Source organism: Natronococcus sp. A-GB7 (genome assembly GCF_029688865.1).
Taxonomy (GTDB): domain Archaea; phylum Halobacteriota; class Halobacteria; order Halobacteriales; family Natrialbaceae; genus Natronococcus.
Genome location: NZ_JARUKV010000017.1, coordinates 1 through 107,614, shown reverse-complemented (window position 1 = coordinate 107,614; position 107,614 = coordinate 1). Strand labels below are relative to the sequence as shown.

General features: G+C 60.5%; 99 protein-coding genes and 5 pseudogenes. 65 read left to right on the top strand and 39 right to left on the bottom strand.

What is annotated here, in order from left to right; genetic code table 11:
* Positions 1-140: 140 nt before the first annotated feature.
* A complete protein-coding gene (locus QA609_RS15895) occupies positions 141-1,115 on the bottom strand; it encodes a hypothetical protein (RefSeq protein ID WP_278303582.1) in 975 nt (324 codons plus the stop codon).
* Between the two features lie 565 nt (positions 1,116-1,680).
* Here QA609_RS15895 and QA609_RS15890 point away from each other — a divergent pair.
* The 3 genes from QA609_RS15890 (at position 1,681) to QA609_RS15880 (ending at position 5,990) form a co-directional block, all read left to right on the top strand.
* Entirely contained in the window at positions 1,681-2,916 is a 1,236-nt protein-coding gene (locus QA609_RS15890) for a PQQ-binding-like beta-propeller repeat protein (protein WP_278303581.1), read from the top strand.
* Positions 2,917-3,110: 194 nt separating this feature from the next.
* Entirely contained in the window at positions 3,111-4,523 is a 1,413-nt protein-coding gene (locus QA609_RS15885; protein ID WP_278303580.1) for an O-antigen ligase family protein, read from the top strand.
* A 117-nt stretch (positions 4,524-4,640) separates the two neighbouring features.
* Positions 4,641-5,990: an acyl-CoA thioester hydrolase/BAAT C-terminal domain-containing protein gene (locus QA609_RS15880; RefSeq protein WP_278303579.1), complete on the top strand. Its 1,350-nt coding sequence runs from the start codon at positions 4,641-4,643 to the stop codon at positions 5,988-5,990.
* A 119-nt stretch (positions 5,991-6,109) separates the two neighbouring features.
* Here QA609_RS15880 and QA609_RS15875 read toward each other — a convergent pair whose 3' ends face one another.
* Positions 6,110-6,310, bottom strand: a complete 201-nt coding sequence (locus QA609_RS15875; RefSeq protein ID WP_278303578.1) for a hypothetical protein — start codon at positions 6,308-6,310, stop codon at positions 6,110-6,112.
* A 461-nt stretch (positions 6,311-6,771) separates the two neighbouring features.
* Positions 6,772-7,275 (bottom strand): annotated as a pseudogene (gene tnpA / locus QA609_RS15870) (IS200/IS605 family transposase).
* 53 nt (positions 7,276-7,328) lie between these two features.
* Here tnpA and QA609_RS15865 point away from each other — a divergent pair.
* The 3 genes from QA609_RS15865 to QA609_RS15855 all read left to right on the top strand — a co-directional run bounded on the left by QA609_RS15865 (position 7,329) and on the right by QA609_RS15855 (position 10,294).
* Positions 7,329-7,484 carry a DUF2080 family transposase-associated protein gene (locus tag QA609_RS15865; protein WP_278293814.1) on the top strand — a complete coding sequence of 52 codons (156 nt, stop codon included), beginning with the start codon at positions 7,329-7,331 and terminating at the stop codon, positions 7,482-7,484.
* A complete protein-coding gene (locus QA609_RS15860; protein WP_278303577.1) occupies positions 7,481-8,755 on the top strand; it encodes a transposase in 1,275 nt (424 codons plus the stop codon). The genes QA609_RS15865 and QA609_RS15860 overlap by 4 nt, the downstream gene beginning before the upstream one ends.
* A gap of 201 nt (positions 8,756-8,956) precedes the next feature.
* Complete coding sequence (locus QA609_RS15855; RefSeq protein ID WP_278303576.1) at positions 8,957-10,294, top strand: polysaccharide deacetylase family protein; 1,338 nt, start codon at positions 8,957-8,959, stop codon at positions 10,292-10,294.
* A 176-nt stretch (positions 10,295-10,470) separates the two neighbouring features.
* Here the strand turns inward: QA609_RS15855 and QA609_RS15850 are convergent, their stop codons facing one another.
* The 3 genes and pseudogenes from QA609_RS15850 to QA609_RS15840 all read right to left on the bottom strand — a co-directional run bounded on the left by QA609_RS15850 (position 10,471) and on the right by QA609_RS15840 (position 13,595).
* A complete protein-coding gene (locus QA609_RS15850; protein ID WP_278303575.1) occupies positions 10,471-10,926 on the bottom strand; it encodes a hypothetical protein in 456 nt (151 codons plus the stop codon).
* Between the two features lie 129 nt (positions 10,927-11,055).
* Positions 11,056-12,225: a mechanosensitive ion channel family protein gene (locus QA609_RS15845; protein ID WP_278303574.1), complete on the bottom strand. Its 1,170-nt coding sequence runs from the start codon at positions 12,223-12,225 to the stop codon at positions 11,056-11,058.
* A 114-nt stretch (positions 12,226-12,339) separates the two neighbouring features.
* Positions 12,340-13,595: pseudogene (locus QA609_RS15840) on the bottom strand (transposase).
* A 513-nt stretch (positions 13,596-14,108) separates the two neighbouring features.
* Between QA609_RS15840 and QA609_RS15835 the strand changes: the two are divergent.
* Positions 14,109-14,333 (top strand): hypothetical protein, encoded by a 225-nt coding sequence (locus QA609_RS15835; RefSeq protein WP_278303573.1) that lies wholly within the window; start codon positions 14,109-14,111, stop codon positions 14,331-14,333.
* 609 nt (positions 14,334-14,942) lie between these two features.
* On the opposite strand, the gene QA609_RS15830 is transcribed toward QA609_RS15835, so the two are convergent.
* Positions 14,943-15,176 (bottom strand): hypothetical protein, encoded by a 234-nt coding sequence (locus tag QA609_RS15830; protein WP_278303572.1) that lies wholly within the window; start codon positions 15,174-15,176, stop codon positions 14,943-14,945.
* 698 nt (positions 15,177-15,874) lie between these two features.
* On the opposite strand from QA609_RS15830, the gene glmS reads away from it, so the two are divergent.
* The 6 genes from glmS to QA609_RS15800 all read left to right on the top strand — a co-directional run bounded on the left by glmS (position 15,875) and on the right by QA609_RS15800 (position 24,692).
* Positions 15,875-17,662 carry a glutamine--fructose-6-phosphate transaminase (isomerizing) gene (glmS, locus tag QA609_RS15825; RefSeq protein WP_278303570.1) on the top strand — a complete coding sequence of 596 codons (1,788 nt, stop codon included), beginning with the start codon at positions 15,875-15,877 and terminating at the stop codon, positions 17,660-17,662.
* 300 nt (positions 17,663-17,962) lie between these two features.
* Positions 17,963-19,219, top strand: a complete 1,257-nt coding sequence (locus QA609_RS15820; RefSeq protein WP_278303569.1) for a transposase — start codon at positions 17,963-17,965, stop codon at positions 19,217-19,219.
* Positions 19,216-20,301, top strand: coding sequence for a mechanosensitive ion channel family protein (locus tag QA609_RS15815; RefSeq protein WP_278303568.1), 1,086 nt, complete (start codon positions 19,216-19,218; stop codon positions 20,299-20,301). Before QA609_RS15820 ends, QA609_RS15815 begins: the two co-directional genes overlap by 4 nt.
* 559 nt (positions 20,302-20,860) lie before the next feature.
* Positions 20,861-21,109, top strand: a complete 249-nt coding sequence (locus QA609_RS15810; RefSeq protein ID WP_278303567.1) for a hypothetical protein — start codon at positions 20,861-20,863, stop codon at positions 21,107-21,109.
* Positions 21,110-22,169: 1,060 nt separating this feature from the next.
* Positions 22,170-23,204, top strand: coding sequence for an O-antigen ligase family protein (locus QA609_RS15805; RefSeq protein WP_278303566.1), 1,035 nt, complete (start codon positions 22,170-22,172; stop codon positions 23,202-23,204).
* Between the two features lie 24 nt (positions 23,205-23,228).
* Positions 23,229-24,692: a flippase gene (locus QA609_RS15800; protein ID WP_278303565.1), complete on the top strand. Its 1,464-nt coding sequence runs from the start codon at positions 23,229-23,231 to the stop codon at positions 24,690-24,692.
* 64 nt (positions 24,693-24,756) lie between these two features.
* Here the strand turns inward: QA609_RS15800 and QA609_RS15795 are convergent, their stop codons facing one another.
* On the bottom strand, positions 24,757-25,332 hold the full coding sequence (locus tag QA609_RS15795; RefSeq protein WP_278303564.1) for a hypothetical protein: 576 nt from the start codon (positions 25,330-25,332) through the stop codon (positions 24,757-24,759).
* Between the two features lie 245 nt (positions 25,333-25,577).
* On the opposite strand from QA609_RS15795, the gene QA609_RS15790 reads away from it, so the two are divergent.
* From QA609_RS15790 to QA609_RS15780, 3 genes are read left to right on the top strand one after another with little or no spacing between them, the layout of a single operon-like run.
* Positions 25,578-26,564: a glycosyltransferase family A protein gene (locus tag QA609_RS15790; RefSeq protein ID WP_278303563.1), complete on the top strand. Its 987-nt coding sequence runs from the start codon at positions 25,578-25,580 to the stop codon at positions 26,562-26,564.
* Between the two features lie 51 nt (positions 26,565-26,615).
* Positions 26,616-27,719 (top strand): glycosyltransferase family 4 protein, encoded by a 1,104-nt coding sequence (locus QA609_RS15785; RefSeq protein ID WP_278303562.1) that lies wholly within the window; start codon positions 26,616-26,618, stop codon positions 27,717-27,719.
* A complete protein-coding gene (locus QA609_RS15780) occupies positions 27,716-28,483 on the top strand; it encodes an AAA family ATPase (RefSeq protein WP_278303561.1) in 768 nt (255 codons plus the stop codon). Before QA609_RS15785 ends, QA609_RS15780 begins: the two co-directional genes overlap by 4 nt.
* 118 nt (positions 28,484-28,601) lie before the next feature.
* On the opposite strand, the gene QA609_RS15775 is transcribed toward QA609_RS15780, so the two are convergent.
* Both QA609_RS15775 and QA609_RS15770 read right to left on the bottom strand, forming a co-directional pair.
* A complete protein-coding gene (locus tag QA609_RS15775; protein WP_278303585.1) occupies positions 28,602-29,696 on the bottom strand; it encodes a glycosyltransferase family 4 protein in 1,095 nt (364 codons plus the stop codon).
* 199 nt (positions 29,697-29,895) lie between these two features.
* Positions 29,896-30,627, bottom strand: a complete 732-nt coding sequence (locus QA609_RS15770; protein ID WP_278303560.1) for a sugar transferase — start codon at positions 30,625-30,627, stop codon at positions 29,896-29,898.
* 3 nt (positions 30,628-30,630) lie between these two features.
* Here QA609_RS15770 and QA609_RS15765 point away from each other — a divergent pair, with 3 nt between their 5' ends.
* From QA609_RS15765 to QA609_RS15745, 5 genes are all read left to right on the top strand, one after another.
* Positions 30,631-30,861: a hypothetical protein gene (locus QA609_RS15765; RefSeq protein ID WP_278303559.1), complete on the top strand. Its 231-nt coding sequence runs from the start codon at positions 30,631-30,633 to the stop codon at positions 30,859-30,861.
* Between the two features lie 857 nt (positions 30,862-31,718).
* On the top strand, positions 31,719-32,066 hold the full coding sequence (locus tag QA609_RS15760) for a hypothetical protein (protein WP_278303558.1): 348 nt from the start codon (positions 31,719-31,721) through the stop codon (positions 32,064-32,066).
* Between the two features lie 297 nt (positions 32,067-32,363).
* The gene (locus tag QA609_RS15755; protein WP_278303557.1) at positions 32,364-33,002 is read left to right on the top strand and encodes a hypothetical protein; all 639 of its coding nucleotides are present in this window, start codon (positions 32,364-32,366) and stop codon (positions 33,000-33,002) included.
* Positions 32,999-34,207: a DUF393 domain-containing protein gene (locus QA609_RS15750; RefSeq protein WP_278303556.1), complete on the top strand. Its 1,209-nt coding sequence runs from the start codon at positions 32,999-33,001 to the stop codon at positions 34,205-34,207. Before QA609_RS15755 ends, QA609_RS15750 begins: the two co-directional genes overlap by 4 nt.
* A 402-nt stretch (positions 34,208-34,609) precedes the next feature.
* Positions 34,610-34,789 carry a hypothetical protein gene (locus QA609_RS15745; protein WP_278303555.1) on the top strand — a complete coding sequence of 60 codons (180 nt, stop codon included), beginning with the start codon at positions 34,610-34,612 and terminating at the stop codon, positions 34,787-34,789.
* A 1,283-nt stretch (positions 34,790-36,072) separates the two neighbouring features.
* Here QA609_RS15745 and QA609_RS15740 read toward each other — a convergent pair.
* The 4 genes and pseudogenes from QA609_RS15740 to QA609_RS15725 all read right to left on the bottom strand — a co-directional run.
* A complete protein-coding gene (locus tag QA609_RS15740; protein WP_278303554.1) occupies positions 36,073-37,272 on the bottom strand; it encodes an O-antigen ligase family protein in 1,200 nt (399 codons plus the stop codon).
* A gap of 651 nt (positions 37,273-37,923) precedes the next feature.
* Positions 37,924-41,472 (bottom strand): YCF48-related protein, encoded by a 3,549-nt coding sequence (locus QA609_RS15735; RefSeq protein ID WP_278303553.1) that lies wholly within the window; start codon positions 41,470-41,472, stop codon positions 37,924-37,926.
* Between the two features lie 378 nt (positions 41,473-41,850).
* Positions 41,851-42,783 carry an NAD-dependent epimerase/dehydratase family protein gene (locus tag QA609_RS15730; protein ID WP_278303552.1) on the bottom strand — a complete coding sequence of 311 codons (933 nt, stop codon included), beginning with the start codon at positions 42,781-42,783 and terminating at the stop codon, positions 41,851-41,853.
* Between the two features lie 1,572 nt (positions 42,784-44,355).
* A pseudogene (locus QA609_RS15725) lies at positions 44,356-44,952 on the bottom strand (hypothetical protein); the annotation flags it as partial.
* Positions 44,953-45,063: 111 nt separating this feature from the next.
* On the opposite strand from QA609_RS15725, the gene QA609_RS15720 reads away from it, so the two are divergent.
* The gene (locus QA609_RS15720; RefSeq protein ID WP_278303551.1) at positions 45,064-45,438 is read left to right on the top strand and encodes a helix-turn-helix domain-containing protein; all 375 of its coding nucleotides are present in this window, start codon (positions 45,064-45,066) and stop codon (positions 45,436-45,438) included.
* 839 nt (positions 45,439-46,277) lie between these two features.
* Here QA609_RS15720 and QA609_RS15710 read toward each other — a convergent pair.
* On the bottom strand, positions 46,278-47,252 hold the full coding sequence (locus QA609_RS15710; RefSeq protein WP_278303550.1) for a hypothetical protein: 975 nt from the start codon (positions 47,250-47,252) through the stop codon (positions 46,278-46,280).
* Between the two features lie 225 nt (positions 47,253-47,477).
* Here QA609_RS15710 and QA609_RS15705 point away from each other — a divergent pair, with 225 nt between their 5' ends.
* The 3 genes from QA609_RS15705 to QA609_RS15695 all read left to right on the top strand — a co-directional run bounded on the left by QA609_RS15705 (position 47,478) and on the right by QA609_RS15695 (position 50,236).
* Positions 47,478-47,777, top strand: coding sequence for a helix-turn-helix domain-containing protein (locus QA609_RS15705; protein ID WP_278303549.1), 300 nt, complete (start codon positions 47,478-47,480; stop codon positions 47,775-47,777).
* 497 nt (positions 47,778-48,274) lie between these two features.
* Positions 48,275-48,676 (top strand): HTH domain-containing protein, encoded by a 402-nt coding sequence (locus QA609_RS15700; RefSeq protein WP_278303548.1) that lies wholly within the window; start codon positions 48,275-48,277, stop codon positions 48,674-48,676.
* A gap of 309 nt (positions 48,677-48,985) precedes the next feature.
* Complete coding sequence (locus tag QA609_RS15695) at positions 48,986-50,236, top strand: AAA family ATPase (protein ID WP_278303547.1); 1,251 nt, start codon at positions 48,986-48,988, stop codon at positions 50,234-50,236.
* Positions 50,237-50,378: 142 nt separating this feature from the next.
* Here QA609_RS15695 and QA609_RS15690 read toward each other — a convergent pair whose 3' ends face one another.
* Positions 50,379-50,576 carry a hypothetical protein gene (locus tag QA609_RS15690; RefSeq protein WP_278303546.1) on the bottom strand — a complete coding sequence of 66 codons (198 nt, stop codon included), beginning with the start codon at positions 50,574-50,576 and terminating at the stop codon, positions 50,379-50,381.
* A 153-nt stretch (positions 50,577-50,729) separates the two neighbouring features.
* Between QA609_RS15690 and QA609_RS15685 the strand changes: the two are divergent.
* Positions 50,730-50,900 (top strand): annotated as a pseudogene (locus QA609_RS15685) (cell division protein); the annotation flags it as partial.
* A gap of 60 nt (positions 50,901-50,960) precedes the next feature.
* Here QA609_RS15685 and QA609_RS15680 read toward each other — a convergent pair.
* From QA609_RS15680 to QA609_RS15650, 7 genes are all read right to left on the bottom strand, one after another.
* Entirely contained in the window at positions 50,961-51,479 is a 519-nt protein-coding gene (locus tag QA609_RS15680; RefSeq protein WP_278303545.1) for a DUF3368 domain-containing protein, read from the bottom strand.
* Positions 51,476-51,778, bottom strand: a complete 303-nt coding sequence (locus QA609_RS15675) for a UPF0175 family protein (protein ID WP_278303544.1) — start codon at positions 51,776-51,778, stop codon at positions 51,476-51,478. Before QA609_RS15675 ends, QA609_RS15680 begins: the two co-directional genes overlap by 4 nt.
* Positions 51,779-53,000: 1,222 nt before the next feature.
* Positions 53,001-53,156: a hypothetical protein gene (locus QA609_RS15670; protein ID WP_278303543.1), complete on the bottom strand. Its 156-nt coding sequence runs from the start codon at positions 53,154-53,156 to the stop codon at positions 53,001-53,003.
* Positions 53,157-53,469: 313 nt separating this feature from the next.
* On the bottom strand, positions 53,470-53,661 hold the full coding sequence (locus tag QA609_RS15665) for a hypothetical protein (protein WP_278303542.1): 192 nt from the start codon (positions 53,659-53,661) through the stop codon (positions 53,470-53,472).
* Positions 53,662-54,291: 630 nt separating this feature from the next.
* On the bottom strand, positions 54,292-54,549 hold the full coding sequence (locus QA609_RS15660; protein WP_278303541.1) for a PRC-barrel domain-containing protein: 258 nt from the start codon (positions 54,547-54,549) through the stop codon (positions 54,292-54,294).
* Between the two features lie 211 nt (positions 54,550-54,760).
* On the bottom strand, positions 54,761-54,949 hold the full coding sequence (locus QA609_RS15655) for a hypothetical protein (RefSeq protein WP_278303540.1): 189 nt from the start codon (positions 54,947-54,949) through the stop codon (positions 54,761-54,763).
* A gap of 219 nt (positions 54,950-55,168) precedes the next feature.
* Positions 55,169-55,549, bottom strand: coding sequence for a hypothetical protein (locus QA609_RS15650; RefSeq protein WP_278303539.1), 381 nt, complete (start codon positions 55,547-55,549; stop codon positions 55,169-55,171).
* A 207-nt stretch (positions 55,550-55,756) separates the two neighbouring features.
* Here QA609_RS15650 and QA609_RS15645 point away from each other — a divergent pair, with 207 nt between their 5' ends.
* The gene (locus QA609_RS15645; protein WP_278303538.1) at positions 55,757-55,927 is read left to right on the top strand and encodes a hypothetical protein; all 171 of its coding nucleotides are present in this window, start codon (positions 55,757-55,759) and stop codon (positions 55,925-55,927) included.
* 272 nt (positions 55,928-56,199) lie between these two features.
* Here QA609_RS15645 and QA609_RS15640 read toward each other — a convergent pair whose 3' ends face one another.
* Complete coding sequence (locus tag QA609_RS15640) at positions 56,200-56,703, bottom strand: Lrp/AsnC family transcriptional regulator (protein WP_278303537.1); 504 nt, start codon at positions 56,701-56,703, stop codon at positions 56,200-56,202.
* Positions 56,704-56,929: 226 nt separating this feature from the next.
* Here QA609_RS15640 and QA609_RS15635 point away from each other — a divergent pair, with 226 nt between their 5' ends.
* The 12 genes from QA609_RS15635 (at position 56,930) to QA609_RS15580 (ending at position 69,890) form a co-directional block, all read left to right on the top strand.
* Positions 56,930-58,591, top strand: a complete 1,662-nt coding sequence (locus QA609_RS15635; RefSeq protein ID WP_278303536.1) for an ABC transporter substrate-binding protein — start codon at positions 56,930-56,932, stop codon at positions 58,589-58,591.
* Between the two features lie 73 nt (positions 58,592-58,664).
* Complete coding sequence (locus QA609_RS15630) at positions 58,665-59,642, top strand: ABC transporter permease (RefSeq protein WP_278303535.1); 978 nt, start codon at positions 58,665-58,667, stop codon at positions 59,640-59,642.
* An 87-nt stretch (positions 59,643-59,729) separates the two neighbouring features.
* The gene (locus tag QA609_RS15625) at positions 59,730-60,674 is read left to right on the top strand and encodes an ABC transporter permease (RefSeq protein WP_278303534.1); all 945 of its coding nucleotides are present in this window, start codon (positions 59,730-59,732) and stop codon (positions 60,672-60,674) included.
* Positions 60,675-60,860: 186 nt separating this feature from the next.
* Positions 60,861-61,925 carry an ABC transporter ATP-binding protein gene (locus QA609_RS15620; protein WP_278303533.1) on the top strand — a complete coding sequence of 355 codons (1,065 nt, stop codon included), beginning with the start codon at positions 60,861-60,863 and terminating at the stop codon, positions 61,923-61,925.
* On the top strand, positions 61,918-62,979 hold the full coding sequence (locus QA609_RS15615; protein WP_278303532.1) for an ABC transporter ATP-binding protein: 1,062 nt from the start codon (positions 61,918-61,920) through the stop codon (positions 62,977-62,979). The genes QA609_RS15620 and QA609_RS15615 overlap by 8 nt, the downstream gene beginning before the upstream one ends.
* Position 62,980: 1 nt before the next feature.
* Positions 62,981-63,742 (top strand): creatininase family protein, encoded by a 762-nt coding sequence (locus tag QA609_RS15610; RefSeq protein WP_278303531.1) that lies wholly within the window; start codon positions 62,981-62,983, stop codon positions 63,740-63,742.
* Positions 63,735-65,093 carry a M20/M25/M40 family metallo-hydrolase gene (locus QA609_RS15605; RefSeq protein WP_278303530.1) on the top strand — a complete coding sequence of 453 codons (1,359 nt, stop codon included), beginning with the start codon at positions 63,735-63,737 and terminating at the stop codon, positions 65,091-65,093. Before QA609_RS15610 ends, QA609_RS15605 begins: the two co-directional genes overlap by 8 nt.
* Positions 65,090-65,896, top strand: coding sequence for an MBL fold metallo-hydrolase (locus QA609_RS15600; RefSeq protein WP_278303529.1), 807 nt, complete (start codon positions 65,090-65,092; stop codon positions 65,894-65,896). The genes QA609_RS15605 and QA609_RS15600 overlap by 4 nt, the downstream gene beginning before the upstream one ends.
* 2 nt (positions 65,897-65,898) lie before the next feature.
* Positions 65,899-66,663 (top strand): MBL fold metallo-hydrolase, encoded by a 765-nt coding sequence (locus tag QA609_RS15595; RefSeq protein WP_278303528.1) that lies wholly within the window; start codon positions 65,899-65,901, stop codon positions 66,661-66,663.
* A 943-nt stretch (positions 66,664-67,606) separates the two neighbouring features.
* Positions 67,607-68,281: a bacterio-opsin activator domain-containing protein gene (locus QA609_RS15590; protein ID WP_278303583.1), complete on the top strand. Its 675-nt coding sequence runs from the start codon at positions 67,607-67,609 to the stop codon at positions 68,279-68,281.
* Between the two features lie 83 nt (positions 68,282-68,364).
* Positions 68,365-68,724, top strand: a complete 360-nt coding sequence (locus tag QA609_RS15585; protein ID WP_278303527.1) for a hypothetical protein — start codon at positions 68,365-68,367, stop codon at positions 68,722-68,724.
* A 389-nt stretch (positions 68,725-69,113) separates the two neighbouring features.
* Positions 69,114-69,890, top strand: a complete 777-nt coding sequence (locus QA609_RS15580; protein ID WP_278303526.1) for a methyltransferase domain-containing protein — start codon at positions 69,114-69,116, stop codon at positions 69,888-69,890.
* Between the two features lie 810 nt (positions 69,891-70,700).
* Here QA609_RS15580 and QA609_RS15575 read toward each other — a convergent pair.
* Both QA609_RS15575 and QA609_RS15570 read right to left on the bottom strand, forming a co-directional pair.
* Positions 70,701-71,897 (bottom strand): O-antigen ligase domain-containing protein, encoded by a 1,197-nt coding sequence (locus tag QA609_RS15575; RefSeq protein ID WP_278303525.1) that lies wholly within the window; start codon positions 71,895-71,897, stop codon positions 70,701-70,703.
* A 314-nt stretch (positions 71,898-72,211) separates the two neighbouring features.
* Entirely contained in the window at positions 72,212-72,994 is a 783-nt protein-coding gene (locus tag QA609_RS15570) for a class I SAM-dependent methyltransferase (protein ID WP_278303524.1), read from the bottom strand.
* A gap of 36 nt (positions 72,995-73,030) precedes the next feature.
* Here QA609_RS15570 and QA609_RS15565 point away from each other — a divergent pair, with 36 nt between their 5' ends.
* Together QA609_RS15565 and QA609_RS15560 are read left to right on the top strand one after the other, a co-directional pair.
* Positions 73,031-74,368 (top strand): CoA transferase, encoded by a 1,338-nt coding sequence (locus QA609_RS15565; protein ID WP_278303523.1) that lies wholly within the window; start codon positions 73,031-73,033, stop codon positions 74,366-74,368.
* Positions 74,368-75,459 carry a LeuA family protein gene (locus QA609_RS15560; protein ID WP_278303522.1) on the top strand — a complete coding sequence of 364 codons (1,092 nt, stop codon included), beginning with the start codon at positions 74,368-74,370 and terminating at the stop codon, positions 75,457-75,459. Before QA609_RS15565 ends, QA609_RS15560 begins: the two co-directional genes overlap by 1 nt.
* Positions 75,460-75,512: 53 nt before the next feature.
* On the opposite strand, the gene QA609_RS15555 is transcribed toward QA609_RS15560, so the two are convergent.
* Both QA609_RS15555 and QA609_RS15550 read right to left on the bottom strand, forming a co-directional pair.
* Positions 75,513-76,004 carry a 3-isopropylmalate dehydratase small subunit gene (locus tag QA609_RS15555; protein WP_278303521.1) on the bottom strand — a complete coding sequence of 164 codons (492 nt, stop codon included), beginning with the start codon at positions 76,002-76,004 and terminating at the stop codon, positions 75,513-75,515.
* A 1-nt stretch (position 76,005) separates the two neighbouring features.
* On the bottom strand, positions 76,006-77,286 hold the full coding sequence (locus QA609_RS15550) for a 3-isopropylmalate dehydratase large subunit (RefSeq protein WP_278303520.1): 1,281 nt from the start codon (positions 77,284-77,286) through the stop codon (positions 76,006-76,008).
* A gap of 229 nt (positions 77,287-77,515) precedes the next feature.
* Between QA609_RS15550 and QA609_RS15545 the strand changes: the two genes are divergently transcribed.
* The 4 genes from QA609_RS15545 (at position 77,516) to QA609_RS15530 (ending at position 81,051) form a co-directional block, all read left to right on the top strand.
* Positions 77,516-78,598, top strand: a complete 1,083-nt coding sequence (locus QA609_RS15545; protein WP_278303519.1) for an ABC transporter substrate-binding protein — start codon at positions 77,516-77,518, stop codon at positions 78,596-78,598.
* Positions 78,599-78,660: 62 nt separating this feature from the next.
* Positions 78,661-79,452: an ABC transporter ATP-binding protein gene (locus tag QA609_RS15540; protein WP_278303518.1), complete on the top strand. Its 792-nt coding sequence runs from the start codon at positions 78,661-78,663 to the stop codon at positions 79,450-79,452.
* A gap of 1 nt (position 79,453) precedes the next feature.
* Positions 79,454-80,254 carry an ABC transporter permease gene (locus tag QA609_RS15535; protein WP_278303517.1) on the top strand — a complete coding sequence of 267 codons (801 nt, stop codon included), beginning with the start codon at positions 79,454-79,456 and terminating at the stop codon, positions 80,252-80,254.
* Complete coding sequence (locus QA609_RS15530) at positions 80,251-81,051, top strand: ABC transporter permease (protein ID WP_278303516.1); 801 nt, start codon at positions 80,251-80,253, stop codon at positions 81,049-81,051. Before QA609_RS15535 ends, QA609_RS15530 begins: the two co-directional genes overlap by 4 nt.
* A 103-nt stretch (positions 81,052-81,154) precedes the next feature.
* On the opposite strand, the gene QA609_RS15525 is transcribed toward QA609_RS15530, so the two are convergent.
* Positions 81,155-81,826 carry a helix-turn-helix domain-containing protein gene (locus QA609_RS15525; protein WP_278303515.1) on the bottom strand — a complete coding sequence of 224 codons (672 nt, stop codon included), beginning with the start codon at positions 81,824-81,826 and terminating at the stop codon, positions 81,155-81,157.
* A 232-nt stretch (positions 81,827-82,058) separates the two neighbouring features.
* Here QA609_RS15525 and QA609_RS15520 point away from each other — a divergent pair, with 232 nt between their 5' ends.
* The 8 genes from QA609_RS15520 (at position 82,059) to QA609_RS24670 (ending at position 86,801) form a co-directional block, all read left to right on the top strand.
* Complete coding sequence (locus QA609_RS15520) at positions 82,059-83,117, top strand: ABC transporter substrate-binding protein (protein ID WP_278303514.1); 1,059 nt, start codon at positions 82,059-82,061, stop codon at positions 83,115-83,117.
* A 134-nt stretch (positions 83,118-83,251) separates the two neighbouring features.
* Positions 83,252-83,887, top strand: a complete 636-nt coding sequence (locus tag QA609_RS15515) for an isochorismatase family protein (RefSeq protein WP_278303513.1) — start codon at positions 83,252-83,254, stop codon at positions 83,885-83,887.
* A 129-nt stretch (positions 83,888-84,016) separates the two neighbouring features.
* Entirely contained in the window at positions 84,017-84,217 is a 201-nt protein-coding gene (locus tag QA609_RS15510; RefSeq protein WP_278303512.1) for a hypothetical protein, read from the top strand.
* A gap of 189 nt (positions 84,218-84,406) precedes the next feature.
* Entirely contained in the window at positions 84,407-84,679 is a 273-nt protein-coding gene (locus QA609_RS15505) for a hypothetical protein (protein WP_278303511.1), read from the top strand.
* Positions 84,672-85,328, top strand: coding sequence for a hypothetical protein (locus QA609_RS15500; RefSeq protein WP_278303510.1), 657 nt, complete (start codon positions 84,672-84,674; stop codon positions 85,326-85,328). The genes QA609_RS15505 and QA609_RS15500 overlap by 8 nt, the downstream gene beginning before the upstream one ends.
* A gap of 197 nt (positions 85,329-85,525) precedes the next feature.
* Complete coding sequence (locus QA609_RS24680; RefSeq protein WP_343233805.1) at positions 85,526-85,873, top strand: AAA family ATPase; 348 nt, start codon at positions 85,526-85,528, stop codon at positions 85,871-85,873.
* A gap of 71 nt (positions 85,874-85,944) precedes the next feature.
* Positions 85,945-86,280 carry a hypothetical protein gene (locus tag QA609_RS24675; RefSeq protein WP_343233804.1) on the top strand — a complete coding sequence of 112 codons (336 nt, stop codon included), beginning with the start codon at positions 85,945-85,947 and terminating at the stop codon, positions 86,278-86,280.
* Positions 86,277-86,801: a hypothetical protein gene (locus QA609_RS24670; protein WP_343233801.1), complete on the top strand. Its 525-nt coding sequence runs from the start codon at positions 86,277-86,279 to the stop codon at positions 86,799-86,801. Before QA609_RS24675 ends, QA609_RS24670 begins: the two co-directional genes overlap by 4 nt.
* A gap of 393 nt (positions 86,802-87,194) precedes the next feature.
* Here the strand turns inward: QA609_RS24670 and QA609_RS15490 are convergent, their stop codons facing one another.
* The 3 genes from QA609_RS15490 to QA609_RS15480 form a co-directional block, all read right to left on the bottom strand.
* Entirely contained in the window at positions 87,195-88,958 is a 1,764-nt protein-coding gene (locus QA609_RS15490) for an amidase (protein ID WP_278303509.1), read from the bottom strand.
* Between the two features lie 304 nt (positions 88,959-89,262).
* A complete protein-coding gene (locus QA609_RS15485) occupies positions 89,263-89,679 on the bottom strand; it encodes a transcriptional regulator (protein ID WP_278303508.1) in 417 nt (138 codons plus the stop codon).
* A gap of 28 nt (positions 89,680-89,707) precedes the next feature.
* Positions 89,708-90,022, bottom strand: a complete 315-nt coding sequence (locus tag QA609_RS15480) for a DUF6516 family protein (protein ID WP_278293607.1) — start codon at positions 90,020-90,022, stop codon at positions 89,708-89,710.
* A 678-nt stretch (positions 90,023-90,700) separates the two neighbouring features.
* On the opposite strand from QA609_RS15480, the gene QA609_RS15475 reads away from it, so the two are divergent.
* Positions 90,701-91,930 (top strand): AAA family ATPase, encoded by a 1,230-nt coding sequence (locus QA609_RS15475; RefSeq protein WP_278303507.1) that lies wholly within the window; start codon positions 90,701-90,703, stop codon positions 91,928-91,930.
* A gap of 274 nt (positions 91,931-92,204) precedes the next feature.
* Here QA609_RS15475 and QA609_RS15470 read toward each other — a convergent pair whose 3' ends face one another.
* Positions 92,205-93,395, bottom strand: a complete 1,191-nt coding sequence (locus QA609_RS15470; RefSeq protein ID WP_278303506.1) for an O-antigen ligase domain-containing protein — start codon at positions 93,393-93,395, stop codon at positions 92,205-92,207.
* Positions 93,396-93,787: 392 nt separating this feature from the next.
* Between QA609_RS15470 and QA609_RS15465 the strand changes: the two genes are divergently transcribed.
* The 6 genes from QA609_RS15465 to QA609_RS15440 all read left to right on the top strand — a co-directional run bounded on the left by QA609_RS15465 (position 93,788) and on the right by QA609_RS15440 (position 97,240).
* Positions 93,788-94,795: a M14 family zinc carboxypeptidase gene (locus QA609_RS15465; RefSeq protein WP_278303505.1), complete on the top strand. Its 1,008-nt coding sequence runs from the start codon at positions 93,788-93,790 to the stop codon at positions 94,793-94,795.
* 48 nt (positions 94,796-94,843) lie between these two features.
* Positions 94,844-95,137, top strand: a complete 294-nt coding sequence (locus QA609_RS15460; RefSeq protein ID WP_278303504.1) for a hypothetical protein — start codon at positions 94,844-94,846, stop codon at positions 95,135-95,137.
* A complete protein-coding gene (locus QA609_RS15455; RefSeq protein WP_278303503.1) occupies positions 95,134-95,385 on the top strand; it encodes a hypothetical protein in 252 nt (83 codons plus the stop codon). The genes QA609_RS15460 and QA609_RS15455 overlap by 4 nt, the downstream gene beginning before the upstream one ends.
* 232 nt (positions 95,386-95,617) lie before the next feature.
* The gene (locus QA609_RS15450) at positions 95,618-95,884 is read left to right on the top strand and encodes a hypothetical protein (RefSeq protein WP_278303502.1); all 267 of its coding nucleotides are present in this window, start codon (positions 95,618-95,620) and stop codon (positions 95,882-95,884) included.
* The gene (locus QA609_RS15445) at positions 95,881-96,534 is read left to right on the top strand and encodes a hypothetical protein (RefSeq protein ID WP_278303501.1); all 654 of its coding nucleotides are present in this window, start codon (positions 95,881-95,883) and stop codon (positions 96,532-96,534) included. Before QA609_RS15450 ends, QA609_RS15445 begins: the two co-directional genes overlap by 4 nt.
* A 565-nt stretch (positions 96,535-97,099) precedes the next feature.
* Complete coding sequence (locus QA609_RS15440; protein ID WP_278303500.1) at positions 97,100-97,240, top strand: hypothetical protein; 141 nt, start codon at positions 97,100-97,102, stop codon at positions 97,238-97,240.
* A gap of 75 nt (positions 97,241-97,315) precedes the next feature.
* Here the strand turns inward: QA609_RS15440 and QA609_RS15435 are convergent, their stop codons facing one another.
* The gene (locus tag QA609_RS15435; protein WP_278303499.1) at positions 97,316-97,558 is read right to left on the bottom strand and encodes a hypothetical protein; all 243 of its coding nucleotides are present in this window, start codon (positions 97,556-97,558) and stop codon (positions 97,316-97,318) included.
* A gap of 351 nt (positions 97,559-97,909) precedes the next feature.
* Between QA609_RS15435 and QA609_RS15430 the strand changes: the two genes are divergently transcribed.
* The 5 genes from QA609_RS15430 (at position 97,910) to QA609_RS15410 (ending at position 102,273) form a co-directional block, all read left to right on the top strand.
* Positions 97,910-98,314: a hypothetical protein gene (locus QA609_RS15430; RefSeq protein ID WP_278303498.1), complete on the top strand. Its 405-nt coding sequence runs from the start codon at positions 97,910-97,912 to the stop codon at positions 98,312-98,314.
* 144 nt (positions 98,315-98,458) lie between these two features.
* Complete coding sequence (locus QA609_RS15425; RefSeq protein ID WP_278303497.1) at positions 98,459-98,938, top strand: hypothetical protein; 480 nt, start codon at positions 98,459-98,461, stop codon at positions 98,936-98,938.
* Between the two features lie 59 nt (positions 98,939-98,997).
* Positions 98,998-99,609, top strand: a complete 612-nt coding sequence (locus tag QA609_RS15420) for an HNH endonuclease (RefSeq protein ID WP_278303496.1) — start codon at positions 98,998-99,000, stop codon at positions 99,607-99,609.
* 968 nt (positions 99,610-100,577) lie between these two features.
* Positions 100,578-100,970, top strand: a complete 393-nt coding sequence (locus QA609_RS15415) for a hypothetical protein (protein ID WP_278303495.1) — start codon at positions 100,578-100,580, stop codon at positions 100,968-100,970.
* A 67-nt stretch (positions 100,971-101,037) separates the two neighbouring features.
* Positions 101,038-102,273 (top strand): transposase, encoded by a 1,236-nt coding sequence (locus tag QA609_RS15410; RefSeq protein ID WP_278303494.1) that lies wholly within the window; start codon positions 101,038-101,040, stop codon positions 102,271-102,273.
* A 115-nt stretch (positions 102,274-102,388) separates the two neighbouring features.
* Here the strand turns inward: QA609_RS15410 and aglM are convergent, their stop codons facing one another.
* The 5 genes and pseudogenes from aglM to QA609_RS15385 form a co-directional block, all read right to left on the bottom strand.
* Positions 102,389-103,675, bottom strand: coding sequence for a UDP-glucose 6-dehydrogenase AglM (gene aglM / locus QA609_RS15405; protein WP_278303493.1), 1,287 nt, complete (start codon positions 103,673-103,675; stop codon positions 102,389-102,391).
* Positions 103,676-104,103: 428 nt separating this feature from the next.
* A complete protein-coding gene (locus tag QA609_RS15400) occupies positions 104,104-104,865 on the bottom strand; it encodes a DUF393 domain-containing protein (RefSeq protein ID WP_278303492.1) in 762 nt (253 codons plus the stop codon).
* A gap of 478 nt (positions 104,866-105,343) precedes the next feature.
* Positions 105,344-105,970 carry a hypothetical protein gene (locus QA609_RS15395; protein WP_278303491.1) on the bottom strand — a complete coding sequence of 209 codons (627 nt, stop codon included), beginning with the start codon at positions 105,968-105,970 and terminating at the stop codon, positions 105,344-105,346.
* Positions 105,971-106,082: 112 nt separating this feature from the next.
* Entirely contained in the window at positions 106,083-107,183 is a 1,101-nt protein-coding gene (locus QA609_RS15390; protein WP_278303490.1) for a sugar-transfer associated ATP-grasp domain-containing protein, read from the bottom strand.
* Positions 107,184-107,407: 224 nt separating this feature from the next.
* Positions 107,408-107,614: pseudogene (locus tag QA609_RS15385) on the bottom strand (ISH3 family transposase); the annotation flags it as partial.

Genomic DNA, 107,614 nt, shown 5'->3' with positions numbered 1-107,614 from the left:
GACACTCCCCAGAGTGTTTGATAGTGAACATTACTGTAAGGTGATGGCATAAAACATGACTGAGTTCCATGTCTTGCTGCGCGATACTGTTCAACAAAAAAGTAGGTAGAAAGTCTCGAGGCTCGACTCCAGGGTAGTTGCTACCGGCTAGGAATCTCGAGCACTGCGCTCAGGCGTTGGAAGAGACCGCTTTCGTGGGCACGCGCGTTCTCGACAGTCTCGTACTCCGCCTCAAGCGTCCCATCCCCGTTGAACGCGAGCACCGTCAGCTCCGTCTCTTCGGCCCGCGTCGCGACGTCGGTTTCGACGGCTCCTGACGTCGTAATCACGACCGGGAGGGCATCGAGTGACTCATTTGCGAACGCACAGAACCTGTCGACATCGTCGATCGCCGGCGTCTCATGGATCGAGACGACTCGTTGTTCGCCCATCAACTCGTCTCGAGCCAGAAGGTGGACCGGTTGGGACGTTCCCCCATCGGTCACCGTCGTGTCGACCTCCGTCGTAAACCGTCGTTCCTCGAGTGTCTCCCTGGCGATCTGTCGGGCCCGTTTCTGGCGGTCGAGCCACTCCCTGCCGCTATCGGTGAGGCTGTAGCGGTACAGCACGCGCTCGGTCGCCTCCAGCGGCGGGAGGTGGTTCGTACATTCCCGGCACCGCAGTCGGTCATCGGGCGTTTGGAACCGCTCGGAACACGCCTTACAGACGTATTGGTGTCTCTTCTCGATATCAACTGATTTGAGGTCCTGTTCACACTCGGGACACCGGTAGCCGTCGTCGGTCTCAAACTCCGACTCCTGTCCCGTATGGCCACAGCTGTGTTCGACCAGCGTGGTCTGGACCGCGTGGGGATCCTTGCAGGCCGGACAGGCAGTCGTATACTGGAGCCCCTCGGTTGTACAGTCCGGACAGACGTACACCTTCGTGATGAACTCGTCTGCCAGCACGCCACGGGCGGTAAACCGCTCAAGGACGGTTACTGGTTCGCTGTCGGTCGCATCGAGACACTGGTCTGCGTCGTTGTAGCTCACGGCCCCGTCGTCGGCGATCTCCGGTTCGAACGCCTCGGTACTAGTCAGTCGTTCGATCAGACGAAGTTCTCCTGGTGAAGCCATTGGTTGAGATAACTCTCTACTGAACCAGCATATATTTTTCTTCTTAGACATCAGCCACAAATTACAGTCCGGCAATAGTCCTGGAGGGCCCCGTTCCGGCGCTGTATCGCAAGAACCCATCGGCATACGCTTCGGGAACCGGCCGGCGGTCGCCCGAACGACTCGCGTGGGTGAAGCTCCCCTTCCAGAGTAAATCTGCTCTAATCCATATTATCAATAGAAGATATTAATATGTCTGCGAGAAAGCCTCATACGGCTGGAGGACACAGCGTGCCCCCTTCCCGGCACACCCGTTCATCCCCCACGGGTTGACCACCTCGGGCCTTTCTGTCCGCTGCGGTGTCCCGCGTGCAGAACGGTTCGTCCAGCCGCCCCGAAACCCTACGCTGGAGACTCCCCCATCTACCTGAGGCCGCTCTCGGCACAGCCATGCTACGGGTGCTTCCGTTCAGCATGGACCGTTCTAAATACCGAATACTTCTCAGAATCAGTTTTACCCACCTACTAGACACAACTATTATATAATTGTTAGAGAAACAGATAATCAGTAGGTGTCAAAAAGGAGATGGCAGACTGGCAACGTCGATCGGTACTGGCGACAGGTGCAACGCTTACGGCTGGTGGACTTCTTGCGTCGCTCGGGAGTGGGACAGGCTCGGCAGAGAAGACGCCGCTTGAAGAGCCCAAAGGATGGTCATCCTACGCCGGCAACACGGGAAACACCCGGTTTGTCTCCACGAAAGGCGGGTTCGGGGGACCGGATCTCATCGACTGGCAGTACAGCGAGACCGGGGACGCAGTCGCGACCAACGAGATGGTTTATTTGCGAACGGGGGCGGGCGTCCACGGGCTCGATGCAGCGACCGGAGAGTGTCTGTGGACCTGTGAACGAATTGAGGCGGCAGGAACGCCAGCGGTCGACAACGGGACCGTGTTCGTTGCCGGCTCCCGGCTCACCGCGATCGACACCGACAGCGGCGACGTTCAGTGGAGCAAACAACTCGGCGACGAGGTTGCGATATCAGCGCCGGTCGCTGCGTTTGATTCCGTCTATCTCACCGTCGACGGCACGCTTTATGCCTTTGCGGCGGACGATGGTTCGCTCCGGTGGACGTGCGAGACCGTCCGTGTCACGCCCGAACACACCGACGACGACACGGATGCCGTCAGTTACGTGTTCAGCACGAAACCCTCTACGATCACCGCGATCGACGGCTCGGTGATCGGACTACTCGACGGTCGCCGGAGCAAGGGCTCGATCGACGCCGACGCCGTCGTGGCGTTCGACCCACTGTCAGGGACGACCCAGCGTTCGGCTCAGCTTCAAGCCGGCGACTTCGGAAACGGGCTTGCGGCGACCGACGACGCGCTGTTTATCGAAAACATCGGTGAGGAGGGCGTTACGAGTCTCAACGGCGACACAAAAAAGAGCGAGCGATTTATTTCCGATGCGCTGACGACCGCAGCTGTCGGCGACCGGACCGTCACCCGCGGTCGGTACGAACTCAAGATGACAGGCCCCGAGTCAGAGTGGTGCAAGAACGGATCGCATGCGTATGGTCCGCCGGCGATCATCGACGACACGGTCGTCGTCGCTCACAGCAACCCTGGACCGTCGAGCCCCGACGAGATTGTCGGCTACTGTCTCGAGGACGGCTGTGAAGAGTGGTGTTACACCTTCGACGAAACCCAGTGGAACGACGGGTTCAACGAGGAGTGTCTCGTCACCGAGGGCGCGGTCTACGTCGACCGCGACGAGGGGCTGACGGCGCTTTGCCCGCGTAGCGAGCGCTCCCAGTAGAGCAGTCCGCCGACTCCCCCAGCGAGTCCGGGCCACGCCGCGATCGCCCCGGTAGCGTGTGCGGCCAACAGCGCTGTGGCGTCCGGTCTCCGTCGACGCTGCCCGGCTCGTGTCTGGGGTGGGGGCGGTGACTCCCGGTCGCTCGATCGGTGACCAAAGGAAACCTTTACCCAAGACTTCTGACTAGTACACTCATGGGAACGGTCACACGGAGACCAGGGACGTCGCAGGGACGCCACCGGAGCGTGAGCCGGCTCGTAGCCGGCGCGATTTATGGGCTGTTCGGGCTGTATCTGGGGCTCGTGATCGTCGCGTACGCGACCGACCTGGTGTTCGCGTGGCAGCTCGCGGCGGTTGCCGTCCTGCTGGGGGCGGTGCTTGGTGTTCGTCTTGCCGTCGACCGCTATCGGGACTCGGAGCACCGCCAGGCTGCACTCCTGTCCGTGCTCGGCTTTGCCTTGGCCGTGTTCGCCATGATCTACCAGAGCAGTTCGCCCGGTCTCGGCCTCGGGCCAAGCCGGCCGCTTGCGATCACCGTCGTCTTCGTGCTGTTTCTGTCGTTCCTGTTGGTTATGACTGCGCCCCGACGGTATACGCCGGTCCAGTGGGGCGCTATCGGCTGTTTTATGACGCTTTCGATGCTTTATCTCGTCCACACGCTCGCGTTCGACCCCTCGAGTTCGCAGTCTCGATGGCCGATCTGGGCCATGTTCATCATGGGGACGAATCTGCTGGTCGTCCCACGGCTCGTTCCCGATCGGGTGTTCTTCTGGCTGCTGTCCTCTCTGGGTTCACTCGTTGTCCTCCTCGGGCTGGCCACCTACGGTGTCGGGGAGTACGCTATCTGGATCTTCGAGGTCCGCCAGTGGTCGAGCACGCCGCCGGTTCCCGGCGTCGGCACGACGCTCCAGTCGGTGTTCCCGAATCCGAACGGCTTCGGGCTGCTGTCGTTCGCCGGGTTCGTCGCGGCGGTCGTCGAGTTTCACCGGTCCATCGTTGCCCGGCGACCTCTGGGAGCGGGGCTGGCGATCGTAGCCGGCAGCCTCTGCGGGCTCGGGGTCTTGCTCTCGAACGCCCGGGCTTCGATGCTTGCAGCGGCGGTCGCCGTCGTGGTCTATGCGGGGTACGTTCTCGGCGGGCGCCATCTCGGTGCGCTCACGCTCGCCTCGACCGTCTTCGGCGTGGTCACCGTGCTTGCCGGCATGGCCGTCGGCCTCATCGATATCTCCTCGGCGAACCGATTTACGCTCTGGTCGGCGAGCCTGCGGGCGATTCGTGACGGACCGTTGCTGGTCGGTCACGGCGGTGGCCCGGCTAGCGTCGTGATCGAGCCCTATCTTGCGGCTGAGGCGGCGCCGTCGCCACACAACTCCTATCTGTCGGTCGTGATCCAGACCGGCCTCATCGGTGGGCTCGCCTATGTGGGTCTCCTCGGCGGCAGCATCGTCACCGGAATGCTCGAGACCGACAAACTCGACGCCGCGATGCTCGCGTTCGTGACCGGCTGGGTGATCCACCAGCTGTTCGAGTCGTACACGATGTTTCACTGGTCGCTGGGCTCGGTGTTGGTTACCCTCTCTGTCGGGTACCTGCTGTTCAGGGAGTGACCGACCCGACGACTCGGCGGAAGTACTGTCTCTTTTCGAGTATGATAAAGGTTCAAAAAGCCCTTATACCGCTACCGTCTGAGTTGAGGAACGAAGCGACGAGGGTTCCGTGACTCGATGCACAACGACGGACCACCGGCGACCGACAGGGGATCGCGGCGTGTGCGCTCGCGGCGCCAGGTGCTGGCGCTGCTGGGTGGGACAGCCAGCGTTGCGCTCACCGGGGGGACGCTGCCCGCCGACGAGTCGCCGACGGTCGACCATCCGGCGGCGGTCCGTGTCGACGAACCGATCGAGCTGACGGTCCGTGGCGTCCCCGCGGGGTCGGAACTCGAGGTCGTCCTCGACGGCGAGTACATGACCGGCGAGACGTTCGGTGCCGCCGTCACCGTCGAAGCCGAGACACCGACGCTGTCGCTGAACGAGGCTCCCATCGTCGGCGGCGACGTCCCCGCGGGACTCGACGTTCCAACCACGGGAGCCCTGATCCAGTTCGCCGACATCCCGTGGGCGGCGTACGCCGGAGCGGCTGGCGACCCGGCGCGGTGGCCCCCCGAGACAAGCCTGACCTACCACGTCGTGGCCGACGACCGGCCGATCGGTGCGCTGACCCTCTCGCGGTGGCACCCCGTTACTAACGTCGTTGAGCCGGCTGGCGACCTCGTCGGCCGGGTCTTCGAACCCTCGAGCGGTGGATCCGGACCGGGTGTGCTCGTCCTCCACGGCGCGGACGGGACACCCCAGGAGCATGTCGCCGCACTGCTGGCCCGACACGGGTTTACGGCGTTCGCCCTCGAGTACGTCAGTGGACCGGCGTTGTCGGAGGCGGTCGTTGAGGTCCCGATGGCGTACGTCAAGGCCGCGATCGACTGGCTGCGCGACCGCGAGCGGGTCGCCGGTGACCGGATCGGGGTCTGGGGTGTCGGTCGGGGTGGCGAGCTCGGACTGTTTGCGGGCAGTCTGTACGATGGGGTTGGGGCGGTCGTCTCTGTCGGCGGCAGCGGGGTCCTCTGGGAGGGTGGGGCGGTGCGTGGTCCCCCGGCGGGGACCGCCGCCTGGGCGGTCGACGATAGCTCGCGGTCGTATCTTTCGGTGGCGACGGGAGAGAGTGCAGACCGCCCTACGCGTTACGCCGAAGCCCTCGCGGCTGCCGGGGAACTCGAGGCCGAGACTGCAACGATCCCCGTCGAACGGATCGATGGACCGGTGCTGCTCGTTTCGGGCGACGACGACGAGGTCTGGCCCAGCGCGCGCCTCCACGCCCTCGCAGCCGACCGCCTCGAGGCACGCGACCACCCCTCATTCGAACACCTCCGGTACGCCGATGCTGGCCGGCAGATCCTGCAGCCGTATCTTCCCCTTCGTGGGACGGCAGGGCCAGAGTATGGTGGCACGCTCGCCGGCAACGCCGAGGCCGCACACGCCCACTGGCCCCGTGTTCTCGGGACTCTCTCGACACTTACGTAGCCACCTCGCTGGTGGAACGGACTTCCTGGAAATGCTGTGTTCACGACGAACGTCGTGGATTTTGTGTTTGCCCAGTATAGAGGCGGTCAGGCTACGACCGATTGTCGTCAGTGGATCGGTCAGGCGTTGTTCATCCGTTGGCTCTCCCGGGCGTTACACTCCTGGCACTCGCTGACGCGGTACGGTTCTCGAGAAAACGCCGTATTCCGCTGTTTTGTGCTCTCAGTCCGGATCTGTATGGACACACTGTGGAGCGTCTCACGTTCACACTGCGCACAGTACTCTGTCAGCCCATCGAAGGAGTGGTCCGTTGTTGCCATTGTCAATAGCTTTCGGCCGAACAAATATGAGTTTTTCTTTAGGTTCCAGATATCTAAAATTGAACTATCGTATACGAACCAGGATGAGATTCAGCCGAGGCGAATCACGTTTGGGGAAATGCCGTCCGCTCCCACCTGGTCGGTAGATTCCTTCTATAAATAGTGTTCAGGATATGTCTAAGCGGTACAAGATTAATACCTGTTCTTTGCAGAAGTTATTAGTGTAGGAACGAGTAGATTGTATACTGTCGGGGTGTCGGTGCCTGTTCAGGCGATCCGCCCCCGACTACCCTGTCAGGTAGGTCCGAAAGCGAGGGATTGACCGCAATCCCTCGCCCTCGGGCACCAACACTGCGATAGGCGTGTCGACTCGACGACACCGGGCTCTGTTCGGTCTTCTACAGGCGGAGCAGGCCGAGTGCCTCGGGGCTTGACCCCGAGGGTGAAGGCCGTACGCTCCGTTAAACGTGTTCCGTCCGCTCGATGTACTGCTCAATCGTGCCGGTCGAAACGTCACTTGCCGTCCCCACGTAGTACGATTCCTTCCAAAACCCACCGCCCCACAGGTACTTCTCCAAGAACAATTCGTATTGTTCCCACATTTCCCGTGCCGTGATACTCTTAACCGTTCGTACAATCTCACTCGGTGCGTGCTTCGGGTGGGCCGAAAGGAACAGATGTACGTGGTCGGGAGAAATGTGGAGTCGTTCAAGAGACGGAGTCTCTCGTGATCCCGAAAATCTTCGATTCTCGGACGATGACAGTATCTCGTATCCGTATTCGTCGCACACGTCGCGGAAACTCGCTTCCAGCGAACTCTCGATTGGTTCGAGAATCGCGTGCCGGTACTAAGCGGGATCTCCGATCCCGCGAGGTACGCAAAGCTTCGCTTTGCTTGACTTCGGACACCACACGAAGTGATAGTTGACGTTGTACACCGTGTGGTTCGACCGCTTCTCACCCATATTGAGAACACTTTACCGACACAGTCAAGTATATCTAATGGATATACACAGGTATGGCGAACCGCTTTGAAATCGAGGGTGAGGAAATTCTCGACGGTGAGGTCAAGCCGTTCGGGAACAGTGCCCACGTCACCGTCCCCAAACGCTGGCGAGGGGCCGACGTAAAAATCGTCCGTACCTCAGAACCCACCGAACAAGACGAAGAATGACCGACTCACAGGCTCTCGTCAAGACGTTGGTCTTCCAACTCGACATCCAGAGTGACAACGAGAGCCTACTGTACGACGCTACGCTCGAAGCCCGCCGGGTGTACAACGAAACCATCCGTCTCGCCAAGCAAGGCGTGGATTGGGACGCAATTCCCGACAGTGTGGCCGACGACGCCGACCTTGTGAAGAACACGACTCAGCGCGTCGTCGCCAAAGCACTCGGCGCGGTGGAGAACTACTACGAGTACGACGACTTCGGCAAACCCAGTCACACCAAGGACGGCACATACCCGCTTCGTGCGAACTACGAGGAAGGGTACAACCTGTCTCTCACCGACGACGGTGATGTGGCGTTCCGAATCAGCGCGAAGCCGTACAAGCACGTCAAGGGCGTTCTTGAAGGCGACGACGCCCACCTTGACGTTCTCAAAACTGCGCTCACAGGTGACGAGTGGAAGATTGGGACTGCTGAAACCCTATTTCACAACGAGAACGCCGAGTTACACGTCAACGTCACCAATACCAAGCAGACCGTCCGAGACAAGCAGGACTCACGGACGGTTATCGGCGTGGACGTGAACGAGGACAACGTGTCCCTTACCGCTCTCTCCGAAGGTGGCGTCGAGGACACGTTGGTCATCGACTTCCCAGAAATCAAGTTCGAGCGACACTGCTACTTCACGATGCGGAAGCGCGTGCAGAACGCTGGAAAGGACAGCATCCACGACACGTTGGAAGGGCGTGAGGAACGGTTTGTCCGTGACCGACTCCACAAAGTGAGCCGTCACATCGTGGAGTGGGGCCGTCAGTTCGAGAAGCCATGTATCGTCTTTGAAGACCTCAAAGAGATGCGCGACAGTATCGACTACGGTACGCGGATGAATCGGCGCTTGCACCACCTCCCGTTCCGCGCCCTTCAGTTCTATACATCGTACAAGGCATTGTTCGTGGGGATTCCGACCGCGTGGATTGACCCTGCGTACACGAGTCAGCGGTGTCCGATGTGTGGTCACACGGAGCGTGCGAACCGCAACAAGAAGCGGTTCAAGTGTCGGTCGTGTGGGCATCAAGACCACAGTGACCGTAGTGCAAGCGTCAATATCGCTGTGCAGGGCGTGAAGAAACTCGATTGGAATGTGCCTGCTCTCAACAGCCTTCCCGTTGTTCGGAAGGTGCGACGGCGGGCATCGGGGGCTGTGGACGCCCCGTCCGTGACCCACGACACCGTTCGAGGGTATCAGACCGATGGTGTCGCGGGAGTGTCCGACTAATCCACGGGAAGCCTCGGGGCTTGACCCCGAGGCGGTTCACTCGTGAGGAGTGGACACGCCTGCAGCAGGTGACCCCGACCGGTCGTGTGGCGACGGTCGGGTTCTCGATGGTCGTTCTCTCCCGGCTGCCGAGAACACACCTTTTCAATCTTCATTCTGATTCCAAAATAGTAAAATAATACTTCTCCTAACACCTATCCAATGGTGGAACGTTCGCGGTTCCGACGACAGTTTCTGGCAGCGTCCGGTGCGACGGTGGGGATGGCTCTGGCCGGTTGTATGGATCAGATCAGTTCCGGCTCTTCGGACGACGAGGGCAACGAGTCGTCGAACGAGACCGACGGGGGGGACACCGAGACCGCGGACTCGGACGGTGTCGACTCGCCCGAACTTACCGTCGAGACGGAGTACAACAGCCGCGAGGAGTACCGACAGCCCGGCGAGGCGTTCGTCGACTTCGAGAACCTCGAGGAGTGGGAGCTGCTGGATGGATCGGGTGACGCCGAGACGGACGTCGTCTTCGACGGGAGCCAGAGCCTGCGGCTGACCGCCGAGGACGAGGGGAACGCCGTCGTGGCGACGGAGTTCGAGGCGACGGATCTGAGCGACCGTGACGTCTCGATGGCGGTCCGGACGACGACGCCGGCGAACATTGCCCTCGAGATCCAGCTCCGGGATATCTACGGCGGCTACGCGAGCTACATGCTGCAGTCGGTCTCCTACGGCAGCGACGAGCCCGGCTGGTTCCGAATCTGTCCCGGTTTCGCCGACGAGAGCACGACCCCCGTCGAGCAGGACGCGATCGACGAACTGCGTGTCGTGGTTCACAACACCGGTGACGAAGCCGAGGTCTGGGTCGATGATATTCGCACACACGAGAAGCCCGACCAGGGTTACGTCATCCTCTGTTGGGACGATGGGTTCGAGGACTTCTATGAGCCGGCGGGGCCGGTACACGACGAGTACGACGTCACCGCGGTCCAGGCGGCCGTTCGTCAGTGGACCCGCGATCAACGCGACGGCATTATGACGACCGACCAGCTCCTCGAGCGCCAGGAGGCCGGCGATCAGATCGTCGCCCACGGCACTCACACCGCGTTTGCCGACCTCGAGCCGGACGACCTGCGGGACTCGATCGAGATCGATAAGAACTGGGCGGTCCAGAACGAGTTCCAGGGCGGCCACTATCTCGTGTTCCCCCACAACAACTTCAACCGGGAGGTCCTCGAGTTGGTGTCGGACTACTACTACGCCGGCGGGTTCAACCAGGCCGGGAACGTCAACCTCACCGGCGTCACCGGCTACGATCCGCTCGTCCTCCCGCGGACGATCGGCCACGACCTCGGGATCGCGATGCAGTGTGTCGACGCCGCTGCCCAGCACCGCCAGTGTACGATCCTGAACTTCCATGCCTTCGATCAGGACAACACGATGGATGCCGGCGACTACGAGGAGCTGATCCAGTATATCGCAGAGACCGACGGCGTCGAGACCATCGACTTCGACGACCTGTGGGCGATGCGCCGGGCGGGACACTGATAGAGGGCGTGTCAGAACCGGACGCTCCGTCGCTCGGCGCCCACGGCGGTGACGACAGCCGTCGCTAGTCGACAGCGACCGCGGGAGACTCGGCCAGCCGGCCGCGTGCATGCGATGGCTCTCGAGGGGCCGGCCGCACACCTCGACGGCCGGCTGATCGACGAGAGAGCCAGCCGCTACTGAAGGTCAGCGTTGTCAGGAAGCTCCTCGTCGAGGGCCTGCAGGGCGTGGAGGAGTCGGTCCAACTCGGTATCCAGTTCCTCGATCCGCTGTTCGACCGCAATAAACCGTTGGGGAATATTCCGCTCGACCTCGGCGACCGGAAACTGTCCGCCCTCGCAGTCAGTGTAGTACAGCGTCCCGTCGAGCGAGTGGACCTTGAGACGCTCGTGCCAGGCGAGTTTCTCCAGTCGACACGCCACGAGCACGATCCGCGATGCGCTGACGGCGTCGTCCTCGGCGAGCAACGCGTCAGGAAACACCTCGGGTGTCGTCTCTACGAGGGATTCGGTGATCTCTGCGGGCGTGTACGCCATCTCCGAGCGTGCCCGGAGGAACCGCTCGATCTCTACCTCCAGCGTATCGACCCGGCTACTCCGTGCCCACCGATCCGACTCGACGTCAACTGGCATTGACCGTCCGTTCAATGTCGATATATATTAATCCTCTTCCAGTAATCGAATTAATCATCATATCCTAGCAGATAGTATGGCGAACCAACTGTGGTCACGCAGGGTGTGACCGCCCTCACAGCCGTAGCCTCAATCCTGCTCGTAGCTGGAGACCATCTGCTTGTCCCTCGTCGGTTTCGCGTCCGTGACCGAGCGGAGGTGTGGGTACGGAATGTTGATTCTGGCGTCCTCGAGCGCCGTTTTCACCGCCTCGAGCACCTCGTCTTCGGCCTTCCACATCTTTTCCGTGTTGGGTCTATCGACCCAGAACCGGATTCGGAGGACGACCGACGAGTCGTCTAACTCCTCGATGCGGACCGACGGAAACGGGGTTTCCTCGACGATCTCGAGCGAGTCGACCGCCTCCCGTGCGACCTCGCGGGCGGTTTCGAGATCGGCGTCGTAGTCGACACCGACATCGACTGCGAATCGGAGCCGGTTTTCGTTGCTGCGGTTGCGGATCGTTTGGCTGCCGACCACCTCGTTCGGGATAATGACGTGTTCGCCGTTTGGCCCGCGGATCCGGGTGTGGACGATCGTGATGTCGGTGACGATCCCCCGGTCGTCGCCGACGAGGATCCAGTCACCGATCTCGAACGGCCGCGAGAACATGAGGATAAACCCCGCGATGACCGAGCCGAGCGTTTCCTGTGCGGCGAAGCCGAGAATCACTCCGATGACGCCCGCGCCGACGAGCAGTCCCGAGATATCGAAGTTCCACAGGGTGAGAACGAACAGCACCGCCGTGAGCAACAGCGTGAGCTGGAGGACCCGGGTAACGATCTCCCGGTCGTGGCGATCGATTCCGGAGGTGTTCGCCGAGAGCGAGTCCATCCACGAGGAGACCGCCAACCCCCCGAAATACGCCGTGATCAGCACGACCCCGCTCGCCACCATCCGCGAGAGGGTCGGCCACATGACGGTGAGGATCTCGATTGTGTACCAGATGGGTGATTCGCATCCCCAGAGGTGAAGCACGCCGACGGTGCCACCGACCACGACGGTCAGCTGGCTGAGCCGCACGATCGCGTGGGTGAGTCGGCCGATCGGGAGATAGCCGTCGAGCGTCTCGCCCCACTCACGTTCAGTTGCGTTCTCGAGTGTCGCCTTCAGCCGCTGGATGCCACGCGGGAGTACCGCCAGTAGGAGCCCCGTCGCGAGGAGGACCACGACCGTCAGACCGAGGAGCTGTTCCTGGGTCGTGACGAACGGCAGGGAGGAGACCGTCTCGTCGGCGATCGTCTGACCGCTGTCGCTCATTGGCCGCGGTAGCAGTCACAGCCCAAAACATCTAGTAAACTACCCCCACCCTACTTCGCTCACCACATACGCGGTTCGCTCGTTGAGGGGGGCTTTGATGTGGACTCCCAGCGGTCAACTCTCGGCGGTTGGCCGATAGCCGTTGCCGTTCAACGTCCCACCAGTTATACGCACGTCTACTGGTGCGTCTGCGCTCCCCGACGTGGGCGAGGAACGCAGTCTGTGCTGTCGTTTCCGCGTATACCGCAGTCCGACGTTTTTCGCGCCGTTGTAGTCCGCATTGATTTCGTACCCACATTTCAAACACCGGAACTGCTCGCCGTCGCGGTTGTCTTCGTGGGTAAAGCCACAGTCGGTGTGCGAACACCGCTGGCTCGTGTGGTCTGGCTCAACCTGTTCAACCACTACACCTCGTTCTGGCGCTTTGTACTCAACGTACTCGACAAGACGGCGGAACGCCCACACATGATGCCAGTTAGCGTGTGTCAGTCGCTCACGAATATCGGTCAAATCCTCAAACACGATCACGTCACAGTCGTGGTCAATCGCTTCCTCAACGATCTCGTTGGCGATCGTGTGGATGTACTGTTTCCGCCATGCTCTCTCACGCTTTCCAAGCCGAAGTAAGGCGTTGTGAGCAGTTTGGGTACCACGCTGTTGCATCTCTGCTCGGCGTTTTTCAAACTCCTGTATCCAGTGGTCGTACTCGTCACCGCTCCAGAACGTGCCCGTGCTGGCGACGGCGAGACTGTTCACACCGAGGTCGATACTGAGGACTGTCTGGTGCCCGGTATCGTCCGAAACCTCGATTTCAACAGTGTCACCCTTTTTGTCTACCTTCCGCGTTTTGACGTGGAAATAGAACTCGTTGGTTGCTTGGTCGTACTGGAGTGTACTCGTCCGAAACTCGTAGTCTTGGGACAGCACGTACTCTTCGTATGGCGTTGGACTGTCTGCTGGCAACTCAAAGTCACATTCGATGCGTCCGTTCACTGTGGAGAGTGAGATTTGTTCCGGTAGAATGTCGCACTCCGCTTGTCGTAGACCATACTCCACGAGGTGAATTCTGGTTTGTTCGTCCGTTTGCCCTTTTTCCAGCGGTCAACACCACTATCGACGGCGTGGACGGCACGCCGGATGGCTTCTTGCACAAGGTTTGCCGTAAGGTCTGTTTCCTCGCGGAGACGGTCATACAAGGCGTTTCTGGCTTCCACGTTGGAGGTTACGCAGTCTTCGTAGTCGGTGCTGTCCCAACAGTAGTCGCTCGCCTCGTTCGCACAGTACAGGAATTGCTCAGCGGTTTCGTGGAGGGCGTCACGGGACTCCTTGGGAACAACGAGTTTGACCGGTGCGGTACGCCTGACCTCCATAGTTCAGATGTTGCTTCGACGGTGCTTATTGATTTGGGAGTCGGACAGCTACAGTCCCATCATTTGTGTCGCGGAGTGTCGGCTTCTGCGCGCGGGCTTTGCCCGCTCGCACGGCCCGCGGAACTCTGTTCCGCGCTGTCCTCCCCGGCCTACTCGCTTCGCGCTTCCGACTGGTCGGAAGCCCTCGCTCTCTCCTCACGGGCCGCACGACTTGAGGCCGGGGGCTCCGCCTCGAAACTGCTGAAACGAAGTGACTGGGATGGCGCGCTCCCGGCGACGATCCGTGTCGCTGGGCGTGGGGAGCCGACCGCCGACTGGCCCGTGTTCCACCCACAGCCGACGGTGAAACGGCTGGGAGCTACGGCGTGGTCCGGCGGCGAGGAGCCGGCCGCGCGTCGCGGATAGTAACGGCTATATGTCGCTTCGATGATAGTGCAGTCACAGCTTGCACCCACTTTCGAAGCGAACCCTGTGCGACGACGACCACCCCCACTGCGATTCCTGCCAGCCGCCATGATCGAGCAACCGCGACTGGCAGCGCTCGGTATCGCGATTATGATCGTCGGGCTGCTCTGGATGGGAGCTGCGTACCTCTGGGGGGGCGATTCAGAGTCGGCGGACGAGAGACCAAACGCCGAGTTCCCAGCCACACCCGTCGGTGCCGAGGGGGAACCGGATACCGAGGACGATGGTGGGCCCACCGGCGAACGAACGGACCGGACTGAGGATGAGGGTTAGATAGGCACTCCTCCTTTCCAATACTTATTTTATCCCTCAGACGTAATAGTTGCATATGGCTGGTGGCAGAATTAACCTCATGGCTATCAATTCTATAGACAGTGGTAACCAAAATAATAACTGTGCTCGGAGATATAGATTCAATAGAAGGAGAAGGTAGAATGAACGAGACAATTATTATCGAATGGTCTCCCGAAGATACCTGTAGTCAGCGATATGTTTTCGAACCACAGAAGGGTGAGAGATGGCTTCGCACCCAAAAGAAGCGCCAGGACGGGAGTTGGCAGATCGTTACACAGGAGTTCGTCACCGACGTACGACTCGAGTGTCCACCAAGGGACCCTCACGGCGACCACGGCGTCGATACCTACCGTGGTCCCTGAACTGGGCTCGCAGCCACCTGTCGATCACCCGAACGCCACCGAACCGAAGCCCACCATCACAGCGGATCGTTCCGATCGGCGTCCGTTTCGAAGGGGCCCGTCTACGGGCCTCCCAGGCAGCTGTCGGGCGTCGTCCGGATCGAGCGGCGCGACCGGGTGTTCGGCGTACAGTCACAGGATGGGTTCCGGCGGTACCATCACAGGCCCACCCAACAGCTCCTGCGGCCTACCGCCCGTTTTCGGTTTGCGGTTTAGTCGACGGCCAGTTCGTGGCCCGGTCGAGGCGCTCAAGCATCACTGTCGACGGCTCGTCGCCGAGGGTCTCACAGACTCGCAGATACCGCTCGAGAAGCTCGATTTCGTCGTCGTATCGGAGATCCTTCCGGTAGGTGATCGCCAGATGCCGATAGTAGCTGTGTGGCGGCTTGTCGTACCCCTTGCCCTCCGCTTCCGCCTCCACAAAATCGATACACCACAGAAGTAGTTCCTCCGCTTCATCGTGACGTCTCTCACGCTTGAGTCGTTTGACGTCGGCGACCGCATGGGTCGGACGAGTGTAAGGCTGTTCCTCGATCCGAGCAAACCCGAACTGCTCTCGGATGATCTCCTCGATCAAGCTCGTCTGCTGCGATGACTTCGTCTCGGTCGTTCCTTCGGTTCGTGATCTACGCAGCCCAGAGAACAGCCGAGAGGCGAGCCGTCGCATCTCTCGTGTTATTTTAGTCGGGTGCTATTGAAACTCGTCTAGAAAAGAGATGACTGCCGTCGACCAGTTGTCAGTCGACGGGCGAGCTATCGTCGACCGATTCTCGCCAGCTAGTACGCTGTCGAGTCTCGAGACAGTCTTGCCCACGCATTAAAACGACAGCTCTAGGGGAGGATGCCCGCGACCGACCGAGGAGCCGCTGGCGCCCGAAACGCCCACGATTCAGTGCAACGAGACCGAATCCGATCGGGGTCCTGTTTCGTCACCGGGACACACCGCTCCACCCGACTCCCGTTCGTTCGCCTTTGCCGACGGAGATACTTCACCCAGCACTGACCGAAATAAATAAACAGGAACACCTCCGTTGGTAATAGTATGTCGAGTGTGCAGACTATTTGTGACCTACATCTTATCATAAGTGGGAAGCTAATTAATCCGGAGAGGGAGAGCTAATGTGTGGGATTATCGGCTACACCGGGGAGGGAAACACGCGTGAGGTCCTCCTGACGGGACTCTACGGGTTGGAGTACCGGGGGTACGACTCGGCGGGCGTCGCCCTCGCGGCGGACCCGATAGCCGTCACCAAACGCGAGGGCGACGTCGCGACGCTCGAGTCGGCCCTCACCGCGGAGGGACTCGACGGGGTGGCCGGTCTCGGCCATACCCGCTGGAGCACCCACGGACCGCCCTCCGACGAGAACGCCCATCCCCACACCGACTGCGAGGGCCGCGTTGCGGTCGTCCACAACGGGATCATCGAAAACTACCAGACGCTGCGCGACGAGCTCGCCGCGCGTGGCCACGCCCTCACCAGCGAGACCGACACAGAGGTCATCCCCCACCTGATCGAGGAACGTCTCGCAGCGGGCGCGGACCGCCAGACGGCGTTTCGTCAGGTTGTCGACCGCCTCGAGGGGAGTTACGCCGTCGCGGCGGTGTTTGAGGATACCGACACCATCTACGCGGCACGCCACGAGTCGCCGCTGGTCGTCGGCCTCAGCGACGAGGGGAACTACCTCGCGAGTGACGTCCCCGCGTTCATCGAGTACACCGACCGCGTGATCTACCTCGAGGACGGCGAGTTCGCGACGCTGACGCCCGACAGCGTCACCGTCACCGACGCGTCGGGGAGCGTCGTGGTGCCGACGGTCAATGAAGTCGCCTGGGAGCCCGAGGACGCCGGCAAGGGTGGCTACGACCACTACATGAAAAAGGAGATCCACGAACAGCCCCGTGCGATCCGGAACTGCCTGCGGGGCCGGGTCGACGCCGCCGCGGGTCGCCTCACCCTCGAGGAGTTGGCCGACCTCAAGGCACCTAGCCGGATCCAGCTCGTCGCCTGCGGGACCTCGTATCACGCCGCCCGCTACGGAGCACGGCTGCTGCGCGAACACGACGTGCCGGCCCAAGCGTTTCTCGCCAGCGAGTACCGTGCAGAGACCGTCCCGGTCGGCGGCGAGACACTCGTCATCGGTGTCACCCAGAGCGGCGAGACCGCCGACACGATGCGGGCGCTTCGGGAGGCGAACAGCGCCGGCGCGGTGACGCTTGCACTGACCAATACCGTTGGGAGTTCGGCTGCCCGTGAGTGCGATCACGTCTGTTACATCCGGGCCGGCCCCGAGATCGGTGTTGCGGCGACGAAGACGTTCGCGAGTCAGCAGGTCGCGTTGGCCCTAGTTACCAGCACGCTGGTCGATACCCCCGACCCGGCGTTGCTTGATGCCCTGGCCGAGCTGCCCGCCCAGATCCAGACTGTCCTCGACGATTCCCAGGCGCGGGCAATCGCCGACGCATACGTCGACGCCGACGCCTACTTCTTTATCGGCCGGGAGTACACCGCTCCGGTCGCGCTCGAGGGCGCACTGAAGATGAAGGAGATCACGTACAAACACGCCGAGGGGTTCGCTGCCGGCGAGCTCAAACACGGGCCGTTAGCGCTGGTGACCGAACGAACACCGGTGTTCGCACTGTTGACCGCGGGCTCGCGCCTGGAGAAGACCCTGGGCAACGTCAGGGAGGTCCAGGCCCGGGGTGCCCCCGTCATCGCGGTCACCGACGTCCCCGATCGGGTTCGTCACTCGGTCGATCACGTCCTCGAGGTGCCCTCCACCCATCCCCATCTGACGCCGATTCTGGCCAACATCCAGCTCCAGTTGGCGTCGTACTGGATCGCAAACCGCCTGGAGCGCTCGATCGACAAACCACGCAACCTCGCAAAGAGCGTCACAGTCGAATAAGGACACCAGCGGCAGCCAGCGCCGTGTGATCCCGTAGCTGTTTGCTCTCTACCCAACTGACTACCGCTATGATTTTTCCAGTTAATTCATATACAGATAGAGTGAACAGCAGTCTACTGGTCGACACACTCAGTGAGACGGTTCGAATGCTCGGTCCACAGGAATGCAAGGAGGAAGCCCACGGCTTGAGCCGTGGGAGGAATCCGACAAGCCACGAATCAGCCTACGAGCGATAGCAACCCGACTCCCCCACGCCAGCTGCGGGACTTATAAAGCACTACTTCGTATGTGAAGTTACAGATGGAGGTTAAACGAACTATTCCGGTCAAACTCTCGGTTCCAGAAGGCCGACAGGATGACCTCCATCAGACTATCGAGCAGTTCAACCACGCCTGCAACTACACCGTCCGACATGGCAGGAACGACGACGGCTATCTCATACTCAACAAGTCCACCATACACGACAAAGTGTACCACGACCTACGGGACGAGACAGACCTGCCCGCGAACCTCTGCGTTCGCGCCTACTCAAAATCCGTCGAAGCGATGAAAAGTACTGTCGCAGACTGGAAGAAGGGCAACAGCCGACCACTCCCACGATTCAACGAACCATCCGCTGTCTACGACAAACGGACGTTGACCATCAAGGACAGGTCTGCCACGCTTTCGACCATCAACGGGCGAGTCGCCGTGGACTACGTTCTCGGTGACTACCAGAAGTCCTACCTCGATGATGACGACTACGAGAAACGGATGGGAACGCTCCACTACCGCGAAGACGAAGAAGCGTTCTACCTCCACATCGTTATCAAGAAAGAAGTCGAAGAACGGGACAGTGATAAGGTACTGGGCGTGGACTTGAACCTCAAGAACGTTGCCGTGACCAGCACGGGTTCGTTCTACGATGGTGGCGAACTGTTGTGGGGACAGAACCACTACTTCCGCGTGCGTCGAAGCCTTCAGCACAAAGGCACCCGCTCCGCCAAGCAGGTACTCCGGCGACTGTCGGGGCGAGAAAACCGCTTCGTGCTGAATCACCTGCACACGATTTCTCGACGCATCGTGGAGGAAGCCGACGCCCACGACTGCTCATACATCGCCGTCGAACGTTTGACCCATATCCGCGAGCGAATGGATAATCGGAACGACCAAGTGAAGCGTCAGATGCACAACTGGGCGTTCCGAGAACTCCAAGAAATGCTCGCGTACAAGGCCAGCGAGTACGGTATTCGCGTTGAACAGATACCGCCCGCGTTTACGAGTCAGACCTGCTCGAAGTGCGGACATCAGTCAAGCACGAACCGCGACAGCAAGACTGGCTGGTTCGAGTGTAACGACTGTGAGTACTCGGTCGATGGCGACTACAACGCCTCGAAGAACATCGGTCTGAAACTGCTAACTTTACCAGAGGGCAAACGTCCCTCTGGGTTGGGCGACGGTCATCTCGCCCTCAAGTCCGGGACGCTGAACGGGAACGGCGATTACACCGCCTACGACGTTTCGTCGGCAGACCGGGAGTCCACGGACAAGCCCACGACTTCAGTCGTGGGTCGATGACAGTGGTATTACCCGAGTGGGAGTGGCTGGTGCTCTCGTTGGTTCTGCTGACGACGTATCTGTTGTCGCGGCTCATCCACTGGGGTGGTCGCTGGTATCTTCGCCGGTCGGCGACCAACGAGTCCACATCGCTGCGGCGGGTGATCGCAAAGGAGAGTTATACGCCGCTCTCGCTCTCGGTTCTGTTTGTCGGCGTCTCCCTTGCACTCCAGGCGTTCGGCCTTATCACGTCGCGATCACTCCTCAGCAACATGGTGTTGACGGCGCTGGCTGTGGTGTGGGCGCGCGCTGCGATCCGGGTCGGAGAACAGTGGCTCGAGGTCGCAAACGAGCGCGAACAGCGCTACGAGTTCGCACCGATCGTCCAGAACTTCTGGACGATCACGGTTGTTGTCATTGGAGTGTTGTTCGTCATTGGGGTGTGGAACGTACAAGTAACGCCGTTTCTGGCCTCTGCTGGAGTTCTCGGTGTGGTTATCGGCTTTGCCGCTCAGGACGCCATCAGAAACCTGATCGGCGGGATCTCGCTCTCGTTCGACCACACGTATCATCCCGGCGACGTCGTCTTACTCGAAGACGACATGCGGGGTACCGTTACGAATATCGGAATTCGATCGACGAGCGTGCTGACTCCCGATAACACGATGGTAACCGTCCCAAACGCGGTGTTGAACTCGACCCAAGTGGTCAACCAGTCGGCACCACAGCGACATATCCGCCTCGACGTTCCTGTGTCCGTTGCGTACGGAACCGACTACGAGACCGTCGAACGGATCGCCAGCGAGGTCTGTGAGGACGCGCCGATGGTTCGGGACTCGCCACGGCCACGCGTCCTGTTTACCGAGTTCGGCGATTCTGCACTCCTGTTCGAGGTGCAGGTATACGTCGCTCATCCGCTCACTGAAAAACGAGCAATCGATCAGCTCAACCGGCGCATCTATGACCGGTTCGCAGCGGAGGGGGTTACGATTCCGTTCCCACAGCGCGAACTCTCCTTTCTTGAGCAAGAAAGAGAGTCGAACGAACGATCGATGTCCTCAACTGGAGACAGGGTCCCATCACAAAACCCACCACCCGAGTGAGGGCGGCCACCGATCGACCACGGCTATCAGTCAAACCACTCTGTGTACTGGTCACAGTGTTCGCATGCTGCGTGTGTAACCCACTCGTCGCCTCGACTGTGTTCACTCGGTGACACACGTGAGAGTTCGAGATCCGTAGAGCCACATTCTGGACACTGCGGGGGGATCACCTCGTTCATACCCTTTTTCTCTAATTTCTATCGTATTAATACTTGACCAGTATATCTAAATTGTCTCACTTCGGATCGGTAGTATACACCTCTCGTACGTTGAAGCAATTGCAAGAGCCTACAGTAGGAGTGATAATCTGTTGTGAAACGAAGATACGCTGATAGATCGTGAGTCCGGACGATCGAAGGCGGTGGAAACCGGCGCGTGCCATAGATTGATATTTCTGACAGCGCATGGAGCCGTCCACTCTGTCGACACTGACTGGACCGCGATCACTGCTGGCTGCTGCGGCGGGTCACTCGGGCGTGTGGTGTGTTGCAAGACATTCTCTCTCAGTGAGTTATCGAAATGGACATCCTTTTACACTTGAGTGGCCAGCTATCTGGAAATGGACCCACTCATCTACCTCGTTCTTGCTGTTGTTTTCCTACTGCAAATTCCGGCATCAGCAGTGGTCTACTTCGATGCGAAAAAACGCAAACTCAGGCATCCCGGGCGGTACGAACTCGGGGTCCTTGTCCCACTCGGTGGGCTCGGAATCGTCGTTGCTTACGTGTATAAACGGCGCGAACTGCCAACGGTCTCTCCCGACACTTCCCAAACTGCGGAAAGAGAGAGGACAAATGACGTTCCCTAGTTACGGGTTAGCAATTCGGTGCAGGTGTTCTGTGACCGAACGAACCGTCTGCTGCCAATCATAGGATTCACACTCGCCGGTCGTAGCCAGCGTGACAGAGAGCTGAGTCCGGGTCCCGTCAGCGATAGCAGCGATATCGCCGATGAGACACAGTATATCGAGTTCGCCAACGATGACGGCTTGTTCGAGACCCGTGCAGACGACTTAGGTCTCCGATGCTGTTGCCTCGAGCCCGTAGTACGCCCTCAGGACGACTCGGCAACACGAACACGCCCGCTGTACGGTAACTGTTCGACATCTTCCCGTAAGGTGCGATGGCCGAGGAAAACAACGATGTCGTCTGCGGCTGCCCAATCGGGCGGATGCGGGGGCAGAGCTGTTCTTTCGACTGCTATTGTCAGTAATGCCACTCCGATGGACATCGTAGCGGCTGTCAGCGGGGTCTCCGTTGTGTGGCGTGGCCGGCGTCACATGGATGCGATATGAAAATCCTTTTGCAACTGAATAGCCAGCTATCGGTAAATGAAGCCAGTCGTCTTCCCTCTGCTTGCCGCTGATATCTTTCTGCCGTTCCCGACGACAACAGTGAGTTGTAGTATTGCGAAGGGATGTTCCCCGCCTTATCCAGACCGGGCCGGGCCACAAGTTTTCGTCTTAGGCGGTAGTCTTAGGGCGCCCTACAGAGGATGGCGTGTTCGTTCGCTATCGACCGCCGCTGAGGAGCGACCGACCGAACGAGGACCAGCTAACGCGTCGTGACCGCCATGGCTCCTTGCAACGGGCAGCACTCGGTCATCACCGTGAACGGGAACAGCGGACCGGAAGCCTCCACTCTCCACGGCTCATGGACTCACAGCAGAACGACACCGGTTCGTATTCACCACTCATGAGTACGGCAGAGCGATCTGCAGTCTACATCGGCGTTGCAATCGTGTTTGCGGGACTTGCACCGACGACCTGGTTGCTCGAGCCAACGATTGGTTATCTCATATCGGCGGGGATGGTGCTCCCTATTTGCTATCTAGGAGTTATTTCGATAGCGAGTCGTGGACGGGTGGGTGTGTCCCGCTGGGCCACGCCCGTGCTCGGGCTGTTCGGGGCCTATTGGATCGGTCTGGTACTCCAGTTCGTTCTTACCGGAAGCGTCTCGATCGTCCCGTACATCGTCCTCACTCCGATTGTAGTCGTCACCCTCTTTTTCCTCGTCGCTCCTGTTGTCAGGACGGCCCCGCGGTCGTTTCTACGTGGGCTTGTTAGTGCTGTAGGAGCACTCACCGTACTCGGGATTGTCCTTCTCGTCTTGGAACACACCACCAGCGCGAGTTTCCCCTGGACCGGGAACAACGTTTTCGGGCTACCCGGGTACCGGATCGCCTCGATCTATGCCAATCCGAACGCCCTCGGGTTCGTTACCGCCGTGGCGAGTCTCAGTGCCCTTTGGGGCGTTCTCGAAACGCGGCGTCCGATCTGGGGTGTGGCGTTCGTGGTGGTATTCATCGGACTCGTGCTCACGGATGCCACAATGGCGCTGGCAGCGTTTCTGGCAGCCACGGTCACTCTCTTCGTGCTCAGATCGCCCGCTCTCGGTGTCGGGTTTGCGGTACTCAGTACGATCGCGGCCGTCGGCTTCTTCCTGACAGAGACCGGACTGTCATATCTGACACTCCTTATCGAGCGAGGCGGCAGCGAGCGCCTCGAGTTCTGGCAGGCCGCGCTTTCGCATGCCGCCGAAACTCCCCTCGTCGGCGCTGGCTTTGATCACGAACTCCAAACCCACAACTCGTTCGTCGCAATCGTGTTGAACCTGGGATATCTCGTCGGCGGCGTCTACATCCTAGCGATTCTCGGCTCGGTGGGTACTGCCTTACGCAAGGCACGGACCGGATCGCCGTGGGACGAGTTCGTCTTTTCGATGCTGGTACTACTGGTGTTTCAGATGCTGACAGAATCGTTCACATTGGGTGGTCTGTCGACGGAATCGTGGCTTCTAGCGACGTTTGTCGGAGTATCGCTGCTGTGCAGTGCCGACAGCGATGTCCCGCTCCCCGATTCGGTTCGTTCACGGAGACCGAACAGTACAGGCCCGAAACAATAGCCGACCGCCCAGAACACAACTCCAATGGCACTCAGTGAAAAAATCGCCGCTGGACTGAAAGCCGACTTCCTCTCACAGGTCCTCAAAAACCTCTCCAACGGACTCCTCGTTGTGGTCCTGGCCCGGCTGCTCTCCCCAGACGCATATGGTCTGTTGTATCTCTCGATCTCGCTGTTCGCCATCGTCACGGTCGCCGGCAAGCTCGGGCTCGGAAAGTCCGCGGCCCGCTATATCACCGAACACGAGGAGACGACGTCCGGCCAGATTCCCCACATCATCGAGACCGTTGGCCTTGTCCTCGTAGGGACGCTTTCTCTCGTCACCGTCGGACTCGTCCTCGCCCGTGAACAGGTTGCAGTCCTGCTTGGAGAGCCGGGGATCGAACCCCTGTTGCTGGTTGGGGGACTCTACGTCATCACCCACGGGGTGTTCAACTCGGGGCGGAGCATCTGCCAGGGGTTCAAAAAGATCGAATGGGCAGCCTCCATCGCCCTCGTCGAAGCGGTCGTCCGCCCACTCGTCGCGATCGGGCTCGTTCTGGCCGGGCTGGGTGCGATCGGGGCCCTGGTCGGCTATGTGGTCAGTTCGTTCGTCGCGGCCGCTCTGACGGTTGGTGCCGTCTACTATCTCTACACCACCGCCGAGCGGGGTCGTATCGAGCCCGGGCTTCGCCGTCGAATCGTCGAATATGCGCTTCCGATCACGCTCACGGAGAACAGCAGTACGCTCATGAAGCGCGTCGATGTTCTGCTGATCGGGGCGTTCCTGACACCACTCGCAGTGAGCTACTACGTCGTCGCAAAGCAGATCATGACGTTTCTGAAGGTTCCAGCGAACTCGCTTGGGTTTGCAATCTCGCCCAGATATAGCGAGCAACTCCACCGCGATAATCTTGAGACCGCCTCCCGGCTGTACGGTGAGGCGCTCACGAGCACGCTTCTGTTCTACGTGCCGGCCGCCGTCGGACTGGTGATCGTTGCGGAGCCCACGTTGCGACTCCTGTTCGGGCCGGAGTACACCGGCGGGACGATCGTCCTGCAGCTACTGACGATCTACCTCGTCGTCCAGGCGATTTCATATATCACGAGCGGTGGGCTGGACTACCTTGGTCGCGCAAAACACCGCGCGTACGCGAAAGGAGTGACGGCAGTTGCCAATTTGGGTCTGAACCTACTGTTAATCCCGACGATCGGAATCGCCGGAGCCGCGATTTCGACGGCCGGAACCTACGCGGTGTACGTTGCACTGAACGTGTATCTCATGCATCTCGAACTCCGTCTCGACTGGTGGGCGATCGGCACGCGCTGTGTGAAGATTACCGCCGTGACCGGCGTCATGGTGCTTGCCGTGTTGCCCTTTGCGCCTGCGATCGACGGTTTCCTCTCGCTGTTCGCAGTCGTCGCCCTCGGCAGCTTGGTCTGGCTTGTTGCAACCGTGTCGGTCGGCCTGATCGAGAAACAACAGCTACAGTCGTTGGCTCCGATCTGAGCCCCGTCTTCAGCACTGCCAGTCGACTCTCTGGTGGGTGTCTATTGCTACCGGCCGGTTACGGTTAGCGGACGACATCGATCCAGGCGGGCCGTAACCGATCCACGTACGACAATGACGGATGTTCTAAGAGCTGTGTCTTGATCCCTTGGCCCCGCTCCCACCAGTCCTCGTGAATCACGTTTAGTCGCACGGGGACCGTCTCTACCGCCAGGAGCTTGGCCGTTGCGAGCCGATGGAACCCACACGAGTTGAAGATCACCGCTCCGTTACGGCCGATATTGACCGCGATCTGATCATATCTGTCGACCGGTTGGGTCTGCGATCCGGCCCCCGTGTGATCGTTCTCGATCCCGTTTCGCTTCACTGAGTCGAACAGTGTGTCGAGATAGGTGCCGTAGCCGTACTCAGTGTAAAACGCCGCCTCGCTTTCGGGGTAGCCGGCCGTCCGCAGTCGCTGGTACGTCAGGTCACTGCTATCGATCACTCCCGTCTGATAGTCGCGTATGAGCCGGTACTTGGGACTCGACGAGAGCGGGGCGGCACGGAGGTCCCACTCGCCCGGTTCGATACGGCCTGCGTAGCCGTACTTGGTGAACACGTCGTACTCGACGTACGTCGCGATTTCGGTTGGCGACACGTCACAGATCGTCACAGGCGGGAAAACCGAATCCGGTGTGAACAGCTCACAGATCGTGTCTCGTGCGTTCAACCGGAGGAGATCCCGGTCGATCATAACTGATCAGCGGACGGTCGCCGACCCCAGACATTCCTTCGCGGCTCCATATGTGCTGACAATTGCTGATCGATAGAAACATCTGCCGGTTCGTGCCGGTCTCGTCTTGTGCGTTTGAGTCCGCTACCTGAAACGGTAGGCTAAAGACGGTGAGCGTGACTCTCCTGGATATGACAGCAGTCAGTGTGGTCATTCCGACGTACAACCGGCCGTCTTTTCTCGCGGGTGCGGTTCGGACAGTGCTCGACCAGACACACGATGAGTTAGAAGTGATCGTCGTCGATGACGGGTCGTCGAGTTCGTACGCCAGCGAGACCGTCGACGAGTTTCCATCGGTCGTCACCTGTATCGAACACGAGACGAACAAGGGGTTATCGGCAGCGAGAAACACCGGCATAGCGGCCGCCGATGGCGAGTACATCGCATTTCTGGACGACGATGACCGATGGGCAGAAACGAAACTCGCCGACCAAGTCGCAGCGCTTGAGGCCGCGCCTGAGAGCGGGCTCGCGACCTGTCTCTGTGTCTCAGTGTCACCAGACGGCGATCCGGTTCATGTCGAATCGAGTGCGCCAAGCGGGGACCTCTCGGATGCCATCCTCCGGAAGAATCTCATCGGATCGCCGTCCCGTGTCCTGGTTCGACGGGAGGCGCTCGATCAGGTCGGTGGCTTCGACGAGACACTCCCCACGAAACAGGACTGGGATCTCTATCTCAGGCTATGTCAGGAGTGGCACGTCGCGGCCGTCCCCGACCATCTCTGTTTTCGAACCGCACACGAGAGTATGTCCAGCTCGCCGGCGGCAATCGAGCGCGATTACGCCGCCGTGCTCAAAAAACACGAAAAACTGATCCACGAGCGCGGGTATCTCGGCGCCGCGAAGGCGTCGATAGACGAACGCGCGGGGCGGGCATACTTGGGGACCGGCGAGTTACGGTCCGCCAGGCAGTCCCTGAAACGAGCTCTCGACGCGGAACCGACGAAACGCAGAGCGATCCTGCTGGCACTCGCCTACACGCATCCAGCCGTCGCTGATGCGGCAATCTCGTTAACGCGGTCGCTGCGACTGCTGTTCGGTACCGAGCAGGTCACTAGGGAGGAGATTGTCACACAACTCGAGTACGACGCGATGTGAATTCACGAGAACGATAGTTTTACACTACGAAACGAAAGTGAAATAAACAGGATGACCCGCGTCTTTGCCGTACTAAGCCATATTCGAGATACGACCTTCTCATATGAGCTCTCGGAGCGAATTGCACTCGCCAACGATATCGACGTTACCGTCGTCTCGTACTACGACTCCTCCCCTGCGGAGGCCGCGCTCGCCGCCGACACGAACGTCGGGCTGATTCCGTTAGGGGCGGATTCGCGCGCCGATCCGGCCGCGATTCGACACCTGCGCCGGGTGTTGACGACCGGAGAGTACGACGTCCTTCACACGCACCACAACTTCGTTGGCTCGCTGGCGCGATTGTTGACGCCGCGCGGAAAAGCGATCGTTGACACCGAGCACGCCGACCACAAGGACCATTACTCGCTTCCGCAGGTGTTAGTAAACCTGCCAACGCTTCCGAGAGCGGATCGGATCGTCGCAAACTCGGAGCAGACGCTCCGTTCGCTGTACTCGGTCGAACGCCTTCTTACCCGGGACCGACTCGATGTGATCTACAACGGGATCGACATCGGTCGAATCGACCAGGCCATCACCACGTCGGACAACCCCTACGAGATCGCTGGGACGCGTCTCACGTGCGTTGGTCGCTTCAGCGAGACCAAAAATCAGTCGCTGCTCCTCCGGGCGTTTGCGTCGGTCGCCACCAGCGACGACGATATCCGGCTGACGTTGGTCGGGGACGGCCCCTTGCGTAGCGACCTCGAGTCGCTCGCCCAATCACTCGGGATTCGTGATTCTGTCGAGTTCACGGGATTCATCGATCGAGATGCGGTCTATCAACTGCTCGCGGCGAGCGATCTTTACGTGCAACCGTCGCTCTCGGAGGGGTTCTGCATGGCGGTAGTCGAGGCGATGGCCTGTCGCGTTCCCGTCGTGGTCAGTGAGATTGACGTCTTCTATGAGGTCGTCGGCGACGCCGGCGCCTTCGCGAACCCGTGCCGTCCTGAGGCGTTTGCAGGACAACTACACGACCTGCTCGAGGATACCGAGCGTGCAACAGCCCTCGCTGATCGGGCGTTCGAGCGGGCACGGACTCGGTTTCCCCTCGAGAAAACCGCCGTGGAGTACCGCAGACTGTACAGAGACCTCGTCGACGGACACTCACACCTATGAGTTCGGAACCCGCCCGGGACAGGGAGGGACACATCAGCCCATCGACCGATGCGAAGGGGGCGATCGTGGAGTTCTTCGGCGTCCCAGGCGCTGGCAAGTCCACGGTCGCCCACCACGTCGGACAACGACTCGCGGCCGACGGGTACTCGGTCGCCGAGCCGACCTACACGCTGGTCCACGACAGGTCGCGCATTCGACGGTATCTCGCGAAGATGGGCTACGCTGCGTCGACGACCGTCCGTCGGCCGGACCGGGCGTTTTCGAGCGGACGGCTGCTTGCAACGACGGCTCAACCGACACACTCCACGACGGGAAAGCTGCTGTTCAACTGGTTGTTCGTACATGGCGTGGTCGATGCCCACCGGGGCGGCGGCGTCCGACTTCTCGATCAGGGGCTCTGCCAGGCCGTATGGTCAGTTGCACTGCGTGCTGACTACGACCATCTCACGGAGCTGTCTGCACGGGCCGTAAACGCCCTGGCACGGGCAGGGTCCGCCCACATCGTCGTCGTCGAGATCACACCGGAGACGGCGCGCAACCGGCTCGCGGCACGGGCGACCGATGAGAGCCGCATTTCGCCGACCGACGCGGATGGAACGATCGCCGACGCTTTCGAGTGTAAAGCCAAAGTCGAGAAGGCGATCGTCGCTGCGGCCGCTGACGAGCCGACGATCGACATCGTTCGCGTTCGAAACGAAACGAACGCGGATCTCGAACGGAGCACGGCCGAGCTCTATGAGGCGCTGACGACTACCCTGGCCTGAATCATCGTATCTTGGCAGCCATAGTTGCGTTCGACGGTGTCGATGGGAGCTGTCAGCCCTGACCCGACGAGAGAGGACCACGAACGACGAACGGCGCCTCCGTTATCGCGGGGGGATGTCAGGACTGGGTAAGTTGCTGGAGTGTCTCCGTAACAGCAGCAACAGTCGTCCGCCAGTCGTAGTTCGGTGTGACGCCGCCATCCCCTCGCATTGGGTGTGAGAGTTGTGCCCGGATTTCGGCAGCGAACCCTGGGACATCGCCGACAGGCACCACAGCGCCACCGTCTCCGACAACCGAGGCGACCTGCTCGAGGTCCGAACAGACGACGCGCGTTCCGGACGCCATCGCTTCGAGGACCGTTCGCGGGACGCCTTCGGCGCGACTCGGCAGGACGAGCACGTCCGCCGAGCGATAGATCCGGGGCATCTCGTCGTACGGGACATGGCCGAGAAAGGCAACGCTGTCGCCGACCGCCTCACCCGCCCGCTGCTCGAGTTCGTCGCGCAACGGCCCCTCGCCACAGAAGTACACCGTCAGCTCGGGGTAGTCCTCACGAACGGCCGTAACGGCATCGAGGACGTCCTGTGGCCGTTTGCCATCGACCAGTCGGCCGACGAACAACACTACCGGCCCGTCCGCGTCGATCAGCTCGCTCGTCGGCCCCTCCGGGGTAAAGCGCTCGGTGTCGATGCCGTTCGCGGCGACCGTGATCTCCGTCTGGACGCCGAACTCGCGGAGCCGCCGTTTATCGACGTCCGTATAGCAGAAGACGGTGTCCGCCTGGTTGAACGTCCACCGCCCGATCGTCTTCAGATACCACTCGAACACTCGTTCCGGGGCAGTCTGGGAGTAGAGACCGTGATTAGTGATGGCGAGTGGAACGTCTCCGAGCCACCGTTTCAGTGCCGCCAGGTTCGTCGAAAAGTACAGATGTGAGTGGGCATGGACGACGTCGAACCCGGCAGCGTTTTTCAGATATCGAGCGACACCGGCTGAGATCTCGTTCCCGAGCAGCGTCACTGACGGGTCGTACCGGACGACGGTGTACCCATCGCGCTCTTCGACGTGTGGCATATCGGGGTCGCGACGGATCGTCAGCACCGTGACGTCGTGTCCCATCGCTGCTTGGTCCCGACTCAGCGCGTGGACGTGGTAGGCACCGCCGCCTTTCACATCCGGGTATGTGGTCTGTGCGACCCGAAGGATTCGCATCTGCTGGTCTGTCGTGGCTGGCTCGTCTGTCATTGATTCCGTCTCACTTGCTCTATCGGTCAACGGTAGGCGTCGGAACTGGACCAGATCTAAATTCATCCGAGCCTGTGAAAAGATCATCGGCTCTCTATTAGTGATTGTACCGGCAGCGGGTGTTGATCGAGTGTTGGCCGTCGGGGTGGATCGACTCGCTGTGCCATCATCGGTGCCGCTCGGGGTCCTCGTTGGTACGCCGGTACTGTAGCGTAAGCGGTATTAGATCCGTGACGACCAGCCAGAGCTGCAGGCAGACGAGTTTGATATCGAACCAGAGTGACCGCCGTCGTATGTACTCGAGGTCGTACTCGAGCTTCGTCTCGGGTTCGAACCCGGTGACGTCGTTGATCTGGGCGAGTCCGGTCAGCCCCGGCTTGACGAACCAGCGTTTCGGCCACTCGAGGCCATCGGCCATGAGTTCGTGATCGATCGCGGGCCGCTCAGGCCGCGGGCCGACGACGCTCATTGCACCGGAGAGAATCGAGAACAGCTGTGGGATTTCGTCGAGGTGTGTCTTCCGAAGCCAGTGGCCGACCTTTGTTACCCGAGGGTCGGTCTCGCCGGCGTCCTCTCGGCTCAGCTGAACACCGTCGGCTTCTGCGTTCGTTCCCATGCTCCGAAACTTCACGAGCGAGAACGTCTCGCCAAACAGAGACGTTCGGGTTTGTTTGTACAAGATTGGCCCCGGAGAATCGAGTTTGATCGCCACCGCGATGCCCAGGATCAGCGGTGACAATACAACGAGGCCAACCGCTGCGAACGTGACGTCGAACACCCGCTTGATCGCCCGGCTGTACCACGGCCACGGGGCGAGATCGACGCGCACCAGCGAGTCGCCGACTCGCTCGTCACTGGGGACCCGCGTCGACAGCGACTCGTGAGCAAGGACCTCCACACCATGGTCACGGCACGTACGGAGCGCGCTGAAACACGTTTCGCGGTCGGCCGCCGAAAACGCGAGCGCGACAGTATCAACGTCATGGGTCCGGAGGACGCGCTTCAGCTGGGCGGGATCACCGAGGCGCTCGATACGGCGATCCGGGACTTGCCGATCGACATCGAGCCTTCCCCCGTCGGTTACGACGGCCGACTCGTCGTCGGCCGACGACGGAGACTCCGACTGAGCTGAAAACGTTATTTCGATTGGTCGGTCGGACAATACCGGCGAGAGAAACCCGATCGGTGTCGTCGGTACCGATCGGGTCGCCGACTCGAGCAACCGCGGCTCGTCGCCGACGACAAGAATACGATGGGACCGAGTCCGACGCCGACAGACATGATACCAGACCGGCAGGGCAACAACGAGGAGGCCACCAGTTGCAAGGGCGGTCGCCACTGGCGGTACACCGGGGACGCCCACGGCTGCAAAGCCGATGAGCACGAGACAGGCGAGTCCGACCTGTTGGCCGGTCTGTCTGAGCACTGCTGGCGTTGACCGGGGTTGGGAGGTATACAGCGGGATGAGCGCAACGCCAACAAAACCACCGATGAGCGCAACCGGGGGAATGATCTGTTCCGTGACCGGCCCCGGTATTGTAAGAACGGACGCTACAAACCCTGTAATAACCGCAATCACCACCGTCCCGAGGGCTGCGATACGCCGGTAATCACAATCACGCAGCATTTAGTATAATGATATCATAGAGTATTCAATTAAAGCTTGTTGAAGTAGATGTTGAAATCGAATCGAACGGCGTTGGTCGGTACTTTCCTTAGGATTTTCCGTTCTCCCGTCTCGATCCGAAACAACGGTACCTACCGGTTCTGTACTCTCGCTCAAGAGCGTAGCATTTCCGAGGTGGAGAGAAACAGTTCGGGGGAACAGTCCCAGCAGTATCGAGGAGACAGTAAAGATACCGGATAGAATATAAGAACATCGTGCGGGCGGTGTATTCCCTCTCTGCTCGCTCCGCCCGCTGAAGAAGGGGCTTATCGCCCTCAATTCAGCTAACGAAGATTTTTCAAGGTGTACGCGAAACCCTGGGTATGGCCAACGAGAGCGAGTCTCGAGGCGACGATACTGGCGTCGAAATCCTGGAGGACGACGGCGACTCCACCGACCGGTTCGGAGAGACGATGGAGTATCTCGAGCAACAACAGGAGGCGTCCGAGGCGGTAGAGCAGATCAATCGCCTGACCGCAGTTCTCCGAATGAAGGGACTCGTCTCGAAAGCCGAGGCCGAATACATCAAAACCGGGCAGCTGGACAAAGAGGAGTTCTTTGCGGACATCTCGTTCGAGGAGATGGAGCCCTTCCTGCTCGAAATGAACGAACAGGGGACGTTCTCGGATGACGAACTCGACCAGTGGAAAGCGTTTCTGGGAACCGAGTGAGTTCGACTGCGCGGCTACTGACCCAGAACCCACACAGACCAACTCGTCTCTCCACTGCTTCTTGCCGGCACCTCTGTTGATTGGACCGTCATCGAGAGCAGAATACCGACGCGTCTCCGACGTATCTGTCCGTTCACAGAGCACCCATCCTCCATTCGTCCGCCGACGGACAGCGCTCAAAACGGGAACTTCTTTTCTAATTCAAGACGAATTGTTCATACAGTGAATATAGCAGCCCAAAAGCATATATGGCGTGTTATAAAAAGATAAGGGAGTGACGACGCCTTGGTAGCTGTCTTGTCCGAGGGAACGCGACTCCTCTTTCCGGTGGTGTACGTACTGTTCTTTCTGGGCACGCTCGGGATTCTGGCGGTCGCTCGCCGGCAGTACGCCCGAGAGGTCTGGCTCGCGGGGTTCTTTGCGACGCTGCTGGCGGTCACGCTGGTCGGCATGCCGCTGCTGCCGGTCGTCGATATGCACAAGTTCGCCCAGCCGTCCGAGGAGGAAGAGACCTACTACGAGATCCGAATGGTCGACGCGGCGGGGAACGAACTCCGGGTCGACGACCGCGCGACGCCGCCGGTGACGGGGACGCGAACGTCGACGGTCGCTGGACAGCTAGCCGAAGGGTACACCGACGACCAGCGCCTCGAGATGGGCGAGTTCTACCTCGCAAACGCCAGGGAGCACCGTCAGGCGGTCGAGTCCGGCGAGCGATCGGTGACCGACCGGCTCCAGCCGCCGCGGTACGTCGACGACGAGGCCTGGACCGCCGCCGAACTCCGCGAGTACGAGGCGTTCGAGGCGATCCGGATCTACGAGCACACGGTAGTCTACAGCGACGACAACACGGCGGTCGAATCGAACGAGGAGCGGCTTCGAGTAACGATCGATCCGACCGACGGAACCGTCACCGAACACGAGGCGGGACGATGAGCGCGTTCGTCAACTACGTTGCCGACGATGTCCGTGGCTCGCCGCTCAATCTCGCCGTCGTCCGTGTGCTGTTGGGAATCTGGGTGGTCTGGCGTGTGCTCTCGCTCGAGTGGGCGGCCTACGGGGAGTGGCCGGAGTTCCACGTCGACGAGACGATCGGCTTTCTCCACCAGGAGCTCTTCTTTACGCTGTTGCCCTACCAGCAGTGGGTCGTCGCAGCCCTATTGGTGCTGTTTATCGTCGGCTACCGGACCCGCTGGACCGGTGGCCTCGCGAGTCTCCTGTTGATGCATATGCTCTCAGTCAAGGCGACGATCTACCTCGCGGGGACTGTCGAATCGCTGTTCGTCTGTGCGTATCTGATCCTCCTGTTCGCGCTGTTCGCCGAGGACGATCCGCTGTCGGTCGACGGCGTTCGCCGGACGGGCGGGCGCTCGCTCGCAGAGCTGAACGCCGTCCTGACCGACGGGACCGACCGGACCTACCGGATGCGCGCGCTTAAGTGGGGGCTGCTCGCAGTCGCGATCATCTACGTCGGTTCGGCTTGGGGGAAGGCACTGAACGGCCCGCTCGAGATCTGGCTCTCGGGTGCCGAACTCCAGCGGGACATCCTCTTTTATGGCGAGCTGACCGGTATCGACCGAGCGCTTGGCGCTCCGATCGTCGAACACGAGTGGCTCGCGTGGGCCGGCTTCGTCGGGACCGCGGCGGTTCAGGTGTCGCTGTTCGTCGCCGCAGTCCTCGGGCTTTCGGTGACGCTTCCGATCATCGGAATAATCGGATTCCACGTCTCGGTGATCCTCACGCTTGGCCTGTACTTCATCGACATGATCCTCGTCCTCTCGCTGTTTATTGCCTGGGACGGCATCTACCGGCGGGTTGCGGTGGCCGCCGACGAGTCGGTTCGGGTCGGCTACGACGACCACTGGTCGGGTTGTGTACGGACGCTCGTCATCTTGGCCCACCTCGACGTCACCGACTCGGTGGAGTTCGTCTCGCAGTCGGACGCGCCGCCGGCCCTGGCAGACCGTAAAGAGGGACTGGTGCTCGTTCGAGACGGGTCGGTCTACCATGGCTATGAGGCGAGCCGTCAGCTGCTGAGTCAGTTTCGACTGTGTGCCCCGCTGGCGTTCGCGATGGCGACACCGCCAGTCAGAGCACTGGGGACCCGACTCTACGCGTCAGCGGCTCCTGCCCGAAGTTGATCCCTCATCGATGAGACCGACTAACGTACACCGGACACGCCAGTCGGAGTTCGGATTGAGTCGCCAACTGCATCCCTAGACGTCACGACGCCGAGTCGCTCACTGGAACCGACGTCGAGCGGGACGAGACTGCCCGTCGAAATCGGATCCCCATAGGTACGATCCAGTTCCTTTTTTACGGTTCGAGCGCCGGTCCGTGTTACGCGGTCGAACACAGACCGTGTCACGGACAGATCCAATAGCCACAAGCAGCGCCTATCCTCTCAGTAGTCTGAGCTTGTAGTTGATAGACGGCTCACTACAATACAGACAACCGGAATTTGTGACGAACTGCAATGGCAGAAAAATCAGACGGTAAACGGGCTGAGGGGTCCCGGCTTGGAAGGCGATCCTACGTGAAGGTTGGCGGCAACGGGGACACTGGCGCTTAGCGGCGCTGCGGCTGTCAGCGCTACGGACCGAACTGACAAGGAGACCGACGAAAAGAACGAATACGACCGAGACGACGATCGGAAGGACGACAAAGGCGACGACCGGGAGGGCAAGCAGGACGACGACCTCGAAGACGACGAGGACGACTAACCGCCCGAACTAGCGGCCCCTCCTTCGCGGCAGACGTGTTAGGGGTCCACGCGAGTGCAGATTCCTGGCGTGGTAACTGGAGATCCTACAGCGTAGGCCTTGGAGTGTTTCTTAGAAGTTTTGCTCACGGCTGCTGATGGGTCGATGAGAACCGGTGAACCGCCTCGAGGGCAAGTGGTTCGAGACGCTTCGCGTCTCATCATCAACCGAAACCGTTGGTCATGGAAAGCACGGACCGATACGCGACACAGCGACTGATCGGCCGAAACATCGTCTGTTCGAACACATTGGTGCCGGATAGTCGACACTCTTGATCAGTGGTTTTAGCGATGGGATGGTGGAAGGAAGCGCGCGTTGGATCGATCCGTCACACGCCATCCGTATCTTTCGACTTCGATCCCTTAAATTTCACGATGAGTTGTAGCGGGGGTGACGACCGCGACCGGAGCCGTCCTCAGCGCAGGCTGCGGATCGACCAAGAGGCACACCCTGCGCCAGGGGCGGCTTCAGCCACTGACAGTGACCGTTGGGCGGCGAAACGGGTGTTTTTACCGACTAAAACAGACGTGTCCTCTCAACCCAACGGTGTCGGTAGACGAGATCGGCCTCGAAGACCGATCAATCAACGATTTAGTGGCCGGACTGGGCCACCGAGGGAGAGTACGTTTCGTGTGCTTTTTCGCTCACCGTATGACGCGCCGGCCGCTATCGGTGGCAGCGGCGCTACTGCGTATGCGATCCCGCATGCCTTAGTGATCGCAGCCGAGTCGACACGGCGGTACACGTCAGTTCAGTTATCGACAGGGATACGCTCAGTCAACCACTCGACGCACTCCTCGCAGGCCTCACAGGCCGCACGCGTCGCTCACGCCTTACCCCGGCGTGGTCGCTCGGCGAGACTGTCGCCACGTGGATGTTCATGGCACCACACTCGAGACACTATGAGGGAACCGATTGAGACATGCTGACACGTCTCTGGTCGCGAGTATCACAACTGTCTCTCCTACATGTTTTGATTGGAGCTGTCGTCTCGACTGGCGAGTGGACGATTAGGGAGCCGATCGGCACAGTTCGGCTGTCGGTCGCGACCTCGAGCGAATCGGGCTCGACGACCCTGTCGTTACGACGGGTTTCGGGCGGGCCACGGCTCCTGGTTTGGATGTCCTCGATCGGACAAGGTGCCCGCGTCGTTCGGAGAGGGATGGGGAACTACGGCTGACGATGCGCAGCATCGAAGACCCGAGCGGTCACGGCATCCGTCGAAACTGACTCAAAAAAGGAGCCTATCGGATGACGAACTTCGATCGCAGATCGGTGACCGGACCATTGTCCTCGGACGAGTACAACAGGAGACCGAGACAGAGCCCCAACATGATCGAGGAGGGGCTGAGCCCGCCGAGAAACAGCGACTCGAACCCCATATACAGGAAGATTGCGACGGTAAGCCCGACGACGAACCCCCGCCAGGGTGTCCAGCGTGTGCGGATCCCCTGGCCCAGCGCGTAGACGAGCGCCCCGAGGTAGAGGCTGCCGGCGATAATGCCTGTGTTCAGCAGGGGGTAGAGATAGGAGTTGTGTGGCCCCCTCGATTCGCCGATCTCCTCGGCGGTGTCGGCAAAGCCGATCCCGAGCATTGGATCCTCGGCGAGGCGCCCAAGCGAGGCGACCCACCGGTCGACGCGGTTTCCACTACCCAACAGTGTTGTTTCCATCACGTTACCGACATGGCCGAGCCGGATCGCTACGTAGACGCCGAGGGCGGCGACCGCGATGCCGAGAAAGCCGAACCGCCTGTCGAAGCCCGAGAGGACGAGCACTGAACCAGCGGTAAAGCCGACAAGGGCGGCATCTCCCTCGCTCAGGACGAAGCCAAGCAAACAGATCATGAGCGCACTAAGCCAAACTATGCCGCGCCGAGCCAGAAACGTGTACAACGCCGTGAGACTGCCGACCATCATGACGAAGCCGAACCCATTTGGATTGTGGAAGATCGAGGACGTGCGAACGCCGTCGATTCCGAAGGCCGAGCTCCCGACGGAGTCGTAGAGGGTCTCGCTCGTCTGGAGCTCCTGCCAGACCATCCCGATCCCGACCAGCGCGACCAGGGTGGCGACGAGCGTCAATCCCATCGTGAACGTCTGGCGCCGGCCGTCGATCAACGCCGGCAGCACGACCACGGCCGCGACCACCGCCAGTGGCGTGGCGACAAGATACTGTAGCAACTCGGTGTGTGGTGCGTAGTAGTAGTGGACGAGCAACCCGAGCCAGTACCCACCGATCAGGACGAGAAACGCCGCGTCGAACTGCAGCCGGATGTCGGGCATCAACACCCCATACGCCGCAACCGTGACCAACAGCGCGCCCGTCATGATGTAGCCGACCCGCTGTGACACTACCCAGCTCGTCACCGCGAGACTGCTGATGAGTGGCAACAGCGCAAGAATCGGATCGTAGACCGGCACCGTCGGCTCCTCTGACGACATACCCCAGAGATAGTGACGTATATTCATCTTGAACTCCCGTGGTAACTGGATATCCCTCGTATCGAGAGATAAATACCGGGGAACTATTGGCGCGTCGGCCCCCGGAAGGGGAACAGGCGACGTCGTCCTCGAGCGGTGACCAGTCCGGCGGGCCAACGGGACCTTGAGGTCGGGGCGTCGTTCTCGAACTGGTACGTTCCGTTAGACACAACCCAACCGTTCAATACTCCGTTCGCTGTTATGGTGACTGCCCGACAGGGAAAGCGGCCCACACGTTTCGCAGATGGCCGGACCGAGAGAACAACTCCTCGGTCTTTCAGCCCCACTATCTACCAGTCATTCAATCCTCCCCGTCCACAGAGAAGCCACGTATAACAGGAACGAACTCAGCTACGAAGGCAACGGAACTGAGTAGTACTCCCGAGAAACTCAGCGAACGACTATATTAGCGCTATCGCCGTCTATTGGCACTCGAGCAGATCGGCGGCGATGGTCCCGACGTAGTCGTAGGACCGTTCCCCAGGTGTGACAGTGACGATACGCTACTGAATAGGACGTGCGTTGCCGGGAGTGGTCGGTCACGCTCCGTAAACGCGAATTCGCGGAATTTGGGGGCGTCAATGACGACAGGCGTCAAACAGAGGATTGCGCTCAGCAGTTCTTAGGGTAGATGCGATCGACTTCCTGGCCATCGATACACAGCAGGACGGCCGAGCCGTCGGTTCCCTCGAGCGTAACCGAGGCACGTTTCCCGGCTCCGAGGGTCACTTTCTGGCGGACCTCGTTGTCGACGACGACCGTCGCCGTGGCCGTCGCGTCGCCGTCGTTCGCGACGGTGTACTGGCCACTGCCATCGGCAGCGACATCAGTTGCGCTCAGGCTGGTCGTCGCCGCCGGATCGTCGACATCAGACTCCTCGTCGTCAGGTTCGTCGTCGACCTCAGGATCCTCGTCAGCATCGTCCTCGCTGACGTCCTCCTCGTCCTGATCGTCGACATCGTCCTCATCGGGATCATCTACATCACTGTCCTCGTCTGGATCCGCCTCCTCAGGATCGTCCTCTTCGGGACCGTCCTCTTCTGGGTCGTCTTCTTCCGGACCGCCCTCATCTGGATCCGCCTCTTCATCGTCCTCTGTTTCGTCCCTTTCTTCGGGTTCTTCGTCTTCCTCGTCGGGGTCTTCGTCTTCGGGCTCGTCCTCCTCAGGATCGTCGTCTTCGGGCTCGTCCTCCTCAGGTTCGTCTTCTTCTGGGTCTTCCTCTTCTGGTTCCTCCTCTTCGGGGTCGTCTTCTTCTGGGTCTTCCTCTTCTGGTTCCTCCTCTTCGGGGTCGTCTTCTTCTGGGTCTTCCTCTTCTGGTTCCTCCTCTTCGGGATCATCGTCGTCTTCGACACGCTCGAAGATCGTCCCAGGGTTGCCGACGACCAGTCCCGGGTTCGGCGTGGTTCCGTTGAGCGCGATCCCGTGAATCGTCGCCTCGGTTGGCGTTTCCGCGGTCGCCCATCGCCGGGTCGTCCGCTCGACGATCGTGCCCTCGGCCCCAGCCACGGCGATGTCGTCGTCATTGGCGTCAACGGCGTTCAGTTCGTTGCCGCCGGCCCAGTGTGTGGTCCAGACGGCGCCGTTGTACCGAAGGACGACGCCACTGTCAGCCGAGACGTAGATCTCCTCGGCGCTTCGGGCGGTGACCGCGGTGTAGGCGGCCGTCCCGTTGTCGACGCCGATCGTCTCCCAACTCTCGCCGCCGTCGGTGGTCTCATAGATCTGGCTGGTCGTGTCGACGACGTAGCCGGTCTCCGCGTCGACGAAGTCGATTCCCAGTGCACTCGAGCCCCCGCCGGGCTCGACGACCTCGCTCCACTCGACGCTGCCGTCGGCCTGTGTCGAGCCGTGTACGTACTCGCCGGAGCCGTTGACGAGATGGACCGTCTCGCTGCCGGCCTCGCCGGTGACGGCAATCGCTTCCCAGGTGCTCGTCATCTCCTCCGGCTGGGAGTGGTCGGTCAGCTCACCCTCGATAGCGTCGTACTCACCGACCGCACCGCTGTCGCCGGCGAACCAGACCGAACTCCCAAGGTCGGTCGCATCGACGGCGTTCAGCCCGTTTTCTTCCTCACCGGGGCCGTCCTCAACGACGACGGCCCACTCGCCGTCCTCGCGTTCCAGCACGTATCCTCCCTCGCCGACCGCGTACCCGTTTTCGGCGACGACGACGTCGTAGAGGATCGCCTCGACCGGCGAGTCGGCGGCCTCCCAGTCGGCTGGCTCCTCATCGTCGTCGACCGGATCGGCGTCGTACGCGCCCGCTTCGAGGGCGAGCCCCCCAGCCCCGACGGCGGTATGGGGGTAGTCACCGCTCTCGTCGAGCCCGACGTCCTGAAGGCTCCCGTCGGCGTCAGTGTCGGCGGCCTGCCAGCTCCGATCGGTGCGTTCGTAGATCGTCCCTTCGGCACCCGATAGCGCGGCCTCATCATCGGTGGCATCGGCACCGAGCAGTTCGTTACCGCCGGCCCAGCGCGTGGTCCAGACGGCGCCGTTGTACCGGAGGACGGTTCCGTCACCCGTCGCGACGTAGATCTCCTCGGAGGAGCGGGCAACGACATCGTTGTATGCCGCAGAGCCGCCGTCGACGCCGATCGTCTCCCAGCTCTCGCCACCGTCGGTGGTTTCGTAGACTTGGCTCGTCGTATCGGCGATGTAGCCGGTTTCGTCGTCGACGAAATCGATGCCCAGCGCGCTCGATCCCCCACCGGGTTCGATCACCTGGTCCCAGTCGACGCCGCCCTCGTCGGTCAGCTGGCCGTGTAGGTACTCGCCGGAGCCGTTGATCAGGTGGACGGTCTCGGTGCCGGCGTCGCCGGTGACCGCAACCCCTTCCCAGGTGCTTGTCTTCTGGCTCGTACTCCCGTCCTCCTCCTCGACTTCGGGTGCCGAGTGGTCGGTGAGCTGGTAGTCGGAGACATCGTAGCGGCCGACGACGCCGCTCCCGCCGACGAACCAGATGTGGTCGCCGTCGTCGCTTGCGGCCACGTCAGTGAGCGATTCGGGCTCGGTGGCTGGGAACCGCTCGATGACCGTCTCCCAGCCGTCGGCCCGCCGGGTGAGGACGACCCCGTCCTCGCTGACGGTGTAGGGGCCACGGCTCGTCTGTGTGGTGCCCGTAAGCGCCGTCTCGACGGGCGTCTCGATCGTCTCCCACTCGCCGGCCGTCGGCTCGGGGTCGTCCTCGAGGCTATACTCGCCGCGTTCGACGATGACGCCACCCTCGCCGGCGGCCGTATCGGGAACGTCCTCGGTCCCGAGTGCCACTCCCAGGAGCGTGCTCTCGGTCGGTGTCTCGAGGTCGGTCCAGTCGCCGTCGTCGTACTCGTAGACGGCACCGCCGGCGCCCGCCGCCAGCCCGTCATCGCTCTCGCGAGCGACGGTTTGGACGGTCGCTTCGCCGACGTCGGCCGCCGTCCAGCCGGCTCCGTCGTACTGGTAGATGAGCCCGTCTTCGGCTGCGACCGCGATCTCATCGGGCGCGACAGCCGAGAGGTCCTGCAGACTCTCGCTCGCACCGTCGATCCCGATGGTTTCCCAGCTCTCGCCGCCGTCGGTGGTCTCGTAGACCTGGCTCGTCGTATCGGCGACGTAGCCGGTCTCGTCGTCGACGAAATCGATCCCCAGTGCGCTCGATCCTCCGCCGGGTTCGACAACCTCACCCCACTCGACGCCGCCCTCGTCGGTCAGCTGGCCGTGCAGGTACTCGCCGGAGCCGTTGATCAGGTGGACCGTCTCGCTACCGGCGTCGCCCGAAACGGCGACGGCTTCCCAGGTGCTCGTCATCTCGTCGGGCGCAGAGTGGTCGGTCAGCTCTTCATCGACAGCGTCGTAGCGGGCGACGACGCCGCTGCCGCCGGCAAACCAGACGTGGTCGCCGTCGTCGGTGACCCCCGCACCCAGCAGCGGGTTCGATTCGGTTGTCGGCCCGCGCTCGAGGACCGCCTCCCAGTCGTCGGCTCGACGGGTGAGGACGACCCCACCGTCGCCGACCGCGTACGGCCCCTGGCTTGATTGCACGACGTCGTTGATCGTCTCCTCGGTCGTGGAGTCGGCGCTCGACCACTCGCCCTCTTGGGCCAGCGTCGTCGATGTCCCACCGACCAGTCCGGCGAGTACGGTCCCTGAGCCTGTCGTAAGAAACCGACGTCGTGTTGTCATCGTTAAAGAGTATGATATTCATGCACACATATATTATATAATAGTGACGGTTTTTGGGGTCGATCGCTGACAAGTCGAGTCTACCACTGCTTTCGACCATGCATCCGAGGCCGATAGGGAAGCAGGCCGCGGATCCCGATCGACCGTGTTTCTGGATCCTGAACTGGTACGTTCCACAGGATGGTCGTCGACCGAGGCCCAGCTCGAGACAGGAGAACTGGGATTCCTCGGGTATCCTCACGAGAGCGGCGCTCTTGTGGGACTCGTCGGAAGAGCTGTGGTCGTCCGGTAGCTGGTAGTTTCCCGTGACAGTTCTCGAGCACGCTACCCCATTCAGTTCCATGGTAAAACGACCGGGAAACTGGTACTGCCGGCGGATTAGTGCTGTCGGTACCACTCGACCGTCTGCTTGAGTCCCTCGCGAAGCGAGACGGTCGGTTCGTACCCAAGCTCGGATCGGATTACGGAGATATCGGCCTGGCTGTGACGAATGTCTCCGTCTCGGCCCTCCGTATGCGTGATCTCGGAGTTCGACTCAGTCACGTCGACGATCGTCTCGGCCAGCTCCTGAACGGTGACGCTCGTCCCAGTGCCGACGTTGTAGGCGGTGCCGACCTGTTCGGTGGTGGCCGCTTTCAGGTTGGCTTGGACGATGTCGTCGATGAAGACGAAGTCCCGCGTCTGGTCGCCGTCTCCGTGAACTGTGATTGGCTCGTCGTCGATCGCCTGATCGCAGAAGATACTGATCACGCCGCTGTAGTCGCCAGCAGTCTGGCCTGGTCCGTAGGCGTTGAAGTAGCGCAGTGCGACGGTCTCGAGCCCGTAGAGTTCGTTGTATCGACGGGCGTAGTGATCGATTGCGAGCTTGTCGATGCCGTAGGGTGAGGCCGGCGTCTTCGGGTCGGCCTCGGCAATTGGGACCTCCTCGGGGTGGCCGTAGATCGCCGCACTCGAGGCGAGCACAACCCGGGCGTCCTCTCGACGAGCAGCCTCGAGCACCTCGAGGGTCGCCGTCGCGTTGATCGAGTGGCTCGTCAGCGGCGCTTCGACCGAGCCCTGGACGCTGACGAGGGCTGCCTCGTGGAAGATGAGATCGACGTCCGCCGTGGCTCGCTCGAGCGTGGCTGCATCCCGAAGGTCGCCCTCGATGAGGGTTGCGGCCTCGGGGACGTTCGCTCGTTTGCCCGAGCTCAGGTTGTCGAGGATCCGCACCTCGTTGTCGTCGACGAGTGCGCTTGCGAGATGGCTGCCGATGAAGCCGGCGCCACCCGTGATCAGAATCGTCTGGGCGGTCGGCCGATCAATGGACATACTCGAACGTGTCGATGGCGTTCTTATGAGTGTGCTGGTCTCTCCACGCATATGATAATTTCTTTCTGGAGGGCCAGGCCGGCTGTCCGAGCGTATGGGCTCTAGATCCCGAAATCTCTCGCCATAGATTAAATGAAGACACGTAGTTCCGCTGGAAGCAACGCGGAAGCAACAACTGGAAAGCCGAGTGTCCTTGTCCCATGAGGAGCCGCTGAGCCGGGCCCAGGGTGTTTGCTCGAATCTACCCAGGAGACTACTCGAGAGGGGAGTTCGCCGCGAGCGCAGTTCTCGTATCGCCGACGATCAGTGGATCAGGTTCATTCTCTGAGGAATGGCGCATACTGAGCCCTTACGCGCTCGAAATTCGAGCGGATATGACGACCGGACACCTGTTCGGGATGCACTTCAGTGTCGTCACCGGAGACGCGCTAGGCCAGTTGTGATCTGTATCCTCTAGGCATCTGCGTACACAATCGATAGGAGAGCAGACGAACTGTCCTCTCTGTGGCTCCCGTCAGTGGGGCTTACGCGAGGAGAGCTCTCTCCTCTCGAGGCCCACACTGCTCGCGAGCGGTATTGCGGAATTTGTGAATAATCATATTTAATATAACCCTCTACACTGGGGCTGGGTTTCGACTGGTCTGAAATCGTGCAGTCAACGCACGCAGTACGAGTGGCCCATCGGGGCCAACCGCCGACGGTAGTGAACGCGTGGGCCTGCCCGCATCTTCCACGCACTGTGTTCCGGAACGCTACCGCAGTGGTCTTTCACTGGTTCTCGAGGCCTCTTGGGTGATACGGTCATTCTGTCTACATCAGTACGCGAGTTTACTAGAAATTGTCAGAAGGAGAAGGGCCGACAGATCGATAGACCGGAGTGGTGTGTCACGGAAGACTCTGGTACTCCGTCCTGCTCCTTCCGACGTTCTGAGAAGACGAACCGTATTATATAAACGTGTATTTTCGGTCCGGCTGGTATTCGCTGCAGGTTCGAGACTGACCCGGACAGCAGAGTCTGATCGGTGCTCGTGCCCTTACCCAACGACGGGTGTCAAGCCGGCCGATCATTGGTTACCCCTTGGCGACCGTGAACCCGAACCGATCGCGGTCGCTCTCTGGTTGGCGCCCTTGGTTTCGATACGTTCGACGTCGCTGTCTGCACGGTTCGCGTCTCCAGCGCTACTCGGGCGAACAGAGACCGCATCGGTGACGTGTGTCTCGAGGACAATTGCCGTTTGGACGGTCGGATCGAGCGCACACCGTCTGCGCGGGTGGACTGCCGAGTTCCGCCTCAAACGGGCATTGGGGCATCGAACGCCTCGGTCTGTGTATAGCCGTTCAGTGAGTCGACAGCAGCGACTGTGTCTCAACCGAACCACTCGACGTACTCCTCACAGGCCTCGCATGTGACACGCGTTGCCCAGTCCTCACCCCGGTCGTGGTCGTCCGGCGGGAGTTTCGTGATCTGGATCTCGAGTGCTACTCATCCGTGCGTGCTCGCTGGGTTCGGTGGGTGTAGGGTGGGCGTTGAGCGTGTGCGTGCTTGCTCGAGCGTGCTCGTCGGAGAGGGGACTAGTGCTCGCCGTGGACGTCGGCTGTCTCCGGTGTGCTGTTGTTCGTCGCGCTTTCACCCGGGATGTCGGCGTCGGCCGGGACGACTCGTCGTTCCATATAGGAGAGGCCGTTCTTGCGCTGGATCTTCCGGTGGACCGCCAGGCGGTTCTTCGAGAGCTCGAGGAGGGCGTCGATCGTCCGCGAGACGAGCTTTTTCGCATAGGCGTCGCTGATGCCGTCTTCCTGGCGACGGGTCCAGTGTTTCAGGTCGCCGGCGGTAACGTACTCGCGGACGTTCTTACAGCCCGGCTCCCGGGGATTGTCGCCGACCGTCGAGTCGGTGTGGGCCTTCCAGAGCTTCGCGGCGAGTCGCGTGGGAAGGGCGTTCGTGGTTGAGCGACGCATGTCCTCGCCGAGGCGAGCGAGTTGCTGGATCGGGAGCAAGTCGCCATGCGCGAGTTTTGTATTGGTGCGGTCGAGTGGATCGTCCGCATCCGGAAGTCGGTAGTAGGTGTGGCCGCCGGATTTGGTGAGGCGCTCGAGGTAGTCGGCGTCGAGTTCGTGTTCGTCGACGTTGGCCTCGCGGCAGTGGGCACCCTTCTCGAGTTCGCGGGAGACGTTGCTGCCGTCGAGAACGAAACTCGTGTCGGCGATTACCTGCTCCGTTCCGCAGTAACAGTACTTTCAGCAGTAACATGTATAACGGCTCGTACACTATCTGCAGGTATGTCGATCGATAGGGAGACGTTCGAGCGATCGAGCGAGGACGAACTCCAGGAACTCTCGAGCACCGACCACGTCCTCGGCTTTCTCGCCGCGAACGATGAGCGGGCGTTCAAGGCGTCCGAAATCGCGCGCCGAACCGAACTGGACGACGGTGTCGTGAGCACTGCCCTCTCCCGTCTGAAGCGTCGTAATCTCGTCGAGCACAAGGGACAGTACTGGGCGATTACGACCGACGAGCAGCGACTCGCGGATCACGACGGATACGCTCGCGCGACAGCGCTGTTCAACGAGCAGTTCGGCGAGGAGAACCGCGAGGCGTGGCGGGAGCATGCACCCGACGAGCCACATCCGAGTCTCACGGATGATGAGACGTAACCGAGCAGGAGACCCCGATTTACGTCCCGGGCGACGTCGTGTACGGCGTCGATCCGTACAAAAGCGATGACACAGCGCGTCCGTGGCTCATCATCTCGAACCACGACGGCCGTCCGTTCCACGGTGACCAGTATATTGCACTCTCACTGACGACTCGAACGTGGATGGATGGTCTTCTCGACATTGAACAAGACGACTGGATTCGTGGCGGGACGCCCGAGGACAGTCACATCATTCCCTGGGGAGTGCAGTCGCTGAGCAGCGAGGACGTCAGTCACTGGCAAGGACGACTCGAACGCTCTCTCGTCACCAGGTCAGTCGACTCACTCGTCGTGTATCTCCGGTCCTGAACCGCTCACTCTCGTTTCGCGTAGCGAACGCGATCGGCGCCGGGAGCGTCGGTTCCGTTCCTACGTGCGAGTGCGGAATCGCCATGCTCGCGGCTGGTCGTCCCGGCCCCGGAACGTGGCACCTCGATCACAGATCGATGACCGGGCCGACGTTCTCGGACGACGGTCGGGTGTCTCGAGACGGGTCGCCAAGACTGGACGCCGACATCATGAGTTAGCCCGGAACGGCGCCTCGAGTTGAGCCGCACGCGGAGCCGCGAGTCGACTGCAACGCGTGTGGGGGAGCTCGTCCGGTGACAGCTGGTGTCCTCGGACGACCGTGTGGGGAACGTCTCGAGTGTGGACCGACGACGACCGATCGAGGACGGTCCCTCGGCTACTCGTCCCGTCGTACGAACGGCGTTCGGTGTGGGAGTGTGATGTCCTGAGCGTGTGCGTGCTCGCTCAAGCGTGGTCGTCGGGCGTCGAGTGTGTGTGCTCGAGGCGCGGCTAGCTCCCTCCGTGGACGTCGGCTGTCTCCGGTGTGGCGGTGCTTTCGCCTGGGATGTCGGCGTCGGTTGGCAGGACCACCCGCCGTTCGGTGTATGAGAGCCCGTTCTTGCGCTGGCTCTTCCGGTGGACCGCGAGGCGGTGCTTCGAGAGCTCGAGCACGGCGTCGATCGTCCGCGAGACCAATTTCTTGGCGTAGCTGTCGCTGACGCCGTCCTCCTGGCGCCGGATCCAGTGTTTCAGGTCGCCGGCGGTGACGTACTCGCGGACGGTCTTGCAGCCCGTCTCCCAGGGATCGTCGCCGACGGTCGAGTCGGTCCGAGCCGTCCAGAGCTTCGCGGCGAGTCGCGTGGGGAGTGAGTTGGTGGTCGATCGACGCATGTCCTCGTCCAATCGGGCAAGTTGTTGAATCGGGAGGAGATCGCCGTGGGCAAGTGTGGTGTCGGTCCGATCGAGGGGGTCGTCCGAATCAGGAAGTCGAAAGTAGGCGTGACCGTCGGATTTGGTGAGTCGCTCGAGGTAGTCGTCCTCGAGGTCGAGGTCGTGTTCGTCGACGTTCGAGTCACGAAGATGGGCACCCTTCTCGAGTTCGCGTGCCTGGAGCTCCTCGATTCGAGTTTTGTTCGCACCCGTGCGGTTTCTGGTGGCTTCGGTGAGGGCTTTGACGTTGTCGGTGGTCGTCTCGAGTTCGTCGGTGGTCGTCTCCAGTCGCTCGAGGGTTAAGTCGTGTGTCTCGAGGGTCGACTGCTGTTCGTTGAGCGTGGACTCGTGGCGCTCGAGGCGCTCGGTCAGTCGATCGCGTTCGGTCTCGAGGTCGTCGACGTGCTCCTCGAGTTCGGTCACACGATCGGCGAGGCGGTCGTTGTCCGCTCGAAGCTCGCGGAGTTCCGCGAGGACCGTCTCGAGGGTTGGCTGGTCGGTCGCTGCGTGCTGTCGGTCGGGAGTTTGATTACCCCGTGAATCGTCCGTACTCATGCTTCCGTAGGTGGATACGGGAGCTTCTCGCGGACTCGGTGTCTCCAGCACCGATCCGCTATCTTCCAAAACGCGCGAGCGTTGGATCCGCGTATAGCGTCCCTTACAGGAGAGTTCTCGTCTACCCACTTAGTACTCTGGATTGTATGGCTCATTGCTGGGCCAGATAGCTCAGGTTCGGATCGAGTCGGTGCAGTTAATCGCCGGACGAGAGAGATCCGGAGTATGCGAGCCCGTGTCTCGTGGATGAACGAGGCTGACGATGCAATTCTGGAGTACCTACAGGAACTCGAGACGAGCACGGGCCACCGGATCTCGCTCCCGCCGACCGCAGTCTGGTATAATTTGGTTGAAGAGTTGGCTGTGTTGGATCGGAGCCAGAACACGATTTCGCGGCGAATGAACGTCCTCGCTGAGGCTGGGCTGCTCGAAAAAACCGATGCGAAACGCGGCTACTATCGTGTGACCGATCTGGGAATCGCCTACCTCGAGGGTGAACTCGACGTGAGCGAACTCGAAAACTGACTCGAGTCTGTTCAGTGCTCCCCCATGGTGGGACAAGAGAGAGCACCGTCGGCTGAGCAGTGCTGTCGGTACCAGTCGACCGCCCGTTTGAGCGGCCCGAGAAGCGACGCCACTGCCGTCCCATCGGGAGACCACCGTTCCGGCCACAGCGATCGCTGCTGCGAATCGACCAGCCATGTCGGCTTCTACGCTCGAGTACTGGAGGTACTGGGCCGGCCATCCCCCGGTATGAACGATGGTGTCGTCTCGGATGGGAGCCGGTGCCCGGCTCCGGTTCGGCTCGAAGCGATTCCCCAGCCGCCGTTCTCCACAGCGGTTCGAGCGGGCGGTCACTCACGGCAGGTGACTGTACGACGGAGCTACCGATTCGATGGAAGCTTTTTCTGTGTGATTGGTGTAGCGCGTCGTGGTGGCTCGCCAACAGGATCGTGGCCCGCTCCCGTCGGCCGTGGGGCCACAACAGAGGGAGCCAACGGCGAGTCCCACGGTGAGATCACATGCACTCGGAACTCCGCGTTCGACGGCATACGCTCTGGAAACGCTACATCCTCGAGGGAGACACCTACTCAGAAGTCAGCACCGAACTGGCCGACGAGTACGAGGTGACCGAAGACACGATTCGTAACGACCTCACGACGATAGAGGAGTGGCTGCCGAAGCTCTATCGGGCGCGGGAGGTCCACGAGGCGTCGGCCTTGCTCGCACTCCAGGAGAACCGCCACCGGTTACAGCAGATGGCGGGGGAGGCCCGGGAGGCCGAGGCGCTGGACCTCGAGCTTCGGATCCGAAAGGAACTCACGCGGACGCTCAACCGCGAGGAGGAACTCACCCCCGAAGTCGATTTCACGCCCGAACAGGATCGAATGGGCGCCCTTCTCGAAGAGATGGACCAGAGATGAGGACGAGCGGCGGAAATTCGGCTGCGTCAGCACGATCCCCTTGACGCGTACTGATCATACAGTTCAGCACTAGTTGCTCTCCAGTCGCTCAAATGCCCTTCGACGGCACAAGAGCGTAACTAGATCGTTCCCTGTCTTGAGTGTATCAGTTCCAACACGCAGTACGAACGGCCACTTAGCTCGAGTTGCCAGTGAGAACGAACATCTGCCACTGCCCGCAGCTCCCAGCACTGCGGTAGGCTCATATCAACCGTCGTGCGGGCGATACGTTCATTGTGGTTACACAGTTAGTACGAGCACGGACACCCGATGGGCAAGTATGATGAGCTCTTCGACGAGGTGACAGCCGACGAGAGCCTCTTTCGTGAGAAGGGCGCGCTCGATCCCCTCGCCGAACCCGACGAGATCCACGCCCGCGACGCCCAGGAACGCGAGCTGGCGTCGCTGCTCGCCGGCGTCCATGAGGGGTATTTACCGCCGACGGTGACGATCCACGGCCCGCCCGGCACCGGCAAGACGCTGTCGACGCGGCGGGTCTGTCAAGAGTTCGCCAGTCGAACCGACGCGGTTGCCGTCGAGTACGTGAATCTGAAGGAGTGTCGAACGCTGTTTAGCGCCGCCAACGAGATCCTGTTCGAACTCACCGGCGAAAAGAAAGGCGCCTACGAAGGGTTGGACGGCGTGTTCGAGGGAATCTGGGATGCCCTCGAGGGGTATCCGGAGTGGACGGTCCTGATTCTGGACGAGATCGATCACGTCCAGCACGACTCGAACTACGAGCCCAGCGACTTTTTCTACCGACTGCTGCGCGGCGAGGGGAAGCTCAAACGGGGGATTAATCTCTCCGTTTGGTTGGTGAGCAACGAGCTAGTCGAGGTCGATCTGCGCTTGGACAGCCGTGTCGAGAGCGCGATGAGTGACGAGGCGGTCTTTTTCCCACCGTATGGGTCGGATGAACTGGCTACGATTCTCGAGCCGAGGCTCGAGCGGGCCTTTCGGCCGGGAGCGATCTCCAACGACGTCTGTGCGTACGGCATAGCGAAGGCAGCCCAGCGCTGGGGAGACGCCAGGAAAGCACTGACGCTGTTTCGTCAAGCCGGCGAGACCGCGAGCGAACGGGACCTCGACCAGGTTACGCGGGAGTGTGTCGACGCGAACCTTGAGGAGACCGACCGCGAGGCGACCGTCTCGAAACTGCTCGATCTGCCAATTAATCATTTTCTGGTGCTGATGGCCGTTACCGGGTTTGATGAAGAGAAGACGGATGCTCTCACGTGGGCTGAAGAAACATCGATCAAACAGCCCGTAACGACGGCCGACGTCAACGTGTTTCTCCAAAGCCAGACGTTTTCCGATAACCTCGATCTCGGGGAGCGTGCCGTTCGAGGCGTGGTGACCGACCTCGAGACGATGGGGTTAGTCGAGACCTGGATCGACTCTCGAGGCCGGGAGGGCCGGGTCAAGCAGATCAAGACGACGTTCGAGCCACAGTGGGTGCGTGATAATATCGACCCCTATATCGACAAGTCGACATCTACGGATGAAAACAACGAGGAGTGAACGGGGTTTGAGAGTCTGCCCGTACGACGCGTCGCAGTCTGGCGCCAGTTTCGGGGCCCGGTTGGAGGCGCGGGTTCTCTCTACCGTCTCCGATCAGTGGAGTCGACCGATTCGAGGGTTTTCCCGCCGGAAACGAATCCGTTCATACCGATATGCGGATCCGCATGTGGGCTTCGCTCTGGAGGCCGTGATCGCGGGTCTCTCCGACCTCTGCCGATTTCTCGAGCGACAGCAAACCGGGAGCCAAAACGGTTGGCGGTTGTTCGTCGGGCTTTCCGATCCCGTCCGTCGTGCTCGAGAAGGGGTCGGTCACGCTCGAGCCACAGTGGGCGCGCGACATCGTAAAACGCTCCGCGAACGAGTCGACGTGGCTGGGGGCAAACAGTGAGGAGTAAAGAGACCTGGGGGTCCTACCCGCACGGGGGCGTGATCCGACGCTAGTCTCGAATCTGAACGGATCGGACCCGGCCCCCGACGACGTTTCTCTTTCGCCCACGATTCGAACGACGACCCCAGCGACTTTTTCTACCGACTGCTGCGCGGCGAGGGAAAGCTCCGACGCGGGATCTCGCTGTCGGTCTGGCTCGTCAGCAACGAATTATTGGAGGTCGACCTCCGGCTCGATAGCCGGGTCCAGAGCGCGAGAGGCGACGAGGTCGTGTTCTGCCGTCCGATAGCGACGAGGAAGTCAGCCAGCGCGCTGGTGTCTAACGCCGCTGCATCGTCACTCGGCGGCAGATTCGATGAGGTCGATCGCCGTCGCTCGCAGTTCGGCGGTCATGTGCAGGCCGTGGTCGTCGAGCCGACGAACGATCGTCTTCGCGTCATCTTCGGACAGACCCTCCTCAACCGCCCTGACGAGCACGCCAATCGTGCCGGTCACCGTTGCCCCGAGGCCACGGGCGACGGTTCGCACGCGACGATCATCGGAGACGACCGCGACCGGCTCGTCCGCGTCGGTGTGAGCAAGCACCGCCGCGATCAGGCGGACGTCGCCGTTCACTGCGGGCTCATCCAGGATCGCTTGGGCCTGCTCGTCATCGCTTGCGTCCGTCGGAAACGTCGTCTCGACCGTGTCCCGATCGCACAGTCGCTCGAGGGTCGTCCTGGCCGGTTCGGTCGTGACTTCGTCTCGAATCGCGGGCAGAACGACAAGCGGTCCAGTGAGAGACGTGAGCAGGTCGAGTTCACCGACCGTTCCGAGCGCAATGAGCGTCGTTGCATCGACGTAGATGTGCGTCATAGCTCGCGCGCGCTGTCGACGTCGGCGGCGAGATCGTCGGGCGAGAGCTGGCTCGTCAGATTCCGGTCACGGGCGATTTCGAGCCAGTCGGCAACGCTCACACCCGCGATCCGGGCCGCCTGGTTCGTCGAGATCTCGCCGGTCTGATACTGCTCGACGGCGCGTCGAATCCGGAGCTCCGCAAGCCCTTCGCGGAGCGCTTTGCGGATGACCGTGCTCTTGTCCTCGTCCAGCAGCTCGGCGACTTCCTCCAGGGTCTCCTCGTCGTCGTCGGGTACGCGGGCGCTGATCGAGGGCATCGTATACAACGTACTACAGCGTATTACAAGAAGGTTCCGCCCGGGTGACGGGGGTCGTCGTGGAGCCGGGCGAGGAGGCCCGCCATCGAGTCCGCGCCAGTGCCTCGCGGTATGGGGTTCCGTGCGGCCACACCGGCCGGCGGGTAGGAAGCGGTCAACCGGGCCCTCGAAAGTCGCGCGATCAACTACGATGCGCCGGCCACGCGTCCGATTCAGGAACGCCGTCTCCGCGCCTGGTTCGCGGCCCGCATCGTCGACGTGAGCGAAAACGAGCGCGAGGGACGAACCCACCCAGCGGCGGCTCGGTTGCTGCCTGTGCGCTCGAAACGGGCTGTCCGCATCCCAGCGGCGCTCGCGGTGTGAGAGATCGAGGCGGTCGTCGCGACCGTCGAGTGTGGCTCATCCCCGAGTTGGACGAGTCGTCGGCCCCCGTCTCGGCTGGCGGAGGCGTCCCCGCGGACCCCATCGGACCCTGCGCCACGGCGGCTTCCCGTGTGCTCGCCTCGAGCGACGATCGTGTTGGTGTTGCCTCGAGTTCCGTGGGACTCGAGTCGTGACGTGCGCTGACGGGCGAGGCGTGACCGTATGCGATGTCAGCTCTCGACTCCGTTCTCGGGTCGTGGGCCTTGAGTTCGCAGTCTCGAGGGGGAGAGAGATGCCGGTGTGAAAGTGGTGTGGAAGTGGTATATAACGCCGTGTTGGTACTCGAGCCCGCGGTGGACCGACTCGGGGGCTCGGTCCCGTGACATGCGACGGGAGGGCGCCCGCTCGAGGGGAACTCACGAGAACTCCACTCGGCGTGGTGCCCGCCGCAAGCGAGGGGCCGTCGGACACTGGAAAGAAGGGGGCGCCACGTCGACCGGTTGCGAGACACCCACTCGTGGCTGCCGACTCGAGGCGGACAGGCTCCTCGAAGTCGCGCACTGCGAGCGCGGTGATCGACGAACGCCGTCCTCGAGGCCTATCGGCATCGGATGCGGACAATAGCAGGCCCGGTGTGATCGAGGCGAGGCAGGATCCGCCGAAACACGGCGATGCGAAACTCGGCCGGAGGACCCGAACAATGAGGTGAGTGTGCGCTCGGTGTCGGTCCCGCTACTGATCTCTCTCGGCTCGTGGGTGCGGCGGGCAGGGGCCTGAGGCTCCACCTTCGTCCGGCTCTTGGGCGCCTACCTGACGGTGAGACAGGCGATCAGCTTCCGGCCCTGATGGACTCGGAGGGTCAGGACTCAGTCGACTCGACGTACTCCTCGCAGGCCTCACAGGCCGCACGCGTCGCCCACGCCTCGCCCCGGTCGTGGTCGTTTGGCGAGACTTTCGCCACGTGGATCTCCACGGCGCCACATTCGGGACACTGTGAGGGAACCGGCTGGGACATACTGACATGTCTTTGGGTGCGACTGTCATAACTGTATCTCCGATCATGTGTTGGCTCGAACCTGTCGCAGCGACCGTCGAGCGGACGGCCAGCGTCCCGATCGGCACAGTTCGGCCGTCGTTTGCGGACTCGAGCGAATCGGATGTGCTGACCCCCGCCGTCGCGACGGGCGTCGCTCGGAGTCAGCGATCCTGGTTCGGGTGGCATCGGTGGGACGATCCGCCCATGTCGGTGAGAGAGGGTTGTGGCCGGCGATGTTCAGTGTCGACCGCTCGAGCGGTCATGACACTCGTGACAACTGGTTCAAAAAGAACTACCGGATGACGAACTTCGATCGCAGATCGGTGACCGGCCCGTCCTCCGCGGGCGAGTACAGCAGGAGGCCGAGACAGATCCCCAGCCTGATCGACGAGGGGCTGAGCCCGCCGAGAAACAGCGACTCGAACCCCATATACAGGAAGATCGCCACCGTGAGCCCGACGACGAAGCGGTCCAGGGCGTCCACCGCCTGCGAATCCCCTGGCCCAGCGCGTCGACGGGCGCGCCCAGATAGAGACTGCCGGCGATGATGCCCGTGCTCAGCAGGGGGAGCTGGAGGCGTTGTGCGGCCCTCTGGACCATCGATCTCCGCGGCGGTGTCCGCAAAGCCGATCCCGAGCAGCGGATCCTGGGCGAGGCGCTCGAGCGTCTCGCTGGGGAGCGAGCGAGCTCTCCCCGTGGACGTCGGCGATCTCCGGTGTCGTAGAGCTTTCGCCAGGGACGATAGCGTCGGTCGGAAAGACGAGCCGCCGTTCGGTGGAGGAGAGCCCGTTCTCCGGGGGTGTTTCGGTGGACCGCGAGGCAGGGTTTCGAGAGCTCGAGTAGTTAGTCCCAGACATCGGTCCCCGTCGATCGCCGTCTAGCGAAATCGGACGGTGGCCAACAGGTGCGGGCTGGCTCGGGCCGGTACCGCACTTCGCCCCAGTGTCGATCAGTTCGTCGTCGTCGCGACGCTGCTGGAAGCCCAGCGCGTTGCAGCGCAGCGCCTGCCGCATAAACGACAGGGCGGAGTCGGCCATCCCGAACGGGTGGGGTTCGCGCTGATTCGCTGGCGGCAGGAGCGAGCCGACGCCCTAGTACGTGACACCGACCGCGATCAGTGTGGATCGGTCCCTGAGTCGGTCTCGATGATGATCTGATCGCTCACCGTCTGCACCGTACTGGTCGGAATCCGAAGCCGGCCGTCTGTGTCCACAGCGGCGCTTGACGAGGGCTGGTCGTCCGGATGGACCAGCAGGTTATCAAGCGTGCCGGCGGTGGGATCGGTCGTGACGGTATCCAGCGTTCCGAAGGTCGTGCCGTCGGTGCCGACGATGACCTTCCCCTGAAGATTACGAAACAGAATTTCACCCATACAATTAGAGTGTTCCGTTTCGATATTAAATGGTACGGGGCGACGCACGCGATGAGAAACAGCCCGGCGTTGGAGCGGCGGCTCATCTCCAGATTCACGGGTGGCGGATGAAGTGGGGTGTGATCGGCACGGATCTGACAGCCCTCGACTCCCCACACAGCCCCAGCGACCCACCGACGTGAACCCGGGATCGGTGCGTGGCGCCGATCTGTCACCACACATGAGTTCCGGTCGCGAACAATCCGGGTTTCAACAGCTCGCCGTGGAGTCCCTGCTGACCGACTCCGAGGACGGCAACCTGTGAGGCCGCTCCGAGTGGCGGGGTGGTGATCGCGCGGTCGAACGACTCGAGGACGGCCCGGTCAACACGACACAGCCGCAAGCGAGTCGGTCGTTGCACGTGAACTCGGCACGACCTCACTTGAGTAGTTCGTCGTGGTGGACGCGGTCGCCGAGCCTGGCGTCCCCATCGTGGCCATCCTCGCGTGGCTCGCGGAGCGGCCCTCCGGGGTGAGCGACTGCGACCGCGACCCGCTCACAGCGATACACTCGAGCGGGTGGGCTTTACCGCTAGGACCGCAGTCACAACGATCGTGGCAACTGGCTCGAAGCAGGGCGCCTACCGAACGTGGAACTTCGAGCGCAGATCCGTAACCGGACCGTCGTCCGCGGGCGAGTAGAGCAGGAGGCCGAGACAGATCCCCAGCATGATCGACGAGGGGCTGAGCCCACCGAGGAACAGCGATTCGAACCCCATATACAGGAAGATCGCGACGGTGAGCCCGACGACGAACGCGGTCCAGGGTGTCCAGCGCGTGCGAATCCCCTGGCCGAGTGCGTAAACGAGCGCGCCCAAATAGAGACCACCCGCGATGAGCCCCGTGTTCAGCAGTGGATAAATATAGGAGTTGTGCGGGCCCCTCGAGGCGCCGATCTCCGCGGCGGTGTCCGCAAAGCCGATGCCGAGCATCGGGTCCTCGGCAAGGCGCTCGAGCGACAAGTAATTCAGTATGCCAGCGGGGTCTTAGCGTTTGAGCGACCACGACGTGAGCCTCCAAGTGGTACGATCCGTCGGTAATGCCCACACAGACACACGTCGTTCGGCCGAGCATGAGCAGGGACGACGGCAAAGGGAAGCCGAGATGAGGACCCGACCCGTCGGTCTGGTACGTCAACACGACCTGCTCGAGGCGGTCAGGCAACAGAAGTGGCACGTCAAGTCCGCCGAGATGCCGATCGAGATCCCGGAGAGCAAACTCGCCACCTGCTGGAGATGCTTGACGGCCGGCTGCGCGGCGTTGCGGGCCCGAAGACCCAGTGCTGGACGCTGATCGGCACCGGGGTCACTGACGCTTGGGAGATCCTCGTCCAGCGCTAGGACGTGACCAGCAAGCCCCTCGACCACCGAAATCGGTCCAGTCGACACACCCACTCAGGCGTTCGGTTTTCGGCATAGAGCACCACACAACCGTTTCGCCTCACCTCTCACGCTTAACGAAGCAACATCCTTAGCAACTTCCAAACGATCATGAACGAGATACCCGACGTCTTCTCTGCTAGTCGCGATTCCTCTTACCGGGACGACCTATTCAAAATCAGATCCAAATCACTCAGCGTAACGGCCTTCTGTGCATACCTTGGATAAATGCGTTACTTGTCATCTACGTCCAAGTAGTCGAGGTTGAGATAGCTGTGCATGTCTCTGTTACGGTCGGTTACGATCAGATACTCAACTCGATCGACACAATCGTGTTCGCGGATCGCCGTCACGGCAGCATCCACGTCCTTGTTCGACGGCATACTACCAACGGCGAACACATCCGCAGTTCCGATTCCCTTGGAGACGTGCCAGAACGGCATCTCATTCAGCAGATCGAACGCCTCTTGCTTGGCGTTCGGTCTATTAGCGGCGATAACGGTAATTCGGACGATCTCCCACGTCATTTCGCGAGGATCGAGCAGAAAAAACACGGTCGTCGTATCGAGGATTTTACTAACACGGTACCGAACTCCTTCGGTACTCATCTCATACCCTGCGTCTGCGAGTTGGTCCGTGATCTCGGAGTAGGGAGTGCGTGGATCCTCCGTGAGTATCTGGAGGATCTCACCATCGATTGCGTCGAACGATTCGAACTGTGGGCCCGACTCTGTCATACCTGCTTTCCGTGAGACGAACCTGTAAACCTTACCAGCATCAATCGATATTTACACTGACCGGATCCCGAGCAAGGGAGATCAGAGTTAAAATCCAAATCGAGATTCCTATTTCCACATATAGAACTTCGATTTTCCCCTTATTCGACCGGTGCTGGAGTTGTAATAGTGAAATGGTCCCTTGGGTTACAATAGATTTATATCTGATTGGTAGAGAGACATATCCATGGGTGCAGATAACAAGTCCCGTCGTGACGTATTACAGATAGCTGGTGGGACGGCAAGCGTAGGTGTCATCGCCGGACTGGCAGGCTGTATGGGTGATTCCGGAACAGAGGGTGCTGGAGAGCCGATCGATACGATCGAGCTGATCGTTACAACGGCTGACTACGATCCAGTTCGATACGAGTTCGGACAACTGATTGCCGAACACTGGGAAGAGCTCGGACTTGACGTGGAAGTCAACCCGATGGCGTGGAACCAGATCGTCGACACTGCCATGGACGGGCAGGATTTCGACACGTTCACGCTCAACTGGGCCGGACGGGCCGAGCGCCTCGACCCCGACGTCTTTTGTTACGACCTTCACCACTCCTCGCAGACCGATGAGGGCCAACGGAACAACGTAAACTACGTGAGCGAGGAGTACGACGAGTACGCGGAAGCACAACGAAGAGCCCTTGACGAGGACGAACGGCAGGAGGCCGTCCATCGCTGCCAGGAGATCTTTGCTGAGGATCAGCCACGAACACCGATCGCGAATCAGACCCAGGCGATGCCGTATCACGCCGAGCGGTTCGACGAGGTCGTAACGATGATGGGTGAGGGGCTGATGTCGTTCTGGACGGCTGTCGAGACCGTTCCGGCCGACGGTGTCGATACTCTGCGCCTCGGGTACCCATCGGACGTCAACAACCTCAATCCAAACGATGGCTCTGCAACCCACGACCAGCAGACGATGCGGCTGATTTACGATCGATTGGCCCGGATCGATCAGGACGGTTTCCCGGAACCCTGGCTCGCAACGGAGATCGAGGCGGTAGACGAGACGACCTACGAAGTGACGATCCGTGACGACCAGCAGTGGCACGACGGAGAAGACCTCACGATCGATGACGTCGTGTTTTCGTTCGAGTACCTCGACGAACACTCACCGGTTCTGGGGGCAGTCACCGACCCGATCGAATCGGTCGAAGCGATCGACGACTGGACCGTCGAGTTCGTGCTCGAGGAACCGTACGCACCGTTCGAAGCCGTTACGCTGGGACAGGTGTTTATCATTCCTCAGCATATCTGGGAGGACGTCCCGGACGAGCTGGACGATGTCGAACGACCCGCGGACTGGGAGAACCCCGAACCGGTCGGGAGCGGACCGTTCGAGTTCGTCGAGTGGCGTCGTGACGAGGAGATGCGACTCGAGGCGTTCGACGACCACTTCTCACCGCCGGAAGTCGACGAGCTAATCAAGGTCCCGGGTGCCGACGTCTCCGGACTCGTTCGGCTCCTCGAGGACGAGGAGATCGATATGATCGGCTGGGTTCCGGGCCCGGATACGGTGAACCGTCTCGACGACGACGTCGACCACGTCGATATCAGTGCGGTCGATGATCCTGGGTGGTATCACATCAACTACCATAATGAACGCGAGCCGTTCACCGACCCAGAATTCCGGCGGGCGCTGGCGGATGCGATTCCCAAACAGGACATCGTAGACGTCGTACTCGACGGGATGGGGACCGTGACCCACTCCCCGATTGCGGAAGTCAACGAGTTCTGGCACAATCCGGACGTCACCGAGTACGGAGATGACCTCGGGGGCGCCCAGCAGCGGCTTGAGGAAGCCGGATACGTCTTAGCAGACGGCCGTCTCCACTATCCAGAAGAATGAACGGGAGTGTGCGGTTGGCCAGTCGGTCGCCAGCCAGTAGCAGCGATCAACCCCTACTATAGAGTAATCAACAATGGGACTACGAGAATACATCGTTCGGCGAATATTCCAGCTTCTCGTCACCTACTGGGCGTTTCTTACGATAATCTTCGTCCTGTTTCGGGTCGCACCCGGTGATCCGACGTCCATGTTCGTGATGGACGGGCTCACCGGCGAGCAACGCGAACGGGAGATCGCACGACTTGGACTCGACCAACCCCTCCACGTTCAGTACGTCGAGTATATAACGCAGTTATTGAGCGGTAATTTCGGAACCTCGTTTCGATACAGTGAGCCGGTCTGGGACGTTCTGGTCGTGAAGTTCTGGAATACGATCCTACTGATGGGGACTGCCCTGATCGTTGCGTACATCCTCGGAATCACCTTCGGTGCGCTCCTCGGGTGGTACCGCGGAAAGAAGGTCGAGAAGGTCGGAATCGTCGCTGGCCTCGTTGCACGCTCGTCGCCGGAGTTCTGGACCGGGATCGTGTTACTGTCGATCTTCGCGTTCTGGCTCGGCTGGTTCCCGTCGGGTGGCATGCGCTCTGTCGGTGCGGAGATCGGCTCGTTCGGTGAGCGGTACTTCTCGGCGGACTTCGTCTATCACATGGTGTTACCGGTGCTCGCGGGAGCGATCTACTACATGGCAACCCCGTTGCTCCTGATGCGGAACACGATGATGGACATCCTGAAGGCCGACTTCATCGAGGTCAAGAAGGCCGAAGGCCTACCCGAGCGTCGTATCCTTTACAGACACGCCGCACGGAACTCGATTCTACCGATCGTTACCGTCGCGGCTATCGTCTCGGGCACGGCGATCGGCGGCTCGCTAATCATCGAGACCGTCTTCAACTGGCCCGGTATGGGACGAGAGATGATCGAATCGGTCACGTACAACGATTATCCGATGGCGATGGGGACGTTCTTCCTCATGGGGTCGGTTGTGATCTTCATGAATTTCATCGCAGACTTGGCGTATGTATACCTCGATCCGAGGGTGCAGTATGATTGATCAAATAAGACGACAACAAGATATGATTCGGAACCTGCGTGCGGACGGACAGTGGAGCCGTCGCTCGGAGACGGAGGTGATCTGACCGTGGCAGAACTCGATCGAAACGCAGAGACGCTGGATGCGACCGATCAAGCGAGCGCCCGGTCCCGCCTGATCGAGTCCGGGAAACGAACCGGTTCGATGCTGGTCGACGTCTTTCGGGACGACCGCATGGGGCAAGCCGGGCTCGCGATCTTGCTCGTCTTCGCCCTCACGGGACTGTTCGCCCCGCTTGTCGTTCCCCACGAGCCCACGGAAATCAACCGCGGTGACGACGGGACGACGCTCCGCCTCGATGCGCCGTCGGCCGAACACCCGCTCGGGACGACGAACATGGGCCGTGACGTCCTCTCGCAGCTTATGGTCGGTGCGCGCGTCTCCTTGATCGTCGGCTTCCTGGCCGCGTTCATGGCGGTGACTATCGGCGTGAACGTCGGACTGATAAGCGGCTACTACGGCGGATGGGTCGACGATCTCCTGATGCGAATCACCGATATCGCGTATGGGTTACCGTTCCTCCCGTTCGTGATCGTGCTCGTCTTCTTGATGGGGCCGAGCCTCCTCTCGATCATCATCGTGATCGCCCTGCTATTGTGGCGATCCACCGCGCGGGTCATCCGGTCCCAGGTCCTCTCACACAAGCAACGGCCGTACGTCGAATCCGCACAGGCGGTCGGGGCGAGCAATCTTCGAATCATGTACCGACACATCCTGCCGAACGTGTTGCCGTTAGCGTTCCTCTACGGAGCATTCTCGGTCGCCTGGGCAGTCATCGCGGAGGCGAGTATTGCGTTCCTCGGCTTCGGCGACCCGGCGATGATGTCGTGGGGCCAGATGCTGTTCGAGGCGTACACCGCCGACGCGATCCGGTTCGCGTGGTGGTGGGTCGTTCCGCCAGGTGTCTCGATCATGATCATGGTGATGTCGGTGTTCTTCATCGGCCGAACGCTCGAACGGGTTACCAACCCTGAACTACGCCATGCCGAGTGATCACAGCCGATCGGGCGGCTCCCAACCCGTGTGGGTTCCGCGGCCGGTCACTCTCTTCGGTCTCTCACGGTGCGTTTCCGTGCGAGTCCAGAGCCGGGCTTGCCCGCCGCTCGAGCGGGCCGCCAGTGGTATCGTCCCGAAACAACTGATTCGGACCCCACACACCCCCGGAGAACTGCATAACCTATGACACTACTCGAACTCGACGACCTCAAAACGTATTATCGAACGGAAGACGGCTGGGTTCAGGCTGCCGACGGCATCAACCTCGAGTTGGACGAGAACGAGACGTTGGGCTTGGTCGGTGAGAGCGGAAGCGGAAAGACGACCGTCGCAAAGTCGCTGATCAAGCTACTGCCGGACAACGCGGAAATCGTTGACGGCGAGATCCGGTACAAAGGCGCGGATCTCACCGACCTCTCGATGCGAGAGATCCGCAACCGGATCCGCTGGAAGGAGATCTCGATGGTCCCGCAGAACGCGATGAACGGCTTCGATCCGGTGTATACGGTCGGCAACCAGATCGTCGAAGCCATTCAGGTCCACGAACCCGAGACGAGCGATGCCGAGGCCTGGGGGCGAGCACGCGACCTGTTCGACGAACTCGGCCTTGACGAGGATCGCGTCGACGACTATCCCCACCAGTTTTCAGGTGGGATGGCACAGCGAGCGATGATCGCACTGGCGCTCGCCGTGAAGCCGTCGCTCATCCTCGCGGACGAGCCGACGACGGCGCTCGACGTCGTAATCCAGGATCGTATCCTCCGGACGATCGAGGAACTGCAGGACGAGTTCGATACCGCGATGATCATGATCACACACGACATGTCGGTCGTCTCGGAGTCGTGCGATACGATCGCCGTGATGTACGGCGGGCGGCTCGTCGAGTACGCTGACGCGGACACGATCATCAAGAATCCGCGGCATCCCTACACGCTGGGCCTTCGGAACGCGTTCCCGGATATCACAGCAGACGATCAGGAGCTGATTTCGATCCCGGGCACGCCACCGGACGTCGTCGACCCAGACGAAGGCTGCCGGTTTGCGCCGCGGTGTCCGTTCGCCGAAGAGGAGTGCTGGGAGGAGACGCCCGAGCCGCGAGAGTTCGACGACGGGCACATCGTCGAATGCCATCGTGCCGACGAGGCACCGTTGCTTCGGGAGGAGGCCGCGAGAAAAGAGACGTGGCAGCAGGTCGCAGAGACGGAGGAGCCGGCCCAGTCGCCTGCCGGAGGTGCCAGCGATGACTGAGCCGTCACGACGGCTCGACCCCTCACACCCCGACGCGAAGTTGGCGATCGAGGGGCTCGAACAACACTTCCCGGTCAACACCGGCCTCGTCTCGCGAGTGCTTAATCCGGGTGACCAAGAGCACGTCCACGCGGTCGACGGCGTCTCGTTGACGATCCGCGACGGCGAGGCCTTCGGACTTGCGGGGGAGTCAGGATGCGGGAAGACGACGCTCGGCAAAACCGCGATCCGTCTCCACGAGCCGACGAACGGCCGCATCTGGTTCGACGGCGACGAGATCACCGATCTCGACAAGGCGGAGCTCATGGCGTTTCGCCGCGAGGCACAGATCATTCACCAGGACCCCTATCAGTCACTCAACCCGCGCTGGAAGGTATTCAACTGGGTGAAAGAACCCCTCGACATCCACGGTATCGGATCGGCTGAAGAGCGGGAGAGCAAGGTGTACGAGACGCTGGAGCGGGCCGGCTTGCAGCCAGCTCAAGCCTACGCCGACGAGTATCCCTCGGAACTCAGCGGCGGCGAGCGACAGCGCGTCGGCATTGCACGAGCGCTCGTGCTCGATCCGTCGTTCCTGCTGGCCGACGAGCCTGCGAGCATGTTAGACGTCAGCATCCGAGCAAGCCTTCTCGATCTCTTCAAGGAGCTGCAGGCGGAGTTCGGCCTCACGGCCGTCTACATCAGTCACGACCTTTCCTTGTTGAAACACATCTGCGATCGGATCGGGATCATGTACGCCGGAAAGATCGTCGAGGTCGGCACGGCCGACGACATCATCAACAACCCGAAACACCCGTACACAAAGGCGCTGGTGGGCTCGATGCCGATCATCGATCCGGACGTCGAGCGCGAGCCCGTCGAACTCTCGGGCGAGGTGCCGGACCTCGTCGAGGTTCCGTCGCAGTGTCGCTTTTATGATCGCTGTCCGGCAGCGATGCCGCGTTGTCAAGACGGGGAACCTCCGATGTACGAGACTGCGGACGGCCACGGCCACCAGGCCCGCTGCGTGCTGTATGACGAGACCGACACAACCGACCACGAACTCTACAACTAGTATGACGACACCCAGATCAGTGCTGCTCGAGCAGCTCACATGGACGGAAATCGAATCGGCGCTGGAAAACGACGTGACGACGGCCCTCGTCCCCGCAGGATCCGTCGAGCAACACGGACCCCACCTCGGGATCCTGAAAGACGCCGGCTGGGCGGAGGCGATCGGGATGGAGGTCGCCAGAGAACTCGGCAACGCGCTCGTCGCCCCCGTGATCAGACCGGGCTGCTCGGACCACCATATGGGGTTTGCCGGGACGATCAGCTACCGCCCCGAGACACTGATGCGCGTCTTCGAGGATTACTGTTACAGCCTCGACGAACACGGGTTCGAGTATATCGCCGTCTTCTCGATGCACGGCGGAAACTTCCCGGCGTTGAACGCTATTCTCCCCCGGCTCGCCGACGAACTCGACGCCGAGCTCATCACCCTTCTCGACAAGGAGTTGCTGATCGAGCCGCTCTTAGAGAGCCTCGAGGCGTTCGATATCCCCGAAACCGCCAGAGGGCACGGTGGTGCCGCTGTCACCGCGTCGGTACTCGACTTACGCCCCGATCTCGTCGACGAAACGGAGTTCGTGGAGGGATATACGGGCGACGTCTCGACATCGGCGCTGACAACCCACGGGCTCGACGAGTTCACGGAGCTGGGCCACATGGGTGATCCGACCTACGCCACCCGCGAGCTCGGCGAGGACGTCACCGGACGTCTCGTGGCCGGCTTCGCCGATCGGATCCGCAGCGAGCAAGGTGATCGCCATGACTGATGCGCTCGAAGCGACGATCGACGAGCGGCTGGCGGACTATCGCGGGGAGCTGTTCGACCTGCTCGCCCAGCCGAGTATCAGCGTCACCGGCAACGGGATGGACACCTGTGCGACACTGCTCGCATCGATCCTCGAAGCGCGTGGGTTCGACGAGCCGAGACGCATCGAAACCGACGGCCACCCGATCGTGTACGCCGAGCGTGTCCACGACGAGTCTCTTCCCACGGTCGCGTTCTACGGACATTACGACGTCCAGCCGCCGGGCGCGCGGGAGCGGTGGACGTCCCCGCCGTTCGAGCCGACCGTACGCGACGGCTCCATCTACGCTCGCGGGAGTGGCGATAATAAGGGGCAACTCCTCACACACGTCTTCGCGGTCGACGCGCTCGACGCGGTCACCGACGGCCCGCCGGTGAACGTCAAACTGCTGTTCGAAGGGGACGAGGAGAACGGCAGCGTCGGGCTCATCGACTATCTCACCGACGAGCCGGCTGAACTCGCGGACGTGGACCTCGTCTACGTCGCGGACGGACCGATGCATCCCTCCCGTCGGCCGACGATCATCTACGGGAACCGAGGTATCCTCTCGGCACAGCTCGATCTCGAGACGGCCGCTGACGACCTCCATTCCGGGAACTTCGGCGGTCCCGTTCCGAACGCCGCCAACGAACTCGTCGAACTGCTCGCGTCGATGTACGACGGGGATACAGTCACCATCGACGGCTTTCACGAGCACGTCGCGATCTCGCCGGAGGACCGCGAGCTCGCAGCCGCTGTCCCGTTCGACGAGGCGGCCCTGACCGCGGAGATCGGGATCGACCGGTTCGCCACCGACAACCCCTACTACGAGCGGCTCCTGCTCGAACCCACGCTGACGATCAACGGGCTCTCGAGCGGCTACGACGGCGAGGGGAAGAAAACGATTATCCCACACCAGGCGACCGCGAAGCTCGACTGCCGGCTCGTCCCCGACCAGGATCCCGACCGGGTGTTCGAGCGCATCGTCTCTCATGTCACCGCCCGAAACCCGGACGTCGAGGTGACGAAGATGGGGACGTTCCCGCCGATGAAAACGCCACTCGGGACGCCGGCCGCGGCGCCGCTTGCGAACGCGTTGCAGACGGTCTGGGAGCGCGAGCCGGTCGAGATGCCGCTGCTCGGTGGCAGCCTGCCGGCGTCGTACTTCCGATCCGAGCTCGACGTCCCGGTCCTCGTCGTCCCGTACGCAAACCCCGACGAGAGCAACCACGCGCCCGATGAACACCTCGACCTCGACTGTTTCCGCAACGGGATCGAGACAACGGCGCGCTTCCTCCAACTGCTTCCGGAGTACGACCTGACTAGCTCATGACGAACTCACGAGAGATACTGCCGGACGTGTACTGGCTGTACGAGGAGGGGCCGGATCGCAGCGGGATGATCGAGGCGATGGAGCCGATCCCTGACTGGTACGATCCGGACGACCCGGTGTACATCCCGCAGTGTGCGTACCTGATCGACGGCGCCGAGCACAGCCTCCTGTTCGACACGCTCTCGCCAGCGAGCACGGAGCACGTCCTCGCCGAACTCGACGCCCTCCTGGACGAGCCCCTCGAGTACCTCGTCGTCTCACATCCCGACGTCCCACACGCCGGCAACGCGCCCGCGATCATGGCCGAGCACGGGGCCGAGCTCGTCGCGCCGCGGTACGGCGACGACCACGAGCTCTACCGCCTGGACGACGCTCTTCTCGTCGGCGAGGGTGATTCGATCGATCTCGGCTCCTTCGTCGTCGACTTTCACGAGGCGACGTTTCTCGACGCGCCCGTCTCCCTGTGGATGAGCGAACGGACCGAGGAGATGCTCTTCCCGGTCGACTGGCTCGGCTTTCCCCACCACGCGAGCGAGCAGCTTCGGTTCGTCGACGAACTCGAGCACGACCTCGATGGGACGCGGCTCCTGCAGTTTCACGGCCGCGTGCTGTTCTGGCACCAGTACGTCGATGTCGACAAGGTCCAGCGCGAGATCGACCGGCTGAAACGCTATTACGACCCCGCATGGATCCTCCCGTCCCACGGGCTCGTGATCCGCGACGATGCACTTGCGTACATGGACCAACTGAAAGGCGTCGTCGAAGAGATCCAGCGACGGGAACGCATCGGTACCCTCGGCTGACTATGACAGACACCACCACGATCGAACTCACTGACGACGTCCGCTGGATCAATGTGTGTTACCCACACGAGGAGCGCCACGAACACGTCTCGGTGTATCTCATCGAGCACGGCGACCGATCGATCCTGATCGATTCGGGATCGTTCTACCACCGGACGGATATCAGAACCCGCCTCGAGAGGGCGACTGGCGGCGATGGAATCGATGCGATCGTTCTCTCGCATTCCGACTATCCCCACTCCGGGAACATTTCGGCGTTCCGTGACGAGTGGGGAGAGGTCGAACTCGTCGCGTCGTCGGGCTCACCCGAGCTCCAGGGACTCGCCGATGCGCGTCGGTGTACGATCGGCGGGTCGCTCGAGGTCTGTGGACGGCGGTTCAGCTTCATCGATCCGCCGCTGGCCGATCGGTCACACACGACGTGGATCTACGATCACGGATCCGAGGTCCTGTTTACCGCCGACGGGTTCGGCAGCTATCACGAGCCGGGCGACTGCGACACGGTCTCCAGTGGCTTCGACGACGGGATCACCGAGACCGCGATCTACGAGTATCACCGTCACAACCTCGTCTGGCTCCGATACGTCGATCCACCGAAGCTACGCGATGCGCTCGACGAGATCTTTGCCAGGTACGACGTCTCGTTCATCGCACCGATTCACGGGCATCCGATCCACGGCGACGATCGACGGCAGTATTGTACCCGGCTGCTCAACGCCGCCGACCGGATCGCGTCCGAGCACACTGTACCCGAGACGCCGGACTGAGAACGAGACGTCTCGTCCGGGCCAGCAAGCCATCACCGCACGTGACGGTTCAGAGATCATGGATCCGTTGGCGATCGTTTCATATGAGCCACCGTTTTACAGTCGAAGCACTCGAACTGATCGACCGCAGGGCCGACGTCAAGTACCCAGGGGGGTCTGTTGCTCGGCGAGTCTCCGTTCCGATTCAGTCGTAGTCGGCAAGAGCAGTTGCGGCGCTTGTGGCGATCGAGCCATCGGCTGTAGGCGAGTACAGCAACAGCCCGAGGCGGATCAAGGCGGGCTAAGTCCACCCAAAAAAGCGACCCGAACCCCTGTAACAAAAGGCCGTCACCGTGAGCGCAACGACAACGACGTTTCATGGTAGCCACCGTTTTTTGATGCTCTCTCCCAGCACGCAGACGAGCGCACCCAGAGACCGACCGCCGGCGATCGTGAACGCGTGGGCGCCTATCCGCATCTCACCCGCTGACACCGGCGCACAACCGTGCTGGTCCGTCACCGGTCGTCGAGCACCTCCGGGCACGATGTGCGTTCTACCCGACCCACTACGTGGTTCTCCCAGGAAGTCGGGAAAAGCGAGAGGACGGATCGATGGACCGATATGGTGTGTCACGGAAGACTCTGGCGCTCCGTCCTGCTTCTCCCGACGCTTTACGCAGGCGTCGCACGGCATATAAGCGTGTATTTTCGCTCTGGATGGGGTTCGCCGTGGGTGCGAGGCCGGCCCCGGGCCGCGGGGCGGTCACTCCGGCGAGCAGCGGCCGGTGAGGGCGTCTCGAGGCCGATCCCCGCTTGGATAGTCGGATTGAGGACACACCGGCTGTACGGGCGGGACGAACTGGCTGCCGAGTCCTGCCTCGACGCCGGACTGACGACCACCACTCGGCCGGATCGCACAGGTGCGTTGACGGCGACTTATTATGGCTGGCCACCAGTTGACGGCATGAGTATTATTGCCGAGTTCTCCGTCAAATCGGATGATTTCGCATTGCACCACGCACTCACAGCGGCGCCAGAGATGGTCGTCGAGATCGAGCAGGTTGTGGCGACGATGGAAGATCGGGTTATGCCGTACTTCTGGGTGAGTGGCGACGACCTCGCGGCGTTCGAAGCGGCGTTTCAGGACGATGACTCCGTGACGAACACGACCAGTATTGACGAAGTAGACGGGGCGAAACTGTACCGCGGCGAGTGGACCGAAAACGTCGAGACCATCGTCTATGCATACGTCGAACTCGGGACGACGATCATACAAGCAACCGGGAAAGCCGAGGACTGGGAACTGCGGATGCGATTCGACAATCAGGACTCTCTCTCGGAGTTTCAGGAGTACTGCACTGAAAACGACATCTCGTACGAACTCAAATCGATCCAGGAACAGGAACAGCCGATAGCGAGCGCCCAGTACGATCTCACACCGACACAACGCGAGACGCTGGTCACTGCGCTCGAGGCAGGCTACTACGAGTCCCCACGAGCGGTGACGATGCGTGACCTGGCAGACCAGATGGGGGTGGCCCAGCAGACACTCTCGAACCGATTTCGCGCTGCACACAACAACCTCATCACGAGTACGTTGACGATCAGCCACCCGGATGAGGACGATACTGAGGAGTAACCCTTAGTACTGTCTGGGCGCCCCCACCCGAGGTAGTACTATACAGTACTCATCCTCTTATATGGGGGGCCAGTTGTTCGTTCGTGGTTGGGCCTACTACCGAGTTCGACACGGTTCTCGACCTGTGTCAAAAGCAACACCGTCGCATCGTCCTCGCAACACTCGCTCACGAGACGCGGTCGGTAACGGTAACCGATCTCACGAAGCTGATCTCCAAACACAACCATCACACGCCTCTTAGGGAGGTTCCCGAAGCGGAATCAAGACAGATTCGGCTGGCGCTACACCACGTGCATCTCCCGAAGTTAGCGGCCCAATCGGTCGTCCACTACGATCAGGAACAGCAACTGGTGGAGCCAACGCCCCAGTTCGATCAGTTACAGCCCCAGCTTGCAGCCATCATTGATGCTGATCCCGATCTCGAACCACCGATTACACTGTGAGCTCGTTCAGCCCCCTCATTTGAACGACCTGCGGTTCGATCAGTTGCAACGGCGTGTAGGCCAGAGACGACGGGCAGCTCGCAGCTCTCCCGAACGGCTGGGTCACTGGCTTCTGCGTGACACAGACGGAGCTGGCGTGTCGAACTCAGGCGCTGGCTTTCGCACACAGTTCTTGCCAGCTATCGGTGAGACCGATTGCGACGCCGTTTCCGACTCCACCTGTCTGTACCGCTCGCCGAGGTCACCACGATCGGGAGGCTGATCCCAGGACAGCCTCGGTGTGTGCGCCGTGTGCCCTCACTCCGGTCCTCGAGACGAAGCGGGCCAGTCCACGCTGACCCGTCGGTCTCGGGGTCGAGCGTTTAGTGCCTGCCGCCCGTACAGCAGCTATGGTCGATCCGACCCAGACCGGGGTGACACCCACCTGCCCCGCCTGTGAGGCGCCACTGGCGTCCCGGGCCGACGCGCTCCACTGTCCGGCCTGTAGCGAAACGGTACCGGTCGTCGACGGGATCCCCCGCTTTCCGGCCCCCGTCGAGCAGCCAGCCTCCCCCTCGGTGTTCGACGCGCTGGCGTCGATCTACGAAACGCCGCTGTGGTTTCCCGCGCTGTATCGTCTGACCGGCGGCCCACGCGCCCCCATCGATGACCGGGCGACGATCGTTGAGGCGCTGGACGTCGCCGGGGCCGACGTCCTCGACGTGGCCTGTGGCACCGGGCGATTGACGCGCGTGCTCGCCGCCGACGCGGCCGCCGTCTGGGGGATCGACCTCTCGCTGGAGATGTTACGACGCGCCCGGCGGGACGCCACACGAGACGGGCGTGACAACGTGGTCGTTGCGCGAATGAACGCCGAGGAGCTCTGCTTCGAGGACGAGGCGTTCGAGGGCGTCGCCTGTGGCTGGGCGCTCCACCTGTTCGCGGATATTCCAACGACCGTCGCGGAGATCCACCGCGTGCTGGTCCCCGACGGGCGGGTTGCCGGCACCACGCTCAGCGCGGACGGGCCCCTGGCCCTGCCCGCCACGCAGTACGGACTGAAGCAGACGCTCGGCGCGCACGTGTTCGAGCGCGAGGCGCTTCGCGACCTTCTTTTAGAGAGTGGCTTTCGGAGGGTCCAGTTCGAGCGCTACGGCGCGGCACTGTTTTTCAGCGCGGCGAAGTGAGCGCAGGATTTGGTAGACGGCTTCGGATCACCTGGCGGTGCTCGCTGCGATCACCGACTGGCGAACGGTGAGTGGCGATCAGTGATTGGGCGTCAGGCGAGTACAACAACGAGACACACCCCAGCAGGATCGAGGCGGGGCTGAGCCCCAAACTACAGCGGCTCGACTCGCCCCGGGTCCGGACGAAGAGGTAGGCGTGCGCTCGGTGTCGGTCTCTCCGAGACTCTCCCTCAATTCGGAGGCGAGGCGCACGGGGGCCCAGCGTCTCTCCGGTTTGGTTCTCGAGGGCTCTCTTGACAGGTGATCACTTCTCTGTGTGGTGCGCACGCAGCGTGTCGGTGCTCAGTCGAACCACTCGACGTACTCCTCGCAGCCCTCACAGGCCGCACGCGTCACCCATGCCTCGCCCCGGTCGTGGTCGTTTGGCGAGACTGTCGCCACGTGGATATCCAGGGCGCCACATTCGGGACACTGTGAGGGAATCGGTTGAGCCGTTCTGACACATTCTTGATCGCGACACTCATAACAATCTCTCCCGTCGTGTTTTGGATCGGACGTGTCGTCCCGACTGGTGAGTCGACGACCGTGACACTACACAGGTTGCCCTCGTTGCTCGTCCTCGAGCGAATCGAACGTGATGACTTTGCGGTCGCGAAGGGCGTCGCTCGGGCTACCGATCCTGGGTTGGCGCCCTCGGTCGGACGACGTATCCGCGTCGGTCAAAGAGGGGGCGGAGAACGTGGCCAGCGGTGTTCAGTGTCGAAGACTCGAGCGGTCACGGCGCTTGCCGCAACTGACTCGAAAAGGAGTCTAGCGGATAACAAACTTCGATCGCAGATCCGTGACCGGCCCGTCGTCCTCGGGCGAGTACAACAGGAGGCCCAGACACAGCCCCAGGGTGATCGACGAGGGGCTGAGCCCACCGAGGAACAGCGATTCGAACCCCATATACAGGAAAATCGCGACGGTGAGTCCGACCACGAACCCGGTCCAGGGCGTCCACCGGGTACGGATCCCCTGGCCCAGCGCGTAGACGAGCGCGCCCAGATACAGGCTGCCGGCGATGATGCCCGTGTTCAACAGGGGGTAGATGTAGGAGTTGTGCGGGCCTCTGGACTCGCCGATCTGCTCAGCTGTGTCCGCGAAACCGATCCCGAGCATCGGATCCTCGGCGAGGCGCTCGAGCGAAGCGACCCACCGGTCGACACGGGTCAGGAGTGTGCTCTCCATCACCTCGCCGACGTGGCCGAGCCGGATCGCCACGTAGACGCCGAGGGCGGCGACCGCGACCCCGAGAAAACCGACGCGGCGGTCGAATCCCGAGAGAACGAGCACCGAGCCAGCGGTGAACCCGACGAACGCAGCGTCACCCTCGCTTAGGACGAACCCGAGCAAACAGATCATGAGCGCACCGAGCCACACCGCCCCGCGCCGGGCCAGAAACGTGTACAGCGCCGCGAGGCTGCCGACCATCATCACGAAGCCGTAGCCGTTCGGATTGTAGAAGATCGAGGTCGTGCGGATGCCGTCGATTCCGAACACAGAGCTGCCAACAATCCGGTATAACTCTTCACTTGTCTGATGTTCCTGCCAGAGCATCGCGAGGCCAATCAGCGCAATCAAGGTGGCCACGAGCGTCAGCCCCATCGTGAACGTCTGACGTCGGCCATCGATCAACGCCGGCAGCACGACCACGGTCGCAAGCACCGCCAGTGGCGTGACGGCGATATACTGCAGGAGTTCGGTGTGGGGCGCGTAGTAGTAGTGGACGAGCAGTCCCAGCCAGTAGCCGCCGATAAGCACGAGAAACGCCGCGTCGAACTGCAGCCGGATATCGGGCATCAACACTCCGTACGCCGCCACCGAGACCAACAGCGCGCCCGTCATGATGTAGCCGACTCGCTGGGAGACCAGCCAGCTCGTCACCGCGAGACTGCTGATGAGCGGCAACAGCGCGAGGATCGGGTCGTAGACGGGCACCGTCGGCTCCTCCGTCGACGTACCCAAAATATAGTGACGTATATTCATCCTGAACTCCCGTGGTAGCTGGACATCCATCGTATCGAGAGATAAATACCGGGGAACTGCCGGCGCGTCGATCGATCGAGAGGAACGCGTGATTCACTTTCGAGCGACCGTGACGTGTGGTCCCGAACCGTTACATTCCGTGGACGGCTCCCACACAGACACACGTAGTTCCGCCGAGTATCTAAGCGGCCACCACGGAGGTGGCTGAGATGCCCATCGTCCCAGACCACTACAGGGATAACCGTCGAAGGGGTGCTTGTTGCTGTCCTTTTATTGGGAGGAAACGGATCTAGCTATCGGTCGCTCCGTGTTGGGTCTGCAACCGCCACGAATCGAAGTCGCCGATAGTCAACGGCCCACGACCCCTCCTGAAACAACTCCGGTCGGAGCTGGTTTTCGACCGCCTCGATGATGGCCTCACGCTCGGCGTCCGGAATCCCGTCGAAGAACTCGCCGCCGAACATCTCGATCCAATTTGCTAGACCCTCCGCGCCGTTCTCGAGTTCCGTCGGTCGATCGAACAGTCGTGCGGACCGTACCTCGAACCCGTGTGACTCGAGGCATGGCGTATATTCGCCGACCGAGGGGAAATACCACGGGTGGTCGACGTCGTACCCACGGTCGGCGAGTTCGGCTTGCAGAGTATCGACAACCGTCCGAACGTTACCCGTACCCCCGAGTTCGGCGACGAACCGCCCGCCCGGGCGGAGCGCGTCCCGGACCGTCTCGAGGACGGCGTCCTGGTCATCGATCCAGTGTAAGGCCGCATTCGAGAGGACTGCGTCAAACGACTCCTCGGGAGCAAAATCCGTTGCATCGGCGTGGACGAACGAACAGTCTGGGTGGGCCTCGCGGGCGGTTTCGATCATCTCCATAGACTGATCGAGCCCGATGGCGGTCGCGCCGCGGTCGGCGACCGCGTTCGTCAGCTGTCCCGTGCCACAGCCGACATCGAGCACGCGCTCGTCCGCAGTCGGTTCGAGAACGTCGAGGAGCTCTGCCCCGTACTCGTAGACGAACGAGTGATCGTCGTCGTAGGCGGCCGCGTCCCAAGAGTCGTCTCGCGGTGGAGTCATCGTCCGGGTGGCTATGCGTTCCTAGCATCTCCGTGTTTGGGATCGTGGATCGCTGCACCGGTTTTCGAACGCACACGCATCGCCGGACGTGGGGTGCTTATGAATCACCAACCGAAGATGGTACAACATACTTCCCTAGTTGTCCGGTCGGTCTATGCAGAGAGACCGATGACTAACACAACGGATGGGCCCCTTTCGGGCCTACGTGTGATCGACTGTTCGGGAATGATCAGCGGTGGATTCGCAACGACACAGCTCGCTGATTTCGGTGCGGATGTTATTATGGTCGAACATCCGAAGCACGGCGACCCAATTCGCGCCTGGCCGCCGTTTCAAGACGACGTGTCGCTCTGGTGGAAATCGATCGGGAGGAACAAGCGCTGTGTTACGCTCGATTTGAGCAGTGATCGGGGTGCTGCACTGTTATTAGAGCTGATCGAGGGTGCCGACATCTTCTTCGAGAACTTTCGCCCAGGAACGCTCGAGGGGTGGGGGATCGGGCCTAAGCAGCTCCGTTCCGTCAACGAGGAGCTGATCGTCGTTCGACTCTCGGGGTACGGACAGACGGGCCCTCGGTCGGAGAAGCCGGGGTTCGGAACCGTCGCCGAAGGTCTGTCCGGATGGGCCCACGCTAACGGCTTTCCGGACCGGGAACCACTCCTGCCGCCGATCAGTCTTGCTGATCTCTCCGCCGCACAGTTTGCGATTCAAGCCGCAATGTTTGCGATCTTCGAACGCGACGTTACCGGTTCGGGCGTCGGACAGACGATCGACGTGAGCCTTTACGAACCGCTGTTCCGGCTCTTTCTCGGGGACGTCGAGTCGTACGATCGCACCGGCGAAATCAGAGAGCGTACCGGGAACCAACACCCAAACACGGCTCCGCGAAACGTCTACGAGACGGCTGACGGCTATATGACGCTGTCGGCGTCCTCACAGCGTATCTTCGAAAACGTCATGGACGCGATCGGCCGAGCGGACCTGATATCCGATCCGCGGTTCGAAACGAACGAAAAGCGCGTCGACAACGCTACCGAACTCGATGCGGTCATCGAGGAGTGGACGCGTCAGCGGTCTACCGACGAGGCGATCACAGAGATGGAGGCGGCGGATGCGATCGTCGGCCCGGTCTATACGATGGCGGATATCTTCGAGGACGAACAGTACGAGGCTCGAAATGATATCGTATCCGTTGAGGACGACGATGTCGGCGACGTACGTACCGCCGGCCCCGTCCCGAAGTTCTCTAGAACTCCCGGCGAGGTCACACACATGGGGCCGAGACACGGCGAGCACAACGAGGAGGTCTACCTTGAGGAGCTCGATCTCCCACCCGAAGAGTACGACACCCTCATCGAGGAGGGTGTCATCTAATGGAACTTCTCGACGTAACGCTTCGCGAAGGTGACCAGATGCCCGGCCGATCGTACGATGCCGACCAGAAGATCGACGCCGGGCTCACGCTCGACGAGTTGGGAATTTCGTACCTACAGGTCGGGTTTCCAGCCACCGGCGAGAAGGATCAAGAGGTGATTCGGACGCTCGCCTCGGAGACGACCGCCGATGTCGTCGGCATCGCGCGAGCCGTCGAACGGGACGTCGAACTGGCACTCGAGGCCGACGCCGACGTCGTCGAGGTCTTCGGCCCTCTTTCGGAGCTACAACTCGAGCACGCGATCGGTGCCAGTCGCGACGAGATGCTCGAGCGCTTCGAGCGAGTCCTCGGCCTGATCAATGACCACGGAGCAACGGCTCACGTCACGCTCGTCGACGCGTTCCGAACCGAACCACAACGCGTTATCGACGCGGCGTCGAGGTTTGCTGATGCCGAGATAGTAACGCTTGCAGATACGGTTGGAGCTGCGACACCCACCTCCGTAACGGAGTATCTCGACACCGTCGGTCAGCGTATCGATCCCGCTCGCCTCGGCGTCCATCTTCACGACGATCTCGGCGTGGCGACGGCGAACGTATTCGCCGCCTACGAAGCAGGCGTCGGCAAAGCGGACGTCAGCGTCGCCTCCTTGGGCGAGCGAGCCGGCAATCCGGCACTCGAGGAGGTCGTCGCGATCGGCAACCTCGAGTACGAGGCGCCGTTTGACGTCCGTGCCGACGACCTCCTGCCGAGCTGTCAGTCCGTGCTGTCGACGCTTGAGGAGGACGTCCACAGCCGGAAGGCGCTGCTCGGCGACGAGGTGATGGAACACGAATCGGGGATCCATACTGCCGTTATGCTCGAGGAGCCTGCAGTCTTCGAACCGTTTGACCCTGCCCGGTTCGGTGGAGAACGACGGCTATTGTTCGGCGCCGGAACCGGAACGGGCGGTGCGAAGGGGATCCTCGAGCGCGCCGGGGTCGCGCCGACCGACGAGCGAATCGACACGCTGCTCGCGGCGTTCGAAGAGCGCGGCCCGCTCGAGACGCAGCAAGCGGTCTCGGTTGCAGAAGAACTGTTCGATTCGTGAAAGGGGCGTGGTTCACAGCTACACCGGTCGACTAAAACGTCCCAGCGATAGTGTTACTGACTCCGGTGGCCGTTAGATCGTCCGTACTCGATCAGGCCGCCCGAATCCAGAATGTGACGGACGAACGGGGGGAGGGATTCGGCGACGAGGATGTCATCCGTCGACGTGTTCGTAACGACCCCGTCTTCGACGTCGATTGACAGCTCGTCGTCCGCGTCGACGTGGTCGAGAACAGTTGGGACGTGAAGGACGGGAAGGCCGATATTGATCGCGTTCCGATAGAAGATTCGGGCGAACGACTCGGCGACTACCGCCTCCGCTCCGACCGCCTGAAGGGCAATAGCTGCGTGTTCACGGCTCGAGCCACAGCCGAAGTTCGTTCCCGCGACGACGATATCTCCTTCCTCGAACCGATCGGAGAACGAGGTATCGATTCCGGCCATCGCGTGCGTTGCGAGGTGGTCGGGCTCGCTCGACGTGGTGTGCTGTGCCGGGATGATCTGGTCGGTGTCGATATCGTCGCCGAAGACGTGCGCACGACCCACGTCAGCTCACCTCCGCGGCTCCCGCGAGCGTCCCGGGTGCCGTGATTGTACCGGTAGTCGCGCTGGCGGCTGCAACGGCTGGGTTCGCAAGGTAGACCGCACTCGTCGGATGTCCCATCCGGCCAGGGAAGTTTCGGTTCGTCGTCGAAATCGCGACCTCATCTTCGCCGAGCACCCCCGTCCGCTTGCCGAAACATGCGCCGCAGCCGGGACTTTCGACTGTTGCCCCTGCGTCGAGAAACGTCTCGAGCCACCCCTCCTCGAGACACGTCCGTTTAACGGCTTGCGAGCCGGGCGTAACGATTAGTCGTACGTCGTCCGCCACGGGCCGATCCTCGAGTACTGCCGCTGCGAGTTCCATATCACGCCGTCGGCCGTTCGTACACGAGCCGATAACGACTTGATCGATCGCCACGTCCTCGAGGGTCGACACCGAGACGACGTTATCCGGCTGTTCGGGAACGGCAACTTGCGGTTCAAGCCCGCCACAGTCGATCGTGAGTTCGTTCGCGTAGGTCGCATCGGCTGTCGGCGTGTAGTACGTACACGGGCGGTCCGCCTCGTCGACGCGGTCGCGAACGTACCGTTTGGTGCGGTCGTCCGGCTCGACAAGCCCGGTCGCCGCACCCGCTTCGACCGCCATGTTGGCGATTGAGAACCGTGCATCCATCGGCAGGTCGGCGAGAGCGCTCCCCCCGAACTCGAGTGCATGATACACCGCGCCGTCGGCACCGAGCTCGGCGAGCGTTGCGAGAACGAGATCCTTCCCGGTCACCCATCGAGCCGGTGTCCCGGTGTAATCGATCCGGGTCGTCTTCGGGACGCGCAACCAGAGCCAGCCGAACGCCATCGCGAACGCGAGATCGGTACTGCCAACGCCGGTCGCGTACGCGCCAAGGGCGCCGTGCGTACACGAGTGACTGTCGGCACCGACGACGATCTCTCCCGGACGGATGTAGCCGTCTTCGGGAAGAACGACGTGCTCTTGTCCCTGTTCACCCTGCGGATAGAACTCGAGATCATGTCGGTTTGCAAACTCTTCGCACGCTGCATAGAGTTCCACGGACTGTTCGTCCGGTGGTGGAACGAGATGATCGGGAATCACGACCGTCCGGTCGGGATCGAACACGGTCCCAACATCGAGTCGCTCGAAGGCGTCTATCGCCGGTGGGAGCGTCATATCGTGTCCGAACGCCAAATCGACCGGCGCTTTGATCGTCTCACCGGGCGTGACGTCGGTACCCGTCGCCTCTTGGAGTATCTGTTCGGCAATAGTTCCCATACCAACTGCGTCTTCAGTCTGTGGGGTTAGCGTTTGGCCAACGCGAATTGGCCATTCATGTAGTCACCGCGCGTCCACTGATCGTCGATCAGGATCAGCGCCCCCGGCTTGTCTACGGACGTCTTCAGTATTGTTGCAATGGGTCTACGGTCGAATATACCGTCTTGATATAAAGGGCCCACCTCAATTGGGGCAATCGATATACACGGAAAGACTGTTCCAACCGAACATGGGTAACGAACAACATGGTACCTCGGAGGTGTCCAGACGGACCTTCGTAGCGAGTAGTACGGTGGTCGGGATCGGTGCAACTGCCGGCTGCCTCGATGACCTCGAGGAGACTGTCAGTGGTGAGGGTGGGTTCGGTGATGACGGCACGTTCAGCGGCGAAGCAACTGTGACACACTGGCCGGATCTGATGTACAACGCTCCGTACCACGTTGGATTGGAGAACGGCTACTTTCAGGAAGGGGGGATCGAAATCGACATCGTTGGATCGGAAGGTGGCGGAACGACCGTTCGCAACGTCGTTGACGGCGGCCTGCCGTTCGGCGAGGTCGCGACCCCGGCGGCGATCAATGCCTATCTCGCCGGGACGCCGATCGTGGTAGTCGCCGCCGCGACACAGACGGTCGACGAAATCAACTGGGTCGCACCACAGGGATCGGATATCGAATCGATCGAAGATCTCGAGGGCGGCTCGATGGGATTCACGAGTGCCGGCTCCGTGACTGAGACGACGGCGGCGCTCGTCTCCGCAAGCGCCGACGAGATCGATACGGACAGCGTTGAGTTCCAGGAGATGGGCGGTGTCGGTGAGGGTCTGACGGCTGTTGACGACGGCGCGATCGATGCAGCAGCGAACATGGATCCGATCTATTCGGATCAACAGGAGGAAGAAGAGACCTGGCAAGTCGTGTTCTGGGCCGGCGACTACGTCGATCGCTTCCAGCAGACGTCGATCATCGTCGATCCGGACGTCGTCGAAGAGAACCCGGACGCCGTCGAAGCGTATCTCGAGGCTCGATCCCAGGGAGTCGAAACCCTCCGCGAGGACCCCGACGAGGCAGCCGAGATCTTCAGCGCCGGTGCGGAAGGGTTCAGCAGTGACGTCATGCGAAACGCGATCGAGAACGTCGATCCGGAGGAGTACTACACGACCGGCGCGTTCGACGTCGAGGGGCTTCGCAACGTCGAGGAGGCAATGTACGCGACCGAGCTCCTCGACGAGGACGAAGAGATACCCTGGAACGAAATCTTCGACCAGTCGTTCCTCTCCGACGACGATCATATCGATTTCGACGAGATCTAACCATGCTCGAACTACACGACCTTTCGAAAACGTACGGATTGAACGATAGCAGCGTGAGCACAGTGAACGCAGTCGATGGGATCGACCTTACGATCGAAGAGGGCGAGTTCGTGTCGATCATCGGTCCAACCGGCTGTGGGAAGAGTACGCTGTTCGAGCTCATCGGCAGGTTAATCGAACCGACGGACGGTGAGGTACGGATCGACGGTGATACCATTACCGAACCGGACGAGCGGATCGGAATGGTGTTTCAGGACACCAGTACGTTCCCCTGGCTCTCCGTGATCGAAAACGTCGAGTTCGGACTCAAGATGAACGGTGTCGACAAGACGGAGCGACGGGAGCGAGCTCGAGAGATGATCGAGCTCGTCGGCCTGAAGGGATTCGAGGACGCGAGTCCAACCGAACTTTCGGGCGGAATGAACCAGCGAGTGGCTATCGCACGGACGCTGGTAATGAACCCCGATATCATCCTGATGGACGAACCCTTCGGTGCGCTCGACGAACAGACGCGGCTGATCCTCGGCGAGGAACTGTTGCGCATCTGGCGGGAGACCGGGGCGACGATCCTCTTTGTCACCCACAGTATCAACGAGGCGGTACACCTCTCCGATCGGATCGCCGTGATGAGCGCCCGTCCGGGCCGGTTCAAGGAAGTTGTCGAGAATCCGCTGCCGCGCCCTCGAACCGACGAGGTGCTCGGAAAGGACGAGTACAACGAGATCGTCAACCGCCTCTGGGACGAACTCCGGTCGGAGAGTAAGAAAGGTCTCCAACAGAAGATGGAAGAAGAGGCCCAGGAACACGGAGCGCCGGAGGGAGTCCAGGAGCACGGAGCACCGGAGGGCGCGTAGAATGGCCGTCGAATCGGGTCATGGTATCGGATCGGTTGATCTCGGCGACCGAGCCAACCGGATCCGAATCTACCAGACCCTCGTCGTCGTCGGGCTGCTCGGTCTCATCGAGTTCCTGCCCCGGTTCGGGCTCGTCGAACCGACCACGTTGATCCCGCTCACCGAGATGCTGAGCGAGATCGTCTCGCTCACGCTGAGCGGCGAGCTGACGCCACACATCATCCAGACGTTCACCGCGATCTTCGCAGCCTTCGCGCTCGGTATCCTAACCGGCATTCCAACCGGGGTCTTACTTTGGCGATACGAGTCGCTGAAAGACGTACTCGACCCGTATCTGCTGACGTACTACGCGATTCCCGTATTCGCGTTCTACCCGCTGTTGATCGCTATCTTCGGGCTCAATATCATGCCGATCATCACGATCGCGTGGCTGTTTAGCGTCGTCATCATCATCACGAACACGGCGTCGGGTCTCAAGGAGATCCCTGATATTTACCCAGAAGTCGGGAAAAACCTCAACCTTACGTCGGCACAGATGTTCCGCCATATCTACCTCCCAGCAGCGACCCCCTACGTGTTCACCGGGTTCAAATTGGGGTTCATCTACGCGCTCATCGGGACCGTCGCAAGTGAGTTCATTCTCGCTGAAAACGGACTCGGCTGGCTGATTTCGTTCAGTTACGACAGCTTCGACGTCCAGACGATGTATGCGTCGATGCTGTTCGTGATCCTCGTCTCGCTGGCAGTCAACATCGCGCTGATCATGATCGAGCGTCGTCTCTACCGGAGGGCCAGAACATGAGTACGAGATCTGAAACGTCACTGCCTGGCAACTGGAGTATCGTTCGGATCGGCCGGATCGCCGTCCCGCTGATCATCCTCGCTCTCTGGCAGCTCGGCGCGGAGGTGTACGGCCAGTTCGCTCTGGCCACGCCACTCGAGACGTTCGAAACGATGGTCGATGGTTTCCAGGACGGCTGGATGGTCGAGGACCTGCTGGTGACGGTTACGACGCTGATCGTCGCCTACCTCATCGCGGTCGTCTCGGGCGTCTGGGTCGGGATCATGCTGGGACTGAGCCGCTTCTGGCAGGAAGTGTTCGAACCGGTGATTCTTGGCACCTACTCCATCCCGAAGATCACGCTGTTTCCAATCTTCCTGCTGATTTTCGGGCTGGGAATGGATTCGATGGTCGCGTTCGGCTGGTTCCACGGCGTGTTCCCCGTGTTGATCCTCACTATGAGCGCGATGACGACGATCGACGACACACACATGAACGTCGCGCAATCGCTTGGCCTCTCGCAGTGGCAGCGATTCAAGGAAGTGATCGTCCCCTCGATACTCCCCGGTCTCGTCATCGGGCTCCGACTCGGCTTTAGCCTGACGTTCCTCGGAATCGTCATCGGCGAGATGTTTGCGGCTCGCGCCGGTCTTGGTCACTCGCTGATGCTCTACATGGAGACCGTACAGGTCGATCGAATGCTGGCCATTATTACCGTTCTGGTACTCATTGCCGCGGTGATAAACGCGGCTTTCTACATCATCGAAGCTCGGCTCCGCCGCCGTGCCGGTTCGAGCGGCGACGTGGCGGCGATGTAGCTGCCAGCAGTTCGGGTTTCCCTTCTTTGTACTTTTACTGTTCGGCCGGCTCCGTTAGAACTAGTGTGCTGACTGTTCCCGCAGCATCCAGTAGACGTCGGCCCTATTCGTGTGCTGCGTGCGAGCAAGCGGTCTCTCCCGGAGGGACCGACATCGACTGTGGTTGGTCCTCGGCGAACAGCTCCATGAAGACCTTCTCCTGGGCCTTCCGAAGGTGTTCGAGAAACGTCGCCCGCGTAATCCCGAGATCGTCCGCGAGTTCCTCGCTCGAGACATCACGAGGCCACTCGAAATAGCCGCGGTTGACAGCCGTCCGCAACACCTCTGTCTGGCGCTCGGTAAGGAACGTTGAGCGGCCGCCGAACTGGGTTAGGTTCGCCAGCGAGACGGAGCCCACTGACTGGAGATCGGCGACGACCGACTGGAGGTCCTCACGGCTGAACACGAGGACGTTGTACACACGGCTATGCTCTCGGATATAGTTCGGGTGCCGACGGATCACGGCCTGGTTCTGGTGGATCGCCGAGTATGCACAACAGGACGTCTTCGTGACAGCGAGGTACTCGTCATCGAGTGTATCAACGTGATGGACGCTTGGTTCCGCGCGGAGCTCCTCCGTCCAGCGTTCGGGGTCCGGACTTACGTCAAGGATGAAGGTTACCCTGTTATCATGGAGTTCCTGAATATCGAGTTGTAGCGGCTCGTGCGTTTCACGCGCAAGCCGGCTAAGCACACACTCTTTGTCCTGCTGGAGGTGGAGCTCTGCCTGGTACATTGGTTGTGTTTGTTTGTTTAATCCTTATACACACCCATGGCCATTGTTGCCATGGCAAATAATTCCGCATCACGGATCAGAAGACTGTTTTTCTTTTCAGTGTAACTTCCCTCACAGCTGTTACTCATTGTTTAGCCGGGGAGCTTGCCTCACTGTCCTCCAGTACACCTTTGATAAATGACCTACCACTGTTGGGGGAATGACTACGCACTGATACGGCCTCTGTATGGGTATGGATAACAACCATCAAAATACCGGCAGACTATCCAGAAGAGGGTTCGTGGCGGGTGGAACTGTAGCCAGCGTGGGAGTCATTGCTGGCTGTACCGGGGACAGTGGCGATTTAGACGACAACACGTACAGTGGTGACGTGACTGTTACACATTGGCCAGACCTGATGTATAACGCACCGTATCACGTTGCACTCGAACAAGAATACTTTGCGGAAAACGGACTCGATATCGAGGTCGTTGGATCAGAAGGAGGCGGAACGACCGTTCGTAACGTTGTCGACGGTGGCTTACCGTTTGGCGAAGTCGCTACACCAGCGGCTATCAACGGGTATCTCGCCGGGTCACCGATCGTAGCAGTTGCAGGCGGGACACAGAGGGTAAACGAATTGAACTGGGTAGCGCCGTCGGGATCCGACATTGAGTCAATGGCAGACCTGGAAGGGGGAACGATAGGATACGTAGGTGCAGGGTCAGTGACAGAAACAACGTCATCACTTGCTGTTGCTGCCTCCGACGAACTCGACTCTGCCGACGTCGAGTTCCAAGATTTGGGGGGAGTTGGTGAAGGGTTGACTGCTGTAGAAGATGGTGCGGTTGATGTAGCAGCAAACATGGATCCGACTTTCTCGGACCAACAGGCGGACGACGAACCATGGCAAGTAGTGTTTTGGGCAGGGGATTATCTCGATCAATACCAACAGACCGTGATTATCGCCGATCCCGAGATTGTTGAAGATCACCCAGACGTTGTTGAAAGCTATCTTGCTGCGCGTGCTCAAGGTATCGACGATCTCCGGACTGATCTCGACGAAGCAGCGGAGATATTCAGTGAAGGAACTGAGGGGTTCAGCACAGACGTCATGCGAAACGCGCTTGAAACCGTGGATCCGGACGAGTACTATTCATCCGGGGCATTTGATGCAGAGGGACTACGTCTTGTTGAGGAGGCGATGTACATAACAGACCTCCTTGATGATGAGGAGGAAATCGAGTGGGAGGAGATATTTGACCAGTCATTCGTTGCTGAGGACGAGCGAATAGATTTCGATGATATCTAATCACGACCGCCACAGCTCTCTCAGCTCCGCCGACTATGATTCACACTATACGAGAGAGTTCTTGGAACGCGCCTCGGTAGAATACTCAGAAGGTATCAAGAGTACTATATAAGAAACTTCGAAATTAGTAAATTATGGATTCACCACACGACATCGCGGCTAATTACGACGAAGAGGACTTCGGGGGGGACATCGGCTTCGGTGATCGCCCTGCGTTGATCATCATTGACCTAATAAATGCCTTCACCGACCCGGACACTCGTCTTGGTTCGGACGTCACAAGCGTTCTCGATCAGACTGAAAGACTCCTCACGGCCTTCCGTGAACACGATTTGCCACGATATTTCACGACGGTTGCGTTCGAAAATTCCTACGGTGACGCCGGGCAATTCATCAAGAAGATCCCCGCATTACAAGAGTTACGGCTTGGGACCGAAGCAGTCGAAATTGATAGCCAACTTGCACCCACTGACGACGAGCGAGTTATCCTGAAAAAGTATGCTAGCGCCTTTTTTGGGACTGACCTCCAAGCGGAGTTGACGACTAACCGCGTGGATACACTCGTTCTCACTGGCGTTACAACGAGTGGCTGTGTCCGTGCAACGGCCGTCGACAGCCTTCAGCACGGTTACCGAACTATCGTGCCTGCCAATGCGGTCGGCGACCGTGCAGACGGACCGCACAGGGCCAACCTCTTCGACATCGACGCGAAGTACGGTGATGTCGTTACAACTGACGACGTACTCGTCTCCCTTTCTGATAGTGTATGACGAGTATGTAGTTCGCTGACTGCTTGATGCACTCCGGTCGTCGACTGCTTAGAGCCGGTGGGTGTAACCGTTCGGCACTAACTGGTTCTTTTATGAGTTCGAGGATTCGAGCGGAGCGGGACAGGGTCCGTGGACAGCCGTCGTCTCGGACATTCCTCGAGCGATGTCGCCAAGCCGACGGGACTCGTCGAGACCTGGATCGAATCGAAGGGCCACAAGTGCGGACAGAAACGGATCGAGACGACGTTCGAGCCACGGAGGGCACAGGAGACGATCGATGACTACGCCAGCGAGTCGTCGTCTCTCGCGGCTGTAATGGCTCCGGAGTGAGTCACGGGCTTTTGAACACCCTCGAGGTGACCAGTTTCGCTCCGCTTTGCGAGCCCTTGTTTCGGTCCCGGAATTACTTGCCTCCAGATATGCACCGGACGTATGTTCTCTCTACGATCGCATCGCCGACGTCACTCCTCTCCTGTCGAAGCGGCTCCAGAGGTCCGGGCGGTTTCGTGAGGGATTTCGATGCTCAGCCCGGTCGATGCTGACGACGCCGACCGGAGCGATCGGGACGAAATCCTTGCGATTCTCTCCCAGAACATCCAGTTCATCCACGGTCATCTCGAGGCGATGGACCTGGACTCACGCGAGGACCAGGAGCTCGCGATCAAGTGGATGCGGACGCTCGGCTCGCTCGGCGGGCAGTACCGCCTGCTGACGAAGGACACCGATCTAGACGAGATGGAGTCGGATCTCGAGTTGCTCCAGGCCGCCAGGGAGGTCCAGTTCGATGAGTAAACGCCGCATCGAACGCGAGCTCGAGGAACTCCGCCCGATGCTCGAGGAGCTCTCGCCCGACGAGCGCCTCGAGCTGTTCCTGGAGAGCGTCGCCGACGACCGAGACGACTGGCTCGAGGCCCTCCGCGAGACCTGTCCCCGACGCCAGTATCAGATACCCGACCCTGCGTACACCAAGCGCGGGCGGGTCGCGCTGCTGTTTTGCCACCATGCGCTGTACGACCTCCATACGACCCTGCTGTCGGTCGAGCTGGGCCGCCAGTGTCAAGACACGCGATGGCTCCTCGATCTCCATAGCGACGAGACGCCATCCGACGAGACCCTCGAGGAGGCCGCCGAGCTGGCCGAGGAGCTTCGTCGGCTGTTCCGCGATCTGTACACGCTGTACCACGCCTCCGAGCGCTTCGCCGAGGACGTGCTTGGCGTGTCGCTCGAGACGTGGTTCGGGAACCAGCAGGTCGGCGGACGGGCGCTCGAGGATGTTCGGGAGGTCCTCGATGACGGTCGCTGGAAGCGGCATGCCGCCGAGGAACGCACCGACAGCGAGGCCGAGCCCGGTGGCGACAGCTGGGTGACCCTCGAGGACGTTGTCGAGGTTCGGTACGAGACCCTCCGGATGACGTGGGAAGAGGCAGTCCCCGATCTGTAGCTGGCGGTCTCGGTGGCTTCACACGCGTCGGCAGAGCACCGGACGCCGTTCCGACAGCACCATGGCGTGGCTCGCCGCGAGGACAGCCCATCGGTCCCAATAACTGGGTCCCACCGGGAGCGACCGCGTCGGGTCCGATCCCCGAACCGTTACATTCCGTGGGTGGCTACCACACGATACACGTAGTTCCGCCGCACATGAGCACGTCCGACGACCTCTTCGACGAGACGGCGCCCGACGCGAGCCTTTTTGCCGACAAGGGGGCGCTCGACCCGCTCGCCACACCCGCGGAGATCTACGCCCGCGACGCCCAGGAGCGCGAGCTGGCGACGATTCTCAACGGGGTTCACGACGGCTATCTCCCGCCGACGGTCTCGATCTACGGCCCGCCGGGCACCGGGAAGACCCTCACCACGAGACGGGTCTGCCGGGAGTTCGCTACTCGGAACGAGTCGATCACCGTCGAATACGTGAATTTGAAGGAGTGTCGAACCCTCTTTAGTGCGGCCAACGAGATCTGCTATGAGCTGTCGGGCGAGAAATAGAAGGCCTACGAGGGGCTCGATGGCGTCTTCGAGGCGATCTGGGCCCCCTCGAGGCCTATCCCGAGTGGACCGTGCTCGTCCTGGATGCGATCGACCACGTCAGACAGGACACGAACTACGACCCAAGCGAGTTCTTCTACCGACTGCTGCGCGGCGAGGGCAAACTCGCCCGCGAGATTTCGCTGTCGGTTTGGTTGGTGAGCAACGAGCTGCTCGAGGTCGATCTGCGGTTAGATAGTCGTGTCGAGAGCGCGATGAGCGACGACGTGGTCTTTTTTGCGTCGTACGGCGAAGCCGAGGTTGCGGACGATCCTCGAGCCCCGCTTCGCGCGGGCGTTCCGTGCGGGGGCAGTCCCCGACGACGTCCGTACGTACGGCGTCTGCAAGGCGGCCCGCCGGTGGAGTGACGCCCAAAAGGTCCTCTCCCTGTTTCGCCAGGCGGGCGAGCGCGCGGGCCAACGGAATCAAGGGCCAGCTCACGACGTCGTCTCTCGAGGCAACCCTCGAGACGACTGATCGCGAGGCGACCGTCTCGAAGCTGCTCGAGCTGCCGGTGAGTCACTTTCTGGTGCTGACGGCCTCATCTTGGAATCAAGGGAGAGAGATCGAACAGCCCGTAACGACGGCCGACGTGCACTCGGTTCTCGAGGGGGAGACGGTTCCCGCCGACCTCGACCGCAGGAAGCGTGCCGTTCGAGGTGTACTGAGCGATCTCGAGAGGAGAGGATTAGTCGAGATGGAGATCGGCCCTCGAGGGCGTGAAGCCGGCTCGCCCGGATCGAAACGCGGTTCGAGCCACGGTGGGTCCGCGACAGCAGAGACCGCTACGCAACCGAGTCGACGGATCTGGGGCCAAAGAATGAGCCGTGAACGGGACGGAGAAGGCGACGACGACTCCGTCACTAGAGGCGTCGTGGCTCGACGGTAGTCTCGAGTCCCCGCGGATGAGCGGGGTGTCTCCGATGGGTGGTGGCTCGAGGTATCTACTAGAACAGAGACTATTCCTCGGCGCTCTCGCTGTCACGCCGTGTTTTTCTCCCGGCTTCGGCATCAGACCACCCCTCGCGTCGGTACCCGCCGGCGTGTCCGGTATTGACACGCTCGGTAAACTCGGCTCTCGCACCGAACGCAATACTTGCCGGTCGGGTTCCCGTACCGATCGTACTCGGCGAGCGGGCCTATCCTACGTCGGACGGTCTTCCGTATCCTGAAGGTGGGGTGTGACGGCGTCAGAGAGGCATACGTCTCTCAGATGCTGCCAATCGAACTCGAGGAGCTCAACGTTACCCCCCAATAATCGGCAGTTCTTTGCGGCTTTCGGTTATGGACAGTCTCCGTCTGCAGCGATCGGTATATCCATTTCTTCGGGTGGTTGCGGCGGTTCGTTGGGGAGTTGATCGAACCCTTCTGGCGGTTCCCGATGAGTAGAACCCTGTTCGAAGGCGTAAGCGAGTTTTAGGAGTGTGACCTCGTCGAATTCCCGCCCGAGTAGTTCAACACCGACCGGGAGGTGTTCGTCTTCGGTGAAGCCAGCCGGAACGGAAATCGCTGGCAGGTCGGCGTTCGGACTCAGCCTCGCTCTGCTCCCAATTCCAGATTCATCAACGGGTTCCGGGGGTTGGGCCCGTGACGGATACAGAATCGCGTCCAGATCGCAGTCTGCCATCGTTTCGAGGACACGATCGCGTATTTCGACCCGGAGGCCCGCGTTCTCCCGAAAGTCTTCCTCGAAGGTATCCAGATTTGCCTCTGCCGCGGCCTCGATTGAACCGGCAATGTCACACGCGTAGAGCCCCGATTCAAACAACTCGGTTACTGACCCAATCGGCGAGTCGTCGCCAAGAGAATCAAAGTACTCGTTCAACGACGTTCGAACCTCTCCTTGGACGTAGTACCCCTCATCATCCAATTGAACGACGTCCTCAAGTGGGGCAATGGAGATGGGATCCACAATGGTTGCTCCAAGCGACTCCATCTCCGTAATAGCGTCCTCGACGACTGCTGTCACTTGGTTCGCACTGTGTTCGGCCGCATCATCGATCTCCACGCCATCTGCTTCCTCGTACGCCGTTCCAAAGAAGTCGCGGTAGACGCCGATTCGGGCCCCCTCTAGTCCGTCCTCGGTTAGGGCGTCAACATAACTGTCTGCCTCGTGGTGTGAGTCTTCGGTCGGGACGTTGCCGCGCGAGCGAGAGGTGATCGGATTCGCTGGATCGTATCCGGCGGTCAGGTCAAAGATCAAGGCCGTTTCTTCGACCGTCTTCGTGTTAACTCCTGGCGTGTCGTAGGTCCCCGCGATCGGGACGATACCGTCGAGACTCACTAACCCAACCGTCGGACGAAGGCCGACGAGGTTGGTGAACGTCGCCGGCCCGCGAGTTGACCCACCGGTGTCGGAGGCGGTCCCGAAAACGCAAAGATTTGCTGCGACGGCGGCTGCAGTCCCGCCACTTGAACCACCGGGAATCCGCTCGAGATCGTACGGATTGTACGTCTGTCCACCCAGGGAACTGACCGTCGTTCCACCCCGGGCGTACTCGTGAGTATTCACTTTGGCAAGGACGACCGCCCCTGCTTCACGAAGTTGCTTGACGTAGTAGGCGTCTTCATCCGGCTGAGAGTCTTCGAGCGACAGCGAGCCGGCTGTCGTTGGCAGATCTCCCGTGTTGTAGATGTCTTTGACAACGATTGGAACACCGTGTAGCGGTCCCACTGGCCCGGATTCCGCGAGAGCGGCATCAAGTTCATCAGCCCGCTCGAGGGCCGCCTCATTGAGCGTGATTACTGTGTTTAATGCCTTGTCGTACGCCTTGATTCGGTCAAGGTATAGTTCAGTTACCGCTCGGGCCGTGAGTTCTCCGTCAACGATTGCGGTACAAACATCTGAAATCGTGGCCTCGATCGGGTCGAACCCCTCGTAGTCACCCGTCTCGGCACTAGCGGAGGATGCCCCGACCCCAACGAGTCCAGCAGCACCGATGCCCTTCATCACTGTCCGTCTGCCCACTGAGCCGAGCAGCGAACCTGTTCCTTCGTTCGTCTCTATACCTTCGCTCTTTTTCTCTTCTCCGCTTGTTCTCGACATTTGCAACCGTCGAGTAGGCTAAGCTGTACAAATAACTTCCCAGGAATGTGTGAATATCCGATTGTCTTATTTTACTTCGGTAGCAGGCCCTTGTCTATTTCAGAAATGAAAACTCGCCTGATAAAATCGCTTAGAAAACGCACAATCCTTCGGCGAACTCAGACGGCAAGACGGCTCACTGATCGGTGAGTCCGAGCAACCGCCGATCTTCCAACGACCGTGGGTAGGGCGTCATAGAACCCTTCTCACACCGTGATGATCGATCACTCCAGCTGGAGTGGATGGCGCCACCGGCTCTCGCTCGCTACGCGCTGGCTGAGGTCCCGTCGGGATCCCGGTCACTCACGAGCGGGTAGTCGATCTGCATCTCGATGCGATCGAACGACACAACAGGCTGGATTGCACCACCGGGACCGCCCGCCTCGAGGTCGAGCATCCCGAGCACTTCCAGCTGTTTGAGATCCGAATGGACATCGGAGACGTCACGATCGACGAGCCGGGCAGCCTCCCGCATGCTCTGGGGTTCGTGTTCGGCGATCGCTTCAAGGAGCGTCAGGCGCAGCGGCGTAAGGTTGGCAACGAGATCGTCATACGTTCCGAACTGCAGGATCGCCTGCTCGTCGTCCGTCTCGAGTGAGTCGGTCTCACCAGCCTGGACGAACTGGAGAGCGTCCGTGCGAAGCTGTTCTCGGTCGCCGACAGTGATATGGAGTGTTGTCATGGTTGTGATGGGGTCGATTCGGGTGTGATCAGTAGGGTCGCGGCGGAGCGCCATCGACGGCCTCCCAGTACTCGTCGGCACTCGCCCAGAACTCGACGAGTACCTCCTCCATCCCCGGGAAGTCGGCGTCGACGTCGCCAGCGGCAGTGTGGTGTTCGTGGCCTTTCGTGTCCTCGTGGGCGTTATCGTACCGGACAAGCGTCAGATCCTCGAGGGTGCCCAGATGAAGCGTGTACTTCCAGCCCGACGGGTACGTCTCCGTATCGGTCGTTCGCCGAATCACGACGTTCTCGACGAGGCCGGCTTCGACGTGGGTGTACCGGAAGGTTAGCTCCTGGCCCATTCCGTGTGTCTACAGACACCGCACAGCGGGATAAGGGTGTTGGGAAGATGACCAACAGCTGACCGGGTCGAAAGAGTCGAACGCCACGGATCTCGAGCGTGTGTTCGGATACCGCTACGCGGAGTTCCACGCGTGCACCCTCTCGAGCGCCCACACCACGCCCCGGGGCTTCAGGTATTCCCCACACGCTACACCCGGGTCGCCGTCGACTACGTCAACTTAGAGGAGTGTCACACGCTGTGTAGCTCCACCACCGAAATCTGCGACGAGTTCATCGATGCAAGGACCTTCACTCTGGATACCGGTGATTCTCAGCGGACTGCTGGTGACGTTCCTGCCTACACAAGTCGAGGCCCCATCGGACACAGATGGGTTCCATCGACGCGAGAGCGGTACCGTGCTCGAAACCACGTTACGATTTCTTGTTGGTCGATCCATTCGAGGTCGTCCTGCAACAGGTCGTAGACGAGATCGTGGTCGACGTCGCCGTATCGATGCGCGAGATGGTTTCAAAAATCCGACCGCCTCCGACAGCTTCTCGCCCGTTTCAGACGAGATGGAGGACAGCCTACTGGGCCCGACAACTCGGTCCCACCGAGGGCAACCGCGTTGGGTCCGGTCCCCGAACCGTTACATTCCGTGGGCGGCTACCACACGATACACGTAGTTCCGCCGCACATGAGCAAGTACGACGACCTCTTCGACGAGACGGCGCCCGACGCGAGCCTGTTTGCCGACAAAGGGGCGCTCGACCCGCTCGCTACACCCGCCGAGATCCACGCCCGCGAGGCCCAGGAGCGCGAGCTCGCAACGCTTCTCAATGGGTTACACGAGGGGTATCTGCCGCCGACGGTGACGATCTATGGCCCGCCGGGCACCGGAAAAACGTTGTCGACACGGCGGGTCTGTCGGGAGTTCGCCGGTCGAAGCGAGGACGTTGCCGTCGAGTACGTGAACCTGAAGGAGTGTCGAACGCTGTTCAGCGCCGCCAACGAGATCCTGTTCGAACTGACCGGCGAGAAGAAGGGCGCCTACGTGGGGCTCGACGGCGTCTTCGAGGCGATCTGGACCGCCCTCGAGGCCTACCCCGACTGGACGGTGCTCATCCTGGACGAGATCGATCACGTCCAGCACGACTCGAACTACGAGCCCAGCGACTTCTTTTACCGACTGCTGCGCGGCGAGGGGAAGCTCAAACGGGGGATCGATCTCTCGGTCTGGCTCGTCAGTAACGAGCTGCTCGACGTCGACTTGCGGTTGGACAGCCGCGTTGAGAGCGCGATGAGCGACGAGGCGGTGTTTTTCCCGCCGTACGGGCCTGACGCACTGGCGGCGATCCTCGAGCCCCGGCTCGAGCGCGCCTTCCGGGCGGGGGCCATGACCGACGAGGCGTTCGAGTATGGGGTCCAGGAAGCCGCCCGACGGTGGGGGGATGCGCGGAAAGCGCTGACCCTGTTTCGGCAAGCCGGCGAGACCGCCAGCGAGCGCGACCTCGATCAGGTGACGACCGACTGCATTGAAACGAACCTCGAGGCGACCGATCGGGAGGCGACCGTCTCGAAACTGCTCGATCTCCCGACGAATCACTACGTCGTGCTGACGGCCGTCACCGGGTGGAATCGGAGAGGAGAGATCAAACAGCCCGTGACGACGGCCGACGTCCACTCGATTCTCGAGGGCGAGGAGTTTCCCGAGGAGCTCCAGCTCGGGGAGCGTGCCGTTCGGGGCGTGCTGACCGACCTCGAGACGATGGGGTTAGTCGAGACCTGGATCGACTCTCGCGGACGGGAGGGGAGGGTCAAGCAGATCGAGACGACGTTCGAGCCACAGTGGGTGCGCGAGACGATGGAGCAGTATGTGACCGAATCGACGTATCTGGAGGGGTTGGCGGCGGAGACAGAGGACTGATCGGAATCTGGGCGGATGACGCGCTGTCGGCCGGTACCAGCGAAGATCGGTAATCGCAGCACACTGGGAGGCGGTAACCGGGCGTTCGACGGCTCCACGGACGACCACGTCGGGGCACCGAAGGCCGCCGATCACTGCCCCGACACGCTGCGCGACGCCGTGATGGGGGTGGCCACGCTCGAGCAGTAACGGGAGTCCGGCAGCTGTTCGAGACGAGTGGTCGTGGCCGCCAGCGTCGCGGTCGTCCAACTGTTTGGGGAAGCGATCGCTGTGATCATCGAACGTGGAACTTCGATCGGAGATCGGTGACCGGCCCGTCGTCCTCGGGCGAGTACAACAGGAGGCCGAGACACAGCCCGAGGGTGATCGACGAGGGACTGAGCCCGCCGAGGAACAGCGACTCGAAGCCCATATACAGGAAGATCGCCACCGTGAGCCCGACGACGAACCCGGTCCACGGCGTCCACCGGGTGCGGATTCCCTGGCCCAGCGCGTAAACGAGCGCGCCCAGGTAGAGGCTACCGGCGATGATTCCCGTGTTGAGCAAAGGGTAGACGTAGGAGTTGTGCGGGCCACTTGATTCACCGATCTCCGCGGCGGTGTCCGCAAACCCGATCCCGAGCATCGGATCCTCGGCGAGGCGCTCGAGCGAGGCCACCCACCGGTCGACGCGGGTCAACAGGGTCCCCTCCATCACGTCGCCGACGTGACCGAGTCGGATCGCGACGGCAACGCCGACGGCCGCAAGCGCGATTCCGAGAAAGCCGAACCGACGGTCGAAGCCCGAGACCAGGAGGACGGCACCGGCGGTAAACCCGACGAAGGCAGCATCCCCCTCGCTCAGCACGAAGCCCAGCAGACAGAGCATGAGCGCGCCGAACCACACCGCCCCGCGCCGGGCCAAGAATGTGTACAGCGCGGCGAGGCTGCCGACCATCATCACAAAGCCGTAGCCGTTCGGGTTCGCGAAGATCGACGTCGTGCGGATGCCGTCGATCCCGAACACTGAGTCACCGACGAACTCGTAGAGGGTCTCGCTCGTCTGATGTTCATGCCACAGCATCGCGAGGCCGATCACCGCGAGCAGCGTGGCCACGACCGTCAACCCCATCGTGAACGTCTGGCGCCGGCCGTCGATCAACGCCGGCAGCACGACCACGGTCGCAAGCACCGCCAGCGGCGTGACAGCGATATACTGCAACAGCTCGGTGTGGGGTGCGTAGTAGTAGTGGACGAGCAGCCCGAGCCAGTACCCCCCAATTAGGACGAGAAACGTCGCGTCAAACTGCAGCCGGATATCGGGCATCAACACTCCGTACGCCGCCACTACGACCAACAGGGTGCCGGTCATGATGTAGCCGGCTCGCTGAGAGACCACCCAGCTCGTCACTGCGAGACTGCTGATGAGCGGCAACAGCGCGAGGATCGGATCGTAGACCGGCACCGTCGACTCCTCCGACGACATACCCCAGAGATGTTGACGTAGATTCATACAGAAATCCCGTAGTAGCTGGATATTCGTCGTGTTGAGAGATAAGTACTAGGGGAACTGTCTAGTGCTGAACCGCCTCGGCTGGCATGTTTCCGTTGAGCGCTTGAGGCGGTCTTTGGTCATTGGAGTACTGCATACAGTGTCCAGTCGTCGAGCCGACGGACGAACGGCGTCGCGTCAGCTGCCGATAAGCTCGATCTACCGAAAAGATACTCTCACGAATTCGTCAGAAGCGATCGTTGCACGGAGGGACGGGTCCGATGATGTAATTGGTACAGGTTGGGCATATACAATCATAATAGGCCTTATTGCCAAAACTAACAGGCAACTTTATATAATCTATATTCGTTCACTATAGCTGTATTATGAGACGACGCAGTGCACTCAAGTTACTCGGCAGCGCCGCGGGAGCGGGGATGTTCGCAGCGACAGTCAGCGCGGACGATTCGTTGCCCCGCGAGGAGACGAAGCGGTTCTACACCCACCAGGAGGTCCAGGACTTCCTCGACGACCTCGACCGACGGGCGCGCCGCCCGTTCGAACTCGAGGAGATCGGCGAGAGCCTCGAGGGACGCGAACTCACGGTCGCCCGCGTCGGCAGTGGGGACACGGACGTGTTCTTCACGGCCGAACAGCACGGCGACGAGCCTACCGGCACCAACGCCATTCTGGCGGAGCTGCGTGAGCTCGCGACCTCAGGGAGCCCGTTCGCGAGAACCGTCACCGAGGCGCTGACCGTCCACGTTCTCCCGATGCACAACCCCGACGGCGCGATGCGCAACCAGCGTACGAACGCCGGCGGCACCGATCCCAACCGCCAACACGACTACGAGGTCGGTTCCAGCGACAACCCGTCGCCCGAAACGCAGGCGATGATCGACTACGTCGTTCCACTCGAACCGCTGTGGGTCGCCGACCTCCACACCCAGAGCGGAATGTACCACGACGAGAATGAGAACCCCGGCGACATGTATCATTCGTCGAATTTCTGGCCGATCGCTGATGAGGCGGATCCCGAGGCGATCGAACTCTCCCAGCGACTCAACGTCTCGATGTGGGACCAGGCAGAGGGGAAGGCCAACGCCCAGCTCTCGGTCTATCCCGGCGGAACGGGGACAAACATCGCCCGCAACGCCTACGGTGCCCGCGGCTTTGGCAGCATCCTCAACGAAATGACCGGCCAGACCGGAGACCGCGGCGAGCGCATGGAGGGCCAGATGGTTCGCATCATGCGCAACGAGAACCGCGCCATCCTCGAGGAGACCGCTGACGGGACGCTCCTCGAGCGCGACCCCGACCGCGTCGAGGAGATCCCGGATCGTCCGGGTTTCGGTGAGGCTGGCGACTGGCCCTGGGACGCGACCACGGAGTAAGCAGCCCGGCTGTCCAGCAGTTCGATCTTTTTTGTCGCGTCAGCCGCCGTGTCGCACCGTCACCGTGTCGGCGGCCGCGATCGCAGAGCGCTCTTTCGACAACGACTCGATCACGCACGCACTGGCTGTCACCTGCCCATCGCTCTCGGCCACATCCCGCTCGAAGCCGCCACAGAAGCACGACGCGAGGTAGTCACGAAGGACTGTCTCGGCGCGGCCCTCGAGACGACCGATCGGGAGGTGACGATCGAGACGCTGCTCGACCTGCCGACCAGCCACTTCCTAGTCCTGACGGGTATTACCGGGTGGACACGAGGCGGAACGATCGAACAGCCCGGATGACGGCCGCGGTCCACGAGTTCGTCCAGAAGGATGCGTACCCGGACGAACTGCAACTCGGCGAACGGACGATCCGCAACCTCGTCACCGACCTCGAGACAATGGGAGTCGTCGAGACCTGGATCGACTCCCGTGGTGACGATGGCCGGGTCAAACAGATCGAAACGACGTTCGAACCGCGCTGGGTCCGCGAGGCGATCGACCCGTACGCCGCCGGTTCGACGTATCTGGCTACCGTTTTCGATTCGTAACAGTCCTGGAAATAGGGTCGGCAAGGCTGAAATCGCTTCTCGTGGCTTCTCCGATCCGTCTGCTCCGGTACCGGGATTATGATGACCAGTTTCGGCCCGCTTTCCGGCAATTTATACCGGGTCCTCTCTAACCTATCCGCAGGAGTCGTCGTCCCCGCATGTCACGAGAGCGCCGAGTTGCCGGTCGATACCGGGCAGGGCCCTGGGGTGGCGCCGACGACTCCGTCCCACCATGAGAGACGAAGTCGATTTCGAGCCCAGTCGCACTGACCGCGAGAAGATCCTCGAGACCCTCGCCGAAACGATCGACGACACGCAGGACCGGATCGATCCCCTGGCGGCTGACTCGCCCGAGGAGCAAGCGCTTCAGATCAAGTGGATCCGTGCGCTGGGGTATCTCGCCGGCCAGTACCGCAAGCTGTTGAAAGACGAGGATCTCGACGTCCTCGAAGAGGAGGTCGGTCTGTTAAAGACGGTCTCCGGCCTCGAGAAGCGATGACGAAACGCCGACTCGAACGCGATCTCGAGACGCTCAGCGACGAGGTGCTCGCCGAGCTCGACCCGGGAGAACGCAACCAGTACATCTTCATCGCACAGGCGCAAGACAACGACTACTGGATCGAGCGGTTGCACGACACGTGCCCGGCCGACCAGCTGGGCGAAACGATCGCCCTGGGCCAGCTCTCGCTTCAGTTTGCGTTCGAGACGGTGTATGACCTCCATACGATCGCGCTGCAGCTCGAACTGTTCGAGACACGAAACTGGGCCCGCATCTTCGCGGAAGGAGATGACCGTCCTTCGGAGGCGGCCCTCGAGCGAGCGTCCGACCGAGCCGACGACACCCAGGCGCAGTTCGTCGCGCTGTATCTCGCGTACCACGGAAACCGTCGGTTCGCCAAGGACGTGCTCGGCATCGAGTTCGAGACGTGGCTGGCCCCCCACAAACACGGATCGATGGTGATCGATCTCGCCGAGGACACGCTCGCCGATTCATCTCGACGGCGACTCGCCGAGGAATGGGTTCTCGAGGAGATGGAGCTGTTCGCCGATGAGCCGGACGACGACCCGCTCGATGCGCTCGTCGACAACTGGGCCGAGCATCGGATTGCGGCGTTCCAGCGTCTGTCAGCAGGGATATACAGCGGATAACCGCGCCGTGGTCGGTCGACGACCGGCCTGGACGGTCCTCGTGGGGGGGACAGAACGAACGGTCGGTTCGTCGACGAGTGGAGAACGGTGCCGACCACTGTTCGTTTGATCGGCCGAGCTAGTTTGACGGGGTTGGAGGTCGGATCGTCGCTTTTGATGAGCGACGCTCCGCAGACACCGCCGTCATCACGATACTACGCGACCGGGTCGCACCGCCAGTACCTTTTGAACCAGTCCCCGCAGCCGATCTCCTCCGATCGCTACTGTCTATAACGACACATCCGAGCGCGCGGGCTTCGCTGTTGAGACTGCGGTCACGGCTATCGATGAGGGGATCGCCGAGGTCCGCACACGCCTCGCGGCCGACGGCAACCTGGAGGTCTCGACCGATCTGCGACCCAGAAAGCGAACGATTTGACGGTCGTTTGTAGGCGCTCCGGATCCGACTCCGGCGCGCTCGAGACGGTATTGATCCCGCTCGACGGAGACCGAGACCGAGACCGCAGAGTCCGAGTCCGACTCCGACTCCTCCGAGACCGACACCGGCGAACCTGCGGTCGGACTGTTGGTCTCGGAGCGGTGCCAGGAGCTCATCCGGGCGTTCGACGGCGACACGGACGACCACGTCGGCGGGCCGAACGCCGACGACCACTGCCTCGACGCGCTGCGCGACGCCGTGATGGGGGTGGCCACGCCCGAGCAGTAGGTCGAACAGAGGTAGCTAACCCCCCGCTCCCTATTCCACCTTTATTTGGGCTGGTCTAATCGTTCTGCCCTAGAATTAATTGCTGTCGTTGTCACGTGGGTCGCTAACAAGTTCGTACAGTCCGGTATCGTATAGATTTCGCACGTGACCGTGCTCCTCGAGACGTTGAAGGCGCTGTCCGAGATACGTGCTCGTCACGTCTCTGCGTTCCTCGTCGTTCATCCGCTCACGCGCATAGACGGGCGTTACACGTCCCTCGAGTAGATACTCCAGGAGCTCCTGATCGACGTCGCGGAGATCGTTATCAGAGAGTGCCATGCTGTTTGATTCGCATACTTGCATTACATACTTAGTGCTATCTCATCCCACCAGGGTTCTCTTTGAGTACTGTCCGCAAGCTTCTAACTCGAGTTTGAGAGGCAAACTATATAGTGGTGGGCGTGATAGTAGAGACTGGAGAAGCGCAGGGTTCCTGAGTAGAATCAGGCGGTGGTGATGACACCGCCTGCGCTTCTCGAGGTCCGAGAAGCATGTTAGCTACGAATTCCGCCGTTGAAAAACGTGACGAGGTTGAATCGTGCGATCACGACTGGTGTCCGGGACCCAACGGAGACAGGCTCCCCTACTTTGCGTGTTTCCAGGTAGCGCACAGAACGGAGGGAAAGTCGGATGCCCGTTGATGAGACTTCGGGGTGTCTGACCGAGCGGCCGGCGTCGCTCGAGGACGGATCGGCTGTCGTCGCGACCCCGACGCAGACGCTGGCGGGCCATCCGGTCGGCCGACAACCCCACGCCGCCGTCTGTATCGGTTGCGGCGCGACACTCCGCGAGACCGATCTCGTGTTCGCGTACGCCTATCGCTGTGCCGATTCGAGAGCGTGGACCGTTCCGCGGCTGTTCTGTCACGGCTGTGCGCCCGACACGATTCGTTCGCCGACCCTCGGAGCGACCGAGGCTCTCGTCGGGGGTCGTCTCGGCTCGATCGCGCTGCCGACGTCGCGTCGCGCTCGGCTGTGTCTGGCAGAGCTCTCCCTTCGGGCGTTCAGCGGACCGACGGAGGGCTTTTCACCATGAACGCCGTCGACACGCACTTACTCGAACCCCCGATCAGGAGGGCCGGCCGACGATTGCGAGGGCGGAATCGTCCAAGTGATCGGCTTCGCTTCGAAGGCGAGGGTCCGAGTCGGGTCGCCGATACAACGAGCGGTGGGCTGTGAGATGAGCGTCGACTGTCCCCACTGTGATCGGACGTTCGACTCGCACAGAGCAAAGTCGGTTCATGCGTCTCAGATTCATTTCGCTCGAGTGCCGGCAATCCAATGTGACCCGTACGGTCACAGAGGGATCGATACGAAACACAACGGCGCTCGTCACCGCGTCCAAGTTCACCGACTTCACGCGACGCTGCTCGTAGACGATATCGGCGAACTCGCCGAAAAGGAGGTCCACCACGTCAACGGCTGTCCGTTCGACAACAGGCTGGAAAACTACGAACTACTCGATGCGTCGAGTCACCGAGCAAAGTCACAGAAAACGTATCGCAACCTCTCCGGGTACAAGATTCTCTGTCGAGAGTGTGGCACTCCGAATCAGTTAACCAAACGTGAGAACACCAACTTCTGCCCGACGTGCGGTTCAGGAGTCGAAGACGAAGAGATCGTCCGGTCGGAACCGATCGACTGGCGGATTCCACACTGAACGATGAGAACACACCCGGGAGTCCGAGGAGCGAAGCCACTACTGGCGGGGACAGATCGATGAGTCGCAAGGAGGACTCCGCTGGGCCGAGCGCCGACGGCCCGGAGTTCGACGTCCCCGAAGAGCGTGGAAGCGACTGGACGAAACGTGCGACGGAGGTTCGAAAGCGGGACAACAGCGTCTGTCAGCGCTGCGGGAACCACAACGGGAACGACGAGTACTATCCGCTGTCGATGGCGGCCCACCACATCGTTCCGGGAAAGTACCTCCCGAAGGCCGACGCGCGTCTCGACCTGAATCTCGTTACGGTCTGTGGGACCTGTCACAATCGCCTCGAGGGAGCACACGTCGAGCGGCAGTTCGCCAAAACCGATCGCGACGAGGCGCTTCGCGTGCTTCGGGTGTTGAAAGAGGGCGGACAGACGGTGTACACACTCGAGCGCGAGCTCGATCTCCCGGAAGAACGGCTTCGGTCGCTGGTGTCACAGCTCGAGCGCATGAACTGTCTGCGGACTCGCGAGAACGTTCGGTATCGAGCCGCCTGTCCCGGTACAGCGTGGTCGGCTCTCGAGAAGCTGCGGAGTGAGTTGGAGCGGGAACGGGCTCGGCGTCGGTCGTTGGAGGGTGTGCTCGAGGAGGTGGATTTGGAATCGATGGACGCCGAGAGCTGAACTCGTATTATCGGATCTCGAATTTCGATCGAATGTCGGTGACGGGACCGTCTGCTTCCGGCGAATAGAGGAGAAGTGCGAGCATGATCGAGGAGACGCTCAGTCCGCCAAGGAACAGCGACTCGAAGCCCATATAGAGGGAAGATCACCATTCCCAGCTCGACGACGAACGCGGTCCAGGGCGTCCAGCGCCCCTGCCTCAGTGCATAGACAGCGCGCCGAGATAGAGGCTGCCGCCGATGATGCCCGTGTTGAGCAACGGGTAGATATACGAGTTGTGGGGGTCCTCGGCGGTGTCGGCAAAGCTGATTCCCACCAGCAGGTTCTGCGAGAGGTGCTCGAGCGAGGCGACCCGTCAGTCGACGCGACTATAAGGAAAACCCGGTAATGTGGTCTATATTGTTAGTTCTCTCGCGGATCACGCACAAATCGATAGAGTCCACGGTTTACTTTTTCTACCCAACCTGCGTCAACGAGTCCCCGGAGGGCTCGATTGATATATTGGCGTCGTGTATCAAGTGCTTCTTCAAGCCGTTTAGGATTCGCGTATCCCCATGGTTTGCCCTCCTCCCGGCCTTCCTTTAGCACCTCAAGGATCGCATCTTGCCGGTCATTAGGCTCGAAATCCTCGTTCACCATCTTACTATTGGCTACATCGATATTACACTAAACATTTCGGTGCTAGTTCTATTTTGGATTGCAAATGTTGTTACGAAATATGTTACAATGTAACTATTAAGTGGACGGAGGTGTTATATGCAGATGAGGAGGCGGGTATCCAGTAAAACTGGACGGTGCTAGGACACCGCCCGCACTTCTCGGGAGGCGAGAAGCAATGCCAACTACAACCGCGATTCATCAAAAACGCACCGACAGAAAGGTATGCGACCATGACTGGTGTGCCGGTCCGACTGACGACCAGTTGCCCTGCTTTGCGTGTTTCAGCGCCCGCAACACGGCGGAGGAAGATGGCCGCTGACGACTGCCGTCGGTACCGGGCCGGACATCGCGAGGAGCCGACCGTCACCGCGACGCCAGCACAGGTCCTCCACGGTCACCCGGTCGGCCCGAAACCCGACGCAGCCGTCTGCATCGGGTGTGGATCGCCGCTGCGCGAGACCGACATCGTGTTCGCGTACGCGTACCGCTGTGCCGACGCTGCACAGTGGGACATCCCTCGATTGTTCTGCCACGGCTGTGCGCCCGGCCGGATTCGGTCGCCGACGCTCGGCACGACCGAACTGCTGGTCGGCGGTCGGCTCGGCTCGATCGCGCTGCCCACGCCGCGCAGTTCACGGCTGTGTCTCACCGAACTCGCGCTGCGGGCGTTCAGTCCACCGACGGAGGGCTGTGCGCCATAGAGAACAGCGGGCAGTAGACTGAACCGACTGTTACATCGCACGCTGAGCTACCAACAGGACGAAAAAGATGAAAACAGTAGAGCTGAAGCTTGTCGATCCGAACGCGCACAAAGAGCGGAAGCTCTGGGAAACGAAGCAGGCGTACCAGTGCGCACTTGAGGCTGCGTTCGAAGCAAACTGTACCTCGAAGTCGGCGACCAACGACATCGTCGTCGAATACGATCTCAGTGGCTACGCGAAGAACGCGCTCAAAAAGTACGTTCCACAGCTGTGTGGCGGGAGCTACAACGCAAAGGCACTCAGCGATGATCATCCCGTTCGCTTCACGAACGAGGGAATCTGTCTGGATCGAAAGCCGGAGAACAGAATCGAGTGGTACGTCAAAATTCCACATCACGAGGACTACAATCTCTGGCTCCCCGCTGCTATCAATCCCGAACAACGGTCGTGGATCGAGGCCGTCTATAGTGGCGAGACCGAAATGGGCGAGAGTCGGCTCATACACAGCGATGGTGAGTGGTATCTACACATCACTGTCCGCACTGATACTACGGACTATCTGCTTGCCGACTCCGAGGACCAAACCCCGATCGGTGTAGACGTTGGCGATGCCGCTCTGGCAACGGTGTGTCACCGGGACGAGTGCGGCGCTCCGACGTCACCGCTCATCTTCAGCGACGAAGCCTCGTGGGTTCGCGATCTCCGAAAGACGTACTTCACGGCAGTCCGTCGCCTCCAGCGACGTGGGAGCGAACGGCTCAGCAAGGAGTACGGAGAGGACACCTGGAACCAAATCGGCCACATCATTAGTTGTGTCTCGAGAGAGATCGTCGATCACGCACGGGCTGTCGATAACCCCATACTTGTACTCGAAGACCTCACTGGAATCCAGGACAGCATCGATGCTGATGCGTTCATGAACCGGCGACTCCACAAGTGGTCGTTCGCCAAACTGCACGAGCAGATTCGCTACAAAGCTCACGAGGTGGGAATTCCAGTTGCGACAGTGGATCCGCAAGACACCTCGAAACGATGCCACGCGTGTGGAGAAGAAGGAACGCGACCCCAGCAGGCAACCTTCCGCTGTTCGAACGACGACTGCTGGGTCTCCGAGTATCAGGCAGATCTCAATGCCGCACTCAATATCGCAGATCGCTACCTCGCTGGAGAGAGCCAGTCCCGAACCGACCAGAAGGCGACTGGCGATGACTCGAGCGAGGATGGGGCCTCATTGGCCGGGCCACAAGACAGCCGCTCCGAGGATGAAACCCGTCCATCGACGAGCAGACCGAATGCGTCTTGAAACCTCGAAGAGGAGACTCGAAATCCCATGGTGGGATTCCACGACGCGCTCGTGGAGGCGGTCAACAAATATGCGAACAACTCCTCTGAGTGTTCGAACGAAAGAGACGTCGCTGCTACCAGGTCAGCCCTTCGTAGGTGAGTCCGTCGCGTCGCTGGATGATCCGTCGCCCGTCGACGACGACGGGGTTTGCCATCGCGTCGAACGCCTCGTCGAGTGCGGCGAACTCGTCCCAGTCGGTGACGACGAGCGTGCCGTCGGCATCGTGAAGTGCCTCCGAAGCTGATTCGGCGTAATCGATGTTCGGGAACTCCTCTGCCATGTTGTCGGCTGCAACCGGATCGTATCCGACGACGTCGGCTCCCTGCTCGAGGAGCGCCTCGATGACCGGAATCGCTCTCGAGTTCCGAATGTCGTCGGTCTGGGGTTTGAACGAGAGACCGAGAACGGCGACTCTGGACCCGTCGAGATTGACGTGGTTCTCGAGCAGTTCGAGCAGCCGTTCGGGCTGTCGATCGTTGATCTCGACGGTGGCCTCGAGCAGCGCCGGATCGTATCCCTCCTCTCGTGCAGCTGCGATGATCGCGTCGACGTCCTTCGGGAAACAGGACCCGCCCCAGCCGACGCCGCTGCGGAGGAACTGTTCGGAGATGCGGTCGTCGAGACCGACCGCTTCCATTACCTCGTAAGCGTCGAGGCCGAACTCCTTGCAGATGTTTCCAAGATCGTTGACGAGGCTGATCTTCGAGGCAAGGAAGGCGTTGTTAGCGTATTTGGTCATCGAGGCCGTCGCAGGATCGGTCTCGACGATGTCGGCATCGTGTCCCTCAAGCAGTGGTTCGAACACTTCATGTAGTCGTTCGGTCGCCCACTCGGAGCGCGTTCCGTAAACGACCTTGTCGGGATGCATGAAATCCGAGACCGCACTGCCCTCACGGAGGAACTCGGGGTTCATGCCGACCTCGATGTTCTTGTTGTCGTTTGCTCCGCGGTGGACGGCTGGTTCGAGGACATCCCCGATACTCATCGGTGTCACCGTACTCTTGATGACGACGAGGTGGCGCTCGGATTTGTCGGCGAGGGCCTCACCCGTCGCCTCGGCGGCTGCCTCGAGTGCGGTGAGATCGATACTGCCGTCTGCGTTCGAGGGCGTCCCGATCGCGAGGAAGGTGACATCTGACTCGGGCACCGCATCGTAGGACGTGGTCGCCTCGAGTCGATCGCCGACGTGTCTCTCGAGGAGGTCCTCGAGACCTGGCTCGTCGATCGGGGCCTTCCCCTCGTTGAGCGTGTTGACGATCTCTTCATCGATGTCGATCGCCGTGACCTGGTGGCCGAGGTCTGCGAAACAGGCCGCGACCGTCGTCCCGACGTAGCCGCTGCCGATAACGGAAATATGCATAGGTTGATTGCTCACGCGGATCTGTAAGAGCATTTTGGTACTGTATGACGAGAGTTCTTTGAGTCAAGATTCATTACAGTTACCGTCAATATTATAACACTGACGAAACCCCGTCAACGTAGCTAGGGCGGACGTGGTCAAAGCAAAAGCGTTGATTCCGCGTCCGATACCCGCTATGATCACTTCCGACAACAGAGACCTCGGCGTCCTCGCCGCGTCGATTCGCGAGGTTCTTGATCGTGTGCCATACTTTTGATCGTCAAGTATCGTTGTCACTCATGGTACTGATTATACTAAAAACAATGCCGCACACGAGAGTCAGACGACTATTCGCCGGTTGCCACCCGCTCGTCATCGTAGCTATTCTAGCCCGTCTATCAAATTCGATATCAAAACCGGATTAGCGATTGGCCGAATTTGGAAAGAGATCAGGACTGCTCACTGGGGTCGTAGCTGCAGACAAAGTGCCGATCCCGGTTCTTTGCAATGTATGTGTATATCCGTTTACCGACGGCCGCTACTGGTGGGAATGTCATAAACCAAGAGAGCGGAGCCGTGACCGCGAATTGCTTGAATAGTCTCCTGAAAGCGTGATATCCCCTGTATACGTTTCCATCGGCAAACACATACATTTCGTCGTCGAAATTGACGTTCTCGCGCTCTCGATACTCGGCCGGTGTATTGTACTGGGTGTAGAAATTCACAGTTTTATTGAGATCGAGTAATTTGAATGCATAGAGTGAACGGGCACAGAAGTAGCAGTGCTCATCGTAGACTAAATCGATACTTTTCCCAGTTGAAATATATGAATGGATTTTATCCCACGACATGAAAAATAAGAGCACTATAATCATATCTAGGAATATTGGCCCCTGGGTTGCATAAACACCTACGTGGAACCCTATTAGACCCAGAACAACTATTGTAAGTGGTAATCCAAATATTAGTACAATAAGCAGTCCTACTTCTAAAATAAGAGTTGTCAGTGCACCAAGCGCGATAAGTATATCTGGCATATCGAGCAGCAATTGACCTGCAACAGGTTCTATTCCGAGTCGATAGTGAGAACTCCGGATATGCCTCCCTAAACTCGTAGCAGTCGCCCATTCGATTGGGTTCCCGTGTACGATTTTAGCGAAGCCAGATCCGAAATAGAGAATCGCAATGAGGAGTAGCGCCGAACGAAGCATATCTGCTCGATAAGACGGCAAGTTGCGAGTCGTGAGAAACGAGTTTAATTCGTTCAGATCTCGGTTTCGCGTTCGACGAACACCATCAGCAGAGAGAACATCTTGTTCAGAATATAGACCATAAAATAACATAATGAAGACACTCATAAAGATCGCTTCAGTATTACCTGACCACTGAATCATCATCAGTATAATTGACATATATGTCAATATAATGGAAGTAAGGAAGCTAGTAAGCCGAAGTCGATATCCAAGGACGAAGCAAACTAGTCCGATAACAACGATCCACTGCAGATATGGTAAGGATGCAAGCCCAATATCAAATGCGAATATTTCGTAGTAGCCGTATGGGAATAGGGGCCATTCTCCGACTGCGTTCCAATTGATAGAAACCACCTTCCAGATAAGGTACAATCCTAGTACTATACGTACCAAAGCGATATTTAATGGTGAATCTAATTTCGGGTTTCGAACATAGTTACGAAACATGATTAACCTCCGAAACAACAGAAGGATCCTCTGTTGTTACATGGTATATCTCCCGGTCTAAATGCTGTACTTCATGTGAGTTGTTTTCATAATACATTGTTACTTCATAAAATATCACTGCAACAAAATCGTCGTACTCATTTAATTCATTGACATTCCACTCATAGTTTCGTGAAGGAAGAGGAAAGGTCCACCAAGATGTTTCTGGCGGCCCACCGGTCATAAGTTCCGACCTATGTTCTTGTGCCTGCTCAAGAAAGAACTCGCCTGCTTCATCATAGTTGTCTGCAGACAGATGGTAATGCAACTGTCCGATAGAGTTTGGGTGAACTGCACGAGTGTCATACCTCAATTCTTTACCATTACTGTCAACAAGATAAACTTCCTGATATGTATTTTCTTGCTCAGCAGGGTAGGTGTATTTATGATAGTCTATAAAAGGGAGCGCACCTAGACCGACTAGGTTTACGATTAACAACACCGAGAGAACAGTTCCTACATATACCTCTTTTGTATTTGACCTGTTCCGTAACTTGAAAGCTAATGCAGTAAAGGAGAAAAATCCAATAAATGATGAAATTGCTATTATATCAATAGCCGTAAGGCCAGCTATCATGTTTGTAATAGAGATAATTATGCGATATAAATCTATCGAGAAAGAAAACCATAGCCTCTCACTATGGCTTTAGAGTGATCGAAATAACAATAATAATAATATTGACTGTTATTTAGAGTGCGCCGTGGTATTCGTAGAATCGTCTGTTTCTATCGTCTCTGAGTAATGGTTTGTGTGCTTGCATAGCCTGTACACCCGGAAGTGAGTTTGCTTCGATAAGTCCAACACTTCCTTTATCATCAAGTACGATTAAATCTAGGCCTAGGTAAGGCGTAATTGAGGATACGGCATCAGCCAATTCCAAGATCTGTGTTCTAATCTTAGACCAAGCTGGAATCTCAACGTTCAGAACTTGGGTTCCCGTATCTGGATGGGTCTCCATGTACTCCGGACGGCCATTGTCTTTCACGATAACAAAATGACTTAGTTCGCCACTCTCACGGTCGATCCCTGCTGAGCCACCTCCAGCAGCGTAGTTATCGAGAGGAGCAGATTTATCTGTCGAGAAACGGTGCATTGCACCACCAATAAATGGTTTGCCCGTATCTGGATCCACCATGGTAATAGCTCGAACTGTACTAAATCCGCTGGGATGGATCTCATTAGCATACTGTGCTGGATGGAAAACCTCTGTGGCAAGATATCCATCAAGATTTCTGCAAATTTGTGTTAGGCGTGTTTCAGATATTGGTTCGCCATCTAGCAAGAATCCATCATCATATTGAAGAAATAGTATTCGCTTCCCTCGTGTCCCGGCCCTGGGCTTGATAACGACTATCTTATGCTTGCGAACACATTCAATGAGACTATCACAATCTGCTGTCGCACCCTCCCAAGGCTCGACAAACTCTCCATCTTGGAGACATCCATAGAGATCCGGCAATAGCTCACCATACTCTGGCGAGAGGATCCGGTGTGATAGAAGCTTATCATCTAAGGTTATTTCATACCCTTTATTGATTTTCGAGGCCCCACGAGCTCGCTCCCAGTCTGAAAGATAATCTGAGCGGTCACGCCGGTCAAGTTCAAAAAGGGCGTATGATTCGCTGGTGAAGCCACTTTGAAGAGCATCTAAACGCTTTGAAATAGGGAGATCAGCATCACTCTTGATGTCGGCATTGAGTACAGAACCCACCGCCCACGCGTTTCGTTGCACCGCTTCGAGAGAGTTACTCGATCTTTTGTAGATCGATTTTGCTGTACGAAATCCCATGAGTCTATATTTAAGACTGATCTATCAAAACTATATGCTTTATCATTTCATCGGTAGTATCAGTACCTCACAAAGCAACGCTAATTTGAATCTATGCGTCCATCTTGATGAATGGTTGACAGAAAGTAAACAGGGTTGAGCGAAGAGAGCGTTATCGCTGTCGGCGGCGATCAGCCGCGATTCGACAGCGTTGCCACTTATAAGGAGGTGTACTCTGACGGTGACTATCGGGAGAACTGGTCGTCAGGTAGTCTATTTGTTGGCTACCTGACATATCGCGAGGGTCGTCCACACAGTTCGCCGAACCATATTGGTGAACTCTTTGAACAGCCACCACTAGAGACGATGCCCGCCACAGCGGGGCGTCGCCACGTACTCCCAGTGCAGATATCGCCAGATATTCTGCAACAGCAGACTCACCACGATGTATA

Coding starts and splice junctions, on each gene's coding strand:
- QA609_RS15530 (WP_278303516.1), top strand. CDS start 80,251: ATGAGTACGAGATCTGAAACGTCACTGCCTGGCAACTGGAGTATCGTT.
- QA609_RS15535 (WP_278303517.1), top strand. CDS start 79,454: ATGGCCGTCGAATCGGGTCATGGTATCGGATCGGTTGATCTCGGCGAC.
- QA609_RS15515 (WP_278303513.1), top strand. CDS start 83,252: ATGGATTCACCACACGACATCGCGGCTAATTACGACGAAGAGGACTTC.
- QA609_RS15400 (WP_278303492.1), bottom strand. CDS start 104,865: ATGCTTCGTTCGGCGCTACTCCTCATTGCGATTCTCTATTTCGGATCT.
- QA609_RS15590 (WP_278303583.1), top strand. CDS start 67,607: ATGAGTATTATTGCCGAGTTCTCCGTCAAATCGGATGATTTCGCATTG.
- QA609_RS15670 (WP_278303543.1), bottom strand. CDS start 53,156: ATGTCCCAGCCGGTTCCCTCACAGTGTCCCGAATGTGGCGCCGTGGAG.
- QA609_RS15610 (WP_278303531.1), top strand. CDS start 62,981: ATGACGACACCCAGATCAGTGCTGCTCGAGCAGCTCACATGGACGGAA.
- QA609_RS15500 (WP_278303510.1), top strand. CDS start 84,672: ATGAGTAAACGCCGCATCGAACGCGAGCTCGAGGAACTCCGCCCGATG.
- QA609_RS15740 (WP_278303554.1), bottom strand. CDS start 37,272: ATGTCGTCAGAGGAGCCGACGGTGCCGGTCTACGATCCGATTCTTGCG.
- QA609_RS15480 (WP_278293607.1), bottom strand. CDS start 90,022: ATGGGCCAGGAGCTAACCTTCCGGTACACCCACGTCGAAGCCGGCCTC.
- QA609_RS15705 (WP_278303549.1), top strand. CDS start 47,478: ATGCGAGCCCGTGTCTCGTGGATGAACGAGGCTGACGATGCAATTCTG.
- QA609_RS15410 (WP_278303494.1), top strand. CDS start 101,038: ATGAAAACAGTAGAGCTGAAGCTTGTCGATCCGAACGCGCACAAAGAG.
- QA609_RS24680 (WP_343233805.1), top strand. CDS start 85,526: ATGAGCACGTCCGACGACCTCTTCGACGAGACGGCGCCCGACGCGAGC.
- glmS (WP_278303570.1), top strand. CDS start 15,875: ATGTGTGGGATTATCGGCTACACCGGGGAGGGAAACACGCGTGAGGTC.
- QA609_RS15760 (WP_278303558.1), top strand. CDS start 31,719: ATGGCCAACGAGAGCGAGTCTCGAGGCGACGATACTGGCGTCGAAATC.
- QA609_RS15595 (WP_278303528.1), top strand. CDS start 65,899: ATGACAGACACCACCACGATCGAACTCACTGACGACGTCCGCTGGATC.
- QA609_RS15570 (WP_278303524.1), bottom strand. CDS start 72,994: ATGACTCCACCGCGAGACGACTCTTGGGACGCGGCCGCCTACGACGAC.
- QA609_RS15775 (WP_278303585.1), bottom strand. CDS start 29,696: ATGCGAATCCTTCGGGTCGCACAGACCACATACCCGGATGTGAAAGGC.
- QA609_RS15660 (WP_278303541.1), bottom strand. CDS start 54,549: ATGGGTGAAATTCTGTTTCGTAATCTTCAGGGGAAGGTCATCGTCGGC.
- QA609_RS15435 (WP_278303499.1), bottom strand. CDS start 97,558: ATGGCACTCTCTGATAACGATCTCCGCGACGTCGATCAGGAGCTCCTG.
- QA609_RS15690 (WP_278303546.1), bottom strand. CDS start 50,576: ATGTCGCGCGCCCACTGTGGCTCGAGCGTGACCGACCCCTTCTCGAGC.
- QA609_RS15475 (WP_278303507.1), top strand. CDS start 90,701: ATGAGCAAGTACGACGACCTCTTCGACGAGACGGCGCCCGACGCGAGC.
- QA609_RS15785 (WP_278303562.1), top strand. CDS start 26,616: ATGACCCGCGTCTTTGCCGTACTAAGCCATATTCGAGATACGACCTTC.
- QA609_RS15390 (WP_278303490.1), bottom strand. CDS start 107,183: ATGGGATTTCGTACAGCAAAATCGATCTACAAAAGATCGAGTAACTCT.
- QA609_RS15810 (WP_278303567.1), top strand. CDS start 20,861: ATGGACCCACTCATCTACCTCGTTCTTGCTGTTGTTTTCCTACTGCAA.
- QA609_RS15505 (WP_278303511.1), top strand. CDS start 84,407: ATGCTCAGCCCGGTCGATGCTGACGACGCCGACCGGAGCGATCGGGAC.
- QA609_RS15735 (WP_278303553.1), bottom strand. CDS start 41,472: ATGACAACACGACGTCGGTTTCTTACGACAGGCTCAGGGACCGTACTC.
- QA609_RS15605 (WP_278303530.1), top strand. CDS start 63,735: ATGACTGATGCGCTCGAAGCGACGATCGACGAGCGGCTGGCGGACTAT.
- QA609_RS15710 (WP_278303550.1), bottom strand. CDS start 47,252: ATGAGTACGGACGATTCACGGGGTAATCAAACTCCCGACCGACAGCAC.
- QA609_RS15885 (WP_278303580.1), top strand. CDS start 3,111: ATGGGAACGGTCACACGGAGACCAGGGACGTCGCAGGGACGCCACCGG.
- QA609_RS15730 (WP_278303552.1), bottom strand. CDS start 42,783: ATGTCCATTGATCGGCCGACCGCCCAGACGATTCTGATCACGGGTGGC.
- QA609_RS15850 (WP_278303575.1), bottom strand. CDS start 10,926: ATGCCAGTTGACGTCGAGTCGGATCGGTGGGCACGGAGTAGCCGGGTC.
- QA609_RS15855 (WP_278303576.1), top strand. CDS start 8,957: ATGGTGGAACGTTCGCGGTTCCGACGACAGTTTCTGGCAGCGTCCGGT.
- QA609_RS15520 (WP_278303514.1), top strand. CDS start 82,059: ATGGATAACAACCATCAAAATACCGGCAGACTATCCAGAAGAGGGTTC.
- QA609_RS15415 (WP_278303495.1), top strand. CDS start 100,578: ATGGCCGCTGACGACTGCCGTCGGTACCGGGCCGGACATCGCGAGGAG.
- QA609_RS15635 (WP_278303536.1), top strand. CDS start 56,930: ATGGGTGCAGATAACAAGTCCCGTCGTGACGTATTACAGATAGCTGGT.
- QA609_RS15800 (WP_278303565.1), top strand. CDS start 23,229: ATGGCACTCAGTGAAAAAATCGCCGCTGGACTGAAAGCCGACTTCCTC.
- QA609_RS15580 (WP_278303526.1), top strand. CDS start 69,114: ATGGTCGATCCGACCCAGACCGGGGTGACACCCACCTGCCCCGCCTGT.
- QA609_RS15835 (WP_278303573.1), top strand. CDS start 14,109: ATGATCGAGCAACCGCGACTGGCAGCGCTCGGTATCGCGATTATGATC.
- QA609_RS15640 (WP_278303537.1), bottom strand. CDS start 56,703: ATGACAGAGTCGGGCCCACAGTTCGAATCGTTCGACGCAATCGATGGT.
- QA609_RS15615 (WP_278303532.1), top strand. CDS start 61,918: ATGACTGAGCCGTCACGACGGCTCGACCCCTCACACCCCGACGCGAAG.
- QA609_RS15880 (WP_278303579.1), top strand. CDS start 4,641: ATGCACAACGACGGACCACCGGCGACCGACAGGGGATCGCGGCGTGTG.
- QA609_RS15600 (WP_278303529.1), top strand. CDS start 65,090: ATGACGAACTCACGAGAGATACTGCCGGACGTGTACTGGCTGTACGAG.
- QA609_RS15700 (WP_278303548.1), top strand. CDS start 48,275: ATGCACTCGGAACTCCGCGTTCGACGGCATACGCTCTGGAAACGCTAC.
- QA609_RS15860 (WP_278303577.1), top strand. CDS start 7,481: ATGACCGACTCACAGGCTCTCGTCAAGACGTTGGTCTTCCAACTCGAC.
- QA609_RS15620 (WP_278303533.1), top strand. CDS start 60,861: ATGACACTACTCGAACTCGACGACCTCAAAACGTATTATCGAACGGAA.
- QA609_RS15780 (WP_278303561.1), top strand. CDS start 27,716: ATGAGTTCGGAACCCGCCCGGGACAGGGAGGGACACATCAGCCCATCG.
- QA609_RS15675 (WP_278303544.1), bottom strand. CDS start 51,778: ATGCCCTCGATCAGCGCCCGCGTACCCGACGACGACGAGGAGACCCTG.
- QA609_RS15550 (WP_278303520.1), bottom strand. CDS start 77,286: ATGGGAACTATTGCCGAACAGATACTCCAAGAGGCGACGGGTACCGAC.
- QA609_RS15820 (WP_278303569.1), top strand. CDS start 17,963: ATGGAGGTTAAACGAACTATTCCGGTCAAACTCTCGGTTCCAGAAGGC.
- QA609_RS15450 (WP_278303502.1), top strand. CDS start 95,618: ATGAGAGACGAAGTCGATTTCGAGCCCAGTCGCACTGACCGCGAGAAG.
- QA609_RS15720 (WP_278303551.1), top strand. CDS start 45,064: ATGTCGATCGATAGGGAGACGTTCGAGCGATCGAGCGAGGACGAACTC.
- QA609_RS15465 (WP_278303505.1), top strand. CDS start 93,788: ATGAGACGACGCAGTGCACTCAAGTTACTCGGCAGCGCCGCGGGAGCG.
- QA609_RS15470 (WP_278303506.1), bottom strand. CDS start 93,395: ATGTCGTCGGAGGAGTCGACGGTGCCGGTCTACGATCCGATCCTCGCG.
- QA609_RS15525 (WP_278303515.1), bottom strand. CDS start 81,826: ATGTACCAGGCAGAGCTCCACCTCCAGCAGGACAAAGAGTGTGTGCTT.
- QA609_RS15445 (WP_278303501.1), top strand. CDS start 95,881: ATGACGAAACGCCGACTCGAACGCGATCTCGAGACGCTCAGCGACGAG.
- QA609_RS15695 (WP_278303547.1), top strand. CDS start 48,986: ATGGGCAAGTATGATGAGCTCTTCGACGAGGTGACAGCCGACGAGAGC.
- QA609_RS15865 (WP_278293814.1), top strand. CDS start 7,329: ATGGCGAACCGCTTTGAAATCGAGGGTGAGGAAATTCTCGACGGTGAG.
- QA609_RS15845 (WP_278303574.1), bottom strand. CDS start 12,225: ATGAGCGACAGCGGTCAGACGATCGCCGACGAGACGGTCTCCTCCCTG.
- QA609_RS15680 (WP_278303545.1), bottom strand. CDS start 51,479: ATGACGCACATCTACGTCGATGCAACGACGCTCATTGCGCTCGGAACG.
- QA609_RS15425 (WP_278303497.1), top strand. CDS start 98,459: ATGAGCGTCGACTGTCCCCACTGTGATCGGACGTTCGACTCGCACAGA.
- QA609_RS15455 (WP_278303503.1), top strand. CDS start 95,134: ATGACGGCCGCGGTCCACGAGTTCGTCCAGAAGGATGCGTACCCGGAC.
- QA609_RS15875 (WP_278303578.1), bottom strand. CDS start 6,310: ATGGCAACAACGGACCACTCCTTCGATGGGCTGACAGAGTACTGTGCG.
- QA609_RS15815 (WP_278303568.1), top strand. CDS start 19,216: ATGACAGTGGTATTACCCGAGTGGGAGTGGCTGGTGCTCTCGTTGGTT.
- QA609_RS15395 (WP_278303491.1), bottom strand. CDS start 105,970: ATGATAGCTGGCCTTACGGCTATTGATATAATAGCAATTTCATCATTT.
- QA609_RS15430 (WP_278303498.1), top strand. CDS start 97,910: ATGCCCGTTGATGAGACTTCGGGGTGTCTGACCGAGCGGCCGGCGTCG.
- QA609_RS15890 (WP_278303581.1), top strand. CDS start 1,681: ATGGCAGACTGGCAACGTCGATCGGTACTGGCGACAGGTGCAACGCTT.
- aglM (WP_278303493.1), bottom strand. CDS start 103,675: ATGCATATTTCCGTTATCGGCAGCGGCTACGTCGGGACGACGGTCGCG.
- QA609_RS15490 (WP_278303509.1), bottom strand. CDS start 88,958: ATGTCGAGAACAAGCGGAGAAGAGAAAAAGAGCGAAGGTATAGAGACG.
- QA609_RS15485 (WP_278303508.1), bottom strand. CDS start 89,679: ATGACAACACTCCATATCACTGTCGGCGACCGAGAACAGCTTCGCACG.
- QA609_RS15545 (WP_278303519.1), top strand. CDS start 77,516: ATGGGTAACGAACAACATGGTACCTCGGAGGTGTCCAGACGGACCTTC.
- QA609_RS15895 (WP_278303582.1), bottom strand. CDS start 1,115: ATGGCTTCACCAGGAGAACTTCGTCTGATCGAACGACTGACTAGTACC.
- QA609_RS15765 (WP_278303559.1), top strand. CDS start 30,631: ATGGTCACGGCACGTACGGAGCGCGCTGAAACACGTTTCGCGGTCGGC.
- QA609_RS15560 (WP_278303522.1), top strand. CDS start 74,368: ATGGAACTTCTCGACGTAACGCTTCGCGAAGGTGACCAGATGCCCGGC.
- QA609_RS15420 (WP_278303496.1), top strand. CDS start 98,998: ATGAGTCGCAAGGAGGACTCCGCTGGGCCGAGCGCCGACGGCCCGGAG.
- QA609_RS15630 (WP_278303535.1), top strand. CDS start 58,665: ATGGGACTACGAGAATACATCGTTCGGCGAATATTCCAGCTTCTCGTC.
- QA609_RS15750 (WP_278303556.1), top strand. CDS start 32,999: ATGAGCGCGTTCGTCAACTACGTTGCCGACGATGTCCGTGGCTCGCCG.